This window comes from Plantactinospora sp. CA-294935, from assembly GCF_050936445.1.
Lineage (GTDB): Bacteria > Actinomycetota > Actinomycetes > Mycobacteriales > Micromonosporaceae > Plantactinospora.
On the sequence record NZ_JBNJMU010000001.1, the window covers coordinates 5388015 to 5503357 of the forward strand.

99 protein-coding genes and 9 pseudogenes (2 of these 108 cut by a window edge) are annotated in these 115343 nt (G+C 68.5%); 61 read left to right on the forward strand and 47 right to left on the reverse strand.

Features of this window, described 5'->3' with window-relative positions; genetic code table 11:
• Positions 1-58, forward strand: the end of a protein-coding gene (locus tag ACQEVC_RS24145; RefSeq protein WP_432881400.1) for a hypothetical protein. 2690 nt of this gene lie to the left of the window's left edge; 58 of the gene's 2748 nt are visible here — the last part of the coding sequence; its start codon lies beyond the left edge, outside the window; it ends in the stop codon at positions 56-58.
• A 589-nt stretch (positions 59-647) separates the two neighbouring features.
• On the opposite strand, the gene ACQEVC_RS24150 is transcribed toward ACQEVC_RS24145, so the two are convergent.
• A complete protein-coding gene (locus ACQEVC_RS24150) occupies positions 648-1715 on the reverse strand; it encodes a LacI family DNA-binding transcriptional regulator (RefSeq protein WP_432881402.1) in 1068 nt (355 codons plus the stop codon).
• A 33-nt stretch (positions 1716-1748) separates the two neighbouring features.
• Positions 1749-3704 carry a DUF2264 domain-containing protein gene (locus ACQEVC_RS24155; protein ID WP_432881404.1) on the reverse strand — a complete coding sequence of 652 codons (1956 nt, stop codon included), beginning with the start codon at positions 3702-3704 and terminating at the stop codon, positions 1749-1751.
• Positions 3705-4143: 439 nt separating this feature from the next.
• On the opposite strand from ACQEVC_RS24155, the gene ACQEVC_RS24160 reads away from it, so the two are divergent.
• The 3 genes from ACQEVC_RS24160 (at position 4144) to ACQEVC_RS24170 (ending at position 8848) form a co-directional block, all read left to right on the forward strand.
• Positions 4144-6003 (forward strand): hypothetical protein, encoded by a 1860-nt coding sequence (locus ACQEVC_RS24160; protein ID WP_432881407.1) that lies wholly within the window; start codon positions 4144-4146, stop codon positions 6001-6003.
• 422 nt (positions 6004-6425) lie between these two features.
• On the forward strand, positions 6426-7928 hold the full coding sequence (gene zwf / locus ACQEVC_RS24165) for a glucose-6-phosphate dehydrogenase (RefSeq protein WP_432881410.1): 1503 nt from the start codon (positions 6426-6428) through the stop codon (positions 7926-7928).
• 194 nt (positions 7929-8122) lie between these two features.
• Positions 8123-8848 carry a FadR/GntR family transcriptional regulator gene (locus ACQEVC_RS24170; protein WP_432881412.1) on the forward strand — a complete coding sequence of 242 codons (726 nt, stop codon included), beginning with the start codon at positions 8123-8125 and terminating at the stop codon, positions 8846-8848.
• Between the two features lie 158 nt (positions 8849-9006).
• On the opposite strand, the gene ACQEVC_RS24175 is transcribed toward ACQEVC_RS24170, so the two are convergent.
• Positions 9007-10251, reverse strand: coding sequence for an IS256 family transposase (locus ACQEVC_RS24175; protein WP_432881414.1), 1245 nt, complete (start codon positions 10249-10251; stop codon positions 9007-9009).
• 305 nt (positions 10252-10556) lie between these two features.
• Here ACQEVC_RS24175 and ACQEVC_RS24180 point away from each other — a divergent pair, with 305 nt between their 5' ends.
• Entirely contained in the window at positions 10557-11522 is a 966-nt protein-coding gene (locus tag ACQEVC_RS24180) for a PaaX family transcriptional regulator (protein WP_432881417.1), read from the forward strand.
• Between the two features lie 47 nt (positions 11523-11569).
• Here the strand turns inward: ACQEVC_RS24180 and ACQEVC_RS24185 are convergent, their stop codons facing one another.
• The 13 genes and pseudogenes from ACQEVC_RS24185 to ACQEVC_RS24245 all read right to left on the reverse strand — a co-directional run bounded on the left by ACQEVC_RS24185 (position 11570) and on the right by ACQEVC_RS24245 (position 30836).
• Positions 11570-14452: a glycoside hydrolase family 2 TIM barrel-domain containing protein gene (locus ACQEVC_RS24185; RefSeq protein ID WP_432881419.1), complete on the reverse strand. Its 2883-nt coding sequence runs from the start codon at positions 14450-14452 to the stop codon at positions 11570-11572.
• 28 nt (positions 14453-14480) lie between these two features.
• Positions 14481-15383: a carbohydrate ABC transporter permease gene (locus ACQEVC_RS24190; RefSeq protein ID WP_432881422.1), complete on the reverse strand. Its 903-nt coding sequence runs from the start codon at positions 15381-15383 to the stop codon at positions 14481-14483.
• Complete coding sequence (locus ACQEVC_RS24195; RefSeq protein WP_432881425.1) at positions 15380-16336, reverse strand: carbohydrate ABC transporter permease; 957 nt, start codon at positions 16334-16336, stop codon at positions 15380-15382. The genes ACQEVC_RS24190 and ACQEVC_RS24195 overlap by 4 nt, the downstream gene beginning before the upstream one ends.
• Positions 16336-17622 (reverse strand): ABC transporter substrate-binding protein, encoded by a 1287-nt coding sequence (locus ACQEVC_RS24200; RefSeq protein WP_432881428.1) that lies wholly within the window; start codon positions 17620-17622, stop codon positions 16336-16338. The genes ACQEVC_RS24195 and ACQEVC_RS24200 overlap by 1 nt, the downstream gene beginning before the upstream one ends.
• A 258-nt stretch (positions 17623-17880) precedes the next feature.
• Positions 17881-20241 (reverse strand): family 43 glycosylhydrolase, encoded by a 2361-nt coding sequence (locus ACQEVC_RS24205; RefSeq protein WP_432881431.1) that lies wholly within the window; start codon positions 20239-20241, stop codon positions 17881-17883.
• Between the two features lie 43 nt (positions 20242-20284).
• Complete coding sequence (locus tag ACQEVC_RS24210; RefSeq protein ID WP_432881434.1) at positions 20285-22018, reverse strand: right-handed parallel beta-helix repeat-containing protein; 1734 nt, start codon at positions 22016-22018, stop codon at positions 20285-20287.
• A gap of 31 nt (positions 22019-22049) precedes the next feature.
• Complete coding sequence (locus tag ACQEVC_RS24215; RefSeq protein ID WP_432881436.1) at positions 22050-23096, reverse strand: glycosyl hydrolase 53 family protein; 1047 nt, start codon at positions 23094-23096, stop codon at positions 22050-22052.
• Between the two features lie 1350 nt (positions 23097-24446).
• Positions 24447-25592 (reverse strand): galactonate dehydratase, encoded by a 1146-nt coding sequence (dgoD, locus tag ACQEVC_RS24220; RefSeq protein ID WP_432881439.1) that lies wholly within the window; start codon positions 25590-25592, stop codon positions 24447-24449.
• Positions 25593-25611: 19 nt separating this feature from the next.
• Positions 25612-26426: pseudogene (locus tag ACQEVC_RS24225) on the reverse strand (SDR family NAD(P)-dependent oxidoreductase).
• A 10-nt stretch (positions 26427-26436) separates the two neighbouring features.
• Complete coding sequence (locus ACQEVC_RS24230) at positions 26437-27687, reverse strand: cellulase-like family protein (RefSeq protein WP_432881442.1); 1251 nt, start codon at positions 27685-27687, stop codon at positions 26437-26439.
• Between the two features lie 10 nt (positions 27688-27697).
• Positions 27698-28465 carry a carbohydrate ABC transporter permease gene (locus ACQEVC_RS24235; RefSeq protein WP_432881445.1) on the reverse strand — a complete coding sequence of 256 codons (768 nt, stop codon included), beginning with the start codon at positions 28463-28465 and terminating at the stop codon, positions 27698-27700.
• 128 nt (positions 28466-28593) lie between these two features.
• Positions 28594-29508, reverse strand: a complete 915-nt coding sequence (locus ACQEVC_RS24240) for a carbohydrate ABC transporter permease (RefSeq protein WP_432881448.1) — start codon at positions 29506-29508, stop codon at positions 28594-28596.
• A gap of 2 nt (positions 29509-29510) precedes the next feature.
• Entirely contained in the window at positions 29511-30836 is a 1326-nt protein-coding gene (locus ACQEVC_RS24245) for an ABC transporter substrate-binding protein (protein WP_432881450.1), read from the reverse strand.
• 232 nt (positions 30837-31068) lie between these two features.
• On the opposite strand from ACQEVC_RS24245, the gene ACQEVC_RS24250 reads away from it, so the two are divergent.
• Positions 31069-31761: a FadR/GntR family transcriptional regulator gene (locus tag ACQEVC_RS24250; protein ID WP_432881452.1), complete on the forward strand. Its 693-nt coding sequence runs from the start codon at positions 31069-31071 to the stop codon at positions 31759-31761.
• Between the two features lie 566 nt (positions 31762-32327).
• Here ACQEVC_RS24250 and ACQEVC_RS24255 read toward each other — a convergent pair.
• The 6 genes from ACQEVC_RS24255 to ACQEVC_RS24280 form a co-directional block, all read right to left on the reverse strand.
• Positions 32328-34631, reverse strand: coding sequence for a beta-galactosidase (locus tag ACQEVC_RS24255; RefSeq protein WP_432881455.1), 2304 nt, complete (start codon positions 34629-34631; stop codon positions 32328-32330).
• 90 nt (positions 34632-34721) lie between these two features.
• Positions 34722-35048 carry a hypothetical protein gene (locus tag ACQEVC_RS24260; RefSeq protein ID WP_432881458.1) on the reverse strand — a complete coding sequence of 109 codons (327 nt, stop codon included), beginning with the start codon at positions 35046-35048 and terminating at the stop codon, positions 34722-34724.
• A 570-nt stretch (positions 35049-35618) separates the two neighbouring features.
• The gene (locus ACQEVC_RS24265) at positions 35619-37145 is read right to left on the reverse strand and encodes an alpha-N-arabinofuranosidase (RefSeq protein WP_432881460.1); all 1527 of its coding nucleotides are present in this window, start codon (positions 37143-37145) and stop codon (positions 35619-35621) included.
• A 40-nt stretch (positions 37146-37185) separates the two neighbouring features.
• Positions 37186-37851, reverse strand: a complete 666-nt coding sequence (locus ACQEVC_RS24270; protein ID WP_432881462.1) for a ThuA domain-containing protein — start codon at positions 37849-37851, stop codon at positions 37186-37188.
• A gap of 2 nt (positions 37852-37853) precedes the next feature.
• A complete protein-coding gene (locus ACQEVC_RS24275; protein ID WP_432881465.1) occupies positions 37854-38861 on the reverse strand; it encodes a hydroxyacid dehydrogenase in 1008 nt (335 codons plus the stop codon).
• 97 nt (positions 38862-38958) lie between these two features.
• Positions 38959-39978 (reverse strand): LacI family DNA-binding transcriptional regulator, encoded by a 1020-nt coding sequence (locus ACQEVC_RS24280; RefSeq protein WP_432881468.1) that lies wholly within the window; start codon positions 39976-39978, stop codon positions 38959-38961.
• Between the two features lie 279 nt (positions 39979-40257).
• On the opposite strand from ACQEVC_RS24280, the gene ACQEVC_RS24285 reads away from it, so the two are divergent.
• From ACQEVC_RS24285 to ACQEVC_RS24325, 9 genes are all read left to right on the forward strand, one after another.
• A complete protein-coding gene (locus ACQEVC_RS24285) occupies positions 40258-41565 on the forward strand; it encodes an ABC transporter substrate-binding protein (protein ID WP_432881470.1) in 1308 nt (435 codons plus the stop codon).
• A 25-nt stretch (positions 41566-41590) separates the two neighbouring features.
• On the forward strand, positions 41591-42565 hold the full coding sequence (locus ACQEVC_RS24290; protein ID WP_432881475.1) for a carbohydrate ABC transporter permease: 975 nt from the start codon (positions 41591-41593) through the stop codon (positions 42563-42565).
• Entirely contained in the window at positions 42562-43509 is a 948-nt protein-coding gene (locus ACQEVC_RS24295; protein WP_432881477.1) for a carbohydrate ABC transporter permease, read from the forward strand. Before ACQEVC_RS24290 ends, ACQEVC_RS24295 begins: the two co-directional genes overlap by 4 nt.
• 50 nt (positions 43510-43559) lie before the next feature.
• Positions 43560-44510 carry a family 43 glycosylhydrolase gene (locus ACQEVC_RS24300; RefSeq protein WP_432891672.1) on the forward strand — a complete coding sequence of 317 codons (951 nt, stop codon included), beginning with the start codon at positions 43560-43562 and terminating at the stop codon, positions 44508-44510.
• Positions 44507-46693: a glycoside hydrolase family 36 protein gene (locus tag ACQEVC_RS24305; RefSeq protein WP_432881479.1), complete on the forward strand. Its 2187-nt coding sequence runs from the start codon at positions 44507-44509 to the stop codon at positions 46691-46693. The genes ACQEVC_RS24300 and ACQEVC_RS24305 overlap by 4 nt, the downstream gene beginning before the upstream one ends.
• A gap of 165 nt (positions 46694-46858) precedes the next feature.
• Entirely contained in the window at positions 46859-47116 is a 258-nt protein-coding gene (locus ACQEVC_RS24310) for a hypothetical protein (protein ID WP_432881482.1), read from the forward strand.
• Entirely contained in the window at positions 47092-48579 is a 1488-nt protein-coding gene (locus ACQEVC_RS24315) for an alginate lyase family protein (protein ID WP_432881485.1), read from the forward strand. The genes ACQEVC_RS24310 and ACQEVC_RS24315 overlap by 25 nt, the downstream gene beginning before the upstream one ends.
• A gap of 235 nt (positions 48580-48814) precedes the next feature.
• Entirely contained in the window at positions 48815-51727 is a 2913-nt protein-coding gene (locus ACQEVC_RS24320; RefSeq protein WP_432881488.1) for a hypothetical protein, read from the forward strand.
• Between the two features lie 84 nt (positions 51728-51811).
• Positions 51812-52339 (forward strand): hypothetical protein, encoded by a 528-nt coding sequence (locus ACQEVC_RS24325; protein WP_432881489.1) that lies wholly within the window; start codon positions 51812-51814, stop codon positions 52337-52339.
• Positions 52340-53042: 703 nt separating this feature from the next.
• Here ACQEVC_RS24325 and ACQEVC_RS24330 read toward each other — a convergent pair.
• From ACQEVC_RS24330 to ACQEVC_RS24340, 3 genes and pseudogenes are all read right to left on the reverse strand, one after another.
• A complete protein-coding gene (locus ACQEVC_RS24330) occupies positions 53043-54116 on the reverse strand; it encodes a family 43 glycosylhydrolase (RefSeq protein ID WP_432881492.1) in 1074 nt (357 codons plus the stop codon).
• 91 nt (positions 54117-54207) lie between these two features.
• Positions 54208-54567: pseudogene (locus ACQEVC_RS24335) on the reverse strand (helix-turn-helix domain-containing protein); the annotation flags it as partial.
• Between the two features lie 51 nt (positions 54568-54618).
• On the reverse strand, positions 54619-54885 hold the full coding sequence (locus ACQEVC_RS24340; protein ID WP_432881495.1) for a hypothetical protein: 267 nt from the start codon (positions 54883-54885) through the stop codon (positions 54619-54621).
• Between the two features lie 78 nt (positions 54886-54963).
• On the opposite strand from ACQEVC_RS24340, the gene ACQEVC_RS24345 reads away from it, so the two are divergent.
• On the forward strand, positions 54964-55356 hold the full coding sequence (locus ACQEVC_RS24345) for a hypothetical protein (protein ID WP_432881498.1): 393 nt from the start codon (positions 54964-54966) through the stop codon (positions 55354-55356).
• A 200-nt stretch (positions 55357-55556) separates the two neighbouring features.
• On the opposite strand, the gene ACQEVC_RS24350 is transcribed toward ACQEVC_RS24345, so the two are convergent.
• Complete coding sequence (locus tag ACQEVC_RS24350; protein ID WP_432881500.1) at positions 55557-56183, reverse strand: TetR/AcrR family transcriptional regulator; 627 nt, start codon at positions 56181-56183, stop codon at positions 55557-55559.
• A 112-nt stretch (positions 56184-56295) separates the two neighbouring features.
• On the opposite strand from ACQEVC_RS24350, the gene ACQEVC_RS24355 reads away from it, so the two are divergent.
• The 3 genes from ACQEVC_RS24355 (at position 56296) to ACQEVC_RS24365 (ending at position 59695) form a co-directional block, all read left to right on the forward strand.
• On the forward strand, positions 56296-56994 hold the full coding sequence (locus ACQEVC_RS24355; RefSeq protein ID WP_432881502.1) for a hypothetical protein: 699 nt from the start codon (positions 56296-56298) through the stop codon (positions 56992-56994).
• 171 nt (positions 56995-57165) lie between these two features.
• Positions 57166-58689 (forward strand): alpha/beta hydrolase, encoded by a 1524-nt coding sequence (locus tag ACQEVC_RS24360; RefSeq protein ID WP_432881505.1) that lies wholly within the window; start codon positions 57166-57168, stop codon positions 58687-58689.
• A gap of 871 nt (positions 58690-59560) precedes the next feature.
• Positions 59561-59695, forward strand: coding sequence for a hypothetical protein (locus ACQEVC_RS24365; RefSeq protein WP_432881508.1), 135 nt, complete (start codon positions 59561-59563; stop codon positions 59693-59695).
• A gap of 203 nt (positions 59696-59898) precedes the next feature.
• On the opposite strand, the gene ACQEVC_RS24370 is transcribed toward ACQEVC_RS24365, so the two are convergent.
• Positions 59899-60873, reverse strand: a complete 975-nt coding sequence (locus ACQEVC_RS24370; RefSeq protein WP_432881510.1) for a helix-turn-helix transcriptional regulator — start codon at positions 60871-60873, stop codon at positions 59899-59901.
• Positions 60874-60960: 87 nt separating this feature from the next.
• Here ACQEVC_RS24370 and ACQEVC_RS24375 point away from each other — a divergent pair, with 87 nt between their 5' ends.
• The 7 genes from ACQEVC_RS24375 to ACQEVC_RS24405 all read left to right on the forward strand — a co-directional run bounded on the left by ACQEVC_RS24375 (position 60961) and on the right by ACQEVC_RS24405 (position 65831).
• Positions 60961-61737 (forward strand): SDR family NAD(P)-dependent oxidoreductase, encoded by a 777-nt coding sequence (locus tag ACQEVC_RS24375; RefSeq protein WP_432881512.1) that lies wholly within the window; start codon positions 60961-60963, stop codon positions 61735-61737.
• Between the two features lie 76 nt (positions 61738-61813).
• Positions 61814-62206 (forward strand): MerR family transcriptional regulator, encoded by a 393-nt coding sequence (locus ACQEVC_RS24380; protein WP_432881515.1) that lies wholly within the window; start codon positions 61814-61816, stop codon positions 62204-62206.
• A 109-nt stretch (positions 62207-62315) separates the two neighbouring features.
• Positions 62316-62822, forward strand: a complete 507-nt coding sequence (locus ACQEVC_RS24385; RefSeq protein WP_432881517.1) for a DUF4188 domain-containing protein — start codon at positions 62316-62318, stop codon at positions 62820-62822.
• Positions 62823-63006: 184 nt separating this feature from the next.
• Positions 63007-63360 carry a hypothetical protein gene (locus tag ACQEVC_RS24390; RefSeq protein WP_432881520.1) on the forward strand — a complete coding sequence of 118 codons (354 nt, stop codon included), beginning with the start codon at positions 63007-63009 and terminating at the stop codon, positions 63358-63360.
• A gap of 55 nt (positions 63361-63415) precedes the next feature.
• The gene (locus ACQEVC_RS24395; protein ID WP_432881523.1) at positions 63416-63610 is read left to right on the forward strand and encodes a hypothetical protein; all 195 of its coding nucleotides are present in this window, start codon (positions 63416-63418) and stop codon (positions 63608-63610) included.
• 303 nt (positions 63611-63913) lie between these two features.
• A complete protein-coding gene (locus tag ACQEVC_RS24400; protein ID WP_432881525.1) occupies positions 63914-64312 on the forward strand; it encodes an ester cyclase in 399 nt (132 codons plus the stop codon).
• Between the two features lie 292 nt (positions 64313-64604).
• Entirely contained in the window at positions 64605-65831 is a 1227-nt protein-coding gene (locus ACQEVC_RS24405; RefSeq protein ID WP_432881528.1) for a cytochrome P450, read from the forward strand.
• Between the two features lie 173 nt (positions 65832-66004).
• Here ACQEVC_RS24405 and ACQEVC_RS24410 read toward each other — a convergent pair whose 3' ends face one another.
• Positions 66005-66601 (reverse strand): TetR/AcrR family transcriptional regulator, encoded by a 597-nt coding sequence (locus ACQEVC_RS24410; protein ID WP_432881530.1) that lies wholly within the window; start codon positions 66599-66601, stop codon positions 66005-66007.
• A 330-nt stretch (positions 66602-66931) separates the two neighbouring features.
• Here ACQEVC_RS24410 and ACQEVC_RS24415 point away from each other — a divergent pair, with 330 nt between their 5' ends.
• From ACQEVC_RS24415 to ACQEVC_RS24430, 4 genes are all read left to right on the forward strand, one after another.
• Positions 66932-67705: an alpha/beta fold hydrolase gene (locus ACQEVC_RS24415; RefSeq protein ID WP_432881532.1), complete on the forward strand. Its 774-nt coding sequence runs from the start codon at positions 66932-66934 to the stop codon at positions 67703-67705.
• Positions 67706-67777: 72 nt separating this feature from the next.
• Entirely contained in the window at positions 67778-68131 is a 354-nt protein-coding gene (locus ACQEVC_RS24420) for a TetR/AcrR family transcriptional regulator (RefSeq protein ID WP_432881535.1), read from the forward strand.
• A gap of 405 nt (positions 68132-68536) precedes the next feature.
• Positions 68537-69457, forward strand: a complete 921-nt coding sequence (gene bla / locus ACQEVC_RS24425) for a class A beta-lactamase (protein WP_432881537.1) — start codon at positions 68537-68539, stop codon at positions 69455-69457.
• 303 nt (positions 69458-69760) lie between these two features.
• Complete coding sequence (locus ACQEVC_RS24430; RefSeq protein ID WP_432881540.1) at positions 69761-70240, forward strand: AAA family ATPase; 480 nt, start codon at positions 69761-69763, stop codon at positions 70238-70240.
• Between the two features lie 22 nt (positions 70241-70262).
• Here the strand turns inward: ACQEVC_RS24430 and ACQEVC_RS24435 are convergent, their stop codons facing one another.
• The 3 genes from ACQEVC_RS24435 to ACQEVC_RS24445 are packed head-to-tail and all read right to left on the reverse strand — an operon-like array spanning position 70263 to position 71488.
• The gene (locus ACQEVC_RS24435; protein WP_432881542.1) at positions 70263-70442 is read right to left on the reverse strand and encodes a hypothetical protein; all 180 of its coding nucleotides are present in this window, start codon (positions 70440-70442) and stop codon (positions 70263-70265) included.
• A 30-nt stretch (positions 70443-70472) separates the two neighbouring features.
• Positions 70473-70613 carry a hypothetical protein gene (locus ACQEVC_RS24440; RefSeq protein WP_432881545.1) on the reverse strand — a complete coding sequence of 47 codons (141 nt, stop codon included), beginning with the start codon at positions 70611-70613 and terminating at the stop codon, positions 70473-70475.
• 50 nt (positions 70614-70663) lie between these two features.
• Positions 70664-71488 carry an alpha/beta hydrolase gene (locus ACQEVC_RS24445; RefSeq protein WP_432881547.1) on the reverse strand — a complete coding sequence of 275 codons (825 nt, stop codon included), beginning with the start codon at positions 71486-71488 and terminating at the stop codon, positions 70664-70666.
• A gap of 268 nt (positions 71489-71756) precedes the next feature.
• Here ACQEVC_RS24445 and ACQEVC_RS24450 point away from each other — a divergent pair.
• Together ACQEVC_RS24450 and ACQEVC_RS24455 are read left to right on the forward strand one after the other, a co-directional pair.
• Positions 71757-71936, forward strand: a pseudogene (locus tag ACQEVC_RS24450) (helix-turn-helix domain-containing protein); the annotation flags it as partial.
• A 244-nt stretch (positions 71937-72180) separates the two neighbouring features.
• On the forward strand, positions 72181-72654 hold the full coding sequence (locus ACQEVC_RS24455) for a LysR substrate-binding domain-containing protein (RefSeq protein WP_432881550.1): 474 nt from the start codon (positions 72181-72183) through the stop codon (positions 72652-72654).
• A 103-nt stretch (positions 72655-72757) separates the two neighbouring features.
• Here the strand turns inward: ACQEVC_RS24455 and ACQEVC_RS24460 are convergent, their stop codons facing one another.
• Together ACQEVC_RS24460 and ACQEVC_RS24465 are read right to left on the reverse strand one after the other, a co-directional pair.
• Entirely contained in the window at positions 72758-72904 is a 147-nt protein-coding gene (locus ACQEVC_RS24460) for a hypothetical protein (RefSeq protein ID WP_432881553.1), read from the reverse strand.
• Between the two features lie 114 nt (positions 72905-73018).
• Positions 73019-73603 (reverse strand): helix-turn-helix domain-containing protein, encoded by a 585-nt coding sequence (locus tag ACQEVC_RS24465; protein WP_432881556.1) that lies wholly within the window; start codon positions 73601-73603, stop codon positions 73019-73021.
• Positions 73604-73722: 119 nt separating this feature from the next.
• Here ACQEVC_RS24465 and ACQEVC_RS24470 point away from each other — a divergent pair, with 119 nt between their 5' ends.
• Positions 73723-74376 carry a class I SAM-dependent methyltransferase gene (locus ACQEVC_RS24470; RefSeq protein ID WP_432881559.1) on the forward strand — a complete coding sequence of 218 codons (654 nt, stop codon included), beginning with the start codon at positions 73723-73725 and terminating at the stop codon, positions 74374-74376.
• 481 nt (positions 74377-74857) lie between these two features.
• On the forward strand, positions 74858-76336 hold the full coding sequence (locus ACQEVC_RS24475) for an alpha/beta hydrolase (protein WP_432881562.1): 1479 nt from the start codon (positions 74858-74860) through the stop codon (positions 76334-76336).
• A 412-nt stretch (positions 76337-76748) separates the two neighbouring features.
• Here the strand turns inward: ACQEVC_RS24475 and ACQEVC_RS24480 are convergent, their stop codons facing one another.
• Entirely contained in the window at positions 76749-77204 is a 456-nt protein-coding gene (locus tag ACQEVC_RS24480; RefSeq protein ID WP_432881565.1) for an ester cyclase, read from the reverse strand.
• Between the two features lie 362 nt (positions 77205-77566).
• Here ACQEVC_RS24480 and ACQEVC_RS24485 point away from each other — a divergent pair, with 362 nt between their 5' ends.
• Positions 77567-77887: a LuxR C-terminal-related transcriptional regulator gene (locus ACQEVC_RS24485; protein ID WP_432881568.1), complete on the forward strand. Its 321-nt coding sequence runs from the start codon at positions 77567-77569 to the stop codon at positions 77885-77887.
• Between the two features lie 597 nt (positions 77888-78484).
• Here ACQEVC_RS24485 and ACQEVC_RS24490 read toward each other — a convergent pair.
• The 3 genes from ACQEVC_RS24490 to ACQEVC_RS24500 all read right to left on the reverse strand — a co-directional run bounded on the left by ACQEVC_RS24490 (position 78485) and on the right by ACQEVC_RS24500 (position 81158).
• Positions 78485-78736: a GPP34 family phosphoprotein gene (locus tag ACQEVC_RS24490; protein ID WP_432881570.1), complete on the reverse strand. Its 252-nt coding sequence runs from the start codon at positions 78734-78736 to the stop codon at positions 78485-78487.
• 572 nt (positions 78737-79308) lie between these two features.
• A complete protein-coding gene (locus ACQEVC_RS24495) occupies positions 79309-80229 on the reverse strand; it encodes a serine hydrolase (RefSeq protein ID WP_432881573.1) in 921 nt (306 codons plus the stop codon).
• A complete protein-coding gene (locus tag ACQEVC_RS24500; protein WP_432881575.1) occupies positions 80226-81158 on the reverse strand; it encodes a LysR family transcriptional regulator in 933 nt (310 codons plus the stop codon). Before ACQEVC_RS24500 ends, ACQEVC_RS24495 begins: the two co-directional genes overlap by 4 nt.
• 31 nt (positions 81159-81189) lie before the next feature.
• Between ACQEVC_RS24500 and ACQEVC_RS24505 the strand changes: the two genes are divergently transcribed.
• The 5 genes from ACQEVC_RS24505 (at position 81190) to ACQEVC_RS24525 (ending at position 86381) form a co-directional block, all read left to right on the forward strand.
• Positions 81190-81609 (forward strand): hypothetical protein, encoded by a 420-nt coding sequence (locus tag ACQEVC_RS24505; RefSeq protein WP_432881578.1) that lies wholly within the window; start codon positions 81190-81192, stop codon positions 81607-81609.
• Between the two features lie 431 nt (positions 81610-82040).
• Complete coding sequence (locus ACQEVC_RS24510; protein ID WP_432881580.1) at positions 82041-82946, forward strand: SDR family oxidoreductase; 906 nt, start codon at positions 82041-82043, stop codon at positions 82944-82946.
• Between the two features lie 829 nt (positions 82947-83775).
• Positions 83776-84057 (forward strand): hypothetical protein, encoded by a 282-nt coding sequence (locus tag ACQEVC_RS24515; protein WP_432881583.1) that lies wholly within the window; start codon positions 83776-83778, stop codon positions 84055-84057.
• Between the two features lie 115 nt (positions 84058-84172).
• Entirely contained in the window at positions 84173-85777 is a 1605-nt protein-coding gene (locus ACQEVC_RS24520) for an alpha/beta hydrolase (RefSeq protein ID WP_432881585.1), read from the forward strand.
• 169 nt (positions 85778-85946) lie between these two features.
• Complete coding sequence (locus ACQEVC_RS24525) at positions 85947-86381, forward strand: hypothetical protein (RefSeq protein ID WP_432881587.1); 435 nt, start codon at positions 85947-85949, stop codon at positions 86379-86381.
• 75 nt (positions 86382-86456) lie between these two features.
• Here the strand turns inward: ACQEVC_RS24525 and ACQEVC_RS24530 are convergent, their stop codons facing one another.
• From ACQEVC_RS24530 to ACQEVC_RS24540, 3 genes are read right to left on the reverse strand one after another with little or no spacing between them, the layout of a single operon-like run.
• Complete coding sequence (locus ACQEVC_RS24530) at positions 86457-87059, reverse strand: response regulator transcription factor (RefSeq protein ID WP_432881590.1); 603 nt, start codon at positions 87057-87059, stop codon at positions 86457-86459.
• A complete protein-coding gene (locus ACQEVC_RS24535) occupies positions 87056-87961 on the reverse strand; it encodes a sensor histidine kinase (protein WP_432881592.1) in 906 nt (301 codons plus the stop codon). Before ACQEVC_RS24535 ends, ACQEVC_RS24530 begins: the two co-directional genes overlap by 4 nt.
• Entirely contained in the window at positions 87940-88206 is a 267-nt protein-coding gene (locus tag ACQEVC_RS24540) for a hypothetical protein (RefSeq protein WP_432881593.1), read from the reverse strand. Before ACQEVC_RS24540 ends, ACQEVC_RS24535 begins: the two co-directional genes overlap by 22 nt.
• Before the next feature lie 44 nt (positions 88207-88250).
• Here ACQEVC_RS24540 and ACQEVC_RS24545 point away from each other — a divergent pair.
• The 5 genes and pseudogenes from ACQEVC_RS24545 to ACQEVC_RS24565 all read left to right on the forward strand — a co-directional run.
• A pseudogene (locus ACQEVC_RS24545) lies at positions 88251-88397 on the forward strand (IS3 family transposase); the annotation flags it as partial.
• A gap of 95 nt (positions 88398-88492) precedes the next feature.
• Positions 88493-88996: pseudogene (locus tag ACQEVC_RS24550) on the forward strand (IS3 family transposase); the annotation flags it as partial.
• Between the two features lie 173 nt (positions 88997-89169).
• A complete protein-coding gene (locus tag ACQEVC_RS24555; protein ID WP_432891675.1) occupies positions 89170-89556 on the forward strand; it encodes a RidA family protein in 387 nt (128 codons plus the stop codon).
• Positions 89557-89682: 126 nt separating this feature from the next.
• Positions 89683-90575, forward strand: a pseudogene (locus ACQEVC_RS24560) (DDE-type integrase/transposase/recombinase); the annotation flags it as partial.
• 162 nt (positions 90576-90737) lie between these two features.
• Positions 90738-91079 (forward strand): annotated as a pseudogene (locus tag ACQEVC_RS24565) (IS110 family transposase); the annotation flags it as partial.
• 51 nt (positions 91080-91130) lie between these two features.
• Here the strand turns inward: ACQEVC_RS24565 and ACQEVC_RS24570 are convergent.
• A complete protein-coding gene (locus tag ACQEVC_RS24570) occupies positions 91131-91421 on the reverse strand; it encodes a hypothetical protein (protein ID WP_432881594.1) in 291 nt (96 codons plus the stop codon).
• 128 nt (positions 91422-91549) lie between these two features.
• Between ACQEVC_RS24570 and ACQEVC_RS24575 the strand changes: the two genes are divergently transcribed.
• Both ACQEVC_RS24575 and ACQEVC_RS24580 read left to right on the forward strand, forming a co-directional pair.
• Positions 91550-91846: a transposase gene (locus ACQEVC_RS24575; protein ID WP_432881595.1), complete on the forward strand. Its 297-nt coding sequence runs from the start codon at positions 91550-91552 to the stop codon at positions 91844-91846.
• A 174-nt stretch (positions 91847-92020) separates the two neighbouring features.
• Positions 92021-92245 (forward strand): annotated as a pseudogene (locus ACQEVC_RS24580) (integrase core domain-containing protein); the annotation flags it as partial.
• On the opposite strand, the gene ACQEVC_RS24585 reads toward ACQEVC_RS24580, so the two are convergent.
• Entirely contained in the window at positions 92242-92628 is a 387-nt protein-coding gene (locus ACQEVC_RS24585; protein WP_432881597.1) for a winged helix-turn-helix transcriptional regulator, read from the reverse strand. The pseudogene ACQEVC_RS24580 and the gene ACQEVC_RS24585 overlap by 4 nt on opposite strands.
• A gap of 65 nt (positions 92629-92693) precedes the next feature.
• Here ACQEVC_RS24585 and ACQEVC_RS24590 point away from each other — a divergent pair, with 65 nt between their 5' ends.
• The gene (locus ACQEVC_RS24590) at positions 92694-93512 is read left to right on the forward strand and encodes a sensor histidine kinase (protein WP_432881599.1); all 819 of its coding nucleotides are present in this window, start codon (positions 92694-92696) and stop codon (positions 93510-93512) included.
• Between the two features lie 318 nt (positions 93513-93830).
• Here the strand turns inward: ACQEVC_RS24590 and ACQEVC_RS24595 are convergent, their stop codons facing one another.
• Complete coding sequence (locus ACQEVC_RS24595) at positions 93831-94247, reverse strand: MarR family winged helix-turn-helix transcriptional regulator (RefSeq protein WP_432881601.1); 417 nt, start codon at positions 94245-94247, stop codon at positions 93831-93833.
• A gap of 110 nt (positions 94248-94357) precedes the next feature.
• On the opposite strand from ACQEVC_RS24595, the gene ACQEVC_RS24600 reads away from it, so the two are divergent.
• The 4 genes and pseudogenes from ACQEVC_RS24600 to ACQEVC_RS24615 form a co-directional block, all read left to right on the forward strand.
• Entirely contained in the window at positions 94358-95272 is a 915-nt protein-coding gene (locus ACQEVC_RS24600) for an alpha/beta hydrolase (protein WP_432881603.1), read from the forward strand.
• 393 nt (positions 95273-95665) lie between these two features.
• A complete protein-coding gene (locus tag ACQEVC_RS24605) occupies positions 95666-96967 on the forward strand; it encodes a serine/threonine protein kinase (RefSeq protein ID WP_432881606.1) in 1302 nt (433 codons plus the stop codon).
• A gap of 82 nt (positions 96968-97049) precedes the next feature.
• Entirely contained in the window at positions 97050-98825 is a 1776-nt protein-coding gene (locus ACQEVC_RS24610; RefSeq protein ID WP_432881608.1) for a substrate-binding domain-containing protein, read from the forward strand.
• Positions 98826-99011: 186 nt separating this feature from the next.
• Positions 99012-99436 (forward strand): annotated as a pseudogene (locus ACQEVC_RS24615) (transposase); the annotation flags it as partial.
• Positions 99437-99506: 70 nt separating this feature from the next.
• On the opposite strand, the gene ACQEVC_RS24620 reads toward ACQEVC_RS24615, so the two are convergent.
• Together ACQEVC_RS24620 and ACQEVC_RS24625 are read right to left on the reverse strand one after the other, a co-directional pair.
• The gene (locus ACQEVC_RS24620; protein ID WP_432881610.1) at positions 99507-99974 is read right to left on the reverse strand and encodes a hypothetical protein; all 468 of its coding nucleotides are present in this window, start codon (positions 99972-99974) and stop codon (positions 99507-99509) included.
• Between the two features lie 177 nt (positions 99975-100151).
• A complete protein-coding gene (locus ACQEVC_RS24625; protein WP_432881613.1) occupies positions 100152-100607 on the reverse strand; it encodes a DUF3291 domain-containing protein in 456 nt (151 codons plus the stop codon).
• A gap of 349 nt (positions 100608-100956) precedes the next feature.
• On the opposite strand from ACQEVC_RS24625, the gene ACQEVC_RS24630 reads away from it, so the two are divergent.
• Positions 100957-102018: a hypothetical protein gene (locus tag ACQEVC_RS24630; RefSeq protein ID WP_432881614.1), complete on the forward strand. Its 1062-nt coding sequence runs from the start codon at positions 100957-100959 to the stop codon at positions 102016-102018.
• Between the two features lie 535 nt (positions 102019-102553).
• Here the strand turns inward: ACQEVC_RS24630 and ACQEVC_RS24635 are convergent.
• The gene (locus ACQEVC_RS24635) at positions 102554-103261 is read right to left on the reverse strand and encodes a DUF4232 domain-containing protein (RefSeq protein ID WP_432881617.1); all 708 of its coding nucleotides are present in this window, start codon (positions 103259-103261) and stop codon (positions 102554-102556) included.
• A gap of 174 nt (positions 103262-103435) precedes the next feature.
• Positions 103436-104854 (reverse strand): FAD-dependent oxidoreductase, encoded by a 1419-nt coding sequence (locus tag ACQEVC_RS24640; RefSeq protein ID WP_432881619.1) that lies wholly within the window; start codon positions 104852-104854, stop codon positions 103436-103438.
• Between the two features lie 145 nt (positions 104855-104999).
• Between ACQEVC_RS24640 and ACQEVC_RS24645 the strand changes: the two genes are divergently transcribed.
• From ACQEVC_RS24645 to ACQEVC_RS24680, 8 genes are all read left to right on the forward strand, one after another.
• Positions 105000-105785 carry a FadR/GntR family transcriptional regulator gene (locus ACQEVC_RS24645; protein WP_432881622.1) on the forward strand — a complete coding sequence of 262 codons (786 nt, stop codon included), beginning with the start codon at positions 105000-105002 and terminating at the stop codon, positions 105783-105785.
• Positions 105782-107026 (forward strand): ABC transporter substrate-binding protein, encoded by a 1245-nt coding sequence (locus ACQEVC_RS24650; RefSeq protein WP_432881625.1) that lies wholly within the window; start codon positions 105782-105784, stop codon positions 107024-107026. Before ACQEVC_RS24645 ends, ACQEVC_RS24650 begins: the two co-directional genes overlap by 4 nt.
• A gap of 119 nt (positions 107027-107145) precedes the next feature.
• Complete coding sequence (locus ACQEVC_RS24655) at positions 107146-108042, forward strand: carbohydrate ABC transporter permease (protein WP_432881627.1); 897 nt, start codon at positions 107146-107148, stop codon at positions 108040-108042.
• Positions 108035-108871 (forward strand): carbohydrate ABC transporter permease, encoded by an 837-nt coding sequence (locus ACQEVC_RS24660; protein ID WP_432881629.1) that lies wholly within the window; start codon positions 108035-108037, stop codon positions 108869-108871. The genes ACQEVC_RS24655 and ACQEVC_RS24660 overlap by 8 nt, the downstream gene beginning before the upstream one ends.
• Before the next feature lie 28 nt (positions 108872-108899).
• Complete coding sequence (locus tag ACQEVC_RS24665; protein ID WP_432881631.1) at positions 108900-109808, forward strand: dihydrodipicolinate synthase family protein; 909 nt, start codon at positions 108900-108902, stop codon at positions 109806-109808.
• Complete coding sequence (locus tag ACQEVC_RS24670; protein WP_432881634.1) at positions 109801-111426, forward strand: FAD-dependent oxidoreductase; 1626 nt, start codon at positions 109801-109803, stop codon at positions 111424-111426. Before ACQEVC_RS24665 ends, ACQEVC_RS24670 begins: the two co-directional genes overlap by 8 nt.
• A 15-nt stretch (positions 111427-111441) precedes the next feature.
• Positions 111442-113088 carry an exo-alpha-sialidase gene (locus ACQEVC_RS24675; protein WP_432881636.1) on the forward strand — a complete coding sequence of 549 codons (1647 nt, stop codon included), beginning with the start codon at positions 111442-111444 and terminating at the stop codon, positions 113086-113088.
• A 226-nt stretch (positions 113089-113314) separates the two neighbouring features.
• Positions 113315-115343, forward strand: partial view of a beta-galactosidase gene (locus ACQEVC_RS24680; protein ID WP_432881639.1) — the 5' portion only. The gene runs 269 nt beyond the window's last position; only the first 2029 of its 2298 coding nucleotides appear in the window; it begins with the start codon at positions 113315-113317; its stop codon lies beyond the right edge, outside the window.

Consider the following 115343-nt stretch of genomic DNA (forward strand, 5'->3'; position numbering starts at 1 on the left):
CGCGCAGTTCGGTCTGGCGGCGTACCAGTGCCTCGCCCTCGTGGGCGACCAGATCTGACCATAACCGCAGGGAGAAGGGCACGTTCATGAGTGCTTTCGAACGGCGGCCCCTCGTCAGCACCCGTCGGATCCAGCCCGGCTCGGCAACGCGCCGGAGAAGGGCGACCGGCGGCGAACTCAGCGTGTGGCTGTACTCCGTCGGCTGTCCCGCGGCAACGTTCTGCTGCTCGGCAACGTCATCCCCGTTCCAAGACAATCAACCGTTTCCTAGGCATCCGGGAGTCGAAGTGGGTCAACTTCAACAACTCCTCTCCGCCATTCCGGTGCGCTACCTGGCCGAGGCACCCGCGGTGCTGTACCAGCCGGGCCGCCCCAGGACGTGGACTACCAGCACGCCTACCAGACGAAGGTGCGCGCCAACCGCAAAGAGACGCCTCGGTCGCCGGGGCTGTGCTCCGACACCTGGTCTGCGAAGAACACCGCCGTCAACCGCGCCTTCGTCAGCGTCCGTGACGACACATCATCCAGGGCCGCAAGCCGCTCAATGTCATCGACGACGCGGTCAAGGCCTGGCGCTCGGCGGTGGGTGACGGTGTCGCATCGAGTATCAGGATCAGTCGCAGCAGGCCGGCGGTCCTCGCTGAGTCTCAGGCCGTGACCGGGCGGACGGTGTCGCGAATGACCAGGTGGGTCCCGAGCATCACCTGATCGCCGACCGCGTCGTCACGGCCGCGACGCAACGCCAGCCGCACGGCGGTACGGCCGAGTTCGTCGTGCGGCAGGTGTGTCGTGGTGAGGCCGATGTCGGCGGCCGGCGGCAGGTCGTCGTACCCGATCAGGGAGATGTCGTCGGGGATGCGCAAACCGTGCTCGAGTAGCGCCTGGCGTGCCCCGGCGGCCATCAGATCGTTGGCTGCGAACACCGCCGTGAAGTCGAGCTTCGCCCGCAGCCGCTCACGCATCAGGTGGTACCCCTGACGTCGCTCCAACCCATCACCCTCGACCTCGAGGAATGGATCGTGCGTGACCCCGAAGGACGCGAGTGCCGCCCGGTAGCCGGCGATCCGCCCCTCCGAGGTCGTGTAGCCGGCCCGGTGGCCGAGGTAGAGGATGCGGCGGTGCCCGGCTGACAGCAGGTGGCTGGTGGCGGCGTGGGCACCACCGGTGTTGTCGTACTCCACCACGATCGCCGGGACGTCGCGACCGATGGGCGGCCGTCCGCAGAGGACGAGCTGGGATCCGGCCGCCGCGAGCGCGCTGGCGTATTCGGTCATGCGCTGGCGGTACTCGTCGTTGTCGACCACGTTGCCGACGAGGATGACCGCCTCGGCGTGCTCCTCGAGCATCAGCTTGACAGCGGCCAGTTCCCGTCGCAGTTCGCCGCCGGTGGTGCTGATCAGGCAGAGCCGGCCCTCCAGCGCGGCCTGGGTCTCCACCGCCTGCGCCACGTGCGCGTAGAACGGCGACACGACCGAGTTCAACACGATCGCCACGTTCTTCGTGCTGATCCCGGCCAGCGCCCGGGCATGTGAGTTGGCGACGTAGTTGAGATCGCGCACCGCTCGCATCACGCGCGAGCGGGTCGCCGGGGCGCTCGGATACGTTCCGCCGAGAATCCGCGACACCGTGGCGATCGACACGCCGGCGGCCGCCGCCACATCGCGGATGGTGGCCCGACGGCGCTGGCCCTCCGGCGGGGCGGCACGGCGCGGCATAGGGCCTCCTGATGAAACAAGTGGTGTAACCGCTTACACTGATTCTTCCTGCGGTTCGGCCACCGTGTCAACTCCGCCGTGGTCAGGCGGCCACACAACGGTGCGGCCGTCCGCAGTTGTGCGTACCCACGTGGGCGTCGTATCCGGGCCGTCACCGAGTCGCAGCGTCACCGTGTCGCCGCCCGGGAGCCGGACCATCACCCGTGTTCCTGTGACGTCGAGGACGTCTGCGGTCCGCGAGTCGTCTGATGGCGCCGCGAACAACGCGACGAGGCTGACGTAGACCGCAGTGCCGCCAGGATGGTCGGCGGTGACGAACGGGGTCGCCGCGTGCGCGCCGAACGCGGAGGCGTCGGTGGCGCGGGCCACGCCTGCGGTGGTGAAGCCGTGCAGCGCCCGGACGAGCCCGGTGAGCCCGTCCGGGCGGCGAACCAGGGCGTGGTGGCCGCGGGTCTGGACGGACGGCGGTTCGGCGCCGGAGATCGCGTAGCCGCCGTCGCGAACCCGGTGGCCGGCGGGAGCGTCGACGACGTGCACCCGGATCTCGTACCCCCCATCGACGATCGAGGCGGTGCTGACCCGGACCGGCCCGTCGCGGAAGCGGGAGGCGGCGAACCGGTCGTGGACACCGATGCGTTCGATCCGCCGCCGTTCCGCCGCCGTCCCGTCGGGTGCGGTGACGGTCAGCTGGCCGTCGACGGGGTCGGTGCCGAGCAGCGGACCAGTGTGGGAGCTGTACCCGAGTCGGGTGTAGTGCGGATCGGGCCCAGGGCTGTCGCTGGGGCGTCCGGCGCGGTCGCTGCCGTGGTTGACCAGCCGGACGATCCCGTCGGCCTGGGTGCCGTGCAGCAACCAGCCCGGTGCGGGCAGCGCCACGACGTGATCGCCGGTGTCGATCGGCGCCGGCTGCTCCACCTCTGCCCAGACAGGATGGTCGGCGGGCAGCAGCAACCCGAGGAACCCCTTCGACGCCCAGTACGGCGACGCCGGCCCGGAGTAGCTCTGAGTGGTGGGTAGGAACTCGTCGTACCAGCCGAGCGTCAGCAGGCCCCGGTGGTCGGGTGCGCCGCGTTCGACGAAGTGCCGCAGCACCCCGCTGGCGATGCGCCGGGTGAGACCGGGCGGGAGGGGAGTGTCGCCGGTCAGGGCGCCGAGCCACAGCGGCGCGACGGTGGCGAACCGGTACGTGAGTGAGCGGCCCTGGTGCAGCGGCGCCCCGTCGGCGGCGAAGAAGTGCTGGTACTGGTCGAGAAATTGGCGCAGCCGGTCGGCGTACCGCCTTCCGCGCCCGGTGTCGCCGGACATCCGTGCCCACAGCACCGGGTACAGCAGCATCGCCCAGCCGCAGTAGTAGTCGAAGTTCTGGCCGGCGCCGTCGCTGTACCAGCCGTCACCGGCGTACCACGTCTCGATTCGGTCCAACCCGCCGGTGATCTCGGCCGGGTCGTGCGGCCCACCGGCGTTGGCGAGGAACTGCTCGACGATCACCTGGAACAGCACCCAGTTGGAGTCGGGTGTACGTTTACCGACGAATCCGGCCAGCCAGCCGAGGACGCGGTCCCGGGCGGTGGGGGAGAGTTGGTCGAAGATCCACGGTCGGGTCTCGTGCAGCGCCACCGCGATCGAGGCCGCCTCGACGAGTTGCTGCGACATGTCGGCCAGGGCCGGCCAGGCGTAGGGGTGGTCGGGGTCGGTGCCGGCGATCAGGCCACGGGTGTAGCGGTCGACGAGGTCCGCCGGTGGCTCGTCGGCGCTGCCGCCGCCGGCGATCCGGAAGGCGGCGAGCAGGAACGTGCGCGCGTATCCCTCCAGCCCGTCGCTGACCGGTCCGGACCGGCTCGTCCGTCCGGGCAGCCGGTACTGCGCGAAATCCCTTGACGCGTAGGGCGTCACGGACGCGAGCAGGTGGTCGCCGACGGCCACCCAGTGCTCGCGGGTCCACCCGGTGACGGGCGACAGCCGCCGGTCCGGCGACGGCAACTCGATCAAGATCGACGCTCCTCGTTCACGCAAATCCAGACGTCGAGGCCGGGTCCGCACGCCCGGATCGGCCGGTGGGCCCGCCGCCGCAGAGGACCGGCCGCTGTCCTCGTGACCCGCAACGGGCTCTTCGTGTCGGCCCGCTGTCGATCGCCATATCGGTCATCGGCGGACCGCGCTGTCGCTGCGGCAACTCTGCGGCGAGCCGACGGCTGGAAACGGTTACTAACCGCATATGCAGCAAACACCATCACCCAGACGGTGTCAACCCGCTGATTCCCCCGGATTCGCGGAACTTGACGTGCCTCCGTCGCCGTGGTGCCATCGATAAAGGTAAAACGGTTCCGTCCTCCGGTGTCGTCACCACACCACCCGACGCTGTCGCCAGCGTCGACCTGGCCGTGCACCGGACCGTCCACCCCCATGAAAGAAGGCAGGAGGCCTTCCCGTGTACACCACACATCGATGGAGACCGATCAAGCTCGTTGCTGGCGTCTCCGCTGTCGCCGTCGTCGCCACGCTGACCGTCGCTCCGTCGCAGGCGACCACGGCTGCCCCGGGCAACGTCCCGGCCGCCGCCGCCCGCCCGATGGAGAACCTGGGCCGCGGGGTCGTCGCGGTGCGTTCCAGCAGTTCGCAGGTGCTGGTCAGTTGGCGTCTGCTCGGCCTGGACCCCGACGGCATCGCGTTCAACGTCTACCGGTCGTCGGCCGGCGGCAGCTATCAGAAACTGAACGCGACCCCGCTGACCGGCGGCACGAACTACGTCGACTCGTCGGCGAATCTGGCCCAGCGCAACGAGTACCGCGTGCGCCCGGTCGTCAACGGTGTGGAGGGTGCGGCCAGCGGGTCGTTCCTGCTGGCCGCCAACCGGGCGGTGGAACCGGTCGTCCGGGTGCCGTTGCGGGCGGGTGGCGCCATCAAGTTCGTCTGGGTCGGTGACCTGACCGGCGACGGTGAGTACGACTACGTGGTCGACCGGCAGACCAGCCCGCAGAAGATCGAGGCGTACCGCAACGACGGTACGTTCCTGTGGCAGGTCGACATGGGTCCGAACAGCACCAACCAGGACAACATCGAACCCGGTTCCGCCACGATCGACGTCGGCCACAACGACGGCGTCACGGTGTACGACCTCGACAGCGACGGACGGGCCGAGGTCGCGGTACGCATCGCGAACGGTGTCACCTTCGGCAACGGCACCCGGTTCACCAACTCCGACAACAACCGACAGTTCATCGCGATCCTCGACGGCGCCACCGGCGCACCCCGCGCCACCGCCGCGGTGCCCACCGACTACCTTGCCGACGGACCGATGGCCGCCCGGTTCGGGGTCGGCTACCTCGACGGGGTCAACCCGAGTCTCGTCGCCTACATGAAGAACCGCATCGGAAGCGGCGCCTTCAACCTCATGATCACGGCCTGGCGGTTCACCGGCACCGCCGTGACCCAGCAGTGGAAGTGGTTGCGCGGCAACCAGAACGCGCCTGACGGCCACAACACCCGCATCGTCGACGTGGACGGCGACGGCCGCGACGAAGTCGCCGAGATCGGCTTTGTCCTCAACGGCAACGGCACCTTGCGCTACAGCCTCGGCTCGCAGGGCGTCGTGCACGGCGACCGGTTCCACATCGCCAAGATGGACCCGAACCGGGTCGGGTTGCAGGGCTACGGCGTGCAGCAGAGCAACCCGAGCGGGCTGCGCGAGTACTACTACGACGCGAACACCGGCCAGATCATCTGGCGGCACACCGCGTCCGGTCTCGCCGACGTCGGACGCGGCATGGCGGGCGACATCGACCCCCGCCACCCCGGCATGGAGGTCTGGTCGTTCTCCGGCGTCTACAACGCGCCCGCCAACCGGCTCGCCGAACCCAACACCTCGCTCGCGCCGTGGCCACACCTCGGCCTGTGGTGGGACGGTGACCTCACCATGGAACTGTTCAACGACGGCAAGTTCGAGAAGTGGAACCCGAACGCCCCGACCGCGAGCAACAGCCTGCCGCGGCTGCTCACCGCCGGATCGTACGGCGCGGTCAACGCCGCCGGCGTCAACCCCGCCCACTACGGCGACATCCTCGGTGACTGGCGGGAGGAGGTCGTCCTCCGCAACGCCGCCTCCACCGAGCTGATCATCTTCACCACCAACCAGCCCACGAACACCCGGCTGTACACGCTGGCGCACAACCCGGCGTACCGGAACAGCATGACGCTCAAGGGCTACCTGCAGTCCCACCACGTCGACTACTACCTCGGCTCCGGAATGGCCCCGCCACCTCGTCCGAACATCTCCTACGCGGGCGCCTGACGCCGCGTAGTGCCGACGTTCGCAGCGGCCCGGCGCGCAACCCCGCGCGCTGGGCCGCCAGCGCGCGCCCGGTGCTCGACGTCGCTCCTGCGGCTTTGCTGCCGTTCGGGACCGGTGTGCGGCGATGGCCGGATGGCGTGCAGAGTGACCTCCGACACTGGGCTGCCTCGCCGTCGCCATGGCGACCCCGGATGCACCCCTGCCAGGATGTTCCCGGGGCCTGACCGACCCCTGGGCCGGTGGGCGGTCGACAGGTACGCGGAGGCTTGCTGGATGGGGGACGGCAAGAGTGGTACGACTGGCATCGCCGCTACGCCGTGACCGTCGCCACCGCCGTCGACGGCGTCTTCGGCGGCGCCTCTCAGTGACGCAGACACTCGCGCGGGTCGATCGGCACCGGGCGATTGGAGGATCCTCAGACCATGGACAACGCCCCTCAGATCACCTCTGAGCGCAACGCGCCACCAGCCGCCTTGGTGATCTTCGGTGCGTCGGGTGACCTCACCCGGCGCAAGCTGATTCCGGCGGTTGCCAGTCTCGCCCGCCACCATCGGCTGCCCCGCGAGTTCGCGCTGGTCGGCGTCGCGCGCACGGCGATGAGCGACGAGCGGTTCGCCGCCTCCGCACTCAACGGGCACGGCCTGGGTGACCATCCGCAACTCGAGGGCGGAATCAGGTACGTATCCGGTAACTACGACGATCCGGACACCTACCAGCGCCTCGCCGAGTTGCTCGACAAGCTCGACGCCGAGCGCGGCACCGCCGGCAACCGCCTGTTCTACCTGTCGACTCCCGCCGAGGCGTTCGAGCCGGTCATCGAGGGCCTCGCGGGTGCCGGCCTGAACCGCGCCCGGGAGGGCTCGTTCGCCCGACTGGTGATCGAGAAACCGTACGGTCGCGACCTCGCTACCGCCCGTGAGCTGGACGCGATCGTGCACTCCAGTTTCGACGAGCCCCAGGTCTTCCGGATCGACCACTACCTGGGCAAGGACACTGTCCAGAACGTGATCGCGCTGCGCTTCGCCAACTCGATCTTCCAACCGATCTGGGACCGTAGCTGGGTCGACCACGTGCAGATCACCGTTGCGGAGACCCTTGGTGTCGGCACTCGCGGCGGGTTCTACGAGAGCGCCGGGGCGATGCGGGACATCGTGCAGAATCACGTGCTCCAGGTGCTCGCGCTCGCGCTGATGGAGCCGCCGGCCTCGTTCGACGCGGAGGGGCTGCGCAACGAGAAGGTGAAGCTGCTCCAGGCGATCCGGCTGCCCACCGACCGGGACATCGCCGACCTGGCCGTTCGTGGTCAGTACACCCGCGGCGGTACCCGCGACGATCTGATGGCCGGTTACCGTGACGAGCCCGGTGTCGACCCGTTGTCGCGGACCGAAACGTACGCGGCGATGCGGCTCAACGTCGACAACTGGCGCTGGGCCGGGGTGCCGTTCTACGTGCGCACCGGTAAGCGGTTGCCGGCGCGGGTCACCGAGGTCGCATTGCAGTTCCAGCGGCCCCCACACCTGCCGATTCCGACCGACCAGCTCACCGAGCTGGACGCCGACGCGCTGATCCTGCGTATCCAGCCCAACGAGGGCATCTCGCTGCGGTTCGGCGCCAAGGTACCCGGCCACTCGTTCCGGGTACGCACGGCGAGTATGGATTTCTCGTACGACAGGACGTTCCGCGAGGAGTCCCCGGAGGCGTACGAGCGGCTGCTGCTCGACGCGCTGCTGGGCGACCCGACGCTGTTCATCCGTACCGACGAGGTCGAACAGTGCTGGCGGATCGTGGACCCGATCATCGAACACTGGGCCAAGGATCGATCCCCCATTCCCACGTACGAGGCCGCCTCCTGGGGGCCGACCGACGCCGACCGCTTGATAGGGCGCAGCGGCCGTAGGTGGCGCAACGATGTGGGCGACTTCTGACACCAGTTCGGCTGCGCGGGCTCGTGATGCTGTCCACAGCTCGGGCGGTGCGGCCTTCGCTCAACCCGTGAGAGTTGCCAGGTCGAGAACGGGGTGGGATCTTACCGCCGGATCGGGCGCGAGCCCCGCCGCGAAATACGCGCTTGCGGTCAACTGGTCACGGCTCAGATTCGGAGGCGTGGCATGATACGCGGGTGGCAGGCAGTCAGCAGGGTGGGGCAGGGGGCCGCCTCGTCACCAGTCTTGGTACCTCGATAGTGACTGGGAAACTGGCGCCGGGCGAGGATCTTGACCCGGTCGAGTTGGGGCGGCAGTTCGGGGTCAGCCGGACGGTCATCCGTGAGGCACTGCAGGTATTGACGGCAAAGGGATTGGTCGGGGCCCGACCGCGCCGTGGCACGTTCGTGGCTCCGCGCCGGCAATGGAACCTGCTCGATCCAGATGTGTTGCGCTGGCGGTTCGACCGGGCAGTGGACGCGACATTCCTGGCCGAACTGGGAGAGGTGCGGTTGATGGTGGAGCCGATGGCGGCGTCGCTGGCCGCAGAACGGCGCACCGATCGGGATCTGGCCGACCTCGAGGACGCTCTGGCTGCCCTGCGTGTCTCCATCGGTCCGGACGCGACTGCTCAGGCCGAGGCCGACCTGGCGTTTCATACCGCGCTGCTGGACGCCGCGCACAACGAACTGCTCACGGGTATGGCGACGGTGATCGAGGTCGGCATGCGGCTCCGCGACCACTACACGCACGGCAGCCTGGATAGCGCAGCCGTGGACTTGCACGCGCGGGTGTTGCTGGCTGTGCGCAACCAGCGTCCCAAGGCAGCCGCGACCGCGATGCGAAACCTTATCGAAAAGTCCATCGCCGACACGGAGTCAGCGGCCTCGACGCATACGAGCGATGTCCTGACCGACGGCTGATCGGATCGACAGCCTCCGGCAGGGTTGGCTCCGCCGTTCTCGGGGCCGTCGGCGTCCAGTCCATTGCCTCGGTTCATGGTCGCGCCGCCCGAGTCGGCGGCTGGTCACGTCCATGGTCGTGGTGTAGAAGACGACCATCAGGAGATCCGGTGTTGATCTTATGCGGCGATGGGCATGGGTGGGTTGTTGGTGTCGTCGGTTCCGTCGGTGTCGATGCTGGTCAGGCGTGCGCGGTTGAGTAGTTCCAGGCCCATGTAGCGGCGGGTTTCGGTCCACTCGTCGGTTTGCTCGGCCAGGACGGCGCCGACGAGGCGGATGATCGCGGCCCGGTTGGGGAAGATGCCGACGACGTCGGTGCGGCGGCGGATCTCCTTGTTCAATCGTTCCTGTGGGTTGTTCGACCAGATTTGCCGCCAGATTTCTCGTGGGTAGGCGGTGAACGCGAGGAGGTCGTCGCGGGCGGTGTCGAGGTGGTCGGCGGCGGTGGGGAATCGCTGTTCGATCGTTTCGACCACTCGGGTGTACTGGTCGCGGACCGAGTCGGCATCGGGCTGGTCGAAGATGGTGCGGACCAGGGTCGCCACCCATGGCTGTGCTGTCTTGGGGACCTTGGTCAGCAGGTTGCGTAGGTAGTGGGTGCGGCAGCGTTGCCATCCGGCGCCTGGGAGGGCGGCGCCGATCGCGGCGACGAGGCCGCGGTGGGCATCGGAGATGACGAGTTTGACCCCGGACAGGCCCCGAGCGGTCAGCGAGCGCAGGAAGGCGAGCCAGCCGGCGCCGTCCTCGTCGGATGCGATGTCCAGGCCGAGGACCTCCCGGCCGCCGTCGGCGTTGACGCCGACCGCGATCAGGGCGTGTACGTTCACCGTCCGTCCGGCCTCGCGGACCTTCACCGTGAGGGCGTCGGCCCAGACGAAGGTGTAGTGGCCGCTGTCGAGGGGCCGGTTACGAAACGCCTCCACCTGAGCGTCCAGGTGCGCCGCCATCTGCGACACCTGCGACTTCGACAGCTGCTTGACCCCGAGTTGCTCGACCAGCTTCTCGACCCGGCGGGTCGAGACGCCGAGTAGGTAGGAGGTGGCCACGACCGAGACGAGTGCCTGTTCGGCCCGGCGGCGGTGGTGCAGCAGCCAGTCCGGGAAGTACGAACCCTGGCGTAGCTTCGGGATCGCCAGCTCCATCGTTCCGGCCCGGGTGTCCCACTCCCGGCTCCGGTAGCCGTTGCGGGAGTTGACGCGTTCGTCGCTGCGTTGTCCGTACGGTGCGCCGCAGATCGCGTCCGCCTCGGCGGACATCAACGCCTCCGCGAACGTCTTCACCATGTCTCGTAGCAGGTCCGGTGACGCCGACGCGAGGTGCTCACGAAGGAAGCCGGCAGGGTCGGTAGGCTCGGGTACGGCCATCGTGGTGCTCTCCTTTGATCTTGACTTAGCCGTCTCAAAGGATCTTCACGATGGCCGTCTTCTACTCCACGACACGCCCGCTACCAGGCATGTCGTACACCACTCCCATGGACGCAACCCGGCGGCTCCGTGCTTGAGACGGCTACAGTGAGCCGGCGGGGGTTCCGGTACTTATGCCCGTGACGGTGTCGTTGGTTTCAGGGTTGATCGATTCGTAGTCAGGGGTGACGCCGTTGCTGAGCAGGGTGCTGGTGAACTTGTAGGTTGCGGTTTCCCCTTGTCTCCGTCCAGGACGGGAGCGCGTGTTGGTCCGCCCGTTCGATCTTGAGGAGATCGTTCCCGAGGCCGCCGGTGGACCGCCGGGGCGGCGCCGGCCGCCGGGCAACTCGGCGCAGGGTTTGGCAGCGACCCTCATCGCCGATTACACCGCACGTACCACGGCCTGGCTGCCCTCGGCCGCGATCGTGGCCTTGCTGGGTGAGTTTGGCGTGACCAGTGGCGCCGCCCGCACGTCCATCAGTAGGCTGGCTCGCCGCGGAGTGCTGGAGGGCAGCCGGGACGGACGGTACAGCTCGTATCGGCTCACCAGGGATGCCGCGACCGACTTGTCCAATGGCGGTACTGCGATCGCTGCCACCGGCGTCGACTCCGACCCGTGGGATGGTTTCTGGACGATCGTCATCTTCTCCATGCCGGAGCAGGAGAGTACGCGGCGGCGGGCGTTGCGGGAACACTTACGCTGGAACGGCTACGCGCCGCTGTACGACGGGGTGTGGATCTCGCCGTATCCCATGTCACCCCAACTGCGAGCGCAGGTGGCTGCCGCGGCGCTTGGCGCGGTGACGGTGTTCCGTGCGCAGCGCGTGGATCTGGAGGCGGATGCTGATCGGAGGCCCGTTGATGCCTGGGATCTGCCGGGCATCGCGAAGGAGTACGAGGCATTCATCGATCGGTGGACTCCGCTGCTGTCCCGGATTTCCGCCGGCGCGGTGAGGGGAGCCGCGGCGGTACGGGCCCGCACGGAGGTGATGAACCTCTACCGCCGCTTTCCGGTGCTGGATCCGATGCTGCCCATCGACCTGCTGCCGCCCGACTGGCCGCGCCGGCGTGCCCAGGAGGTCTTCGTCGCGATCTACGACGGACTCCTCGAACCGGCGCAGGAACACGTCCGTGGCGTGGTGTCCCGCGTCGCGGGAAGGCCGTGCCCCGAGGTTCAGGCGCACACGGTCGCGCAGATGGCGGCCGGAACGAGGGACGAGCCGGACCACTGAGTGGGCGCCCCCAGGCGTCGATGGCCGCCGCTACCTGACCGCGCGCGTCAGCCCCTGCCGATGAGCAGGGAGATCGAGGCCGCTTGTGCGGGAATCCGGTACCGCGGCAGGACGCCGGGCCCACAGGTCGCGGTACCGACGCCGGCCTGCAGCAGGTCGATCGAGATGTGGGTCCGACCGTCGGATTCGAGTTCGAAGTGGTGCCGGGCGGAGGCGATGGCCTGCCTGCCCCACGGTGCGGTGGTGAGCGCGAACGGCCGGTCGAGTGTACTCAGGCGCACGGCACCGGCGCTGGTACGTATGGTCGCCTGGCGGACCTCCAGGCGTGCTCCGTTCTCCTGCGGACGCACGTGGTCGACGATGAGTTCGTGAGCGTCGAGCCGCCACCAGCCGAACCGGGCGGCCGCGTCGTTGTCCGGCATCGACGGCATAGGGCCACGTCCGGCGATGTCGACGCCCAGCGGCACGGCGTCGATGGTGAGGTCGAGTCCGAGCCGGGCCCACTCGACCGACCAGGTCCCACGCGGCTCGAACGACGCGTCGAGAACCACCGTGCCCTCTTCCACCGGAGTCCAGCGCAACACCGTGTCGATCGCCTCGTCGAAGATTGGCGGCGCCGCGCGCAGGCGCAGGATCACCGCCTGGTCGGTCACCTCCCGTGCGATCAACCGGAGCTGCATGCGGTCGTAACCGGCCTCGTGCCACCGATCGGCGTAGGACGGACGGTCCCACTCGTCGGATCCGCGGAACCGGTCGTTGTCGACCGGCGCGCGCCAGATACCGACCTTCAGTCCGTCGACGGGCAGGCCGGCGAGTTCGATCAGGTCGCCGGTGATCGCGTCGAACCGCGCGGGCCCTGCGGTGTCGGCCGTGGCTGCACCGGTGGCGACGGGGCGCGCGGGCACAGCGGTGCGCACGTCCTGCCCGGAGGAGACGATGTGTCCCGCTACCGCCCACTCGGTGTCGGCGGAGAGCGCGGCCTCGACGGTGAGCACGTCCGCGACATCGAACCTGTGCGGCTCCCGGGCCGTCTCCGGCAGAGCGACGGTCGTGGACGTGCGCGGGTGGGCCTTCACGTCGATGACGCTGGACGCCACATCCTTCCCGTCGACGGTGCGCCGCCAGCGCACGACGAGGTGGCTCAGGTCGAGGAAGTCGTACCGGTTGACAACCTCGACCTCGTCGCGGCGGGGTCCGACGGCCAGCTGCACGGGGGCGATGACGGCCGCGTAGTGCAGCAGGCCCGGGCGCGGTTCACGGTCGACGCTCACCAGGCCGTCGATGACGAAGTTACCGTCGTGGACCTGCTCGCCGAAGTCGCCGCCGTACAGGATGCGCCGCCGCCCGTCGTCGCCGGTGACGGCGATGCCGTGTTCGATCCACTCCCAGACGAAGCCACCGGCGATGCGGGAGTACCGCTCGAACAGGTCCCAGTATTCGGCGACCCCGCCCGGGCCGTTGCCCATCGCATGCGCGAACTCGCATTGGATGAAGGGCAACGTCCGGCGGTGCAGCTCCGCCGCGGTCGCATCGTGCGGCGCCGGCCGCAGTGTCTCCTCGCCGATCTGGCGTACCTCGTCGTGTGAGGCGTACATGCGTGAGTAGACGTCGACGTAGCGGCTCGACCGGTCGCCCTCGTAGTGGACCAGGCGCGACGGGTCGAACTCCTTGACCCACCGGGCCATCGCCTCGAGGTTGAGCCCGGTGCCGGCCTCGTTGCCGAGCGACCAGAACAGCACGCTCGCGTGGTTCTTGTCGCGGTGCACCGTGCGTCGTATCCGGTCGAGGAACGCCTCCCGCCATCGCGGATCGTCGGACGGGTTGTTCCGCCAGGCGACACTGGCGAAGCCGTGCGTTTCGAGGTCGCACTCGTCGATGAGATAGAGGCCCAGTTCGTCGGCCAGCTCGATGACCTCGGGGTGTGGTGGGTAGTGCGAGGTCCGTACGGCGTTGATGTTGTGTCGCTTCATCAGGACCAGTTCGTCGCGGGCCACGGTGCGGTCGAAGACGCGGCCGTGTTCGGGTCGGTGTTCGTGGCGGTTGACGCCGCGGAGCATGAGCGGACGGCCGTTGAGGTGCAGGACGGTGTCGCAGACCTCGACGCGTCGGAATCCGAGGCGCAGCCGGACCGATTCGCACGTGGTGCGGACCTCGGCGTCGTAGAGGAAGGGCTCCTCGGCCGACCACGGTGTCACCTTGCCAACGGCGACGCGGCCCGCGGCCACGGCATCGACACGCAGCGCGGGGATGAGGACCTGCGCCCGCCTCGTGGAGGTGACACGGATGTCGAGGTGACCCTGTCCGGTCGCGGCGTCGTAGTCGGCCACGCAGAAGATGTCGTCGATGCCGCCGTCCGGGCGGGCCAGCAGGGTGACCGAGCGGAAGATGCCCGGTAGCCACCACATGTCCTGGTCTTCGAGGTAGGACGCATCGCTGAACTGCGCGACGCGAACGGCGAGCCGGTTCTCGCCGTCGCGTAGCGCGTCACTGACGTCGAACTCGTGGGTGAGCCGGCTGCCGCGGGTCGTTCCGAGGAGTACCCCGTTGAGACAGACCTCGGCGGCCGACTCGATGCCGTCGAACCGCAGCAGCCGGCGGCGGTGTGCGAGGACGGCGGCGTCCGGGACGAAGTCCAGGCGGTAGTCGCCGATCGGATTCTCGTCCGGCGGATGCGGCGGGTCCAGCGGGAAGGGCATCCGCACGTTGGTGTAGCTGGGACGGCCATGGCCCTGCAGGTTCCAGTGCCCCGGGACCTCGATGTCGCTCCAGCCGTCATCGTCCGCGTCGGTCGGGTCGGACGCGGCATGGCGCAGGCCCGGCCACACTCTGAAGCGCCACCGCCCGTCGAAGACCTGGGCCGGCGCGTCCGTGCGCAACCACGCCCGCGGCCCGGTCGAACCCCGTCCCGGACTGAAGCTGGCAATCTCCATGGTGCTCCTCACCGCCTCGGCCAAGGACTCATCCCTTCACTCCGGAGCTGACCACGCCGCGGATGAAGTAGCGCTGTGCGACCAGGAAGATGACCAGGACCGGTATGACGTAGAACGTGGCGGCGGCCGCCTGCACGGTCTCGTCGGGATTGCCGTGCGGGTCGAGGTAGAAGGCGGCGATGGCTACGGACAGCGTCGTCTGGTCGGGGCCTAGGAACAGGGCCGGCGCGATCCAGTCGCCCCAGATCCAGGTGAACGAGATCAGGAAGGAGGTCAGCAGCGCGGGCCGGGACAGCGGCAGGAAGATCTGGAGAAAGATGCGACCGTACCCGCATCCGTCGATGATGGCCGCGTCCTCCAGTTCGGCGGGGATGCCGGCGAAGAACTGGCGGAAGAGGAACACCAGGTACGGTGAGGCGGCCAGGCCCCACAACACCCAGGGCCAGTACGTGTTGACCAGCCCGATCCGCGCGAAGAGCACGTAGGTCGGGATCAGGGTGAGGATCTGCGGCAGCATCATCGTCGACAGCAGCAGGACGAACAGCGGGCGCTTGCCGGGCCCGCGCAGCCGGGCGAAGCCGAAGCCCACCGCGGCGCTGGAGAACGTCACGAGCGCGGCGTAGAGGAACGAGAGAAACAGCGAGTTGCCCAGGTACGCCGGGAAGTTGATCTCGGTGAGCGCCGCCGTGAAGTTGTCCCAGCGGGGCGCTTCCGGGAAGATTCTCGGCGGGATCGCGACCCACTCCGCCTTGCTCTTGAGAGCGGCCAGGACGAGCCAGAAGAACGGTCCGGCGAAGACCACCGCCAGGCTCATCAGCACCACGTACATACCGGCGGCGCTGGCCCGGCTGCACGCGGCGGGCCGGCGTGCCGCCGTGGTGCGTGCGGGCGCCGGCGGCGGGGCCACTGGTGCGGGCGTGGTGGTGGTCATCGGTCCGCCTCACTATCGACCTCGTAGTGCACCCACAACCGGCTGGACCGTTGCACCAGGAGCGTGATCAGCAGGATCACCGCGAAGAACGCCCAGAGCATGGCGGAGCCGTAGCCGTAGCGGTTGTTGGCGAAGTACTCCTGATACACCTGCACCATGTACAGGTGGGTGCTCTCCGGAACCTCGGCCACCCTGCCGATCTGGCTTGTCTGGGCCAGCAGCAGCGGTTGGATGACGATCTGGACCGCGGCGATGACACCGGTCACCACCTGGAAATAGAGGACCGGCGAGATGATCGGTACGGTGACGTGGCGGAAGACCTCCCACCGGCTCGCGCCGTCGACGAGCGCGGCCTCCTCCAACTCGGCCGGCACGCCTTGCAGGGCGGCGAGCATGATGACCATTCCGCCGCCGAGTCCCCAGAGGGCGAGGATGATCAGGGCGTAGAACGCGTACGGGTCGACCAGCCAGGCGACGGGGCCGACGCTGATCTTCTCCAGGACGGCGTTGAGGATGCCCGCATCCCGATTGAAGATCAGTTTCCACATGATGGCCATGGCCACGACCGGGACCACCGACGGTAGAAAGAAGATCGTGCGGAACAGGCCGACCGCCTTCAGTCGCCGGTTGAGTAGCACCGCCAGGGCGAGCCCGCCGGCCACCGTGAGCGGTACCGTGACCGCCGTGTACGCGAGCGTGCGGACCAGGCTGGCGATGGCGTCCGTGTCCCGTACGAGCTCGGAGTAGTTGCGCAGCCCGACCCAGCGCCATCGTGAGCTGACGCCGTTGAAGTTGGTCAGGCTGATCGCGAACGCATAGCCGAGCGGAAGCGCGGTGAGCAGCGCGAAGCCGAGGATCCAGGGCGAGATGAACAGGTAGAAGGTCCGGCTGGAGTAGCGCGACCAGGTGCGCCGCCCCGGTCGTCCCGCTCTCTCGGGTGCGATGGCGGCCACTAGCCGATCTGGTCCTTACCCTGCTTCAGCAGCTTGTTTACCTCGTCGGTGATCGCCCTGCCGGCGGCCTCGACGGTGATCTCGTTCTTGATCGCCCGCTGGAGATGCTTGCTCAGCACGGGATCCCAGCCGCCGGCGCCGCCGATGTACGGCGAGTCCGGCAGTTGCCCGGCGTACTGCAGCTCCGCCTGCGCGGTCTGATAGGCCTGTTTCTGGTACGGCAGTTCCTGCGGCATCAGCGGAAGCTGTGACTTGAGGCCCGGTATGCCCCAGCCGCTCTTGGCGCGCTCCACCGACGGCGGCCCCGCCATGAAGTACTCCATCAGCTTCCAGGCTTCGTTCTTGTGCGTGGCGTTGGTCGGGATGTAGGCGCCCCAGCCCGCATACGTCGGGCTGACCCGCTTGTCGCCCATGACGGGTGCGGGCGCCATCGCCACGTTGTTCTTGATTTCGTCGGACTCCTTGGCGAAGTTGCCGCCGTACCAGTAGCCGTCCTGCGTGATCGCCATCCGCTTGCCCAGGAACAGCGACAGGTCGGCTCCGTCCGGCGCGGGGTCGAGCACGCTGGGACCCACGCCGGCCCGGGCGAAGTCGACGTACCACCGCAGCGCCCGCACGGCCTGCGGCGTGGTCATGTCGGTCTCGGTCAGGTCGGCGTTGTACACCTGGCCGCCCTGCTGGAGGATCATCATCGAGATCGGCGCCCACAGGTTCCACGCCCACTCCACGCCGAGACCGTAGACCTGCGTCTTGCCGCCACTCTTCTGGGTCAGCTTCTTGGCGATCTCGAGCAACTCGTCGTACGAGACCGGCTCTGTCGTGCTCAGCGGAGGAATCCTGGCCTGCTCGAACAGCGCCTTGTTGTACCAGAGTGTCGCGTCCTGGCTCCAGTCCTTGGCAAGGCCGTAGTACGGGCCCTGGCCGATACGTTTGCCGTCCCACCGGAAGCTGTCGTTGACCGGGAGCAGATCCTCCTTCTTCAGCACCGTGCTCTTGTCGAGATACGGGTCCAGTTCGGTGGCCAGGCCCTGGGCGTTGCCCGCCGCACTGCCCACCGCCGCCCCACGTACGAAGTCGGGTGGCTCGTTGGAGGCGAGCATCGCGTTGAGTCGGGTCCCGTCGTACTCGATGAAGTTGATATTTATGCCAGGGTTCTTCGCTTCGAAGTCGGCGATGTGCTCCTTGGTCAGCTCGTTGTTCTTGTACATCACGGTGAGCGTCACGGCATTGCCGTCGGTTGAGCTGTCCGGGCCGGCGTCGCACGCCGCGAGCAGCGGCGCGGTCACCACTCCGCCAATGGCGAGAGCGGACCCGGCAAGGAAGCGACGGCGGTTGATGCCTCTGTCGAGCATCGGAGTTCTCCTTTCGGTTGGGGGCGAGGGTTCGGAAGCGTTCACAGTTTTCGATCCGGCCCTGACGTGTGTCAATAGTCGTTCCGGCAGTCCAAGAATTGTTATACGTGCGGTCGGGCGACCCCTGTCCCGGTGACCGGGCACGGCTGGGAGGGCGTCCGCAGACCGGACGCCCTCCTGACCGGATCGCCGCTACGACACCGCGCTGGCGACGTCGACGAAATCGACGTTGGGTAGTCCGTTCGCGGTGGTCGGATCGATGCGGATGGTGTTGCTGCCGGAGTTCAAGGCAACGGTGACGGTCGTGGTGGCCCATGTCGTCCAGGCGCCGGTGGACGGGAAGGGCACTGTCGCGACGGTGGCTCCGTTGACGAGCAGATTCGCTGGGCGTGCGGTACCGCTGCTGGCGCCGTTGGCGAAGCGGATGCCCAGGGTGGCGGTGCCCGCCGTCGATGCGTTGACCGTGAACTGGGCGTAGGCGCCGACGGCGCCGTTGCCGTTGCAGAATCCGGTGCTGGAGAAGCCGGCCTGATTGGAGTCGATTGTTCCCTGGCACACCGCAGGTGCGGTCTCCGCCTCGTACCGCTGCCCCGACGGCGACTCGCCACCGGACGTGCGGACGAGTCCGAGTCCGTCGACGGTGAGGACTCCGTTGCTGGTTCGGATGGTTACCGTGGCGGTGCCGGCGGACAGCTGGATGCCGGTCAGTTCGCGGCGGGTCCAGCCGCTTGACGATGGGATGTTGAGAGTGCGCGTGCTGCCGCTGGCGTCGGTGACCGATACCTGAGCGCCGCTGATCGAGCCGGAGGTCTTGGCGTACGTGGACAGGGTGTAGGTGCCGGCCGGCACGGTGACCTGTTGCCGTACGCCAGCCGATCCGGAACCCAACTGCAGCGCGAAGCGGCTACCGTTCGCGCCGGGGCTGACGTTGGTCACGCTGCCGCCGGTGTTGGTCCACCCGGTCAGCGTGGACACGGTGATCCGGTCGGCCTGGAAGTCGGGGTTGAGGATGTAGTTGTTCGCCGGTCCGACGCGCCACTCACCGGTGGTGGCGTTGAACTGCCACTGGCTCACCGAGTGGAACTGGGGCCGGGCGCCGGTCTTGGTGATGGGGACCCACTGGTTGTATCCGATGCCGTTCCAGGCGAAGTCGGCCCACCGGTCGCCGGCGTAGATGACCGTGTTCTGCTTGGTGCCTTTGACGGTGACGAAGAACCCGGTCTGGGTGACGTGGCTGTAGTCCATCTCGGTACCCGCGAGCGTGTACTCGCCGGTGTAGGCGCCCTGGATGTTGCTGCTGGTCGACTCGATCACGTGTGTCACCGACGTGTTCCAGCCGTGCAGGTCCGACGCCGCGTGGTAGTACTTGCCGTCGAGCTTGAACATCGCGTTGCCCTCGCGGCCGGACGAGTTCTGGCCGATCTGCACCCCGGGTTCGACCCGCAGCGAGTCGGACTCCCGAAGCTTGGAGACGAAGGCCCGAGACCGTCCTGACCGGTTGGAGAAGATCAGGTAGTCCTTCCCGTCGTCGTCGGTGAAGACGGTCTGGTCGCCGGTGCCCGTCGTGGGCGAGTTGACGACCTGGTTCTGGTAGTAGGCGTAGTCGAAGGTGTCGGTCGGCGAGTCGCCCTGGAGGAACAGCACTCCGTTGCCATCACCGCCGAGCGATGGCAGATACACCTGGACGACGAGCACGTACTTGCCCGTGTTCTCGTTGTACGAGACGCCGAGACGCCCGACCCAGCCCGCCTGGCCGAGGTTGGCTCCACTGCCGAGGCTCGTGGAGCGCGTGGCGACACGGTTCTCGAACTTCCAGTTCACGAGGTCCTTCGACGAGTACACGGGGATGGAGACGAACGAGACGTCGCCGTCGTACTTCCTGGTCGGATTGGCCCGGTACAGCTCGGCGCCGGTGTAGTGGACGCCGTACCAGTAGTAGGTGTCGCCGAACTTGAAGACGCCGCCTCCCTGTGAGTAGATGGGGTTGCCGCTCGTGTCGTTCCAGAAGACGTTGTTGGTGATGGTCTGGAATGTCCCCTCGTCGGCGGCCACGAGGTTGCCGGCGGCGGTCACCAGGTCAGTCTTCGCGGCAGCGACCTCCCGCGCTGTGGCCGACGGGTTGGCGGCGACGGTCGTCGCGGTGTTCATCGCCGTGGCCAGTGGCGCCCAGGAGTCGGCGGTGTAACTGCTCGCGGAGCGGGTTCGGTAGTCCGCGAGCAGGTTCTTCAGACCGCGCACCATGACCAGACCGTCGGCGGCGCTCTGCAGCTTGGTACCCGCCGCAGCACGCTCGGCGGAGTCCCTGCTTCCTCGTTGGATTACCGTCGCCGCCGCATTCCGGCTCGCCGAGAAGGAAGCCCAGGACGTGGCGGTGTAGTCCGCGGAGGAGTATCGGGAGACGCTGTCGTAGACGCTCACCAGCGGGTCAGCCGAGGTGGCCGCGTCGCTCGTCGGGGTCGCCGCCGTGGCGGCGGAACCGGATGCTGCCACCGACAGGAACAACAGCACCGCGGCGACCAGCCCTCCTCGCCGCAAGGTCTTGCGTGACGTCATCGGATCTCCTTCGCTGCTTGTGGTGCCGCGCTTCGCGGCACTCTCATCGGTCGATGTCGATGTAGTCGACATTGGGTAGTCCGGTTGCCGTGGTTGGATCCAGCCGGATGGTGTTGTTGCCGGAGTTGAGTGGAACCGTGACGGTCGTGGTGGCCCAGGTTGTCCAGGCGCCGGTGGTTTGGAACGGCGTCGTCGTGACCGTGATTCCGTTGACGATCAGATTTGCCGGTCGTGCGGCACCGCTGCTGGCGCCGTTGGCGAACCGGATTCCGAGCGTGGTTGGGCCGGCGGTCGGGACGTTTACGGTGAATTGGGCGTAGGCGCCGAGGGCACCGTTGCCGTTGCAGAATCCAGTGCCGGAGAAGCCGGCCTGGTTGGAGTCGATCGTGCCCTGACATATCGCGGGCGCGGTCTCCGCCTCGTATCGCTGCCCCGACGGCGACGGCCCATCGGACCGCTCGAACGCACCGAGATCCGGTGCGCTTCCGCTGTAGGGCAACCCGATGTTGGTGCCTTTGTCGATCAGGGTGCTGTTCGTGGCGAGGCGGAGGTGCGGCAGGACGGGCAGGCTGCCGTCGGATTGGCGGGGCGCATCCCAGCCTGACGTCGACACGCTCTGGAACTGCGAGTCCGACAGGGCGACGCCCAGGTTCCAGGAGTTGTGCGAGGCGTTCGTGCCGGTCATGTTCGCTGTCGCGGTGCCGTTGTAGGCGACGTTGTTGCGCAGGGTGCCCCGGCCGACGGAGGCGCCGTTCGAGTCGATTCCCCGCATGTCGAAGTTGGGGTGGTTGCCGTAGCCGGTGTTGTTGAAGTAGTCGTTGGCGACCGGGTGGTGGTTGGAGTAGAAGCCCGCCGCCTTGTTGAGGAACGCCACCGAGAAGCGGACGGTGTGCTTCACCGCGCCGGCGTCGTACTCGGCACCGAAGCCGCCCACCTTGAAGCCGGCCCCGTTGCCGGAGGGTGTCGTCGTCCCCGGCATGTACCCGTTGCGCCACGACCATGAGCTCTCGATGGTCACGGGCGAGTAGGTGGAGATGAGGTCGTAGCCGTCATCGGCGTTCCACCACGCGCGGCATCCCCGGAAGACGTTGGCGGGACGGCCGGCCGGCGTGTAGTGCGAGCCGAAACCGTCGGCGTTCTCGCCGGGCCCGTCCGAGCTGCGCAGGTCGTAGTTGTCGTGCGAGTCGGAGTTGAGGACGAGGTTGCCGCCCCCGCCGTTGATGAACAGGCCTGTCCCCATGTGGTGGTGGGTGTTGATCTGCTCGAAGACGTTGTTGCTGCCCGAGATCCACAGGCCCCACGACTCGGCGTTCGCAGTGTTGTTCTGGGGTACGCCCGTGACCTCCAGCCCTTTGAGGTGGAGGTAGCTGCCGGTGACGCTGAATCCCTTGATCCGGCAGTTGTCCGTCATGCGCGAGAAGTCGAAGACCGGCCTCTCACCGGGGAAGGTCCAGTAGCGGATCGGGTTGCCGGAGCTGCCGTTCTTACTCAGGGTGATGGCGTCGACCCTGGCGGTCTGGCTCGTACAACTGCTGTTTGCGCGGGTGTAGGCATATGTGCCGCCGCGGAAGTAGACGGTGTCTCCGGGTTGGGCGGCCGTCTGTGCGCGGGCGATCGAGGCCCACGGTGCGGCCTGCGTACCGGCCGCGCTGTCGTTGCCGTTCGGCGCGACGTAGTACGTCTGGGCGGCCGCTGCGACGGTCGTCGAGGCGGCGACGACCGGGATCGGGTTCACTGTGAGCGCTGCGATCAGGAGGGTGATGGTGGCGGGTGTCATGACTGACTCCGGAGGGTTCGGGAGAGCACGGTCAGACGTGGAGGAATCCGTCCATGGCCGCCGTGGGGCGCCGGCTGGCCTCGTCCCAGGCGGAACTGTTGTAGTAGTTGAAGGACGGGTAGCCCTGGGGTTCCCAGAAGAAGGTGCCCAGGCCGCCGAAGCCCTTGATTCCGGTGATGAATGCTCGCAAGGAGTCTCGAACCTGGGTCGGTTTGCCGACGGGTCCGCCGTATTCGACTTGCATGATCGGCTTGCCGTAGCTGGTCTGGATTGTCCTCATGTTCGCCACGATCGGTGCCACGTTGCCGCCCTGCCCATACGAGGACAGGCCGGTGATGTCCCACCTCCCGCCGTTGTCGCGATAGGCGTTGAGGAAGTTCTGAACGCTGGCCAGGTTCTGCGGCTGGGCCAGGTGCACAAGCACCGGCGTGCTGGGAAAGACCTGCTTGGACATCTCGTAGGCAGCGTTGAGCAGGCCGGTCATCTGGGCCGGTCGGCTGATGCTGCCGGTCGGTTTGCAGATTCCGGAGTTGGTCTCGTTGCCGATCTTTATCCATGCCGGCGTGACGCCGTGCTGCTTGATGACGTTGCAGGAGCGGTAGACGTAGTCGTACATGGCCTGGCGCATCTGGCTGTAGCTCATGCCGGCCCAGGCCGCCGGTGGGTTCTGCACGCCGACCGAGTTCCACGTGTCACCGAAGTGGAAGCCGATGAGTACCTGCATCCCGGCGTCGTTGCACCGCCTCGCCATCTGGGCGGTCTCCTCGATGCGGCAGTGCCCGTTGGCCGGGTCGTTGGACGGGTTGACCCAGGTGCGCAGGCTGACGGCGGTGATCCCGTATCCCTTGAGGATGGCGATCAGGTCCTGACGGACCCCGGCGCTGTTGTTCCAGTAGTAGCCCCGTGCCTCCATCTGGGGAAGCCAGCTGATGTCCGCGCCCTTGACGAAGGCTGCCGCGTGTGCCAGGGGCGCGAGGGCACCCGCGCCTAGGGCGATCGCACCGGCGCCGGTGGCGGCGCCGAGCAGGACGCTACGCCGTGGGATGCGAGCAGGGCCGGTCGGTGTGCTGTCGGTCATCGTGGCTCCCTTCGTCGGTGGCTGTCCGCCGGGAAAGTGGCGTCGACGAGGTGTCGGCCAACCACTGGCGAACATCGAATGATCCCAATGTATGGCGGGCGCGAGGTGTAGTCAATAAAACGCTTACTACGGCCGTGGCTCGGTGATGGCCCTGGCACGGGGCATCAACGTGAGAGATCCTGTTGCCACGCATGTAAGCGATTACCTGCCACTGCAGCGGTCCGGCAGGTCGAAGTACTCAGGACATGACGGCTCAGCCGCCGTAGGGCGCGAAGCGGTGGGCTCGGCCCACACCGGCTCGTGCATCACAGGCCGTCGAGCCGGTGTGGAACACCTCGGGATCCGGGCCGCCGCCGCTCATTCTCGCCGGTGGGCCGGTCCGGAACGGTGATGGGATGCGGATCGTGCCGGCGCTCGCCGGGAAGACAAGTCTCGCGCCCCCGCGCCCGCGGGGGCGCCCCGGGCGCGGGGGCGCAGGCCAGCCGCATTGTCACCAACGTGGTGGCGGCTGGCCATCGCGCGGTTGGGCGAGAGACCAAGGACGTCGCCGGCCAGCATGTCGACCCATCGCAGCACTCCGTCGGCGTCGTGCCAGACCGGACCCTCGGCGTGTTCCGCGATGGCGGCGGTGAGTTGCTCAGCGTGCATGGCGGTCGCTCTCTTCGCGCCGGCACCGTGGTGTCGGCGGGCGCACTTCGGTGAGGCGGACGCACGTCGTTAGGCGGGGGTGTGCCAGCGCGGCGTGTTGGTGGCGGAACCACAGCGTGGCGTGAGGGGTCCGGCCCTGTCAAGAGATAATCTTACTTATTCTTGGAATCGTACGCTTGTTTGCGAACTCCTTGGCGCCTGCTCGGTGGACGGGAACCGGCTCACCGGCAAGGCCACCGTCCTCGGGCGAGGCGTCGGAACCGGCCGTTCCTGGGCGGTACGCGACGCCGGGACGGACCGGGCGGACGGCGGCGAGGACGGAAGTCGGCCACATGCCTTCGTTTAGTTTGGAGTCGTAGCTCACCGTCGACTGTCTGGTTGTGACATCGACGGACTGGTCTACCGCTGGCTCGACGAGGGGTCCGGACAGTGGCACCCGCGGCGGCGGCGCCGCTGTCGAGCCCCGCCCGGATCCGCGGGGCGGCCCGAGGCATCTTCGGCTCTCCCGTGCTCAGGAAGAGCCGGCCCGGCGGGTCGTTCCGGTCGACGCGACTCTTGAAACAGGACCGCGGCCCGGCAGCCCCGTCCCGAAGACGCGGCGACCGTGGGGGTGGTGGTTGCGGTGCCGACCATGGACGAGTTGAGCTCGAAGGAGCGCCCGGGTGATCTGCGGTGCGATCCTGGTGTCGAGGACCGTCTCCGCTACCACTCGGCGAGGGAGCCGTCGGCGTGTCGCCAGATCGGGCTGCGCCAGCGGTGACCGATTTCGGATGCCCTCATGACGGCGTTCTCGTCGATCTCGATGCCTAGCCCGGGCGCGGTGCCGCGTGCGGCGTGGCCTTCGTGGAAACGGAGCGGGCGGGTGTCGACGAGGTAGTCGAGGAGGTCGTTGCCGGCGTGGTAATGGATGCCGACGCTCTGTTCCTGGATGAGGAAGTTCGGGATGACGAAGGCCAGTTGCAGACTCGCCGCGAGGGCGATCGGACCGAGCGGGCAGTGCGGTGCCATTGTCACGTCGTAGGCCTCGGCCATTGCGGCGATACGTCTGACCTCGGAGATGCCGCCGGCGTGTGACACGTCCGGTTGCGCGACGGCGGCACCGCTGGTCAGCAGCGTTCGGAAGTCCCAGCGTGAGTAGAGCCGTTCGCCGGCGGCCAGAGGGATCGCGGTCGAGGCGGCGAGGGGGGCGAGGTTGCCGGTGTGCTCCGGCAGGACGGGCTCCTCGACGAACAGGGGGAGGTAGGGTTCGAGCAAGGGCAGCAGCCGCCTGGCCATCGCGGTGGACGCGCGGCCGTGGAAATCGACGACGAGGTCGTTGTCGGGTCCGATGGCGTCACGGACGGTGGCGACACGTTCGACCACTTCGGCGGTGCGTCGTGGGGTGTCGATGTGGGTGAGCTCGCCCGAGCCGTTCATCTTCACTGCTGTGAAGCCGGCGTCGATCTGTTGACGGGCGAGGGCAGCGACGTCTGCGGGTCTATCGCCGCCAATCCAGGCGTACATCCGGACGCGGTCACGGACGGCGCCGCCGAGCAGTGCGTGGACGGGCTGTTCGTAGGTCTTCCCGGCGATGTCCCAGAGGGCCTGGTCGATCCCGGCGACCGCGCTGGAGAGCACCGGGCCGCCGCGGTAGAAGCCGCCTTTGGTGAGCACCTGCCAGTGGTGCTCGATCCGTAGTGGATCCTCGCCGATGAGATAGTCGCTGAGTTCGGCGACGGCGGCCCGGACCGTCTCGGCGCGGCCCTCGACGACCGGCTCGCCCCACCCGGTGATCCCTTCGTCGGTACGCACGCGGAGGAAGAGCCAGCGCGGCGGGACGAGGAACGTGTCCATCGAGACGATTTTCATGAGGTCACCTTTGCGGTTGTCAGGAGGAGGAGGTGGAGATCGCCCAGCCGCCGTCGACGGTGAGGGTTGAGCCGGTGACGAACCCCGCGTCGGCGGAGGCGAGGTAGGCCACGGCGCCGGCGATGTCGGCGGGATCACCCAGGCGCCCGGCGGGCGTCTCGCGGATGGTGGTTGCGACGCCGGCCGCATCGATGTCGTCCCACGCGGGAGTGCGGATCGGTCCGGGTACAACGGCGTTGACCCGCAGGCGCGGGGCGTATTCGACAGCGAGTTGGCGGGCCAGGGCGAGCAGGCCGCCCTTGGCCGCCGCGTACGGGGCGCAGCCGGGCACGCCGACGCTGGCGTGCACCGACGAGGTGAGGATCAGCGAACCGCCTGTCTGTGTGAGTAGGGGCAGAGGGTGTGGGCGGCGAGGTAGGCGGCCTTGAGGGTGACGGCGACCTGCCTGTCCCATTCCTCTTCGGTGAGTTCGTGTACGGGAACGGTGCGCACGATCCGTCCGGGACCGTTGGAGAACACGACGTCGACTCGCCCATACCGGTCGAGGGCGGTTGCGGCCGCGGTGTCCGAATCGGCGGCGGAGACGACGTCGCAGTGGACGTACAGTCCGCCGGTGTCCGCGGCGAGGGCCTGTCCGCGGTCGTCGTCGATGTCCAGGAGGACGACGTGCGCACCCTCGGCGGCGAACCGGGCGACCGCAGCGGCGCCGATGCCGGAGGCCTCGCCGGTGATGAGCACGACCTTGCCCTCGAACCGTCGACCGGTCATGACGGCGTATCGCTTCCTGGCGACCCGCCCTGACAGGGACGGCCTTGCCTGCCGATAACCTCGCATGAGTGCTCGGTCATGCGGTGAACCCGGCGTTCAGCTCGCGCTGTAGGTCGACGTCCGCCCACATCGGATGGTGCGGTGCGGCGTTGGAACATACAACGGTCCCCCAGGCTCCGAGCCGGGCGGCCAGGTCGACCGCGTCGCGGCAGAACTGCGCACCCACCGGGCCCTCCTCGAACGTTCCGTGCAGCGGTGTGTATCCGATCCAGCCTTCACCGAGGGCGAACGGCACGTTATGTGCCGCGGCCCAGTCAGCGGCTGCGGCCATCCACAACCGCAGGGTCGTCACCATTCCCCAGCGGTGGACGGCGTACCGGTCGTACAGCCAGCGGTCCCATCTGTCGGGGTCGCACCAGTCGTGTACGTACACCTCGCGATTGCTGACGACGGTGGCGGAGAGGCGCCAGCGGTCGGCCTCCGGTGGTAGCCACTCCTCGAGTGGTGGTGCGTCGGGTCGTAGCAGCTCGCGCCCGGCGAGTTCCTGTGGGAAGGGGCGGGCGGTGGTGCGCAGCGCGAATGTGTCGTGCAGTTCGTCGAGGACGCCGTTGACGTAAGGGTGGAACACCGCGACGTCGGTGTTGGTCGGCAGGAACCGCATGGCTCCCACCGGCACGCGCGCGTAGTTGGCGGCGACGCGCACGTCCGGGTGGCGGCGCTTGAACCGGTCGATCCCGGCGACCAGGTACGGCTGCAGTGCCTGCACCGGATCGACGCCGGCGCCGGCAACGTCGGCGAGTCGGCTGAACTGGACCTCGTTGTGCAGTTCCACGAACGCGATCCGGTCGGCAAGTCCGTGCGCGGCGACGAAGTCGACGAGGTCGGCGAGCGCGTCGCTGAGTTCGCCGAGCCGATCGGCGGGCGGCACCGCGCACAGCGCCGCGTGCCAGTCCGGAACGGCCAGGAACGCCGCACTCTGCTGGTACTCCCAGCTGGAGACGATGATGCGGCAGTCACGCCGGGCGGCGGCCCGGAACAGGTCCAGTAGATGCGCCCTGCCGTCGATCGTGGCGGTGCCGTGCACGTCGTACCACCGGGTGCGCTGCCCGAAGTCGCCACCGAGGCCGGTGAAGGTCAGCGCGGTGGTGTCGAGCCCGGAGCGGAACAGCAGGAACGGCATGGCACAGATCCGCACGGTGTTGTAGCCCCGCTCGACGGCCGCGGCGAACGCGGCGTCGAGGTCTTCGAACGGTTCCCCGACACCGGTGCGGGTGTACCAGGTGAAATCCCACAACGTGATGGTGAGCCGGTCCGTGGAGTGGTCCACAACGTGCCTTTCAGTTCTTGACGGCGCCGGCCGTCAGTCCTTCGAGGAGCTGCTTTCGGAGGAAGCTGAACAGCAGCAGGCTGGGGATCGCGGCGAGAACGGATGCGGCAAGGACCAGGTCGACCTGCCGCGCCTCGGCGGCGTAGATGGACTGGATACCCAGCGGCAGCGTGTACTGGTCGTCGTTACTGATGACGATCAGCGGCCAGAAAAAGTTGTTGTACGTGCCGAGGAAGCTCCACACCGCGAGCGCGCCGAGCGCCGGCCGTAGCAACGGCAGGACGATCTGCAGGAACAGCCCGAACTCCGACGCGCCGTCTACGCGGCCGGACTCCAGCACCTCGTCCGGCACGCTCTGTTCGATGTACTGGCGCATCATGAAGATGCCGAACGCCGGCGCCAGCCACGGGACGACAAGGGCGAACCATGGGTTGTTGAGGTCGGTTCTGACCAGCATGACGAACAGCGGCACGACAATGACGGCGAACGGCACCATGAGCGAACTGAACATGATGTCGAAGAGCACCGTCTTGCCGCGGAAGCGGTACTTGGCGAACGCGAAACCGGCCAGCGCACAGACGAAGACGGATATTGTGGTCGAGACCAGCGCCACCACGGTGCTGATGGCGAACCACGACCAGAACGGCTGGGTGTCCAGGAGCCGGGTGTAGTTGTCGAGAGTGAACGGGCTGGGCAGCAGCGATGGCGGGTAGCCGAAGATGTCGCCGCGGGGTTTGAACGACGAGCTCAGCGCCCACACCATCGGCCCGATGAACACGGCGACCAGCGAGACCAGGAACGCGTAGAGCAGCCAGCGGCCGGGTCGGGTCCGGGATTCGCGCCGGGTGGCGGGCCCGGGTCTGCGGGCGGGCGCTGTTGTCGTGGGCGCCTCGCGGGCCGGCGCACTCACCGTTCCCGCCCCACACCGAACAGTGCGTTCGCCGTGCGGCCGATAGCGAACACTATCGCGAACATGACCACGCCGGCTGCTGCGGCGTAGCCGAGGTCCTGGCGCATGAACGCCTCCCGATAGATGAACAGCGCGACCGGCAGGGTGGCCTCACCCGGCCCGCCGCGGGTGAGCAGGTACGGCTCTTCCATGATCTGGGCGGTACCGACCATCACGGTGACCGCGACGAATGCGGTGACCGGCCGCATCATCGGCATGGTGATGTTGAAGAACACGCGGATCGGCCCGGCCCCGTCGAGCTTGGCGGCCTCGTACAGTCCCCGGGGCACGTTCTGTAGGCCGGCAAGGAAGAAGATGGTCAGGTAACCGGTCCAGCGCCATAACACCAGCAGCATCACGCTGACCTTCGCCCAGGTCGGGTCACCGAGCCAGTCGATGCCACCGTTGCCGAAGAAGCCGCGCAGAGCGGCGTTGAGCAGTCCGTACTCACGGTCGTAGAACAGCGTGAAGACGATCGCGATGATGACCGGGGACAGCACCACCGGGGTGAAGTAGGTCAACCGGAACAGATCCCGGCCACGCAGCCCGCGGGCGTTGAGCGCCTGGGCGATGAGCAGCGCGGCCGGCACCACGACAAGCACGGCGAAAGTGACGTAGATGGCGGTGTTGGTGACCGCGGTCCGGAAACTGCCGTCGGCGAAGAGTCGCTGGTAGTTCTCCGTCCCGATCCACAACGGCGAACCCAGACCGGCCCATTCGGTGAAGCTGAGGTACACACCGACGCCGATCGGGACGACGAGGAACAGTCCGTACAGCACGTAGAACGGCGAGATGAACGCGTACGGGATCCAGCCGTGCCGGGGCGATCGGAGCCTTGCGGCCCGCTGGCGCGTTTCAACGACCGCGGCCACCGCTACTTCGCCTTCTTCTTGTACGCGTCGACCGCCTCCTTGATGGCATCGCCGGGGCTCTTCTTGCCCTGCAGTGCCTCCAGCAGTGGGCCGCCGAAGGAGTCGGTGAGCAGGTTGAGGTTCTGGTTCTGGTAGAAGGTGGGCAGGTCCTTGGCCGCGGGGGTGTAGACGTCGAAGACCCGCTGGCCGAGGTAGGGGTCGTCGTAGCCGGTGAAGTCCTGGTCGTTGTAGAGCTTTGCGAGGGTGGGCAGGAAGCCGCCAGCCTTGAACCGGGCGAGCTGGCCCTCCTTGGTGAGGTAGGTGTAGCGCAGCAGTTCGATCGAGGCGGCAGTGGCGGGTTTGTCCTCCACCACCGCGAAGCCGGTGCCGCCGAGCGAAGATCCGATGTGCCCGCCGCCCTGGAATTTTGGCAGTGTCCGCATGCGCCACTTGCCCTTTTGGTCGGGCACGTTGGTCTGCAGGCCGTAGACGTTGTACCAGTTGGGCATCGCGATCGCGATGAGCCGGTTCTCTTTGAGCGCGGCCGTGTTCGGCGCGCCGTACGGGTCCGGGACACCGAGCAGGAAGCCCGACTGTAGACCCTTGGCCATGAACTCGATGGTCTGCACGGCCTCGGGGCTGTCGAGGATGAGTTCACCCTTGTCGTTGAAGAAGCCGCCACCGCGCTGCAGCAGGAACTGCAGGTACTGGTTGGTGATGGACGTGTTGTCGCCGGTGGCGACGACGCCGAGGGACTGGCCGGTGCGCGCGTGCAGGCCGGCGCCGACCGTCGCGAGCTCCTCCCAGGTGGCGACATCCGTCGGGATACCGTTCTTCGCGAACTCGTCCTCGCGGTAGTACAGCACACTCACGCAGGTGTCGGACTCCAGCGCGTACACCTTGCCATCGACCGTGTACGGCGCTGTCCGGAGCAGGTCGTCCTTGACCGGGGCGATGATGTCGTCGAGCGGGGTGAGGAGTTGCTTCGCGATTCCGCCGGCCATCACCCGGGGGAAGACGCTGATGACGATGCCGAGCATGTTCGGCGTTCCGGAGCCGGCGGCGCCCTGCGAGATCATGCGGGTGACCAGTGCGTCGCTGTCGCTCTTGGTGATGTTGAGGGTGTAGTCGAACTTTGAGCCACCGGCGCCGTCCGTGAGCGCCTTCGCGGTTTCGGTGAACGTCTTCTCGTAGCCCGGGTCATGCGTCCAGAAGTCGATCGTGACCGCTCCGGACTCGACGGCGTCCCCGCCGTCGTCGCCGCAGGCGGACATCAACGGCGCGGCGAGTAGTCCGCTGCCGGCGAGCGCGGTTGCCCGCAGGAACCTGCGGCGCGAGTAGCCGGTCATCCAAGGTCTCCTTCACGAGAATTCGCGCATCCGGCCTGGAAGAGGTGGGTGTGCGGGGCCGGGCAAGTGGAGGAATCATGCGCTCCAGCGACACGCGCTGTCAACCAATAATGCTACTAATTCTCGCCAGTAGTATGCCTTTAGCGGTGGGTAGCTGTATCGCGACGGAGCAGGTCCATGGCATGATTCGCGCATGGTCGAGTACGGCAGGGGCGGTGCGCACGGGCGGCTGGTGGCCGCGCTGGGCACCGCGATCGTTACCGGCGAACTGGCGCCCGACGCCGCACTCGACACGGTCGCCCTGGAGGAGCGGTTCGGTGTCTCTCGTACCGTGGTCCGCGAAGGGCTGCGGGTTTTGGCCGCGAAGGGCCTTGTCGGTGCCCGCCCGCGTCGCGGCACGTTCGTCGCCCCGCGTGAGCAGTGGACGCTGCTCGACCCCGACATACTGCGCTGGCGCTTCGCCGAAGGAGTCGACGAGCGGTTCCTCGACGAACTCGGTGAGGTCCGCATGACCGTCGAACCGGCCGCCGCACGGCTTGCCGCGACACACCGTACCGACCGTGATCTCGCCGCGCTGGAGGACGCCCTCGCGGCCATGTGGGCCGCCACCGGTCAACGGGCCGTGCAGCACGTCGAGGCCGACCTGGCGTTTCACCACGCGCTGCTCCGCGCCACCCACAACGAACTGCTCATCCAGATGTCGGCCGTCATCGAGGTCGGGCTGCGGTTGCGGGACCAGTTCGTTCACTCGGTCCTGACCAGCGAATCCACCGACAAGCACGCCGAGGTGCTCCTCGCGGTCCGTCGGCAACGCCCGAAGGTCGCCGAAACGTGCATGCGTGCACTCATTGGCAAGTCGATCGACGATGTCGAGGAGGCAAAGGCGGTCGGTCGCCTGGCTGCGGCACCTGCCACGACCGGCTGACCGGCCGGCTCACCGTAGACGCCCGCCCAGCCGGCCGAGTTCGCCGCGTGCCGGCGGACCCTCCCGGTCAGCGACAGTCGACATGGCGAAGGTTCCGCAGGTGGCCGAGCGGTCCAGCCGGTCGGCCACCTGCGCTCCGTCCAGCGACGCCGACGCCTCGGGGGCACGAGCGGAATGTCCGGCAGCGGTGTTCGGATCGCCCGTGCGGGATCGACGCCGCCGGCCGTCCCGATCGGGAACACCTTGGCCAGCGCCCGGCCGGGCTGCGGCCAGGATCTCCGTCGCGGTCGACGCACCGCACATCACCGCTACACCGGCGTCGGTCCTGGCCGCGCTCACCTCCGGTATGAACGCGGAGGTCACCAGATATGCGGCTCCAAGGTCGACGCGGCCCGGACACTGGGGGCGTTGAGGACGTTCATGCATCCGGTTTCGTCAGAGGCATCTCCACCACTCCGATCCCGGGGTCGGCCAGCATGCCGAGCACCGCCGGCACGTGCCCGGGTAGTGCCGGCCCGAACGGTGGTGATCACCGGGCCGACGGCCGAGCGCGTTGTTCCGCAAACTCATCGGGCTGCCGGCTTAACCGTCACCCGGGAAACCGGTACGAACGATGCCGAACGCAGCTGCAGCACCTGGCCGGCGACGTGGTCGGTCGGACGCACCTGCGGTGACAGGTACACGGGGGCGTCCCTTCGCAGCGGCAACAGGTGCAGCCGAAGCGGTTGGTCGCGCAGCAGGTCACGGAACCGCCGCAGGCCGATCTCCCACGTCGAGCCGTACCAGAAGTGGTCGGCGACCAGCGTGTCGCCGATGTACGCCCGTCCGACGTCGCCGGTCCAGTCGACGCGCAGCAGCGTCTCGTCCGCGTGGTCGAGAACCTCGGGCGGGATCGGGACCTCGTACACGGCCGCCGCCGCGAAGTTGTCGTCGGTCGGCGCGGACGCGTTGCCCGAGACCGGGTCGATCACCGGTTCCCGCGCTGGCCCCGCCGGCGAAAGAGAGCGCACCTGAGCCGGCACTGGTGCTGCCTGCCGACCTCCGATCGCGTACCGTCCGAACAGCCCGTCGGTGGTGTCGGCCGGACTCAGCGGCGGATACAGCAGGATCTCCGCGTCGGCGGGCGGCGTGTAGACAACCACTCCGTCGTCGGTCACGAGGGCCGGGGCCGCGCTGACCACGAGCCTGTCGGTGCCCCAGCACCGTCCCCGGGTCAACTGCCGCGCGGATCGTTCGTCGAGGATCAGGATGTCGGCGACACCTCCGGTCCGGCTCGTGACGCGAACACGGCAGCCGGTCCCCGGTTGCAGGCCGGTGACCCGCACGTCCTGACCGTCGTGGACGGCGGTGCCTGTGCCGTCGACCGAGCCGATCTCCTCGCCATCAAACGTCAATTCGACGCCGATGCCGCCGGTCTGAACGAGTACGGCCGTGGGTACGCCGTCGACGACGATGTCGCACACGGGCTGAGCGGTGGCGCTGACCAGGGTGACCTCGCCGATCGGCCGGCGCAGCGGCCACACGAAGTACGCGCCGGACGCGACGGTAACCGGCTGGGCAGGTACCACGATCTCCCGGCCGGCAAGGGCGACGCCGAACTGGACATCATGGTGGTCCGGCAGCGTCTCCACCGGCTGATGATTGTTGACGAAGAGGTAGCCGCAGTGCCCGTCCGACCGGACCGCCCAGCGCAGCGTCGACCGGTCGGCGGTGTCGGTCGGTGCGTCGTCGGGCATGGACAACGTCATCGGGGCAAGCGCGGCGCCGTGGTCGGCGAGCCAGAGGTGCTGCATCCGCAGCCGCGCCCAGCTCTCGCGGAACTGGCCGTACTCGCCCAGCGGTGCCTGGAAGTCGTAGGTGACGAGCGGGCAGTCGTTCGGGTAGCCGGTCGCATGCGATTCCTGCAGCGTCGAGCGGCGGCCGATCTTCATCGAGCCGCCGTGGTACATGTAGTAGCCCTGCCACGCCGAGCCGCTGCCGAGTTTCACCAGCGCCAGCGCGGCGATGTCGTCGGGCTCGACGACCGGCCTGCGGTGGTAGGAGGTGTACATCCCACCGCCGAGTTCGCAGGTGGCGAAGGGGTAGCGCATCAGATGAGCCTCGTCGCCGTCGACCGGGGACGGCGTGGTGCGCAGGTCGGCGCCGATCGAGTCGTCGTCGCGCCCAGGACCGAAGAAGTAGTGTGCCCTCGCCTGCTGCGGCCAGCCGTCGTGGGCGCTGTCCCAGGCTGCCTCGGAATAGCCGCCGAACAGCGGAAGAACCTCGTCCGGCGGCAGCTGCGCGTGCCCCCACCCGGTGGCGGTCCACAACGGAGCGTCAAGCCCCACCTCCCGGGCCAGCCGCTTGAGGGTCAGCAGATGGTCGGGCTGGTCGTACAGCTCGTTTTCCAGCTGGATACCGACGATCGGACCGCCCCAGGCTCGGTCGAGACCGGTCAGCTGCGCGGCGATCTGGGCGAACCACGGGCGCACGATGGCGAGGTAGGCCGGATCGTCAGTACGCGTGCGCAGGCCCGCATGCTGCACCCAGTCGGGGAACCCGCCATTGCGGCACTCGCCGTGCCCCCACGGCCCGATCCGCACCACGACGTCGAGGCCGACGTCGGCGCACTCGGTGACGAAGCGGCGCAGGTCGCGGTCACCGGACCAGTCGACGACGCCGCGCTCCTCCTCGTGGTAGATCCAGAAGACGTAGGTGGCGACCATGGTGACGCCGCCGGCACGTACCTTCGCCAACTCCTCGCGCCACTCGGCGGCCGGATACCGCGAGTAGTGGAACTCACCCATCACCGGGAGCCAGGGCCGTCCGCCCCGGGTGAGGTACCGGGAGGTGGCGCCGATCGCATCGGCCCGGTCCGAGGGATCGCCCATGTCCAGATGTCCGTGCAACGGTGGATCAGGCTCCGCGGGGGAGATGGCGTACACGCAGGTCGCTCCTCTGACGCGGCGGAAGTTATCATACTAACTATCGGTGGCGCGGGAGGGTCGGTCAACCGTCGGGGGAGAAAACAAGCTTACGAATTTTAATAATAGTATGATTTTATCCTGCGCTGCCACCGCCCACAGCACCGCCGCGGTGATCGCGTCCAGTTGGTAAGCGCGGGGAATGAGCAGCAGGCTGTCCTGGTCGGTTCCCAGCAGCCACCGGTAGGCCTGCCACGAGCCCAGCGCGAAGACACCCTCACGGTCCGGTATGTCGACGCGCCCGAACGAGCCGACGCTGAACCCGCCGCCACCGCAGCTCGGCAGCGGCGTAGGCGATGGTGGCGAGGATGCGGCCGTCGTCAACCGCCGGATACATCTCGACGTCGATCAAGGATCCGGGCAGGTGCTGCCCGCCAGGTGCCGAGACGGTCCAACCGTCCAGCCCGATTCGCCTCGCTACCGCGTCGACCATCGTCATGTCGAGGAGGGAGGCAATGGCAGTGGTGGGTTCCGCTGCCGACTCATGGTCAGCGACCGCCAGGGCGTGTCCTGGCGGGGCCGGTCCGGTGGCCAGGTCGGCGACGGCCGCCCACCGGGCACTACGTGTCGCCTCAGCCCGCTGTGCTCGGTACTGTGCATAGAGCCGCACTCGCCGACCTTCTGACCGACCACGGCCGACAGCGCGGCGTGTTCACTCGGTTGGAAGCGCTCAACGCGCACGCCGACTCCGTCGTCGTCCGTGCGACGAGCAGCGGTTGGGACAACGAGAAGGGCCCTGCGGTCACCCGTTCGGGACAACGGTCGGCGTGGGCGCCGCCGCCTCGAGATCAAATCGCTGCGTTGCTTGACCGTGACGACCTGATCAGGCAGCTCACTCGTTGTCGGCGTACGGACGAGCGGCTTCACACCTCCAGGTGGTTCCTCTCCGCTTCATCAGGCCAGATCGAGCGAGACGGTGACGTAGGCGTGGGCGGGCAGGTCGACCTGGAGGCCGCGTGGGTGCGGGCGGACTCCGTCGTGGGTGGTGGGCGCCACGGCGGTGGGTGCAGCAGGGGTGTTGTGGGACTCGAGGCTCGGGGCGGTGAGGATGCGGGCGGTGTGGCCGGTGACGTCGCGGCCGCGCAGGTCCAGCACGAGCGTGGTCGCGTCCTGAGCGTGGAGATTGGACAGGGATACCAGGGCCGTGTCGTCCGTGACGGTCGCCGACGCAGAGATCGTGGGGAACGGACGGTCCCCGGCGTGGGTGGTCGGGACGTCACGCAGGTGCACGGTCAGCGCGTGCGCGTCGTGGTGGGCGGTGTTCATCTCGAATACGTGGTAGGTCGGGGTCAGCACCAGGGCACCGGTGTCGGGGTCGGTGAGGATCATGGCTTGCAACACGTTGACGGTCTGGGCGATGTTGGCCATCACCAGGCGGTCGGCATGGCGATGGAAGGCGTCGAAGTGGACTGCGGCGACCAGGGCGTCGCGTAGGCCGTTCTGCTGGTACAGGAACCCGGGGTTGGTGCCCGGCTCGACGTTCCACCAGGTGCCCCACTCGTCGAGCACGAGCCCCACCTTCTGATGCGGGTCGTAGCGGTCCATCACCGTCGAGTGGCGGGTGAGCAGCTCATCGACGTGCGCCGCCCGGGACAGGGCGAGGTACCACTCGTCGGTCGTGAACCGGGTGGCCGAGCCCTTGTCCCCCCAGGATCCGGTCATCGTGTAGTAGTGGAACGAGATGGCCTGGAACGGCCCGGGTCGCGAGTCGGGTCCGGTCAGGTCGTCGAACGAGCGCATCAGCGTCTCGGTCCAGTGGTAGTCATCCTCGGCGGCGCCCGCGGCGATGCGGTAGACGGTATTGTCACCGTGGTTGCGCACGTAGGTGCCGTACTGCCGGGCCATTGAGGCGAACTGCTCGGCGCGCAGGTGCCCGCCGCACCCCCATGCCTCGTTGCCCAGGCCCCAGAACGGGACGCGCCAGGGCTCGTCGCGGCCGTTGCTGCGGCGCAGCGCCGCCATCGGGGAGTCGTCGCCGCGGGTGAGGTACTCAATCCACTCGGACATCTCGCGGACCGACCCGGACCCGATGTTGCCAGAGACGTACGGGTCGGCCCCGAGCAGCTCGCACAGGTCCATGAACTCGTGGGTGCCGAAGGAGTTGTCCTCAACCACGTCGCCCCAGTGGGAGTTGACCATCCGCGGCCGCTGGTCGCGCGGGCCGATGCCGTCGCGCCAGTGGTAGTCGTCGGCGAAGCAGCCCCCGGGCCAGCGCAGGTTCGGGATGTGCATTGCCCGCAGCGCCTGGACGACGTCGGTCCGGATGCCGCGGACGTTCGGGACTGGCGAGTCCTCGCCGACCCAGAATCCGCCGTAGATGCACCGGCCCAGGTGTTCGGCGAAGTGGCCGTAGACATGGCGGGAGACGACCGGGCCGGGCAAATCGAGGTCGATCACGGCGGTGGGAGCAGTCGAGGGCACGACGAGACCTTTCTCTGTGTTCAGGGGTTGGGGCGGGATGTCAGTGCGCGCCGGCGGCCCAACGCGCCAGGCGCTGGACCAGCGTCCGGTGGCCCGGGGCGGCATAGGAGGGCAAGCCGTGCCCGAGGACGTCGACCGCGATCCGTGAGCGCCCGTGCGTGCGCACCCAGGCGGCCGGGTATCGCACACCGTCGTGGGTGAACTCGGCCACGACAGTCGAGCGGCCGAGTCGTTGCAGGCGCAGGTACCGCTCGTCCACGACGTCGAAGTCGCTGAGGCCGGCCAGCGGGTCCGGTCCGGCCGGCGACGCGAGGACGTGGACCGTCGTCGTCCCGGCGGGCGGATGCCACGACAGGCCCGGTATCCACACCGCCCCTGTCGCCGGTGCCCAGGCGGGGTAGTCCCGCAGGGACGAGACGGCTGCGTGCAGCGCGAGCACGCCGGTGCCCCGCTCCAGCGCTCTGTCCAGGCCGTCCACCGAGGCCTCGGCGGGCAGCGCGTCGGCCTGGGAACCGCGCCACGGGTCCCCGGCATCGACAACCAGCAGGTCCACGCCGTCCAGACGCGTCATCGCCTCGTCCACAGCGTCGACGGCGACCTCGAACCCGGTCTCGGCCAGGATGTCGGCGAGCCGTGTGGAGGTGAGCTCATAGGGGTGCCACGGGTCGGAGTAGCGGCCGCGACCGGACGCGATCCTCGCGCGCATTCTCAGGCCTCCGGTGTGGCGGGCAGAGGTTCGGGGTCGAGGGGCGGCAGGCCGGCGGCCAGCCGTTCGAGCTCGACGACCACACGTTCGCCCAGTCTCAGCAGCTCGTTGCCGATCGAGCCGGCCACGTGCGGAGTGAGCAGCACGTTCGGCAGGTCCCAGAGCGGGTGGTTCGGCGGGAGCGGCTCGGGGTCGGTGACGTCGAGGACGGCGTCGATGCGGCCCGTGCGCAGCTCGGCGACGAGGGCGTCGCTGTCGACCAGGGAACCGCGGGCGGTGTTGATCAGGGTCGCGCCGTCCGGCATCGCGGCGAGTTGGGCGGCGCCGATCATCCCGCGCGTCTCGGGAAGCTCTGGCGCCTGGACGGATACCACCGGACAGGTCCGCATCAGCTCGTCCAGCCCCGCGACCTCGACCCCGAGCGACCGAGCCTCGGCGTCGCTCAGGTACGGGTCGTGGACGACGACCTTCAGGTCGAAGGGCCGCAGCAGGTCGATCGTCAGGCGGCCGGTGGACGATGCGCCCACGATCCCGACCCGGGCGCCGTTGTTGCCGGCCGTCGTCAGCTCGGCCTCGCGGTCGATGAGGTCGCGACGGCGGTCGTACAGGCGTGCCGCGGGCAGGGCGCGCTTGCCCGCGAGCAGGATCGCCGCGGTGGCGAACTCTGCGACTGGCCGCGAGTTGGCCCTCCTGGCGTTCGTCAGCAGCAGCCCGCGGCCCCGGGCTGCGCGGCCCAGCATGTGTCCGGCGCTGCCGGTCGCGGCGAGCACGGCCCGCAACCGGGGCGCGGCCTGAAGGACCTCGTCGGTCAGCCGTGGTGCGCCCCACCCGGCGACGAGCACGTCGGTGGTCGCGAGCGCGTCCCGCGCGGCCGCGGAGTCGAGCTCGTCGAGGACCACGTGGTGAAGGTCCGCGACGGCCCGCACACGGTGCCGCAGCGTAACGTCGAAGAGATGGTCGGCGAGCGAGGCGGGGCGCATCGTCATCGACACGCGCAGCCGGTCCGTCATCGGAAGCTCCGAGGGTTCGGGCAATCGGTTGGGATAACGTTATCCCGGGAGAGTGACGGTTGCGCAAGAGGGTCGGAGCCACCGGTACGGACGCGGTTCACCCGCGGGGGGCTGCGGTCGACTCACGCACGACGAGCTGGGGCACGACGACGCTGGAGGCCGTGTCGCCATCGCCGTCGATGAGTCGTTCCAGCAGGCCGAACGCCCGTTCTCCGAGATCCTCGAAGTCCTGGTCGACAGTGGTCAGGGACGGCCGCCACATGGCGACCAGGGGCTGGTCGTCGAACCCGACGACGGAGACGTCCTGGGGGACGCGGACCCCACGGTCAGACAGGGCACGTATGAGCCCGATGGCGATCTCGTCGTTGCCGCAGAGCACGGCGGTCACGTCGTCGCGTCCGGCGATCCGTTCGCCCCAGCGGTAGCCGGATGTGGCGTCCCATTCGGCGTTCATCACCGTCGGCACGCTCGCGCCCACCGCCGTCAGCGCGGCACGCCAGCCGTCGGTGCGGCCCGAATGCTTCCCCGCGGTCGGCCCGGCGACGTGGTGGACCGTGCGGTGCCCGAGCCGCAGCAGGTACGCGGTCGCCTCCCGGGCCGCGGTGCGCTCGTCGATGAGCGCCGCCGGGATCCCGCCCGGGCGGCGGGACCCGCCTCCGGCCACCACGACGGGCAGGCCGTCCGGGAGCAGGTGGCGAGCATTGATCCCGGCCCTGTCGAACTCCAGGACGATCGCACCGGCGGTGGGCTGTGCGAGCGCGAGGTCTACCGACCGCTTGAGGTCGTCGTCACCGCCAGACGCCACCACGGTGATCGTCACCGACATCCCGGCGCGTCGGGCGGCCGTCTCGATGCCTTGCAGGGTGCGCGCGTACCCGTAGTTTGCCGTGGCTCCCGACAGCACCGAGACCAGGGTGCGCCGGCCCGACCGCATGGAGCGGGCGGCCTCGTTCGGCCGGTAGCCGAGCGTCGCGATCGCACGGTGGACCCGTTGAGCGAGCTCGGGGGCGACGTACTTGGTCCCGTTGAGGACGCGCGAGACGGTCGGCACGGACACCTCAGCCTCGCGGGCGACGTCGGCCAGCACCGGTGCGCGATAGCCCTTCTGCGTCCTCATGGATCGAGGATAGCGGGCTGGCGCGGAGCATCGTTTTCCCACGTCGCGTCAGGCGTCGCTTGCCCGCTGGCAACGAGTTGGTAACGAGCTCTTTACACTCTCCCGCGATTCCATAGGATAACGATATCCCGAGCGGATGCTCATTGGTGAACGGTACGGCGGGGATGTCGGAACGACCCTGCCGGCGGCGTCGGCAGGGGTGTCGTATGCCGGTGAGAACGACTCCCAGTTCGACGGAGTGACGGGGAGGCGCACAGGCGGTCTCGAAGGAGAGAGCTGATGAGGATCAACCGCACCCGCTGGGTCTCGGCGGGGATCGCCGCGGCGGCGGCCTTGAGCCTGGCTGCCTGCTCTGGCGCGGAACCCAAGCCGCAAGGCCTCGTGTCCATCGAGATCTGGGGCTGGGACGCCGAGGTCGGTAAGCAGATGGTCGATGCGTTCAACGCGTCTCAGGACGAGGTCAAGGCCACCTACGTGCTACAGGCCGACAACGTCGCGACCCAGACGAACTTCCGCAACGCCTTCGAGGCCCGCCAGCAGCTGCCGTGCCTGGTCCAGGGCTTCGGACCGCTCACCACGGCGGTGGTCAACGGCTGGGCGCAGGACATCACCGACGCGGTCACGCCCCTGAAGAACGTCTTCAGCGAGGGCGCGCTCGCATCGGCGAAGGTCAACGACCGCTACTACGGCACCCCGACCGGCTCCGACGGCCAATTCCTGATCTACAACAAGGCCACCTTCGACGCGGCCGGCGTGTCGGTTCCGACGACGTGGGAGGAGTTCGTCGAGACGGGCCACACGCTCAAGGCCAAGGGCATCGACGTCACCAACCTCGCGGGCGAGGACCCCACCACGCTCATCAATCTGTCCCAGATGGCGGGTGCCGAGTGGTTCGCGATCGACGGCGACCAGTGGGTCGTGAACTTCCGCGACGAAGGCACGCTCAAGGCGGCCAACATCATCCAGCAGCTGATCAACGACGACCTGGTGTCGAACCAGACATACCAGGACCGACCGGCGCTGTACGCGTACTTCGACTCCGGCAAAATGGCCTCCACGCCGACGCAGTGGTGGTCCCTGACCGGGCTCAAGACCAACCTCACCGCATCGGCGGGTGACTGGACAGCGACCGCGATCCCGCAGTTCGCGGGTGCCAGCAAGCCGGTCGCTCCCGGCCGTACGCAGCCGTCGTTCGTTCCGGTGGGCTGCGAGCACCCCGACGCCGTGATGGCCTATGTCGCCTGGGTGGCGTCCCCGGAGGGCATCAAGGCGGGCCGCAACAAGGAGACCGGCGCGGTCAGCTTCCCGACACAGATCTCCGACCCCTCGCCCTACGTCAAGGACATCATCCCCGATGGCCTCTTCGTCGACAATGCGCAGGCCGGCAACGTCATCGTCGAGGCGCAGGCGCGGGTCATCGGCAAGTTCGAGCTCGGCCCGAACTACGACGCATGGTTCCCGGAGATGCAGGACCAGTGGGGCAAGGCCGTGGCCAGGGAGATCACCGTTGAGCAGGCGCTCCGGGCGGTGCAGGACTTCGTGATCGCCGACCTCGACGCCAAGGGCATCGCCCACAAGGCCAGCTGATCACGATCGCGAGGCGAGGACGCCGATGACCGCCATCACCGACCGGACCGCGTCCGGGACCATCAGCCGGAACGAGGGCGGTCCCGGTGTCTCCCTCCGCGGGCCACGCCTGCGCTGGCGCACTGTCGAGGCGTTGAAGGGGGCGTCGCTGACGTTCCCGTTCCTCGCCGGGTTTGCGCTCTTCGTGCTGGTGCCCGTCGTCATGGCGCTACGGGAGAGCGTGTTCGCCACGAAGTCGTCGGGGCTGGGCTTCGGAGGCCAGACCGTCTCCTTCGTGGGGCTGGACAACTTCGTGGCCGGCGTCCAGGACCCGGTGTTCTGGAGCGGGATGCTGCGCGTGTTCCTCTACGCGCTGATCGCTGTACCAGTGACCCAGCTCCTCAGTCTGGGCGCCGCCTTGCTGCTGGACGCTGCGCGGAGGCGGACAGCGGCACGGTTCCGCGTTGTGCTTCTGCTGCCGTACATGGTCCCCGGGATCATCGCGACGCTGATCTGGATCTACCAGTACAGTCCGGCGGTAGGGCCTCTGACCCAGTTCTTCGAGCTGTTCGGTCTCCACCCGAACTTCTACTCCGCCGACCTGTTCTGGGTCTCGATCGGCAACCTCGCGCTGTGGGGTGCGTTCGGGTTCAACATGCTGATCCTCTACGGCGCGCTGCAGTCCGTGCCGTACGAGATCTTCGAGGCCGCGCGCCTTGACGGTGCGTCCGAGCTTCGACTGGCGTTGTCGATCAAGGTGCCCTTCGTGCGTGGATCGCTCGTCCTGACCTCGTTGCTGTCGATCATCGCAACACTCCAGCTGTTCAACGAACCCCTGCTCTTCCGCGCGGTGGCGCCGGAGGCGATCAGCAAAGACCTGACCCCCGCGATGATGATCTACAACCAGGCGTTCCAGGTGGGCAACCTCAACTACGCCACGGCATTGTCGATCATTTTCGCTGTCGTGGTCGGTGCGGCGTCGGCCGTGATCTACCGCGTGATGAACAAGGAGCAACCATGAGCGACGCGACCGTCACCGACGCGACTGTGCCCGCCGCGCACGACGGGGGTGTCGCGGTGCCGACGAGGCGCCGTCGCCGTCGTACCGACGATTCGTCCGCCGCTGTGGCCCGCGGTTCCTCCCGGTGGGTCGTGCTCGGAGTCCTGGTGCTGCTTGCCCTGTACGCCGTGGCACCGCTGTGGTGGCTCCTCGTCTCGGCGACCAAGAGCCGGGGCGACCTCTACCGCAGCAATGGCATGTGGTTCACCGAGTTCCATCTCTTCGAGAATTTGCAGGCGCTGTTCACCTACCAGGACGGCATCTTCACGCGGTGGCTGTGGAACACCGTGGTCTACTCGGGACTCAGTTCACTCGGCCTGACGGCCGTCGCGCTCGCTGCCGGGTACGGCATCGCGAAGTACCGCTATCGCGGGCGCGGGTTGACGATGGGTCTCATCATCGGCTCGTTCCTGATTCCCGGCAGCCTGCTCATCGTTCCCACCTTCATCCTGTTCACCAGGATCGGCTTCTACGACACCATCTGGGCGATGATCCTGCCGGGCATGTTCGGGCCGTTCTCGGTCTACCTCGCGAAGGTCTACGCCGAGGGCGCCGTCCCAAGCGAGCTCATGGAGGCCGCGCGGATCGACGGGGCGGGGGAGTACCGGATCTTCTTCTCCATGGGAGCCCGGATGATGTCAACCGCGGGCGCGACGATCTTCCTGCTGCACTTCGTCGCCACCTGGAACACGTTCATGTGGCCTCTGGTGTTCCTCAAGGGCTCCGACAAGTGGCCCGTGATGCTGGGCCTGTACTCGTGGCTGCGGCGCGGGATCGACAGTCAGTACGACCTCACGGGCCTCGTCATCACAGGCTCTCTGGTCTCCACCATCCCGATGGTCCTGCTGATGATCGCCATGCGGCGGTACTGGCGCTCGGGCGTGACCATCGGCTCTCTCAAGTGACGCCCCACCCGTCATCGGCTCCCACCCTCTCCCGGAGGCTTCCCTTGACCGTGCCCTCGTACGCCCCGCGTGGGGTTGTCGCGCCCGGCAGGCTCTTCGTCGACCAGCACGGCGAGGTCGCCCAGCTGCACGGTGTCGGCATCCAGCGGTACGACGGCGTCTTCTGGGCCTGGGGCGAGGACAAGACCCACGGCGGGACGTTCGGTGGCGTCGCCTGCTACTCCTCGCCGGACCTGGCGACGTGGACGTCCCACGGGCACGCGCTCGACGTCGACGAGACGATCGGCGACCTCGCACCCGGGCGGGTGGTCGAACGGCCCAAGGTGCTGCGCAACCGCGCTGGCGCGTACGTGATGCTGCTCCACGTCGACTCCGCGGACTACTCCGACGCCCGGCTCGGGTGGGCGGTGGCCGACCGGCCCCAGGGTCCGTACACCTACCTGCGCTCGGAGCGACCGCTGGGCAACCTCAGCCGTGACATCGGCGTCTTCGCCGACGACGACGGCACCGGCTACCTGCTCAGCGAGGACCGGGAGCACGGCCTGCACGTCTACCGCCTCGCCCCGGACCTGCTGTCGGTGCAGGAGACCGTCGCCACGACCCTGACCGCTCCCGGCAACCACCCGGCCGGGCCCCACGGCTACGAGTCGCCCACGATGGTCAAAACCGGCGGTCGGTACTACCTGTTCGGGTCCGACCTGACCGGCTGGGCCACCAACGACAACCAGTACGCCACCGCACCGTCCCCTGCCGGACCGTGGACCGAGTGGCGGGACTTCGCGCCGCCCGGGTCGGCGACGTACGACTCCCAGATCTCCGTCGTCGTGCCCGTGCACGGCAGCGAGACGACGAGCCACGTGTACGTCGGCGACCGGTGGGATCCCGACGACCTGTACCACTCGGCGCCGGTATGGCTACCCCTGCGGATCGAGGAGGGCCGGGCCGAGCTGGTGTGGCGCGATCGGTGGACGATCGACCCGGTCACCGGGGTGATCGCGTGACCGTCACCCTGCCCGGCGTCCCCGATGCCGACGAGCAATACCTGGAGTGGGGCAACGACGTCGTCCGGCTCGCCGTCGCACACGGCCCGGACGCGGCGCCCCGGCTCGTGGCGCTCTGGCACACGTCCGAGGCCCGGCCCGACCTGGCGGGCCTGCGCCGCTCCGCCCTGCCGGTCCTGGAGGTCGCCGTCCTCGGTGACGGCAGGACGGGCACCGCCGGCAAACGGCACGTCGACGGCGCCGCGGCGCAGCGGCTACGGCTGACGGGGCACCGGGAGCTGCGGGACGGGAACGTCTCGCGCCTGGAGCTGGACGTGGCTGAGGACGGGACCGGGCTGCGGGCAACCGTCGCCTACGAGGCCGCCGACGGCATCCCGGTGGTGTGGTCCCGGGCGCGGGTCACCGCCGTCCGCGAGGCGGTCCTGGACCACGCGACCACCAGCGCCCTGGGCGGGCTGGGGCACGGAGCGCGCTGGGAGAACGACCTGGGCGTCTGGCAGGCGGCCAACCCGTGGAGCGGGGAGTTCCGCTGGCACCGGGCCACGCTCGCCGAGCGCGGCCTGGTCGACGTCGAAATGGTCCGCTACGGGCAGATCGGCTCCAAGAACCGGGTCGCGCTGACCTCCACCGGTGCCTGGTCGACCTCCGAGCACCTGGCGCAAGGCATCGTCGAGGACACCCGGACCGGGCGGATGGTGGCCTGGCAGGCGGAGACCAACGGCGCCTGGCACGCCGAGCTCGGCGACCGGTACGGGGACGTCTACCTGCTCGTGACCGGCCCGACGGCGGCCGAGCACCAGTGGGCCGGACGGGTGGGGCCCGCGACCTCGTTCGACACCGTGCCGGTCGGCCTCGCCGTCGTCCCCGGCCACCCCCACGGCCGTGCGGCGACGCTGGGCGCACTCGGTGCCGCCCTGACCGCGGACCGGCGTCGCCGGCGTCGGGCGCACCCGGACCACGACCGCCTGCCGGTGGTCTACAACGACTTCCTCAACGGACTCATGTCCGACCCGACGACGGACCGCGTCCTGCCTCTCGTCGAGGCGGCGGCCGACCTGGGCGCCGAGTGCTACGTGATCGACGCCGGCTGGTACGACGACGAGTTCGGCGGCTGGTGGGACTCGGTCGGCGCGTGGCAGCCGTCGACCAACCGGTTCCCCGGCGGTGGCCTCGGCGCGGTGATCGACCGCATCCGGGACCTCGGCATGCGGCCGGGCCTGTGGCTCGAGCCCGAGGTCGTCGGCGTGCGCAGCCCGGTGGCCCGGACCCTGCCGCCCGAGGCGTTCTTCCAACGCGGCGGGCACCGGGTCACCGAGTGGGGCCGCCAACAGCTCGACCTACGCCACCCCGCGGCCCGTGCCCACCTCGACGGGGTCGTCGACCGACTCGTTGAAGACTTCGGCCTCGCCTACCTCAAGCTCGACTACAACGTCGACATCGGTCCCGGGACCGATGCCGGCGCCGGGCAGCCGGTCGGCAACGGGCTGCTGGAGCACGGCCGCGCGATGCTCTGCTGGGTTGCCGCCGTCATGGACCGGCACCCGGGCCTGGTCGTCGAGGGGTGCGCGGCCGGTGGTTCCCGCACCGACGCGGCCGGCGGGGCGGTGTTCCCCGCCCAGTCCCTGACCGACCAGCAGGACTTTCGCCTCATGCCGCCGATCGCGGCGGCCGCGCCGCTGGCGATCGCACCAGAGCAGGCGGGGGTGTGGGCGTCGGTGGACGGGGCGATGACCGCTGAGGAGATCGCGTTCTCGCTCGTCACCGCGCTGCTCTCGCGGGTCCACCTCGCAGGCCGGATCGACACCTTGGACGCCGGACAGCGCGAGATCGTCCGCCAGGCCCTCGCGGTGCACCGCGACGTGCGACGGGCCGCGGCGCGCTCCGTCCCGGTGTGGCCGCTCGGACTGCCGGGATGGCGCGACCCGTGGATCGTCCAGGGTGCGCGCGACGGCGCCGACCTGTACCTCGCGGTGTGGCGGCGCCCGGCCGTCGGCGGCGGGCGAACGGAGGAGGCGCTGCGCGTGCCGTTGCCCGGCCTGAGTGCGGCCGGCGGGGTCGAGATCCTGTTCCCGACCTGGGGCAGTCAGGCGGCCGCCGTCGTCGACGGCGGGACGGCGGTGGAGGTCAAGCTACCCGCTCCGCTGTCGGCCCGGCTGCTGCGGCTACGGGTCACCGACCGGTGAGGAGGTGGGACAGCCAGCGAGGTGAATGGCATGGACCGGTTCCACCGCCGGGACGACGTGGTCTCGACGCCGCGCCGAGAGAGGACCGTGAGATGAAGCGAAGTCAGTAAGGCCTGGATCGCGGCCGACCTGGACGGCTTGCTCGACGAGGCCGCTGCACAGGACATGTCCGACTGTTCCCGGGCGTCCGCTGTCCTGTTCACCCGCGAGATCGACGTCGTCCGTGCCGCGGCAGCCGAACCCGGTGCCGACACCCGGGCGCTCGCCGTCCGGGTTCTGGCGGCCTGGGACCTGCTCGCGCCGCCGCCATACCAGACGGCCGACGTCGACCGGTCCTGGGTCACCGCCAGCACCCCGCCGTGGGACGGCACGAAGGACACAGCGCCAACGGCCGGGCGATGTCCGACGGCGATCCGGTCATGACATTCAACGATGTATATGTGTATGGCAAGAATCTGAGTCATGACGGCACGCACGCCAACCTGTCGATCCTGGTCGGTTACGACGAGGACCGCACGATCACCGACGTCACCTTAGACAACCTGGTCACCAATGGCGAGCTCAATCATGCAGAAACCGTACTGGTATCTCACGTCGGATTTCGTTCCCCTGTACGCGAACGAGCACGGGCACAACCTCATGTTCCGCCGATACGCGAATGGAGGCATGCAATGAGTCATGACCCAAACCGAATCAGTCGCCGGAATGTCCTGCACGGTGCGGTTGGTATCGCCGCAGCCGGAATCGCCGCCGGAGTGCTCGGAGAGAAGACAGCGAGCGCCGCACCGCCCACGTTCACCCATCCCGGTATGCTGCACAACTGGGGTGACATCAACCGGGCCAAGGCGCGGGTCGCCGCGGGCGACGATCCGTGGCTGTCCGGCTGGAACCGGCTGACCGCCAATTCACATTCGTCCAGCGGCTGGCGGCCGAACCCGCAGGAGACGATCGTCCGCAGCGCGACCGGCGGGAATTACGGGATCCTCTACAACGACATCGCCGCCGCCTACCAGAACGCCTTGCGCTGGAGGGTCGCTGGGACGCGCGCGAACGGCGACACAGCGCGGGACATCCTGAACGCCTGGTCAGACAGGCTCACCTACATCGATGGTGACTCGAACCGGTACCTGGCCCTCGGCATCTACGGCTGGCAGTTCGCCAACGTCGCCGAACTGATGCGTGGCTACGACGGCTTCGACCTTGGGCGCTTCCAGGACATGATGGCGGACGTCTTCGCCGTGTGGAACCACGACTTCCTCGTGCGCCACAACGACACCTGCGACTCCCACTACTGGGCGAACTGGGATCTGTGCAACATGGCCTCGCTCATGGCCATCGGAATCCTCACCGACGACGGCGCCAGGTACGACGAAGCCGTGACCTATTTCAAGCAGGGCCTGGGCAGCGGCGCGATCCGGCACGCAGTCCCGTTCCTATATTCCGATGTGGACGGTTTCGACCTTGGTCAATGGCAGGAGTCCGGTCGCGATCAGGCTCACTCCATCATGGGCATGGGTCTGATGGGCGCCATCTGCGAGATGGCCTGGAACCAGGGCGACGATCTCTACTCGTACGACGGCCGCCGCTTCATGAAAGCCGCACAGTACGTCGCGAAGTACAACCTGGGGATGGCCGTTCCCTATACAACGTACGCGAACTGTGAAGGGGTGACGCAGAGGGTTATCTCCTCGGCATCGCGTGGGCAGGTCCGGCCGGTGTGGGCCCGACTGCACTTCCACTACAACCGTCGGCTGTACCTCGACGACAGGTACATCTCCGCCATGTATTACGACCTTGCCGCCCCCGAGGGCGGCGGCGGTGACTACGGCCCAAACAGTGGCGGCTACGACGAGCTCGGTTTCGGCACTCTCATGTACGCCAAATAACCGGTCATCCAGTTCGGAGACAACCAAGCACGACGTTGAAGCGTCGGACACTCCCGGCCTCGGCCGGGCCGGCAGTGGCGGCCGGTTCGTTCGTCGAACTCCCCGCCCCGCTGTCGGCCCGGCTGCGGGTCACCTACCGCCGAGGAGGCGGGACAGCGCAGCGGGGTGAATGGCATGGACCGGTTCCGCCGTCGCGACGACGTGGACTCGACGTCGGCCGAGAGAGGACTGTGCGATGAAGCAAGCCAGTAAGGCCCGGATCGCCGCGGCGGTCGTGACCCTCGGCGGGCTGGTGGTGCCGTCGTCGGCCGCCGCCGGACCGCCGCCGGCCGCCGTCGCCCCGGCTGCCGCAGACATGGTCGAGATTCACCGGACCACCGGCGAGGCCGGGTTCTCCCACCCCGGTGTCGGACTGACGGCTGACAACCTGGAGAACATGCGGACCCAGGTGCTCGCGGGCGTGGAGCCGTGGGCGAGCTACTACGACGCGATGCGGCAGACGCGGTACGCCGCCGTCGACTTCCGCGCCTCCATCCAGGGGCCGACCGACGAGACACCGACCGCCACCGCGTACGACAACGCGAGCATGCGCTCGCGGCAGCACACCGACAGCATCGGCGCGATGACGCAGGCGCTGCTGTACCTGGTGACCGGGGACGAGGTCTACCGGGCCAACGCCCTGCACGTGGTCCGCACCTGGAGCAGCCTGGACCCGACTCGGTACCAGTACTTTGCCGACGCGCACATCCACACCGGGGTGCCGCTGTACCAGACGCTCGTCGCCGCCGAGATCCTCCGGTCGACCGAACCCGCGCACGGCTCCCTGGACGGCTACGACCTGCGCTGGACCGACCGTGACACCCAGCGGATCGAGGACAACCTAATCCACCCCGTGCTGGACACGTTCCTGTTCTCGCAGAACCGGCTGTGGAACCAGCACCTGTACGGCGTAATTGGCATGATCGCCGCCGCGATCTTCACCGACGACGCCGACCTGTACGCCGAGCGCGTCGAGTGGTTCACGGTGAACTCCACGTACACTCCGGAGATCCCGATCAACGGCGGCGACGTCAGCGGCTCCCTGGCCGACCTCGTGCGAATCATCGACGCCGACGACCCGGGCAACACCACGGGCAAGGACTTCGTCCAGGTGATGGAGATGGGGCGCGACCAGGCGCACGCCGAGGGCGACATCGACCTGCTGACCGCGATCGCCCGCGTGGTGAACAACCAGGGCACGCGGCTGCACCCGGTCCACGGCACCGTGTCGACCGCAGCGGACGCCGTCAGCCCGTACGAGTTCCTCGGGAACCGGATCCTGGCCGGCGGCGACGTGTTCTACGCGTTCATGATGGGCGAGGATCTGCCCTGGGTCGACACGTCCGGCGGGCAGGGCAAGCTCGCCCAGGGCTATCGCGGGCGCGTGCGCGAGCCGATGTCCGAGCTGTACCTGCAGTACGAGTACGTGGCGGGCGTCGACGTCGAGCGCGAGGCGCCGTTCGTCGCCGAGGCGTACACCCACCGCGACGGCCCGCTGTACTACTCCGGGTCGAGCCTGGCCAACTTCTGGAACGAGTCCGGCTCCGACTTCACCGGTGCCGAGTACTGGGTCGCGTTCCCGCCCCAGCTCGCCGAGCAGGACGTCACCGTCCCGGCGGCGGTCGGGCCCGAGCTGGGCCTGCAGCAGTTCGGTCACACGCTCGGCAAGGGCGCCAAGCACCTCACCGACCGCGACGGGACGGGGTTCGTCCGGCTCAAGGCGCAGAAGTCTGACGCGACGGTCGCCGTGCGCCGCGCCGTCTGGCCGGACCGCTCCCGTACCGCGCTGGTCGGCCTGAAGGTCCGGACCAACGGCGTCGCCACGCTCCAGGCAGCCCGCACCTCGGGCGACGAGCCGTTTGCCACGATCGAGGTCCCGGACACCCACGGGCGGTGGCGCTACGTCTGGATGGACGTCTCCACCGCGAAGGTGCCGCGCATCGGCGACAACATTGTCTACCTCACGGCCCAGGGGTCCCACGCCCACATCGACGTCGCTGCCCTGCTCGCCGACGCCAACGGCACCCTTAGCCCGCCGGTGCTCGGCGACGGCGCGGCACTCGACGTCGTCGCCGTCGCCGGGGAACCCTACCGCCGACAGATTGCCGTCAGCGACCCCGACGGCACGTACGAACTCAGCCTGCAGGGAGCGCCGAACGGCGTCCGGCTCGCCCCGGACGGGATGCTGACGTGGCTCCCGCGCGGCAAGGGCAAGGAGCGGGGGATGTCCGAGTTCCTCGTCGTCGCGTCCGATGACAAGGCCGACACCACCCTGCCAGTGACCGTCACCGTCGCCCGCAACCGTCCGGCGGCGATCGACGCCCTGACGGAGGACCTGCAGGACCGCGAGGTGTACACCACGACGACCTGGCAACCGGTCGCGGAGGCCCGCGCCGCGGCCGAGGCCGCCGTCGCCGGCACGGACTCGGCACAGTTCGGCGCGTTGCTGGAGGACCTGCGGGTCGCCGTCGCCGGCCTCGAGCTGCTCGAGCCGCGCCTGGCCGACGGGACGCTCGACTACTCGCGGATCGTCACGTCGCCGGACCTCTCGGCGGCCGCGCTCGCCGCGATCGTCGACGGCGACAACCAGACGTTCTGGGGCGACATCCGCCGCCCGAGCGTGCTGCTCGACTTCGGTGCCGGCTACCGCTACCGGGCCGACGCGGTCGGCTGGCTGGCTCGCGACACCTTCCCCGACCGCTCCCACGGCGCCAACGCCTACGGCTCGAACGACGGTGCCACGTGGACCCTGCTCACCGAGCGCCCCACGGAGGGGAGCGACGTGGAGATCGAGACGATCCCGGTCCGGGCGCAGACCCGCGACCAGTGGTTCCGGTACCTCAAGCTGCAGGCCGACGAGCCGACCGGCGCGATCTTCTCCATGGCCGACCTGCGGATCGACGGCCACCGACGCGAGGCCGACCTGGACAGCCTGCTCGACGAGGCGACGGCACCGGACCTGTCGGGGTACTCCCGGGCGTCCGCCGTCCTGTTCACCCGCGAGATCGACGCCGTCCGTGCCGCGGCAGCCGAACCCGGTGCCGACACCCGGGCGCTCGCCGTCCGGGTTCTGGCGGCCTGGGACCTGCTCGCGCCGCCGCCGTACTAGACGGCCGACGTCGACCGGTCCTGGGTCACCGCCAGCACCCCGTCGTGGGACGGCACGAAGGACGCCGCAGCCAACGGCTGGGCGATGTTCGACGGCGACCCAGCGACCTTCACCGACACCCAACAGGCCGCAGGATGGGTCAGCGTCGTGCCGCCGGACGGCACCACCCTGCACGTGGAGGCCGTCCGCTACCTGCCGCGATCCGGCCACGCCGGCCGGGCCGAGGGCATGCGGCTGCAGGGCTCCGCGGACGGCGGCGGAAGCTGGCAGGATCTGGCCACGTTCACCGGCGCCAAGGAAGGGTGGAACCAGCTGGCCCTGACGTCGGCGTCGGACACGACCGCCCTGCGGCTGGTTTCCACGACCGGCAACACCAACATCGCCGAGGTGCAGCTCGTCACCAGTACCGTTGACAAGACCGCGCTCGACCTGTACCTGGACGAGACAGCCGACCTCGACCAGGACGACTGGACGGCCGAGTCGTGGACGGCACTCGTGGCCGCACGCACGGCGGCGGTCCCCGTCGCAGACGACGACGCGGCCGACCAGGCCCGGGTCGACGCCGCGGTGCAGAACCTGCAGGAGGCGCTCGCAGGGCTCGAGCGCCGCTGACGCGACAGGGCGACCTCACACCGGAGCCCGGTCGGTCAGCCACGCTTGACCGGCCGGGCTCCGGCCTACGCTCGCCGTGTCGGACCGCCGGCGGCCCGGTGCCTGCGGTGGCGCGATGTCCTGGCGCGGAACCCGGACCACGCGGATCAGTGCCTCTCTCCCTTGTCTCGCTGCCGTCCGACCGCCACTCGTGGCCGTCGGCAAGGAAAGACGGGGCGCCGGCCCTGGTCGGTCGGCCGACCCAGCCGATCGAGCTGAACGTCCTGGACGGGATTGGGGACCTGATCGGCAACCAGCCGATCATCGACCAGTTCGTCAGGGACAAACCCCGACCTGGTGCCGGGGCCGCCCACGAGACCGCTCCTCCTCCTGCCTCTTCTTTGGCCGGAATCTGCGACGGCGAGGAACTCTCCACCGGCCAGTGGCAGGAACTCGCCTTGGGACCGGCTCTCGACCTCGCTGGACCGGCACGCGGGTGGCCGACGGATACGCCCAGATCGCCAATCGGCATAGTGGCCTGTGCCCGGACAACTACAACTGGGGCACGGCTGCCGGGTCGGAAGTCCTCGTGCCCTTACCGCTGCGGCGCACTTTGTGCGGGCGCCCTCGGGCCGTGGCCTCGGCGCGCCTCGGTCTGCCAGTCGTCGAGGTCGGCGGATGGTCTGGGGCGCTCGTCGGAAGGCGAGCGCCCCGGAGTGGTCGGTCAGTAGACGAACGGCCAACCGGCGGAGTCGTAGCCGATCAGGTTGATCCCGAGGAACGAGGCGCCGTTGTTGGCGTAGTAGTGGTAGACGAGCACCTCACTGTCGGTGTCGGCGAACACCGCCTGGTGGCCGGGCCCGTGGATGCTGCCGTGGCCGGCCAGGATCTGAGTGCCGCCACCAGCCGTCATGGCGGTGCCGTTGCGGTCCACGAACGGACCCGTCGGGCTCGTCGACCGGCCGACCATGATCCGGTATGTGCTGGAGGCGCCCTGGCAGCAGCGGTCGAACGACACCCACAGGTAGTAGTAGGAGCCATGCTTGAACATGTATGGCGCCTCGATGGCTCCGCCGTTGCGGCCGGCGATGCTGCGTATCGTCGTGTCGGGCCGCTTGCCGGTGGAGGGGTTCAGCGCGATCAGCTTGATTCCGGACCAGAACGAGCCGAAGCTCAGCCACCATCGCCCGGAGTCGTCCACGTTCTTCTTTGCGGCTGCTGTCTTGGCGTTCGTGCCGTCGAGGGTGAAGTAGCGCAGGGCCGTGAACTGAGCCTCGATCCGGTTGAGCCAGGAGCTGTTGGTGGGGGTGTAGGCGATCTCGGTGTTGTTGGCCTCGGCCCAGTTCGCTACCCGGCGGCATCGCTTGGTGGTCAGGTGCGGGGAGTAGTTGTCGCACACGATCGCAATGCGCACGTCAGCTGAGTAGAGGCTGCGCAGGTAGCGGCAGAACTCGAGGAACTTCGAGCGGTCCTTGGTCTTCTTGATGTGACCGTAGAGCTTGTCCTTGTCCAGGTCGTAGGCAGCGAACAGGTGTCGGATCCCGTGTGGCCGGGTGTAGGTGGCGCGTCGGCGGGGCCTGGGCTCCCGGTTGGGATCCTTGTGCTTGCCGCCGCGCTCGGCCCACTGCCGTCCCGGATGGGGCTGGAGGTTGAGCGGGCCGAACTCGTCCAGGCAGAAGACGACGTCCGGCTCGCCGGGCTCGGGTATGACCTCGCGGTCGGCGATCGGGTAGAGGTGCTCGACCCGGGCTTTCTTCGTGGCGTAGTCGGGATCGCGGGAGGTCTTCCAGGTCTTCAACCGTTGAAAAGGAGACGCCTTCCTCGCGGAGCAGGATGCGCAGGCCCTCGTGGCTGATGTCGTCGACCACCCCCTCGGCGACCATGAAGTCGGCCAGATCGGCCAGGCTCCAGGTCGAGAAGGGCAGGCCATGCTCGGCCGGCGTGGACTTGGCGATCTTCCTGATCTCGCGCCGCTCGGGCAGGGTGAACGTCCTGGGGCGGCCGCCCTTGTACTTGGGATAGAGGGAGTCGAAGCTGTCGGCGTTGAAGTTGTGGATGACGTCTCGGATCCGGTCGGGACTGGTGAACGTCACCTCGGCGATTTTCCCCACGGACATACCTTGCGCGGACAGCAACACCATCTGTGCCCGTCGCCAGGTCACCACCGAACCTGTGCCCCTGCGGATGATCCGCAGCAATCTTCGGCCCTCGTCGTCATCGATCTCCCGTACCCGCACTCGCTCGGCCATCCGCACAGCTTGACAGCGACCGGGGCCTCTGGGACGCCGGCTTCGGCCGTGTCACGCCGCCCGGCGTTTCCTCAGCTCAGCGAGCCAGAGCCGTACCTGATCGTCGTCGTGCAGGTAACCGCAGCCCTCACCGGCAGGGAGATCAATTCCGTACAGGAGGTTCAGCGCCCACCAGGAGAGGTCATCCCAGCCAAGGCCGTCCTGCGTCACCCACCGGGCGGCCCAGCGGTCGACCTCGTCCCGGCTCAGCCGACCCCCGACAAGCCCAACAAGACGGCTTTCGATCTCGTCAAGGGTCGGCTGGGGAGCGGCATCCATGCGCTGACCGTATAGGCAGGGCAAACGTTGCTTGATGCGGCACTAGGCTGGTGGGGACCCGACGGGCACGCCCGCCTGGTGATCGCGACCACCGACCCGCAGACCCTGCCGGACAAGGCCACCTGGTACCTGGCCACCAACCTGCCCCGGCCCGGCGGCCCCCACGACATCCCAGACGCGGCACACGAGCCGGCCGGCCTGACCGAGGTCGTACGGCTCTACGGCATCCGGCACTGGATCGAGCAAAGCTACAAACAGGTCAAAGACGAACTCGGCTGGGCCGACTTCCAAGTCCGCTCCGCCATCGCGATCCGCCGCCACCAAACCCTCGTTCACTGCGCATTCTCGTTCTGCTGGGACACCTGGTTCGACCCACCAACCACAAACGAGCCCAACGCGACCCCTCCGGACCCGTCAGACGACGACTCCGGAGAGAGGGGGCCCACCCACCGGACACCCCAGCTGGCCTGAAGCCGTACGCGCCGTCCGCGCCTGGCTCACCCCCTGGCGCCTGCTGCACCGCTGGTGGCAAGCATGGACGGACCAGCCACCACCCCGCGAACTCCAGCAACTCCTCAACGCCGTCGCAAACGGCCACGCCCTCAACCTCAATTTGCCCCCATAAAGGTGACAAACCACCGCTAGGCCCGTGTTCTCTGGGCAACCGTCGGCTAGTCGGCCGTTTGCTCAGCAGTCTCTCCGGAGGGCGGATAGGCGTCGATCATTCGGTGCAGGGTGGCGGTCGCGATGGCACGGACGTCCATCTCGCGCAGTGGGGCAGAGAGCAGCGCCGAACTGAACGAGAAGCCCTCAACCAGGGCGAACAGCAGGAGCGCTTCGCGGTTCAGCGCCTCCTCGTCGATTATGCGGTCGGCCAGCGCGTCGCGCAGCAGCGAGCGGATCACTTTTGCGCCCTCAAGAGATGTCGCAGCGATGTCGGCCGCAAGCTCCGGTTCCGTGCGCGCGATGACGCGGTACTCGACGAAGGCGATGTGCTCCCGGTGCTCCTGATCGTTGGTCGGCGCGGCAAAGGCGATGACGTCAGTGATCCGTGCCACCGGGTCGTCGGACATCGTCACCGCGCGTCGCACGATGCGCTGCATGAGCACGCTCAGGGTGAAGCGCATGACTTCGCGGACGGTGTCTCCGAAGTAGTACCGGATGCTCCCGATGGCCAGGCCGGTGCGAGCGGCGATCCGGGCGAGGGTCACCGAGCGCAGCCCATGCGCGGCGATCTCATCGATCACGGCGTCGGCGACCTGCTCCCGGCGGACATCCGGGTCGACTCGTTTGGGCATGGCCCGATCATAGCAATCTTTAGCATCAGCATGCTAATTTGTCTGGCATGGGCATGCTAGAAACACTTGGAGGCGGTCCTCCTTCCCGTTACGGCTCCGGACAGGGCAGGGCATGAAGGGCTGGTACGACCCCCGGACCGGCTCGACGGGCGAGGACCCTTACGGCCTCGAAGGCCTCGAAGACCTCGACGGCTATGCGGGGGCGTGGTCGACGCCCGCTCCAGAGCCTGGTTCACCATTGCCACCGTTCCGCCCCTCCCTCTCGCTCGAGCGCACACGATTCGCCGTCGACCTGCCCGATGCGTCGACGGCGACGGTCGATGTCGATCACATGTCGGGCCGGGCGTCGCTCTACCGGAACGACCGCCACGTGCAGACCGCCGACATGCCGGTCCGGTTCCCGCTCGGATCAAACAGCATCGAGGTCGCCGCGAGCAGGTACGGCATGCAGCGGATTCACCTGATCAGCGCGAACGGCAGCCAACGACGTCTCGATCCCGCGCCTGGGACGCCCGAGCACTGGCGAGCTCAACTCTCCCGGCGGCGCCCGGGAACTGCGCGAGCCTTGGCCGCCGGTGCCGTGATCGTGCTGGCGGCCAACCTGATCCTGCTCGCGCCGCAGCTGCTCGAGGTGGTCACCCACCTGCCGCTCTGGGCTGATCGCTTCACGCCGTTCGTCTCGCCCATCAACCTGCCGGCATCGGCGAACACGGCGCTGACCATCGCCGCGACCCTCGCGGGGATCGAGCGGGCACTCACCTTCCGACATCACCGGCTCCTGGACGCCGAGACGGATGGGATCGAAAGCTGACGCCACCGCTCCATCCGGACAAGGTTCCTCGGTAATCGAGCGTCTCAGTGCACTTAGCCAAGAACACCCCGTCACACACCGCCGCGCCTCGTACACAACTGCGGCTCAACAAAGGAAGAACACATGGGATCACATCTCCGACCCCCGAATCGATCTCGGCACTTCACGACCGTGCTCGCCGCCGCCACGTCGGCAGTCCTCTTGCTCACCGGCTGCACACTCACTTCTCCACCACCAGAATCCAACTCGGATCCGGACCTCGGCTCCTACCTCACGCAAGAGCTCGACTGGGGCAAGTGTGAGGACACCGCGACGAGCGCGGCGGACGCCAAACTGTTCGCGAACCCCGCGCTCGAGTGCGCCTCGGTCGAGGTACCGATCGACTACGACGTGCCGAAGGGCGAGAGGGCGCAGGTCGCGCTCATGCGCCTCCCGGCCAGGGGTGAGACCGAGGGCTCACTGCTGATCAACCCGGGTGGTCCCGGAGGCTCCGGCACCAACCTCGTCGCGTTGACTCTGCCCCTGTGGCAGGCCAGCCCCGTCGCCGAGCGCTTCGACATCGTCGGCTTCGATCCTCGGGGGATCGGGTCGTCCACCCCGGCCCTCGACTGCTACACCGACGATGAGTACGACGCGGGCGCGGCGCTACGGTTCGGCGTCGTGTACGACATCACGAGCGCCGAGCAGGCGGCCGAGCTCGCAAAACGTTGCGCCGAGGGCTCTGGCGGGGTCGCGAACCTGGTGAATGCCGGATCGACGAACGTCGTGCGTGACATGGACATCATGCGAGAGGTACTGGGCGACAAGAAGCTCACCTATCTCGGCTACAGCTACGGCTCCCAACTCGGCGCCATGTACGCCGCGACCTACCCCGAGAAGGTCCGCGCGATCGTGCTCGACGGGGCCATCGCGCCTGACCTGACGGCACAAGAGATCCGCGTCTCCCAGTTCGCGGGCCTGCAGGCGCGGTTCGACGACCTCGCCGCGTTCTGCGCCGAATCGCCCGACTGCGTACTCGGTACCGATCGCACAGCAGCGAACGATCGCCTGCAGAAGATCGTCCGACCGCTCATCGAGACGCCGTCGACCGCCGACGGCAGAGAGGTGAGCGTCTGGGACGTCTACCTCGGTATCACCGGCGGGCTGTACTCGCAGGCGAGGTGGCCCAACGTCATCGCAGCGCTCACTGCCCTCGAGGCAGGCCGGGCCGACGAGATGCTCGCTCTGCGGGACACGTTCTACGGCCGCACCGCGGACGGCGCCTACGCGCTCGACCTCGACACGAACATCGCCGTGCGCTGCATGGACTGGCCCCGCCCGACGCCCGAGGAAACCACCGCGCTGGCGCGCAAGGTCGGAGAGGTGGCGCCGATGTTCGACCTCGACGTCTTCACGGCAGCTAACTACCACAGCGAGTGCGAGGCGTGGCCCGCGCCGCCCACGGGCGACGATCCCTGGCTCGCCGACGTCGAGGACCTTCCCGAGACTCTCGTGGTGTCAGTCACCGGCGATCCCGCGACGCCACACGAGGGCGGCATCGCGATGGCTCGAGCTCTCGGCGCAAGCCTGCTCACAGTCGACGGCAAGCAGCACGGCGCCTACCTCCTCGGCGGCAGCGAATGCGTCGACGACGCGGTCAACGCGTATCTGCTTGACCTCGAATCCCCGCCCGACGACGCCCGCTGCAGTCTCTAACCCGCCCGACTCCAACGAGCCCGCCGAGGCAGACCCTCGTGCCATCGCTGGCGCAGATCGCCGTTTCCCCCTCCCCTCACATCCGTCGACAATCACCGCGCCGAGCATGACAAAAACGCATGTGATAACCGCCTAAAACATGTTTTGGATTGTGGTCCTGGCCTGGTGTTTCGGGATGATGCGGGGTCGTGAGTGACGCGAGGCGACATGACCTGACCGATGAGGCGTGGGCCTTGTTGGAACCGTTACTGCCGACGCAAGGCCCGCGGCCTACGGCCACGGGCCTTGCGTCGGCAGTTGGACGGGCTCTGGGGTGCCTCTTAATCCGCGGGTTCGGGGTTCGATTCCCTGGCGGCGCACCAGCAATATCCAGGGGACATAGCTAATTGGCGATGTCCCCTGGATCATGAGTGGGGCTCGGATGGGACCCCCTCCAACCCCACGTTTTCGAGCCCTCATCACTGGCCTGACCTGTGCAAACAATGATCAAACCCTGCGGATTCGTGCTTGACCCCTGCCCGCGAGCCTGGGAATGCTTGTCCTGGGGCTGTTGCATTCTCGAGTCGGTAGACATGTCGAACTTCGGCCGGTCGAGATTCAGATCGCTCGGACGAGTTCGGTGAACGCCGTGGCGACGCGGAGCGTCGGTGGCGCTTCGTGTCCGAGTTCGTAGTGTCCGCGTCGCACGTTCGTACGGTACGGGCCAACGTGCCGCCCGCGCTGGTCTACCACTTCCGCCGGCCCAAGCGCCCCTGGGAAACGGCCGTGGCCCTCACACCCCACGCCAGACACTGGCCGGAAAGGGCCGTCAGGGCGCAAGTGGTGACGGTGCTGTCGGGTCGTACCGGCTGACGTGGCCTGGTGCGGCGGTGTGGAACGCGAGGCGCTGGCGGATGTGCCGGACACCTACGGGTTCGCGACCGAGCGGTGGGAGTCGTGGGTCCTCGTGATCATGACCGGACCGGTCGCGAACATCTCTTTCGGCACTACCTGTGACGAGTTTTAGTGACGCGGCCTCGGGCGGGCGGTCATGACGCGGTCGTTGCTCGACGCCCGAGAACGGGGCGCCCGCCACGCGGCCCTCCAGTCGTCCCGGCCGGAATCCGGCTCTATCACGGCCTCGGTTTCCGGGACGTCGGGTTGTGGCAGGAATGGTCCGGGCCCGGTGACCCGGGCCCTTCCCCATTGCTGTCGAGCGGCCGGCCCGGCTCAGGCCGCCCGCTCAGCCCGGGGTTCGAATCGACCGGCACCAGCCCGGATGAATTCGGTGGGCGACATGCCGTAGCGGCGTTTGAAGAGGCGGCTCAGGTGACTGCCGTCCGCGAACTGCCAGTGGGCGGCGATCTCCGAAACGCTCAGGCGGCCGTCGGCCAAGGCGGCACGAGCCTCGTGCAGACGGCGGTCGCGGATGTGCGTGGTCAGCGACTGGCCCTCGGCTGCGAACGCCCTTTGCAAAGTTCGGACGGAGACGCCCAGCTCCCGGGCCAGCACCGCCGACGATAAGCCGGGCTCAGTGAGCAAGCGGTCAGCGAGCGCCCGGGCTGCCTGGACGAGGACGGGGGCCAGCGTCGAGTCGGTGGCGCTGAAGGTAGGCGCGGCCACCGCCCGGACCAGTTCCAGAAGAGTGGAGCGGGCGGCTTCGATCCCGACTGGCCCCAGCTCGGGAAGCGTCTCGTGAACCGTGCGAGCGTGGGCCGCCAGCAGGCGCACCTCAGCGGCGCTGATCTCGCCGGTCACCATACTGTCGCGGATCAGTGGGCTGAGCGTGGCTGCGGGCAGGACGAAAACCTGCGCCGTGGTGTGCGGAGGCGTGGCGTAGTGCACCAGGCGTCCGACGTTTCGCAGGGCGAACCGCCCGGCCGGAATGGTCAACTCCGTGTTGTCGCGGGTGTCGCCGAGGGCCCAGGAGCCGCGGTGGACGAGCCACAGGCGTACGTGGTCCTCGTATCGGACGGCTGAGGGGGCCGTGCGCACGGGCGTGGCGGTCTCGGTGGCGGTGAAAGCTACGTCACGAACCCGGGTGGCATGGAAGTGCAGGTGGAACCGAGCCGTTGAGGCGGCGGTGAAGGCGGGCATCGGGAAGCTGCCGCCGGTCAGGGCGCTCCATCTCTGCTCGACCGCGGCGAACTGTCTCCTGTCCCCGCGTGCTTCCAACTGCCAAGCGCCGGCTGTCGTGCCGCTCATAGCTCTCCAGTTCTGTCGCCGATGTCCCGGACCGATGACGCTGACGTCCAAGACCGGCACGTGCCTGTCTTCATAGAGTTCGCCGTCGTGACCATCCAGAATAACGGCCGGGTAGCCGTCATAACCGGCGCCGGCGGCGGCCTCGGCGCCCCGATCGCCCACCGTTTCGCAGCCGACGGATACACCACGGTATTTCTCGGCCGAACCAAGCAGACCCTGCACAACGCCATCGCCGCCGGCCCCGCCGACGCCGCCATGCATCCATGGACAGGCGACGTGTCGGATCTGGTAGCGATCACCGCGGTCGTGGACGCGATCACCGCCCGTTTCGGCCGGCTGGACGTGCTGGTCAACTGCGCAGGGCTGGCCCTGCCGGGCACGGTCGAGAGCCTCGACGAGGCCGGCTACCGAGCCATGATGAGCGTAAACGTCGACGGGGTCTACTTCGCCTCTCGAGCCGCCCTGCCCCACCTACGCGCCGTCCGCGGCACCATCGTCAACATCGGCTCCATCGGGGGCATCCGCGCCGACTGGCAACAAGCCGCCTACAACGCCACCAAGGGGGCGGTGACCAACCTTACCAACGCCATGGCCCTGGACCACGGCCACGAAGTCCGCGTCAACGCCGTCCACCCCGGGACCACGCTTAGCAGCGACTGGATCCGCGCCGCGCTGGCTGAGGGAACGCCGCTGCGTGCCCGCTACAACGACCGGGTTCCGATGGCCCGGCCCGCGGACCCGGCCGAAGTGGCCGCCGTCGTGGCATTTCTCGCCAGTCCCGCGGCGAGCTATGTCAACGGCGCGCAGATCCCGGTCGACGGCGGCCTCACCGCCTCCAACGGGCAGGCCGATCCGAACCGCTGACCCGCCTGCCCGATCCGACCTTCAACCGACGGTCACGACGTCGACGTGCTCGACGCGTTCCAGAAGGGGGGCCGACGTGGCCTGGAGCACACGCGAACTTGCCGAGCTCGCCGGCACGACGGTGAACACGATCCGGCACTACCACCGGGTCGGCCTGCTCGAGCAACCGCAGCGCCGGCCGAACGGATACAAGGAGTATGGCGCCCACCATCTCGCCTGCCTTCTGCGTATCCGGCGGCTCGCCGAGCTCGGTGTCCCACTCTCGCAGATCGTCGAACTGGGGCCGGACGGAGCGCTCGCCCCCGAGGTGCTGCGACAGGTCGACGCCGGCCACTCGGCTGAGGTCGAGCGTCTCCAACAGGCGCGGTCCGCCATCGCCAAAATCCTGCGTGAGGGGGCGTACGACACCTCGCTCACAAACGCGACCCCGCTGCTCGTCCCGCTCCTCGTCGCGCGTTCCGGGGCGTGACGACGGCCGCGGGCGCGTCGGCAGTACGGCTCGTTCCGATCACCGGCATTTCCCTCTCGGTGCAATAGGGAAATCACCGATAACTCAAGGCTCTCATCGAGGAGGAGACATGGCGAAGGCCGTATCAGGCCGGGTCACGCACCAGTACGAGGGGGAGCTGGTGGTGTTTCACATCGGTATGACGTTCAACAAGTGGTGGCGGCCGGACCTGTGGTTGCCGGTCTTCTTCGCCATGCCGGCGATGATGCGTGAGCTTGTCGAGGACCCGGACTCGGGGCTGCTCGGTTACGAGCTCCTCTTCAACCGGAGGGGGCCGTTCGCCGTGCAGTACTGGTCCTCGGTCGACAAGCTCTACGACTACGCCTCCGCGGGCTCGCGCAGCCACCGGCCGGCATGGGCGAGGTTCAACGCGATGGCGAGGAAGCACCCCGAGGCGGTCGGGGTGTGGCACGAGACCTTCATCGTCGAGCGGGCCGAGAGCATGTTCGTCGGGACGCCGGCCATGGGCCTGCCCAAGGCCACGAAGGTGGTGCCGGTGGGGAAGGGAACTCACAGCCCCAGCGCCCGCGCCCGCATGGCGGACGGCGCGACCACCAGCCGGGCACCCGATCAGTGAACCTTTTTCAACCTCCCCTTGCGGTCCGGCGGACCGCAAGGTCGGACGCGGTGCGTGAGCGCCGCGCGGTTCAGGTTGAAAAAGGTTCAGTGATTCACCCGAGCCGGGGCGTAGTTCGCTGTTGTTACGTACCACCGTCGTCGGGGCTTCGTCCCCGTGCAGTGCTCAAGCGAAAGAGACGCCCATGCCGGACCTCAACCCCTATGAGGGGCTCCAGGATCTCGTCGCACGAGTGCCAGAGTTCGTGCAGCCGTTGGTCGTCGCGCTTGCCGGCGCGATTCCGTACATCGAGGGCGAGGGAGCCGCCGCGCTGGGTGTGTTTGCGGGCATCCACCCGCTGAAAGCCGGTATATCGGGCGCGGCAGGCAACATCATCTGTGTGGTACTGGACGTCACGCCCAGCTCCCGTGTCCGGGCGGCCGCCCTGGCTCGCCGGGAGCGCCGTGCCGCTGCCTCGGCGCCGACCAGGCCGTCCAGTGCCGACACCTGGTGGCACAACGCTCGCACTGGACGAGCCGGCCGGCCAAGTTCCGGATGAGGAGGACACTTCTGGGCGACGCGCCAAGGGCCGCAAGCGGCTGCGCCAGTGGCTGGTGCGGTTCGGTGTCCCCGGGGCGAGTCTCCTCGGTCCCCTGGCGCTGCCGACCCAGCTCACCGCCGCGACTCTTATCGCCTCGGGTGTCAGCAAGAGCTGGGTCATCCTCTGGCAGGTGATCGCGATCGTGCTGTGGACCACCCTGCTCACCCTCGCCGCGACCGGCTTCCTCACCGCGATCGAAGCGGTATGAACCACCGGCACAAGGCGATACGCGCCGAACCTCTCGGCCACGGCGCAGTAGGCCGATTGCGGCAGGGGACAGGGGCGGCTCTGTCCTTGCCCAGGAGCTGCCTCACGAACCCTGGCGGCGGTCTGATGAAGTGTGCCGACCTGCCCGACTTGAATTATGTACCACAAGGAATAGAATCTTGTGGGACGGGGTTCCCACCCCATGGCGATGGCTACCACGGCCAAGACCGCGAAGCACGTCGCGACCCATCACCACCGCAAGTGCACAACACCCGGCGCCGCCGGGAGAGAAAGGGAGATCATCATGACCATGTCTGAGTCTGAGGTGCGCGAGGTTTTCGAGCGCTACATCGAGGCGCTCAACGCTCACGACTTTGACCGCATGACCGAGTTCGTTCACGACGAGCTCATCGAGAACGGCAAGCCGGCCACCCGCGCCGACATCATCGCCGAGCTCAAGGCGCACGGAGACTCCGTCCCCGACTTCACCTGGCGCGTCCAGGACGTCGCCATCGACGGAGACCGCGTCGCAGCCCGCCTGTACAACAAGGGCACCCACACCAAGGAGTGGCTCGGAGTCGCCCCCACCGGCGCCACCCTCGAGTTCGCCGAGTACTCCTTCCACAAGGTCCGCGACGGCCGCTTCTACGAGATGAACTACCTCATCGACGCCCAGGCAGTCCAGGCCCAGCTCAAGGCCTGACACCCCAGGCCCAGAGGGCAACACCCATGGTCGCGTTCGGCTTTCCGCGCCGGGAACACCGGCTCGGAAAGCCGACCGCCACCACGCATACCTCCGACACCCGAGTGCGGCGAGTGGGTCCGCAAACCCATATCCGCCGTGGGGGCCCACACGGCTGCGGTCGCCGCCGTTTCGGGCGCCGTCGTCGCCATCAGCCTGGCCACGGACGTCAGTTGACCGGTCCGGTCAGTGTTACGCGGCTTGACATGATCATGCACTCTCCGCTGTCTACCCGAGTAGAGGGAACCGAACCATGCCCGCAGAACCGGTAGCCGCCTTTCCGATTGCTCGTACTTGCCCGTACGCCCCGCACAAGGAGCACGTCCGGCTCCAGGAGGAGGCTCCGATCACCAAGGTCACGCTGCCCTCGGGGAGCGACGCGTGGGTGGTCGCCCGTCACAGCGACGTCCGTACGGTGCTGGCGGATGCCCGATTCAGCTCCGACCGTGCGCGACCTGAGTTCCCCCGGGTGGGTGCCCAGGACGGCGAGCTCGCTGAGCAGCCCGGGGCGGTCCTGCCCAAGGTGATGCTGGCGATGGACGCACCGGAGCACGGCGTGGCTCGCCGCGCTGTCCTCGGTGAGTTCACGCATCGGCGGATGGTCGAGCTCAGGCCCCGCATCCAGGAGATCGTCGACGAGCAGATCGACGCGATGCTGGCCGGACCGCGTCCGGTCGACCTCGTCCGGGCACTGGCCCTGCCGGTCCCGTCGCTGGTGATCTGCGAGCTGCTCGGGGTGCCGTACGAGGACCACGACTTCTTCCAGACCCGTTCGGCCATGGTCGTGAAGCAGGGGGAGCGACCCGTGGAGACTCAGAACGCCCAGAACGCCATGCAGGAACTCGCCGGCTACCTCGACTCGCTGCTCCGGGCGAAGGAACTGAACCCCACCGACGACCTGCTGGGCCGCCAGATCCTGCGGCAGCGAGAGGCGAACGGCGCGGTCGATCGCGCGGACCTGATCGGCTTGTCCTTCCTCCTGCTTGTGGCAGGGCACGAGACCACAGCGAACATGATCGCGCTGGGTGCGCTGCAGCTGAGCCAGGACGCGAAGGCTCGGGCGGCGATCCGGGAGGACCCGGACAATACTGCTCCGGCCGTCGAGGAGATGCTGCGCTACTTCACCATCGCGGAGCACGTGCTGGCCCGGGTCGCCACCGAGGACGTCGAGCTGGGCGATCAGCTCATCAGAGCTGGCGACGGGGTCCTGACCCTTTCCCACGTGGCCAACCGCGACCCACGGGTGTTCGAGGACCCGGACACCTTCGACATCGAGCGCGGCGCCCGCAACCACCTGGCCTTCGGCTACGGCCCGCACCAGTGCCTCGGCCAGAGCCTGGCCCGGTTGGAGTTGCAGGTCGTGTTCGACACGCTGCTGCGCCGCATCCCCGACCTCCGCCTGGCAGTGCCGGTCGAGGAACTGTCGTTCAAGGCGGACGCGCTCGCCTACGGCATCCACGAGCTTCCGGTCACCTGGTAGGTCGCCGCCCCCGGGGCGCGACAGGAACTACCTCAGCGATGCCCGGGCCGTAACAGCGCCAGCTCGAAGGCTGAGGTCATGCCCTCGACGGGGCCGTCATCGAGTAGCGCTGAGATTGACGGGGCCGCCACCACCTGGCGCGGGCCCCGTCAGAGCTGCAGGGTCAACGTCGCTCAGGTTGCCTGCCGGAAGGCCGCCAGGGCACGCTCGGCCACGCGCGACAGCTGGTCACGAGTTGCGCCGGCCCCCGCCTGGATGGCCTGGCCGCTGGTAACCGTGAGCAGGTACCTTGCCAAGTCCGCCGGGTCCTCGTCGGACGAGAGGTCGCCGTCCGCGATCGCCTGCTTGAAGCGGGCGGCCAGCCGTACCTCGACGGCAGCCCGGTGGGTATTGAGGAACTGCACGACGCGTTGGTCGGCCTGCGAGCCGGAAACAGCGCCCTGGACGGTCAGGCAACCGGGCGGACGGTCCGGATTGGTGCTGGCGCGGATGTGGCCGCGGAGATACTCCGCGGCCACGGCGAGAGCCGTGGACTGGGCCAGCGCCGTCTCGACGTAGCGCAGGTCGACCTGTGAGTACCGCTCCACGGCACGCTTGAACGTCGCTTCCTTGTCGCCGAAGGCGGCGTACAGGCTCGGGCGGCTGATGCTCATCGCCGTAGTCAGGTCGTCGAGCGTCGTTCCCTCGTACCCCTGGCTCCAGAAGACGTTGATGGCAGCGTCCAGCGCCTGGTCTACGTCAAATTCTCGGGGCCTGCCCCTACTCGCCATCTAGTACCACCCACATTCAGAATCATCTGGGAACTCCGCGTATCCCGGCAACGCTTCATCCGGGAAGGATATTTCAGCACAGGACTGCGGAGACTGCTCCTCGTGTCTACCCACGTACGCCTGAGCGCCGTGCCAACGCCTGGACGCCTGGACGCCTGGACGCCTGACCCTAAGGGTGTCAAGCTCCGGGTTTGATGGAGACTGGATTATCTGGTTTCCAGGGTCTCGGTGACCGGGTGGGGCATTGCGCGTAGGGCTTCGTACTCGCTGTCAGGACAGGGTCAAAGGCGTCTCGTCACCGCCCTCGTGCGCGGCGCTACTGTCGGGCGGGTGACCGAAACCGTTTCCCTTGCGTACGACATCGACGGGTCCGGGCCGCTTCTCGTGGCCATCCACGGGATGACCGAGAACCGCCACTTCTGGGACCGGGTGCCGCTCGCCGAGCACTTCCGCACCCTGCGTGTCGACCTGCGCGGCCACGGCGATTCGCCGCATGCGACGCCGTACGACCCGCTGACCATGGCCGGTGATGTGCATGCGGTTCTGATGTCATTGGGCATCGAGCAGCGTCCCCTGGTCGTGGGGCACTCGTACGGCGGGATGGTGGCCACGGCCTACGCCTCCCGCTTCCCGGTGCGAGGCGTGGTCAACATCGACCAGACGCTCAACGTGACACCCCTGCCCGGCAAGGTGGCCGCAGCCATGCGCGGCCCCGGATACGAGAACTTTCTCACGGCGGGCTTCGCCCAGATGTACGGGCAGTTGGACCCGGCGGTCGCCGAGGAACTCGGCCGGAATCGCCGCGTGCGCCAGGATGTCCTGGTCGAGGTGTGGGCTCCGCTGCTCGACCTCGGCCCAGAGGAGCTGACGGCATACATCGCGAACCTGACGCCGACCGGGCGGCCGACGCCGTACCTGGCGTTGCATGGCTCGCCCGTCGACGACGACTACCGGGAGTGGCTGGATGCGCGCATTCCCGGCGCGGCCGTGGAGGCCGCGCCGGCCACCACCCACTACCCCCACCTGGCCGATCCCGGCTGGTTCGTCCGGCGGCTGACCGCGTTCGCCGAGGATGACCTGACGGCTCAGGACACGACTATTTAAGCACCCCTCGGTACGGAAGAGTTCTGTACCGAGGAGTACACCCGTGCCATCAGTGGTTCCCGCAGCACAGTGATGGACCGGCCTCGGGGGTTCGACACCGACGAGGCGCTGGAGCGCGCGATGCGGGTGTTCTGGCAGCAGGGGTACGAGAGTTCCAGCCTGGCCGATTTGACCGGTGCCATGGGAATCACCAGGACCGGTATGTATGCGGCCTTCGGCAACAAGGAACAGCTGTTCCGCAAGGCGCTGCAGCGGTACGCGGACGGCCCGGCCGGCTACTTCGACGACGCCCTGGAGCGGCCAACCGCGCGGGCGGCCACCGAGGCCCTGTTGCTTCCCGAGGGCTTCGCCGGGTGCCTGACCATCCAGGGTGCGCTGGCGGCGTGTGACGAGAACCGTCCCGCGCATGACGTGCTCGTCCAGTAGCGCGCCGAAGCCGGTGAATGCCTCGAGCAGCGGTTCCGCCGCACCGTCGACGAGGGTGACCTGCCGGGGGAAGTGGACCCGGGGCGGTTGGCCCGTTACGTCATGGCGCTGGCGTTCGGCATCCCGGTGCACGCCGCCAACGGCCTCGGTCGCGCCGAGCTCGACGAGATCGTCGACCAGGCGACGCTCTGCTGGCCGGGAGCCCGCTGACCGGCCCGCGATCACACCGACTCATCGGCACCGCAGGCCTGACCTCGAGGAGGATCCGTCCCCGCATCGTCGGTGATGCTGGATCGGCATGAACATCGTGAATTCGGTCTTCGACAGCATGCTCGACTCCTGTGAGGGTCGATTCATGCCCGACCGGCGCTGTTAGCGGTCGGGTCCCCGCACGGCAAAGGAGTGATGATGGTTCTTTCGACACGACGTCTGGTCATCGCGGTGACAGCGGTCTCGGTCTTGGTTCCCCTGGCCGCATGCGGCACCGCCGACGCCGCTGAGCAGCCGACGTGGGACCGTCCGGTGACGGTCACCGCGTCCACCGCCGCCGATCGGGACCGGGAGTTCCGACGGCTGGAGGAGAGGTTCGACGCACGGCTGGGGATCTACGCGATCGACACCGGCACGGGTCGGACCGTGGGGTACCGGGCCGAGGAGAGGTTCGCGTACGCCTCGACGTACAAGGCGTTGGCCGCCGCCGAGGTCCTCGACGAGACCAGGGACGCCGAGCTGGATCGTGTGGTGCGGTACTCGGCGGACGACCTGGTGACGTATTCGCCGATCACCGAGCAGCACGTCGCCGAGGGCATGACGCTGCGTGCACTCGCCGACGCCGCCGTGCGGTACAGCGACAACACGGCCGGCAACCTGCTGTTGCGCCATCTCGGTGGACCGCAGCGGTTCGAGAAGGAGCTGCGGAAGATTGGTGACAAGGTCACCGACGCGGCGCGCTACGAGACTGAGCTCAACGAGGCGACGCCGGGCGACAGGCGGGACACCAGTACCCCACGGGCGCTGGCCGGTGACCTGCGGGCGTACGCCGTCGCGGATGCCCTCGAGCCCGCGGACCGCGGCATCCTCAACGGTTGGCTGCGGGGCAACACCACCGGCGCCGCGCTGATCCGAGCCGGTGTCCCCGACGGGTGGGTCGTCGGGGACAAGACCGGGGCCGCCGGGTACGGCACCCGCAACGACATCGCGGTGATTTGGCCGCCGGATCGCGCGCCGATCGTCCTCGCCGTGCTGTCCAGCCGCGGTGAGAAGGACGCCAGCTACGACGACGCCCTGATCGCCCAGGCGACGGAGGTGGTGATCGCCCAGCTGTGACGGGGCTGGTGGCCGTGGGGTCCGGCGACGCAGCCTCGCCGCCCGTTTGATCAACACCGGTACCCCGCCAAGGAATGTCTCGGGCAGCTCCTGACGGCAAGTCGATCGAGATCGTCGAGTACGCCGGGTACGCCGTGTACAGGATCCGCGACGGGAAGTTCCTGCACAGAGAGAGTCCTCCCGGCCTGGTCTGACCAGCCCTCAATTGATTCCGGGTCTTGAACGGGAGCTGTCGACCGAGGCCGGGAGGACTTGTGGTCGGGCCGGTAGTGTTGTCCCGATGTCGACGATCTTGGTGACGGCATGTCGGGAACGGGCAAGTCGTCGGCGCTCGCCGAACTTGCCCGACGCGGTTATCGCGTCGTAGACACCGATGATCCGGGCTGGCGCGAGTATCGCGAGTACGTTGAGTTCGTCGACGAGGTGCACCGCGGGGGAGTGGCTCTGGGGCGAGGAGAGGATCACCGGCTGCTGGACCCCGATGACGGTCGCTCACTCTTCGTTCAGGGGTGTGTGCGGAACCAGTCGAGGTTCTACGACCGTTTCAACGCGGTCGTCCTGCTCAGCGCCCCCGCTGACGTGATCCTTGACCGGGTCGCGCGCAGAACGACGAACGAGCACGGGAAGGCTCCGGTGGAACGAGCGATGATCCTGGATGACCTCGCCAGGGTCGAGCCGGTGCTCAGAGCGAGCTGCACGCATGAGCTGGATGCCAGCCGACCCCTCGATGAAGTCGTCGCCGACTTGATCGCGATCACGTCGCACCCGATGACGGCGTCCTAGTGATCGCTCCAGCCGGGGTTCGTCAGGTAGGTGCTGGCCGATCAGGGAGTTGGCCGTGGCCCCGATAGTGGCTGGTTCTGGCGCGGGGTTGGTGGAGGCGGCGCCAGCGGGACCGGACCAGCCAGTGGGTGATGGTGTGCGTGGTGGCGGCGGTGAGTTCGGCGAACAGGTGGCGGATCTCGTTGACGGTCAAGCCGGCCAACCAGCCACCGCGGCCGTGATCGCCCTCCGGTCACTCGCCCGCCGCCAGCAGCACCTCATCGAGGCAATCGCCGCCCTCGACGCGCTGATCGCCCCACTCATCGAACAGATCAACCCGCACCTCACCTTGAACCTCTCCCAGGTGAGCATGAGGCAGTTGCTCCGTCGTCACCGTGGGCGCAGCGTACGTGCGGGCAGCGCCGCCGACGAGCGAGTGGCCGGTCAGGCGGAGGCGGGACGAGCGAGGAGACGCCCGAGCCAGCCCGACCGGGCCGAGGCCGCCTGGCGGGCCATCGGGCTGTCCGCGATCAGCACCTCCCAGGCGTGCGTGCCGCCGGGCCAGACGTGCAGTTCGCAAGCCCGGCCGTCGGCCCAGACCTGGTCGGCGTACGCGACGCTCTCGTCCCGGAGTAGGTCGGCGGAGCCGACGTCGATGAATGCAGGCGGCAGCCCGGACAGGTCGCTGGCCCGAGCGGGCGCGGCGGAAGCGGACACAGCGCGCGTACCCGCCCGCGAGCCGAGTAGCGCGGCCCAGGCGAGCTGGTTGCTGCCGCGGGTCCAGGTGCCGGTGCGGTCGAGCTGATGCGTCGACCGGGTCCGGTCGCGGTCGTCCAGCATCGGGGACATCAGCAGTTGACCGAGGAGCGCCGGCTCACCGCGCTCCCTGGCCAGCAGCGTGGTTCCGGCGGCCAGTCCGCCGCCGGCGCTGACCCCGGAGCTGATCAGCTGCGCCGGATCGATGGTCAGGTCCGCACTGTGGCGTACGGTCCACACCAGCGCTGCGAAGGCGTCCTCCACCGGGTAGGGATCGGGGTGCTCCGGTGCCAGGCGGTACTCGACGGTGACCGGCGTCAGGTCGTACTCGAGCACCAGCGGCAGCACGAAGGACAGTCCTGTGGTCCGGTCACCGCCGACCGTGCCACCGCCGTGCAGGTAGAACAGGCCCGGGCCGGTGCTGGTGTGGCCCGGCCGGCTGTAGACGGACGCAGCCAGTTCCGCGTCCTGGTAGCCGGTCACGACGATGTCCCGCCGGGCCACGTCGAACATGCCGAGTTTCCTCGACGTTCAGGGAGCGGAGCCCGGAGATCAGGTCTGCCGCGGACGGCACTGGGACGTCACGGTCCAGGCCTGCCGCCGCGAGCACCGCTTCGACCCCGGCGTCGTACGGCGGGCGCGACAGGGCGCGAGCGGAGGGCGTACGGGAAGTCATGACCTTGAGTCAAACGCACGATGGGTCTCGCATGCCAATGCCATCTGATCATGGGGGCATGCTTCATCCGGGCAGACCGGTGGCGTGCTCGGTTGCTGTCGCAGGGTGCCCGACCTGGAACTGCGCCAATTGACCTATCTCATCGCGGTCGCGGAGACGAGGAGCATCACGCGGGCCGCGCAGCGGTTGCTGATCACCCAGCCGGCTTTGTCGCGGGCGGTCCGGTCGCTGGAGCGCGCGGTCGGCGTCCCCCTCTTCACGCGCACACACCACGCGACCGATCTCACCGAAGCCGGAGCGATGCTGCTCGCGGAGGCGTACGAGATAGTCGATCGCACCCGCAAGGCCGCCGACCGGGTCCGGGGGGTGTCGCGGGCGACGTCGATGCTGCGGGTGGCTGCCGGCGGGTGCGATGTTCTCGTCGCGATGGAGGCCGGCCGCTCCTTCGCGGCCGACCGCCCGGGCCGGAAGGTCGACGTCATACCGTTCGACTGGAAGATGGATCTCGACCAGCTGCGTACCCGGGGAGGTGGACGTCGGCCTGTTGCGCGACTGCCGCGACCGCCACGGCCTGCTGCTGCGGGAGCTGGCGTGCGAGCCACGGGTCGTCTTGCTGAGCGAAAGTCACACCCTCGCGCCGAAGGACGACGTGACGCTGAACGATCTTCGTGACGAGCCGATCGCCTACCTCAACGGCATGTCGCCGCTGGAACTGCAACACTGGGCGGGCGCCGATCTGGACGGGCGGTCCTGGCGTCGCGGCCCGGTGGTGGGCAGCGTGTCGGAGCTGGTCACCGAGATCAAACTCGGTCGGTCGATCGCTCTCGTCCACGGCTCGGCGATGCCGGACCACTCGACTCCGGGCATCGTGGCCAGGCCTGTCGCCGGCCTCTCCCCGAGCCGGCTGGAGCTCGCCACACCGGCACACGGCACGCGCCCGATCGTCACGGAGTTCGCGGCGCACCTGCTTGCCACGGCCAGGCGGCCGGCCGTGGCGGCGTAGCGCGGTAGCGGCTCCAGCTCAGTGGCCCCTGGCTCCCGATCGGCACCTCGGGTAGCTTCGTGCGATCCGATCGCACCGGCCGGCGTCGGTCCTATTCCTCGTGTCATCGAGCGGGCAGTCCGCAGGGTAGGCCGGCGGGAACAAGCTTGGCGAGCAGCGCGTGCAGCCGGTTGGCGGTCTGTGCGCGGTTGCGGACCAGGTCGTCGCGGTGGTCGGTCTTGCAGCCGTGCCCGGTCGACAGCATTCGCACGCGGCGGGCCAGCTTCGCGGCACGTCGACCACGTCGACGCTGTCGGCAACGTCGGCTCTTCCAGCACGATCCGAGATCGGCAAGCCACGTGCAAGCTTTCGCGGTGCGGATGGTTCAGGTGGGCTGGTAGCGGGCCCTGATGTGGAAGCGTTCGCCCTGCGGGCCGAGGATGCTCAGGAACTCCACCGGCGAGGCGTCGGCGTTGCCGAACCAGTGCGGGAGGTGGGTGTCGAACTCGGCGACCTCGCCGCTGGTGAGGACGAGGTCCTGGTCACCGAGGACGAGGCGGAGCCGCCCGTTGAGGACGTACAGCCAGTGATAGCCCTCGTGTGAACGCGGATCGGGTTCCAGATCGTTCGGGCCGGCCGGGAGGATCTGCTTGAACGCCTGCAGCCCACCGGGCTTGCGGGTCAGCGGGATGACCATCATGCCGTTGTGGGTGAACGGCTGCGGGTAGATGCGAGGGTCGCCACTGGCCGGGGCGCCGACCAGTTCGTCGAGTGGCACCTGGAAGGCCTTGGCGATCGGCAGCAGCAGTTCCAGGCCCGGCCTTCGCTGCCCGGACTCGAGCCGGGACAGGGTACTGATCGGGATGCCGGTGGTCTGCGACAGGGCGGTCAGGGTGGCGCCGCGGCGGCGACGCAACTCGCGCAGCCGTGGGCCGACCGCGGCCAGCACGTCATCGAACTCGTCACTCATGCGGACCATTTTGCAGTTTCCGCAAACCTTTTGGCAGCTTGTCGCGGGTGGGCGCAGATTGGTGGACCACCTCTACCGCGCGGAAGGCGACGACAATGAACGTTTACCACTGGGATGAGATGTATCGCAGCCGTGACCAGGTGTTCAGCGGCGCACCCAACTCGGTCCTCGTCGCCGAGGTCGCTGGCCTGCGACCCGGACAGGCGCTCGACGTCGGCTGCGGAGAAGGCGCCGACGCTATCTGGCTGGCCCGGCGCGGCTGGCGGGTCACCGCCGTCGACATCTCCCAGACCGCTCTGCACCGCGCCGCCGCCGCGGCCACCGACATCGCAGGCCGCGTGGCGTGGACACAGGCCGACCTGACCGGCACGCCGCCCCCGGCCGCAGCGTTCGACCTGGTGTCGGCTCACTACTTCCCGCTCCGGCGGCAGCCGGACCACGCCGCTCTGCACGGCCTACTGGACGCCGTCGCACCCGGCGGCACCCTGCTCTTCGCCACCCACGACCTCGCTGACCTGACCCCGCGCCCGGAGCAGGGCTTCGACCCCTCCGACTACTACCAGCCCGGCGACATCGTCCGGCTCCTCGACCACCACTGGACCGTCCTGGTCAACGAAATCCGACCGCGAGCCGATCATGCGCCTGCGGGTACCCATCACACCCACGACGCCGTGCTGCGAGCCCAGCGCCTGCCCATACCCGTCGACGCCAGCGACACCCGGCCGGCGACGCACTCCGCCACGGACCTTAACGCCACCCCCTCGGCAGTTTGACGTGACCAGAGTCGGCAGCTACCTCCCGCTGCCACCTCGACCGCGTCCACCCGACGAACCAGCGCGTCGACCCGCTCCGCTCAGCCCGACCCTGCCCCAGCTACACGCCGACGGGTGAGCCGACGCTCCGTGAACGGTCCGCGGCCTGCCAGCGGGCGCGGCGCAGATGCGCGGGGAACAGGTGTTCGGCGCCGTACAGGACGCGCTCGAGAGCTACGGCCGCCTAACTCCACCATGGCAGCGGCGGGCGGCGATCGCACGTCGTCACGCTGCGGCGTCGCGGGCCGTAGCCAGTGACACCACGTCACACGGTGCTGTGACGTCCTGGCACTGACGGGTGGCCGCGAGGGCTGCTGTCATCGAGGTATGTCCATCACGCTGGCTGTCGAAGGAGCCCGACGTGGTCTCTGGCTTGACTGTGCCTCCGGGGCACGGTGTGGCATCGGGTGGACTACCGCAACGAAGGACGGGAGACCTGGACGTGTATCGGAGACGTGGCATCGCCCTGATGGGGATGCTTGGCATGGTCGGTGCGCTGGCTGCGGTGACCCCGACGTCGGCCGCCGGCGAGTTGACGGCGCGGCCGGCGTGGACCGCGTGCCCGGAGAACGTCGTGGTGCCGCCGCCACTTGTGGTGCAGTGCGCGAAGGTGCCGGTCCCGCTGGACTACCGTGACCCGAACGGCACGCAGATCGAGATCATGGTGTCGCGGATCGCGAGTACGAAGCCGGAGAAGCGGCGTGGCGTGCTGATGTTCAACCCCGGCGGGCCGGGCGGCACCGGGCTGGACCAGCCGGGATTTCTGGCCAGCAAGGGGCTGCCGGCCAGTGTCATCGACGCCTACGACCTGATCGGCATGGACACCCGGGGCGTCGGGCACTCTGCGCCGGTCAGTTGTGGCTTCACCGCCGACGACGCCTATTGGGCCAACATCCCGCCGTACGCGGTTGACGACGCGGCCGTGACCCGGCAGGCGGAGATCGCCAAGGAGGTCGCCGCCCGGTGCGCCGCGAACGACACCGAAGGGCGGCTACGGCACCTGACGACCGCCAACATGGCCCGCGACCTGGACCGGATCCGGGTCGCGCTCGGCGAGGAGAAGGCCAGCTTCTACGGGGCGTCCTACGGCTCGGCGTTGGGTGCGGCCTACGTCTCGATGTTCCCGGACAGCACCGACCGGATCGTGCTGGACAGCAACATCGGCGACACCCACCTCGACCGCGCCGGGCTGCGCCGGTTCGCCCTCGGCATGGAAGAGACGTTTCCGGACTTTGCGAAGTGGGCGGCGGCGCGGCACGACTCCTACGGGCTGGGCCGCACGCCGCAGCAGGTGCGCAGAACCTATGTGACCATCGCCGAACGACTGGACCGGACACCGACGGCCGACGGGCTCAACGGCGCTGTGTTCCGATACCTCACCTTCGGCTCTCTCTACAACGAGATCCAGTACGGGAACATCGCGCGGATCTGGCAGTCGTACCGGGACCCGGGCAAGGCGCCCTCGGAGGCGAAGGCGGTGGCACCGAGTCCGAACGACAACGCCTTCACCGTGTTCCTCGCCGTCACCTGCAACGACGTCGAGTGGCCTGAGGACGTGGAGACCTACCGGCGGGCCGTCGCCGAGGACCGTGAGCGGTACCCGCTGTACGGTGCGGCCAGCGCCAACATCACTCCGTGCGCCTACTGGAAATACGAGCCGTCCGAGCCGCCCGTCGCGATCAGCGACAAGGGGCCGCGGAACGTGCTGATCCTGCAGAACTGGCACGACCCGGTCACCCCGTTGGCGGGTGGCAAGCTGCTGCGTGAGCGGTTCGGCCAGCGCGCTCGGCTGGTGACCGCCGACGAGAGCGGGCACGGCGTCTACGTGCTCGGCGGCAACGCCTGCGCGCTGAACCTCACCACGTCGTACCTGGCCGATGGCACGATGCCCGCCCGCGACACGGCCTGCCGGCGCGACTGACCCTGTCAGGAGTCGGACGAGGGCGCGGAACAGTTGTTCCGCGCCCTCCAGGTCGACCTCGTCGACCGCGGACGAGTGCAGGCCCTCGCTGCCCGGACGCGAGCCGGGACAGGGTGCCGATCGGGATGCCGGTGGTCTGCGACAGAGTGGTCAGGGTGGCGCCGCGGCCGGACTTGAACCCGGTATCCCAGCAGGGCTGGTGACCGAGCTGCGCCGTCCCAGTATCGGCGGCCGGCCGCTTCACCGGGTTCGGCAACAACCTCATCGGCCTCGCGACCGGACGCCCCGCCGAACGCATGACTGCCATCCGCTTCGACGCTTGAACCTGCCATTCGTTTCGCCGGGCCCTCGCGTTCGACTTTCCCGAGCCGGTGCTGTCGGTGGCTCGGGAAAGTCGAACGCGATCGGCGCCTCAGCTGCCGAGCTGTCGCTGTACTGCCTGGGCGTCGATCAGGTAGTTCATCTCGTAGAAGCGCCCGTCACGGACCTTGTGGAAGGAGTACTCGCCGAACTCCAAGGTGGCGCCGGTGGGGGGCACGCCGAGCCATTCCTTCGTGTGTGTGCCCTTGTTGAACAGACGGGCTGCCACGCGGTCCCCGTCGATGGCGATGTCCTGGACCCGCCAGGTGAAGTCCGGCACCGCATCGCCGTGCGCCTTCAGCTCCGCGATGATGTCGTCGCGGGTGACCGGCTTGCCGTTCTCGATGAGCTCGTCGTGAACGAACTCGGTCATGCGGTCAAAGTCGTGAGCGTTGAGCGCCTCGATGTAGCGCTCGAAAACCTCGCGCACTTCAGACTCAGACATGATGGTCTTCCTCTCCTCAGGTCCGGGCTCGTGTAGTCGGACGATCTTGTTGGTGGTGGCCACCGGTGAAGAGCACAACCTCGGGCCCACGACTTCTATTCCAGCCGGTACAGAACTCGCCGGGGCGCCCGGTCGCGAGGCCGATGAGGTTGTTGCCGAACCCGATGAAGCGGCCGGCCGCCGATACTGGGACGGCGCGGCTCGGTCACCAGCCCTGCTGGGATACCGGGTTCAAGCCCGGCCGCGGGAGCATGTGCGCAGTGAGGGCCTCGCGGGATCTTGTGGGTGTCCGCCCAGTGCGGTCGGTCGGCCGGTCGCCTTCAGGGTGGGCGGCCAGGTCTGCAGGACGGCATCGGCGACGCGGTGGAGTTTGTCGCTGCCGGCGCCGCTGGCGGCCTGGACAGCGATCCCATTTCCCGACTGTCATGACGTACCGGGCGAGCAGTCCCGGATCGGCATGGAGCGGGAGATCTCCCTCATCCTGGGCCTGTCTGTCGCGAAGATCGGCCGGAACGCTTGCCGGGAATGCCCTGACAGCGCAAGAGCGCGAGGTCACGGAGGTGGCCGCCGCAGGCCGCCCGACCAACGAGATCGCGGCCCGCTTGATGATCTCGCCGCGCACCGTTTCCGCGCAGTGTTCCCCAAGCTCGGCATCAGCGCCCGTGCGGCCCTGCGGGACGCACTCACCGTCACTGCGGCGCTCGTTCTTTCGGCCCTGCCGTCGTTGTCGCGCAGCCAGCCGGTGATGTGCAGTTCGGCGAGCGTGGCCGGCGGACAGCGGCGACCCGCGAACGGCGGCGCTGTCGTCGTCGAGCTTCGCCTTCCCGGGCCGCAGGCTCAGGAGGAAGAGTCGCTGCGGCAGTGACAGGGTCTCCGCCGCCGGCTGCGGCCCGTTTCGCTAGGAGATCGACATGCCTCCAGTAGAAGGGCTGTGTCGAGCTGGACGGCCACCGGACAACCCGGCCGACGACGTCGCCACCCCGGGCGGTCCGGCTTTGCTGTACGGGTATCTGGACCCGGCGGTCGCCGAGGGCCTCGGCCGGAACCGCAAGGTGCGCCAGATGTCCTGCTCGAGGCTCCGCTGCTCGCCTGGGCGCGGAGGAGTTGACGGCGTACATCGCGGACCTGACGCCGGCCCGGCAGCCCACGCCGTACCTGGCGGTGCACGGCTCAGCCGTGGGTGACAGCTACCGGCCGGGCTGAGCGAGCGCACAGTGCGCGTCACCGCCTCGGCGGCGGCCCCGGCTCCCCAGTTGCCCTGCTCGAGTTCCTTGGCGCGGGTGATCACCGGGTGCCCCAGGGGATCCCGGGGTGGAACTGAGGCAGCGTGCCGCTGCCGGAGATCAAGCAGCCAGCGCGGCGACTCGGGGTTGCGGGTCGGCGCCATCGACGAGCACAGCCCGTACGTCGGCGAGCAGGCCCGCTCGGCGTCCGGTGCCGCCGTCCTCGAGGAAGGTCGTGGTGAACACACCGAGTGACTTGCGGCTCGTGCGGCGGAGGTCACCGCGCTCGACCAGCCGGTCTAGCAGCGATCCGCGCAGGTGAGGTCCCTTCGCGGCCAGCACCGTCTGCACGTTGCGCGGTTTCTCGAGCATGGGGGAGGGCGGCAGCGGTTTCGAGAAGGGGAGGCTGCTGCGATGCCGGAAGACGCATCGCCGGTTAGACCAAGCGGCGTGGCCGCCGGCACCGTGTTCCCATCGGCAGCCGCGAGCACGACCGTCGCCCGCAGCCGCCGGATCGGTGAGCTGCTCCCCGGCGGGTCTTTCTGAGCGGCTGCAGATCTTCGCGGCCATTGAGCCGACAACAGGTACAAGATCTGCATCGCCACAGCCGCGTGTTCGAGTTCCGGATGAGGTCGAAGAACCGCTCGCCCACCACCGTTTCCCGCAGGACGTCGAGTTCGCGGTCGGTCAGGGGGCAGTCGTCGATGACGGCCAGCGCGGAGACCTCCGGGTCGATCCAGCGCCTGCCGGTGTGCAGGGTGGTGAACCGGAACGGTCTGCGGGGCCGCAGGGACCGACGGTGGACAGGGAGCCGCCAGCGAGGGCCTGGCAAGTCGAATGCGAGGCACGGCCCCGAAACCCGCCACTGTCACGCGGGCGCGAACTGTACCGAGGTGTGTCTGGTGGTGGTCTGCTGAAGACACCGGCTCCACACGACTGGATCGCTAGCCCCACCACGGCGGGGTGCCCGCCCGCAGGTGATTGTGCAGAATCCGCGCGACCTGTGCCATCGTCGCCTCGCTGCCGGGTTGCGTGACGGCGGGCACGCGGGAGGCGGTGAGTGCGGCAATGGCGTAGGACTGTCCGTCGACGTGGTCCACCACCCCTATCTCGTGCCGCAGGTTTAGCAGGGTGCCGGTCTTCGATGACCAGCGGGAGGCGTCGGAGGTGAAGTCGGGCGCGAGCCGCTGCCGGTGCAGGTTGTCGCCGAGCAGGTCGCGTACCCGTGCCGCCGTGGTCTCGTGGATCGTCGAGGGCCGCCAGAGTGCGTGCAGCAGGTCGACGAAGGCCCGGGCCGATCCGGCGTTGGCGCGGGTGACGTCGAGTTGCGCGACGGGGTGGCCTTGCCCGGATGTTGTCGCGCCGATCGCGAGGGAGTGGGCCAGGTGTACCTCGTCGGGGTCGAGGCGTTCCGCCGGCGTGTTCGTGAGGTCGCTGATCCGGTGCCGGACGGTGATGCCCTCAAGGCGAAGTCGGCGCAGTTCGGTGGCGACCGTGGCAGGTGGGGTGAGGTCGAACAGGGCGTCGGCGGCGATACCGTCGCTGATGGCGGTGCTCAGGTAGAGCAGGTCGTCCAGGGCGACCCGCGCGGGGTGGCGGAATCGGCTCAGCCCGGTCGGGCCCGGTGTGGTGATCCGACCTGGCGCGATGTCTACCGGCATCGTGGGGTCCAGTTCCCCGCGCGCGACACGTTCCAGGACCGCGACTGCCAGCGGCACCTTCACCAGTGACGCCGACGGGTACGGGGTGTCCGCGTCCAAGCCGATCTCCTCGTCGGTGTCGAGGTTGCGGACCAGGAAGGCTCCTTGCAGCCCCGCCTCTTCGAGCAGGTCATGGGCATTGCGTAGCACTGCGGTGACGCTCATGTCGGCTCTCCCGCTGACCCGTGGTCGGCTGTTGGACCCTCGATCGGCGTCCGGCGGCGGTCGGGAGCGCCCAGACATCGCGCGATGTCGGCATGCAGGATAGTTCTCAGCTGTTCGAGATCCTCGGAGACCCCGGCGGCGATGTCGTACCCCCGCACGAGTCGGGGGCCGGCGAGGGGGCACCAGTGCAGCCCGAAATCTTCGGCCTGCTGAGGCGAACACAGCAACAGGTCGGGAGAGCTCAGGGCCGCCGCCGCGGCATCGATGAGGGACGGCGCGACCGTCACCTGGGCCGGCGCCAGACCGACCGACTGGCCGGCCCGGGTCAGCGGACCACGTACGTGCGCGACGTCGTCCTCGGGCTGAATCAGGATCCGTCGGCGTGCCTGTGCGCCGGATCGGCCGGCGCGCATCGTCTCCAGGAACACCGTCGGTGCCGGAAAGGGGGTCCGGGCAGCCAGCCCGAGCGGAACGCGCCAGGTCGCCGTCCCTTCCGGAACCGCCACGATCCCGGCGCTGACCTCAAGGGTCTGGCAGAGCCGGGCGCGCTCCTGCGGACCGGCCGGTCGTACCTCCAGGTGGAAGCGCTGCCGTCGACCCGCGGTCACCAGCGCGGCGAGGCGGTTCGGCGGGCAGATCTCGGGCACGGCGACCCGCAGCGGACGCAGCCGGGCCCGCTCGGCATCGTCAACCATGGCGTCGGCGAGGTCGACCAGCCGCCGTGCCGGCGGCAGCATCTCCCGCCCGAACGACGTCAACCGGACGGCCCGGGACGACCGGTCGAACAGCCGCGCCCCGAAGTGTTCCTCCAAGGCCGCGATACGGCGACTGGCGACCGACTGAGGGATGCCCGCAGCGGCGGCGCCGGAGGTGAAGCTGCCGTGGCCGCTGACAGCCACGAACGCCCGGCAGGCGGCAACCACATCCACCCACCGAACCTATACCCGGAACGCATGAGCGATGCCGCTGGGTCAACTGGTCGGCATCGGTCCGGCTCCCGCTGATCCGGCTGTGGCCCAAGTCATGCGCGGACGAGCCCTTGCGGTGCGCCTGGTTGGCAGCGATCAGATCACCGAGCATCCCGGGGGTTCGGACCAGGTCCACGATGTGCCGATCGAGCCGGTGGCGCTCGTGGCGCATGCGCTCCAGGGCCGCCTCGGCGGTGTCCTCACTCGGGGAATCGACACACGGGAGCAGGTCGACGATAGTCCGGCTGGTCAGGCCGGCCGAGACCGGCCGCCGGATGAAGACGATGCGCTCGTTGGAAGGAGGCGTCAGTCACACGTGATCAAGCTGCCGCGCTCACTGCCGATGGCCGGCGCGGCTCCGAACCGACGGCCCAACCGCCCGGACGATGACGTCGCGGACCGTAGCCAGTGACGTGACATCACACGGATCCGTGACGTGGTGGCACTGATGGGTGGCTGCGAGGGCTGATGTCATCGAGACATGTCCACCACGCCGGCCGTCGAAGGGAGATCGACGTGGTCTCTGGCTTGCCGAGCGCCGGGTCCGCCTGATCTCCGACGTTCGTGCCGTGCTCGTCGACGGCGCGGAACCGCAGCCCCGGGTCGCCGCGCTCGGGGCGCTGCTTTCGAAAAGCGGAACCCCGCGCCAGTTCCATCGCGAGATCCCCTGGACATCTCCGTGATCACCCGCGCTGAGCAACTCGAGCAAGGCAACGGGGGAGCCGATGCCGCCGCCGAAGCGGTTGCCCGCACCGTCACGGCAACCATCGTCAACAACGTCAGTGTCGCGGCGGCCGTACTCCCTCGGCAGTAATCGATGTTCCCACAGAGACAAGGATTCGCATGGGCACCTACGCAGTGACGGGTTCGGCATCGGGGATGGGCTCTGCGGTGACCGAGCGGCTGAGCGCCGCCGGACACGTGGTAATCGGCGTGGATCTGCACGACGCCGAGATCATCGCCGACCTCGCGACAGGGGGAGGCCGCTCGGCAGCGGCCGCCGGGATACTCGAGCGGTCCGGCGGGGTACTCGACGGGGCGGTCGTCGCCGCCGGGATCGGGCCCGTGCCCGGTCCCGACCGCGCGCGGAGGATCGCGCAGGTCAATTACCTGGGCTCGGTCGAGTTGCTGACTGCCCTGCGGCCGGCGCTCGCCGCGAGCGGTGATGCCCGGGCCGTGGTCTTTGGCAGCAACTCGCCCACGGTCATGCCTCAGGTGCCCGGGCTAGTGTTCCGTGCCATTCGCGCCGGCAGGGTCGAACAAGCGGTGCGGAGGGCGCGGATATTCGGGCGGGCCGCCCCCAACTTCGCCTATGCGGCGTCGAAGCTCGCGGTGACCGACTGGGCGCGGCGCGCGGCAGTGACTCCGGCGTGGGCCGGCGCCGGGATCAGGCTCAATGTGATTGCCCCGGGACCGGTGAAGACGCCGCTGCTCGATGAGGAACTGGCGGACCCGGTCGCGGCCAGGGCGTTCCAGTCGTTCCCGAACCCGATCGGCGGAGTGGGCGACCCCGGCCACCTCGCCGACTGGGTGATGATGATGCTCTCGCCCGCGGCGGCGTTCATGAGTGGCAGCGTCGTCGTCATCGACGGCGGCGCCGAAGCGTGGTTCCGGGCCGGCGAGTGGCCCCGGCCCGTCGCCATCTGGCATATGCCCCGCCATCTATGGCGTTGGCGAGCCTTCTCCCGGCTTTCGTCCACGGATCGCGCTGAACCGTCGAGCAGGCCTCTTCCGCCGTCTTTCCACTGACCCGCCTGGAACTCCGCGTGTGTGGCTTGCAACGACGCGCCGGCGCACTCACCTATCCGTCGCGTCGTTGTCAGCGCGCGAAGGGCAGCAGGGCGCTCCAGTCCGGCGTCCGCATCTACTCGCCCTGCACACCGGCCGGCCTTGACCTGTCCGACGAACGGCGGCCAGCCGTCCTGCTGGAGAACGGCACGAGCCTCCAGACCCGGGCGGTGATCGCCGCCACCGGGGCGTACTACCGACGTCCGAACATCCCGCACTGGAGGAGGTTCGAGAAGTCCGGCTGCGTGCGATACGCGGCGGCCGAACTGGACGTCCGGGGCTTTGAGAATCAGCCGGTGACGGTCGTCGGGGGTGCCAATCGGCCGGGCAGGTGGCGCTGTCGCTTGCCGGCCACGGCGCGACGGTGGATTCGGTCATCCGCGGCCCGCCAACCTCGGAACGAGGAGGACGGGCCCAGTGCCACCGACGTCATGGGCAAGCGGGACGGTCTGGATCATCGGCCGCACCGGACCCGACGCTGGTGCCCGCCAACCGGGGACGACGACGTGCCGGCCCACCGGACACCACCGACCTTCCATGGCTGGAATCGGGTACGTCTTGCACCTTCTGGTCGAACCAGCGCTCGCCGGTGCGGTGCCGACCCGGTGAATCGCGGCGTTCTCGAGGTCACCACCCCGCTGTCCGCACCGCCCGGTACCGCGAACAGTGACGTCGCGTCACCTGTCGGGCGTGACATGGCGCCACTGTGGGGCGGCTGCGCCGGCTGGTGACATGGAGGCATCGAGCCAGGCGTAGGGAACGACCGTGAACAGGTGGCCGAGAGGCAGGCATGAAACGAGGTCAGGGAACGGCCTCGACCGTCGTCGTCGGGCTTGCCGCGTCGCTGGTCGACATTCCGGCCATGGCCGGCACGCCGGCGACGCAGGTCGGGTGGGGTGCGTGCCCCGAGGAGCTACGGCTCTGCGGAAAGGCCAGGTATCCGGCGACGGCGCAGGACTGGCAGGCGCTGCTCAACTCTGAAAACCCGGCAGTGGCGCAGTCAAAGGCCAGGACGGTCGCGACGGCGGAGGTGCTGCCATGGACAACGGCTTGTCACCGTTCCTCGCCGTGACCGGCAACGACGTCGCCTGGCCCGAGGACGCTGCCACGTATCAGCGCGGTCGCCGAGGGCCGCAAGCGGTGACGACAGTTTCGACCAGGCGGAACGCGATAAGGGAGTCCTCAACATGAGCAGAACGACGAGCAGTACGACCCGCCCCGGCGGGGGTCGGCCCACCCTGCGGCGACTCGGTCTCGTGGGTATCGCCTTGGCGACCTGCGCGGTCTCGGTCGTGGCGTGCACGACCGACGGTGATCCGGATCCGGGCGAAAGCGCGGCCAGCGCTGCGCTGGAGCGGTACTACGACCAGAAGCTGGAGTGGAAGGGTTGTAGCGACTTCGCCACGAGCCCGCGTGAGGCGGAGATCCTCGGGAAGGCTCCGGGGGAGTGCGCGTGGCTGAGTGTGCCGCTGGACTACGACGATCCTCAGGGCACCGCCACCACCGTCGCGGTACTGCGCGTCGCCGCCCGGGGAGAGTCGCAGGGCTCGCTACTGTTCAACCCCGGCGGTCCGGGCGGCTCCGGCATTCTGGGTGGTCTGGGCGTCGTGGCTCAGATGACGAAGAGTCGCATCACCGAACGGTTCGACGTGGTCGGTTTCGACCCGCGTGGTGTCGGCGCGACCAAGCCCGCGGCCGACTGCTACACCGAGGGCGGCACGAGCCGGGGCGACGAGGTGTTCCCGCTGATGACCATGACCGCCTCGCTGACGGAGGAGGACACCCGGGCGGTGTTCGACCGCTGCGCCAAGGGATCCGGGGGCGCGGAGGCGCTTACCCAGATGGGTTCGCGGACGACCGCTCGGGACATGGACGTGCTGCGGGCGGCGCTCGGTGAGGAGAAGTTGACGTTCCTCGGTCAGAGCTACGGCACCCGGCTGGGAGCGGTGTACGCGGAGCAGTTCCCGCAGCGGGTGCGGGCGATGGTCCTCGACGGCGCGTTCGACCCGAAGCTGGGGACGGTCGAGCGCCGGCTCTCTGCGTACGGGGGTTTCCAGCGAGCCTTCGAGGCGATGGCCGCCGCGTGCGCGGAGAAGGCGACCTGCCCGTTGGGGACCGATCCGAAGGCGTGGACGTCGACGTTCCAGGCGATCGTCGCGCCGCTACGGGACAAGCCCGTGCCCGCACTCGACCAGGAACTCGACTTCGACGAGGCGCTCGGTGGGGTGATGGCGGGCCTGTACAGCCCGGACAAGTGGCCCGCGATCGTGAGTGGTCTTGCGGAGGTGCGGCAGGGGCGTGGCGACACGCTGCTGGAGCTGACGTTCGACTTCGAGGGTGGTGAGCCCGACTCTGTGGTCAACGGCAACGCCATCGAGGCGATGTTCGCGATCAACTGTATGGACGAGCAGCGGCTCACTCCGCAGGACGCCACCCGGCTGCGCGTGAAGACCTACGAGGTGGCGCCCTTCATGAACCCCGGCGGAGATCCCGCGGTGGGTGCGCGCGATGGATGCGAGTTCTGGCCGGCCCCACCGACGCTCGGCATTCCGTACGCACAGAACGTCATGGGCCTGCCGGACACGCTGGTCGTTTCGATCACCGGTGACGCCACCACTCCGCACCAGGGTGCCATCAGCCTCGCCGACACCCTGGGCAGCGCCCTGCTGACCGTCGAGGGCGAGGGACACACCATCGTCTCGTCCGGGAAGAACGAGTGCGTCGACACCATCGCCGCGGACTACCTCATCGACCTCAAGCTGCCGGCCAGCATGCCCACCTGCTCTGTCTGACCCGGCAGTACGGCGATCGCGTCGAGCGCGGGAGGAGACGGCATGGCGTGGAGCACACGTGAGCTTGCGGAACTCGCCGGCACCACGATGAACACGATCCCGGCATCACCACCGTCTCGGTCTGCTCGAAGCGCCGGAGCGCCGGTCGAACTGATACCAGCAGTACGGGGTGCGGGATCTCGTACGCCTTCCGTGCATCGGACGGCTCGCCGATCTGGGAGTCCCGCTCTCCCGGATCGGCGAGGCGGACGGGAACATCGCCCCGGACGCGTTGAGCCAAGTCGACACCGAACCCGCGGCGGACATGGAGCGCCTGCCGAGAACTCGGTCGGACATCGCGGCCATCCTGCGCGACAGCGCGCCGGCCGACACGCCCGCGGGGTTCGAGCCCGTCGCATCAGGTCTGTCCGGGCCCGACAGGTCGATGGTCCAGATTTACCCGCGGCTCCACGACGAGGACACGATGGCGGACCTGCGGCGCACGGTTGAGGCCGACAGGGATCCCTTCGGCCACGACATCGACGTCACGCGGCCGCTACCGTGGCCAGCTGAGCATGGCCGCTGTTCGCGCCGGGCCACGCCGGGACGCACATCACGTACCTAGAAGGCTGCGTTCACGGCGACGGCCCGGGTCTGTTCACGTAGCGCGCGCGGGCCTCGGGAGCCGTCCGGACGTCGCTTACAGCCAGTCGTGTTCGCGGGCGTAGCGCGCCGCCTCGTGACGGGTGTGGGTCTGGGTCTTCTGCATGGCGTTGGAGAGGTAGTTGCGCACCGTGCCCTGCGCGAGGTGGAGCCGGCCGGCGATGTCGGCGACCGAGTAGCCAGAGCCGGTCTCCCGCAGGACGTCGAGTTCGCGGTCGGTCAGAGGACAGTCGTCGATGACGGCCAGCGCGGAGACCTCCGGGTCGATCCAGCGCCTGCCGGTGTGCAGGGTGGCGATGACCGAGGTGATGTGGGCCGGCTCGGAGGACTTACTGACGAAGCCCTGGACACCGAGCTTCAATGCCTTTCGCAGCACGCCCGGCCGCGCGTGCCGGGTCACCATGAGGATCACCTGTTCCGGACGGGCGCGACGGATCTGGGCGACCGCGCCGAGGCCATCCACGCCGGGCATCTCCAGGTCGATGACCAGCACGTCGGGTCGATGCCGCAGGGTGGCTTCGACGGCCGTCTGTCCGTCGTGCGCCTCGGCGAGGACGGTGATGTCGCCCTCCAGCGGCAGTAGTGCGGCCAGGGCCGTGCGGAGCAGCGCCTCGTCGTCGGCGAGCACGATGGTCGTCATCGGTCGTGCTTCCGCCCAGCCGTGGCGGTGCCGGCACGGGCGGACGGGAACATCGCGGCCGTCCGGAACCGCCCCTCGTGCTGTTCCACGGTCAGCTCGCCTCCGTCGCCGGACACTCGTTGCCGCAGGGCCGACAGCCCCCTGAGTTCCGGAGGTGAGTTGCCCGTCACCCCGTCGTTGATGATCGTGATGCCCGCCTCGGAAAGTGTGATCTGTACCTGGGTGGCCTGCGCGTGCCGCAGGATGTTGGTGGTCGTCTCGCGCAGGACCTGGCCGAGCAGTTCGCCGGCCCGCGCGTCGACCTCGGCCTCCCGTGTCACCCGCACCCGGATGCCGGCGGCCTCGAACAGGTTCTTCGCGTTCTCGATCTCCGCCGAGAGGTTGAGCCGCCGCTGGGCGTAGGCGAGTTCCTTGGTCTGCGTGATGGTGTCGCTGACCAGGGCGTACGTCTCGCGTAGTTCCTTTTCCGCCCGTCCGGCGTCGCGGAGCAGCATTTTCTGCGCCAGCGCGATCTTCAGCTTCACCACGTGCAGGGTGTGGCCCTGGATGTCGTGCAGGTCGCTGGCGAACCGGACGCGTTCCCGGACGACAGCCAGCTCCGCCTCGCGCTCCCGGGTCTGTTCGAGTTCCCGGATGAGGTCGTAGAACCGCTCGCCCACGATCGTCATGACCGTCACCAGGACGGTGAGGGCGGTCGGGATGAGGACGTAGCTGACCAGGACCTGGCGTACGTCGTCCCGCTCTACCAGCAGGCGCGCCGCGCCGACGACGGCGACGTAGGAGAACAGCCCGGCCACCGCCAGGGCCCGACGCCGCCGCACCTCGCGCATGGCGAGGGAACCCACGGCGCAGAAACCCCAGTACGCGTTCGGGCTGCCGGTCAGCAGCACCCCAGCGGCCACACGACTCCCGCCACGATCAGCCCGGGCAGCGCCACCCGGGCGAGGTCGTTGGCCGTCCACCGTTCGAAGGCCACCAGGCCCGCCGCGACTCCCGGAGCCAGGACGACGAGGTGCCACCAGGCATGCGCGTCGATGAGCAGGACGAAGGCCGCAGCGATCATGAGCGGCGGCAGTGAGACCGCGAGATTGAGCCGGCGCAGCCGTCCCTGCGTCGACTCGGTGTAGCGCGGCGATCTTGCGGTCACCATCCCAGTATCCGGCTTCCACCGGCCGCGACCAGTGACACCACATCACATGTACCACCCAGGTCCACACCGATTCCGGTGGCGCCTACGGCTCGCCTCGTGTGACCGTCGAACTGTGCGTCCGGGGTATGCGGGTCAACCGCAAACGCGTCGAGCGGATCATGCGGCAGCGGGATGTCGTCGGTCGGCATCTGCGCCGCCGCAAGCGGACCACGATCCCGGACTCGGCCGCACCGCCGACGCCGGATCTGATCGGCCGGGACTTTACCGCCACCGCACCCGAGCAGCGCTGGTCGGCGACATCACCTACCTCCACGTCGGCGGCGGCTGGCTGTATCTGGCCACCGTCATCGACATCGCCACCCGCAGGTCTGTCGGTTGGTCGATCAACTCTCACATGCGTACCAGCCTGGTCACCGACGCCCTTGACGCCGCCTTCGCCGCCTGCGGCGGCCGAGTCGACGGCGTGATCTTCCACTCGGACAGGGGCGCCCAGTACGGCAGCGGCGACTCCGCCGACACCTGCCAACGGCACGGCATCCGCCGCTCGACAGGCCGGACCGGATCGTCGTACGACAACGCCCTGGCCGAGGCGCTCTTCGCTTCGCTCAAGCGTGAACTCGACGTCGACCGGCGGCGCTGGGCCACCCAGGCCGACGCTCGCCGCGACGTGTTCCGATGGATCGCCTTCTACAACCACCGACGACGCCACTCCGCACTCGGCTACCTCAGCCCCGCCGACTACGAACGGACCCTCGCACCGACTATGCTGCGCCAGATCGCGGCATAACCCGGTGTTCGCATCCCGGGGGGAACCTCAACACACCGGAAAACCTAACAAAGCACTATTAGTACTCCAGTAGAAGATCCGTTCTGAGCGGCAGGGCGGTTACCTAGGAGTGCCCTGGGATGGGAAAAGTGCGTTCTTCCGAGCTCGGGGCCAGCCTCCGTACGGTCGTCGGTATGACTGTTACGTTGATTGACGCGCCCGGCCTTCCCGAGATCCCGATCTACCGCCAGGTGTCGGTGGCCACTGGTTCGCGGCTGATCCACGTTGCCGGGCAGGTCGCGTGGGACGGCGGTGACTTCGCCACGCAGGTCGAGCAGGCTTACCTGAACGTCGGTACCGCCCTGGCCGCCGCCGGCGCCACGTTCGACGACGTGGTGAAGCTGACCGCCCACGTCGTCGATTGGCAACCCGCCCTCATGCCGGAGCTGCTCGACGGCATCGCCCGCGCCTCGGCCCGGCTGGGCGTCACGATCGCCGCGCCGGCCTCGCTGTTCGGCATCGTGGCCCTGGACGTCCCCGAGCACCTGGTCGAGGTCGAGGCTGTGGCCGTGCTGGACTAGTTGTACTGACCAGGCACGTTGGTTGAGGTTGTGTGACGACACGACCTGACGGATCTTGATAGCGAGGACCTCCTGTCGTGGAGTGGAGCTGCTGAAGGCGACCACACCATTGACCAGGAGGTCCTCGTGTCTCGCGCTAAGGCAGCACTGACCCCGCGCGCCCGACTGCGTCTGGCCAAGCTCGTCGTGGATGACGGATGGCCCGTCGCGCGGGCCGCCGAACGCTACGACGTGTCATGGCCGACCGCGAAACGGTGGGCGGACCGCTACCGGATGCCGGGTGGGGCCGGCATGCGAGACCGTCCGTCACGGCCGGTCTCGCAGCCGAGGACGACACCACAACCCGCGGTCCGCAAGATCGTGCACCTGCGGTGGAAACACCGTCTCGGGCCGGTCGCGATCGGAGACCGCCTCGGCATAGCCCCATCAACGGTGCACGCCGTACTCACACGGTGCCGACTCAACCGGCTCTCACACATCGACCGGGTCACCGGCGAACCCGTCCGCCGCTACGAACATCCGACCCCGGATCACTGAACCTTTTTCAACCTGAACCGCGCGGCGCTCACACACCGCGTCCGACCTCGCGCTCCGACGGACCGCAAGGGGAGGTTGAAAAAGGTTCACTGCTGCACGTCGACGTCAAGAAGTTCGGCAACATCCCCGACGGCGGCGGTTGGCGCTACGTCGGACCCGCCCGGGGCAGAAGGAACCGCAACGCCACCGCGAGTAAACCCCGCAACAAGCACTACAACCCCATAATCGGCACCGCCTACGTGCACACCGTCATCGACGACCACAACCGCGTCGCCTACGCCGAAATCCACGACGACGAAACCGTCGCCACCGCCATCGGTGTCCTGCATCGGACCGTCACCTGGTTCAGCGACCGCGGCGTCGTCACCCAACGAGCGCTCTCCGACAACGGCAGTTGCTACCGCTGCCACGCCTGGCCCGACGCCTGCATCCAACTCGGCATCACCGCCAAACGCACCCGCCCCTACCGACCACAAACCAACTGCGAGGCTTGGTGGGTGCTCGTCCGGGGCGGTCTGACTCCTAAACCAACCGGCCCGAGTGCCTTGTTGCCGAATTGTCGGCTGGCCCGGAAGAGCACGTTACCGGCATCGCTGGTGAGCGTGTGACCTGATAGGAGCCTGGCCAGAGGCCCCATCGCAGTTCTGTCCACCGGCTCGAGCGGCGTTGCCACCGCTACCTCGAGCTCGGAGGCAAACAGTGACAGCTTCCACCATCGCAGGAACCGTGTCCTCGTCACCGTCGGCGTCGATACTCACGCTGATGTCCACGTCGCGGTCGCCCTGGACCAACTCGGCCGCCGGCTGGACGCCAACTCCTTCGCCACCACTCCGTCTGGTTACGCCCATCTCGAGCAATGGGCCGCCGAACTCGGCACGATCGAGGCGTTCGGCGTCGAGGGAACCGGAAGCTGGGGCGCCGGCCTGGTGCGACACCTCCGTGCCGCAGAACACCAGGTCTTCGAGGTCAACCGTCCCGACCGCTCAGCACGCCGCCGACACGGCAAGAGCTGTCGGCGTACAGGTTGGCCTGGCCAGTCAGGTACGCGTGAACGTGCCCAACTCGCCGTACCCACCAAGGACCTTCTTGATCAGGCCGAAGCGGTCATCGATCGACGAGCACCTCAGCCTGTCGTTGCAGGGTCTGCAGACGACCCGAGCGGGATCGTCGAGCAGGTAGAGGCTGAATGCGCTGCGCGAGCGCTGCGGGTAGTGCTTCGGGAGCAAGCCGACCCGCACCGCAGCCGCGCAGCGGCGAGGAGCGGAAGCGGCGCGGTAGGAGGTTTCAGCAGATCGGGCACCACCATCTACCTCTCGGATCTTGGGCATGAGGCTGGTCCCGTTCGTCCGTACCTACCTGGGCACGTTCATCCGTACGCCGACAAGAGCGACACCCTTGACGCCGAAGCCGCCGCGCGGGCGGTGCTGGCCGGCCCGGCCCGCATCCCAACCCCTCCATGCAGGTCACGAAGCTGGCCATGCGCAGTCTCGCCCGCCGCTACCAACAGCTCGACGACGAGATCACCGCTCTCGACCGGCACCTCACCCGCCTGACCGAGCAGGCAGCCCCGCAACTGGTCGCGGTCAAGGGACCCGGAACCCAAACAATCGCCGCGCTCCTGGTCGCCGCCGGCGACAACCCCGACCGCATGCGCAGCGAGTCTGCCTTCGCACACCTCTGCGGCGCTGCCCCTATCCCGGCATCATCGGGCAAAACCCACCGGCATCGCCTCAACCGCGGCGGTGACCGGTAAGCCAACTGGGCCTCTACATCCTCGCCGTCACCCGCATGGCCTGGGATCCGGCCACCCGCGCCTACGTCAACCGGCGCACCGCCGACGGCAAAACCAAGAAAGAGATCATCCGCTGACTCAAGCGCTACATCGCACGAGAGGCCTACCAGCTGCTGACCCAACCCACAGCCCTGCCAGCCCGGAAGGGTTGACACCCATAGGAGCTTCGGCAAGGTTGAACGCTTCCACCGCACCATGATCCAGGGCTGGGCGTTCAAACGGATGTACTCCAGCGAGTCGGCCCGCCGAAACGCCCTACCCGCCTGGCTACACGAGTACAACCATCACAGGCCCCACACCGCGATCGGCAAACGCCCACCCATCAGCCGCTTAACCAACCTCCCTGGGCAGTACAACTAGGCGTCGTCGAAGCGGGCGCGGGACGCCTCGATGTGTTTGAGGAAGGTCTGTGTCCAGCCGCACATACCGTCGACCACCTCGCGCAGTGCGACGCCGGCCTCGGTGAGTGAATACTCGACGCTGGGCGGGACGGTGGGGTGCACTGTCCGCTCGACCAGGCCGTTGCGCTCCAACGTCCGCAGGTTCTGGGTCAGGACCTTGTGACTGATGTCTCCGACCTCGCGGCGCAGTTCGTTGAAGCGCATCGTCCGCTGCCCGAGGAACTCGATGATCAGCAGCGACCACTTGTTGGCCACATCCGAGAAGATTCCTCGGGCCAACGAGTCGGCCCGAGCCAAATCAGCCTCGGGCGGTAGTGCGCCGATCTCCTGCCTGGTCCCCACTGGTCCGAGCATAGTACCCCAGCAGCAGGTTCATTCTGAGCTGCTGCGACGGTGTGGTTTTGTCCGTGGATAGCAAGCTGCGGTGGCAGGCGGCCGAAACGGGCTCCTGGGTCCTCATCGGTGATCCGCTGGTGGCTCTCGGCTGCCTGACAGCGCTTCTGCGGCGGCGGCGGTTCCCGCTCGTCGTCGCCTTGACGGTCGCGATCGCCTCGACCGCGTCGGCACTCGCCACCGGCGCCGCGCTTGTGGCGCTGGGCTCGATCTCCACCCGTCGTCCGGTGGAGATCGGGGTCGTCGGGCTGGCCTACGTGACCGCGTCAGAGTTCGCTGTCAGGTTCTACCAGTTCCAGAGCCCGCCCGGCTCGTTGTGGTTCCAGCTTGCGTTGCCAGCACTGACCGCGGGCATCGCGGTGGCCGTGGGCATGGCCCTCGGTTCCGCGCTCTCCGCCCGGTCTCGCAAGGACCGCACTTCGACACGCGGCGCGCGGGAACAGACCGCACGAGCAGCGCAGGCACGGGCCCTGGAACGCAACCGGATCGCCCGCGAGATGCACGACGTGCTCGCGCACCGGATCTCCCTGGTCGCCATGCAGGCCGGAGTGCTGGATCACCGCAGCGAACTCAGAACCGAGGAAAGCCGCGTGCTGATCCGCGGCATCGCCGAGGACTCCCGCCAAGCCCTGGAAGAACTACGCGATGTCCTCGGTGTGCTCCGGGCCACCCGGGCCACCCGGAACCGCCACAATTCTCCCTCGAGCGAATCCCCGACCTGGTGGCCGACGCCCGCACATCCGGACTGGACGTCACCCTTACCGCCACCGTGGCGGGAATACCGTCTGTCGTCGTCGGACGAACCTGCCACCGGGTCGTCCAAGAAGGACTGACCAGCGCCGCGAAACACGCTCCAGGCGCACATATACACATCATCCTCGAACGACAGCGGTCGACAAACTCAACGTCAGCGTCCGCAATTCCCCAGCCACCACAATAAAACGCACAACCACCGGCATCGGGATTCGGCCTACTCGGCCTCACCGAACGCGTTGACCTCGCCGGCGGAAAACTCAACCATCACCCCGCACCCGACAACGGATACATCCTCACCGCACAACTACCCTGATGCCCAGCCTGTGTCCTACAATCTCGCTCTAGTACAGTTTCGAACTAGAATGGAATGGAACCATTTGCGGGCGGGGGCCGAGCTACTGCGCGGGCTCGAGCAGGGCCAAGAGGATCCGGTGCAGGTCGGTGCGATCGCGCGGCCCGATCTTCGCCAGCCTGCGGTCGAACTCTGTCGCGAGCGCTGCGAGCGCACGGTCCCGCGCCACCTCGCCCTCGGCGGTCAGGACGAGCCGATGCCGCCGCAGGTCTCCCTCGTCGATCTCGCGTCGCATGAACCCCTTGGCGACGAGGTTGCGAACGTAGACCGTCACGCTCGCCTTGGGGATCACCAGCGTCGCCGCGAGCCCTGCCGGATACGGCGACCCGGCCACCTCGGCGAGCACGAAGAACTCCTTCGTCTCCAGTCCGAGCTCGGCCAGCTCGGCGCTGCAGGCGTCCAGCACGACGGTCAGCAGGCGATGGTTCAGCGTCCACAGCTGCGCGGCATCGATCGACACACGAGCTCCTTTAGGTAGGTGGTACAGTTCAGGGCTAGTTCGAAACCGTACTAACAGCGACTTCGAACTGGTCGGCTTTCGAACGAACCCTACGCGAGAGAGGCCATCAGGTGCTTCAGCACATCACGATCCAGCGCGGACCGATCGAGCTCGCGGCCGACCTCCACCTGCCCGACGACATCGACGAGACCGAACCGCTGCGCACAGTGGTGCTCTCCACGCCCGGCAGCAGCGTCAAGGAGCAGATCGGCGCGAACTACGCATCGCGCCTCGCCGCCCGGGGTATCGCAGCGCTTGTGTTCGACCCCGCCCACCAGGGCCAGAGCGGCGGCGAGCCCCGCGACCTCGAAGATCCGTACCGCCGCGGCGAGGACATCTCCTACGCGATCGACGCGCTCAGCACCATCCCCGGCATCGACCCGGACCGCATCGGCGTGCTCGGCATCTGCGCCGGCGGCGGCTATGCGGTGCACACCGCCCGCACGGACCACCGCATCAAGGCGGTCGGCACGGTCGTCCCGGGCAACATGGGCACGTCGTTCCGCAGCTTCCAGCCGGACGGCCCCGCTGCCGCGCTCGACACCATGGCCCGCGCACGCACCGAGGAGACCCGCACCGGCACGCTGAACCGCGCGAACTGGCTGCCCGACACCCTGGAGGACGCCGCCACGGCCGGCCTGACCGACATCGACACCACCCAGGCGATCACCTTCTACCGCACCAGGCGAGGCAGGAACGAGCACTCGACCAACCGCCGCCTCTCGCGCGGCGACTCGCTGCTCCTGGGCTACGACGCGTACCACCTGGTCGACCAGCTCATGACCCAACCGCTCCAGGTCATCCTCGCCGGACGCATCGGCAACACCGGCTCCTACGAGTCCGGCATGCAGCTCTGGAAGCTAGCGCCCAACCCGGTCGATCTCATGGTGATCGACGGCGCCGGCCACTATGAGATGTACGACGTGCCCGAGTACGTCGACGCCGCCGTCGATCGGCTCGTCAACTTCTACTCAAACAACCTGTAGGCCGGGGCCGCCCAGGCTAGATCGACGCCGTCGAGTTCTTCACCGTCAGGCCCACCCGCTGAACAGCGGACAGCAGCCCGTCCGTCAACGTCACGCCGTCGAACAACACCCGCCACCGTTGGGCGTCTACCCTGCATCCCGCAGCCACCGCCGCGTCATGGTCAGTCCACACAGCCGCCCATGATCGACGGTGGCTGCACTCGTTCCCACATCACACCGAGCCGCTGGCGAGCGGCCACCCGGTCCCCTGGTGGGCGGGTGTCGGTGACGGGGCACACCCCTTTGTGGCGCGGACATGGCACCATGACCGTGCTTTCACGGCGTGCAGATGATCGGTCGCATCAGGGAGTCGGATTGACACAGGGGGCAGCGGCGACACCGAGTAGCACACCGTTGAGTTCGCATGATCCGCGCGCAATCGGGCCGTACCAGGTGCTCGGCCGGCTCGGCATGGGCGGGCAGGGCGTCGTCTACCTGGGGCGCGACGGCGCCGGGCAGCACGTCGCGATCAAGATGATCAACGTTGACCTGCGCCACGACCCGAAGGCCAAGACGCGGTTCGTCAGGGAGATCGCCGCCGCCCGGCAGGTCGCGCCCTTCTGTACCGCGCAGATACTCCACGCCGAGGTGGACGGCGACACGCCGTACGTGGTCAGCGAGTTCATCGCCGGGCCGACCCTGTACCGGCACGTCCGCGAGCAAGGACCGATCTCCGGAAACGCGTTGCACCGGCTGGCCGTCGGTACAGCCACCGCGGTTACCACGATCCACCGGGCCGACGTGGTCCACTGCGATCTCAAGCCGGACAACGTCATTCTCGGCGCGGACGGTCCTCGGGTCATCGACTTCGGCATCGCTCGCGCGCTCAACACCAGCGAGACGATGACCCGGCAGATCGTGGGTACCGCGCCATACATGGCGCCGGAGCGGTTCCGTGACAACGACATCGGCCCGGCCTGCGATGTGTTCGCCTGGGCGGCGACCCTGGTATTCGCGGCAGCCGGCAGAGCACCGTTCGGCAACGATTCGATAGCCACGGTGATGCACCGGGTACTCCACGAACCACCCGACCTGCCTGAGCTGCCTGACGTGCTCGACGAGTTGGTCAGGCGATGCCTGGACAAGAATCCCCTGGTCCGCCCCCACTCCGAGCAGGTCCTGCTGCGCCTGCTCGGGTACGCCCCTTGGCCTGCGAAGGCCGTGCCGATGGAGGCGGTCCTGAAGGAGGGCAACGCGACGGCCACCGCGCCGGTGCCCGCCAGTTCGGCGAGCGGCCGGGCCACGCCGCCCCGGCCGGAGCCGGTACCTGCCACCGCCGCGCCGGTGCCGCCCAGACCAGCACCCACCAGCCCGATGCCGAGCCAGGTCGCCCCACCCCGGTCGGGACCCGTACGCGCCAGCGCCGCGGTGCGACCGACCAGCCCGAAACGGGACCCCTGGCCCCGACGCTTGCGCGGCGAGCTCGGCAACCCGTGGGGCGTCTCGACCGCGATCTTCCTCGGGGCGGTCGGTGCGGCAGCCGGTTACGTGGCATCCACCGCGATCAGCATGGGGGCGGTCACCGGATCGGTGACATTCCTCGTGGTCTACACGATCCGCGTGCTCACCGCCGCGGCGATGGCAGCTCCACCCCAGGCGGACTCCGCCGCGAGCGGCCCGGCAACCGAGCGCCCACCTTCCGCACCGAAGCCCTGACCCCCTCGCCCCATCTCCGGGCATCCCGAGGTCCGGGTGAGGTGGGGAAACGCTGCCCAGTACGCTGACCCCGGAGGATCGCATGGCTTCAGGTAGCAAGAATGTCCGAGCCTGGTTGCCGTACACGGTGGCCATCGGGGCCGGGATCGCCGTCATCGCCGCCGCCTACCTGATCGTCCAGACTGATCCAGCGGACCGCGTGGACGCGGTGAACTGCGTACCGCTGGAGGTTAGCTCCTCCTCGGAGAAGAGCACCCTGATCAGCCAACTTGCCCGGCGCTACAACGACAGCGACCGGAGCTTCGGGGACAACTGCGCGACCGTCACCGTGCACGGCATAACCTCGGGCCGAGCCATGGAGGCGCTGGGCGGCGGCTGGGCCGCCCAGGAACCCAACCTTCCCGAACCACAGGTGTGGCTGCCGACGTCCAGCTTGTGGACCGGCCAGTTGAAGCTGTTGGACGAGGCGGCTGGGCGGCCCGTGCAGACCCCGGACAAATACCCGTCCATTGCGAACAGTCCGCTGGTCATCGCGATGCCACAACCAAAGGCCGAGGTACTCCAACAGCGCGGCCAGCTCGGCTGGGGCGAGATCCTGGGCCTGTCCGGCGACGCCGGATGGTCAACTTTCGGGCGGCCCGGGTGGGGACAGTTCACCTTCGGCAAGGACAACCCGAAGCTGTCCACCTCCGGCCTGGCGGCCACCATCGCGACGTACTACGCCGCGGTCAACCGGGCCAGCGACCTGACCGAGGCCGACCTCGCCAGACCTGCGGTGACCCAGTTCGTCCGCCGTATCGAGGCCAACGTGTCGCACTACAACGACGACTCGGTGGACCTGCTCCGGGACCTCGCCGAGGCTGACCTGTCCGGCGCGGACCAGGCGACCGCCACCGACATGAGCGCAATCGTGATGCAGGAGGAGCTGGTCTACCTCTACAACGAGGGCATGCTGAGCCCGAAGGTGGGCGAGAAGCCCAGCGTGCCTCTGGTCGCCCTGCAACCCAAGGAGGGCACGTTCAACCTCGACCACCCGTACGTGGTGTTGCCCTCGGCTGACCAGCGGCAGCGGGAGGCCGCCGAGGACTTCCTGGACTTCCTCCAGGAGGAGGCACAGCAACGGGCCTTCGGTCAGTTCGGCTTTCGCGACCACCAGCGCAACGCCTCGGACGCCCTCGTCGCATCGGTACGCGGGCTCGGCACCACCGAGCTGACCTACTTCGACCCGCCGGAGCCGAACGTGGTGAGCGCGATCCTGGACAGTTGGGACACGCTTCGCAAGAAGGCCAACATTCTCATCGCCATCGACACCTCCGGCTCGATGACCGCCCGGATCGGGAACCGTACCCGGTTCGAGGTGGCGAGCAACGCCGCGGCCAAGGGACTCGCCCTGTTGAACTCCGAGGACCGGGTGGCGCTGTGGTCGTTCTCGTCGGAGACGGCGCAGCGACCGAGGACGCCCTACGGCGAGGAGGTGCCACTCTCCGGCTTCAACCAGAAGGTCCTCACAGGCAAGCTGAAGAAGCTGCATGTCGAGGGTGGGACCGCGCTCTACACCACGGTACGGGCGGCGCACCGCCACATGCTCAACAACTACGACCGGACGCGGATCAACGCGGTCGTGGTGCTGACCGACGGCAAGAACGAACACCCAACCGGCGGCAACCTCGCGACCCTGCTCAAAGACGTCAAGCTGGATCCGGCGCGACCGGTGAAGATCTTCTGTATCGCCTTCGATCAGCAATCCGAGTTCGACCCGCTGGACCGGATTTCGAAGGCGTCCGCCGGCAAGGCCTTCAACGCCCAGGATCCGAAGGACATCGACGAGGCGTTCGTAAAGTTGGTCAGCAGCTTCTAGTACTCCAGCCGCACCTGCGCGCATTGGAATTTCCGCATTTCAACGGCATGATCGTGTCGCCTCGACGTCGATACCTCAGCTGTCGGTGTCGATCTTATGCGTCCGGCTGGCCGGATGATCGCACTTCGTGTCTGATTCCTCTGGTGGCGGGCCAGGCAGGCTATCGCGCTTGTGTTGGTTGATCACATCGTCGGACGGCGGGCGGGTCTGGATGATCTGCTGGCGCGGTTCGCGCACCAATTCGGGCGTGCGCAGCCGCGCAAGCAGGCGCTCAGTTACCTGGTCGGGTTGTTGTCGCCGTTGGCGGCGAAGAACGGTTGCACCCTGGCCGAGGCCGCCGGCGACGCGACGCCGGACCGGATGCAAAGGCTGCTCAACGGGTCGTTGTGGGATGCCGACGCGATCCGTGACGACTTGTTCGCCTACGTGGCCGAGCATCTCGGTCACGACGACGGAGTACTCGTCGTCGACGAGACCGGCTTTCTCAAGAAGGGTGTGAAGTCGGCAGGAGTGCACCAGCGCCAGTACTCCGGCGCTGCCGGACGAACGGAGAGAACCGCCAACTCGGCGTCTTCCTCGCCTACGCCACCCCGACAGGTCGCACCCTGGTCAGCGCTGTGCCGAGTGAGTGCGGCTGGCGGTGCCCCAGCGGCTTCTCGGGAACGTCGGCTCCGGCCGTCCCTACGCGGTAAGCAGACGCTCGATCCGCTCGTACTCGGCGGCCATCTCGGGTTTGGCCAAAAAGTCGCTGAGGTCGGCCGAGACCTGGAAATCGACCTGTTCGATGGAGCGGATGGCGAGCTCGTAGAGCTCGCCGCGCCGGCCCGTCTCCAGGTAGGTCGTCCAATGTTCGAGTGCGGAGATGACGTTCAGGAGTTCGGTATCCATGTCGCCGTCGGTGAGGATGCCGTCACCAATGCGCGCCAGCTGCGCACGCAACTCGGCCGGGCTGGCTGTCAGCGCGCTCTCGCGGGCGATGGTGAGGGCCGCGGAGGCATCCTTGTCGAGCTCATACTCAACTGCGACGTCAACCAGCCGTTCGTCTCCGACGAGACGGACGACCGTCTCAGCGCCGAAAACACGGAGGTTGTCGTCGCTGGCCCTGGCGACCAGATGGCGAATCGCCGCTTCGAACTCGTCATACCTCACCGCCGCAGTCTATGGATCGACCGCCGCTGGCCGCACACTCGTTGGCCACTGCCAATCGTCAGGGCCGGGAACACAGACGGTGACGAAACCGGCGCCCCGAGCCGGGCACGAACTGCGGCAGAACCGGACGGATTGCTGTCCTGCGACACCTGCGCCGGTCGCCGGCGTGCCCGGCCGTCAGTGCCGGCGGCTCGGTGTGCCGTCGAGTTCGAATCGACGGCGGAGCGAGAACGCGCGCGGCGACGGGGCTTCGCGGCGCAAGATTGTCAGCCGCGCCCGGGACTCGTCCAGCCCCGGCCGATGGTCATCCGCGACCCACCACAGGGCGGTGCTCGGTTGCGGTGTCGGCAAGAACCACTCGGCGCGCCGGCGTACCAGCCCGCCATGCCGGCTGCGGTAGACGAACTGATGCAGAGCCTCGTAGGAGTCCCAGACCGAGACGTTGACAATCAGCCACCCGTGCGCCTCGCGGCACGTTGGCATGTGCCCGCCAGCGCCGCGCAGTCGCCATACGAACCCGGGGCTACCCTCAGCGATCCGGTACACCGGATCGACCACCGCCATAAACCCCGCCATGATCGGCGAATCCGGTCCGGCCCGCATACGGGCTATATTGACCTGCGCCAGCCGCACGTACCCATCATAGGTGCGCACGTCGGCACGACCACCCCGGTGTCCAGCGGCTCGACACGATCCGCGCCAAGCGGATCGCGGCTACCTGTTGACTGGTGATACGACCGCAGCCCGGCCAGATGAGGATGCCGTCCGCTCGTACAGGAAGTCGAGTGCAGGCCGCCGGCGGCATTGCTACCTTGCACGGGATGAGTAGGTGACGGTACGCGGCCAGGGGCGTACCCGGCGGATTCCGGTTCTGGGATAACAAGGCGCGCCGGGCCGGTACAGAAATGCCGCGAGCGCCGCGCGGCTCGACCGGCGGCGTACGCCGGCAAACTAGATTGGCCTCGGTCGACGTGGGGGATGCATGACGGTTTTCGGCTGCCGGGGCTGCGGAACCACTCTGACGGTTCCGGTGTCGAGGGTGGCCGTGCCCGTCCATGCGGATCAGAAGTACGGGAACGGGCCGGGTTCACTACCCCCGGCCCTGGAGCCCGGTACCTTCGCGGTGGATCCGCTGCCGTCCGGTCCGCCGTGGCGCCGGTGGGCCGACCTCGGCGCCGGTGAGATCGAGGCGCTCGGCTGGTACGCGCCGAGGTTCAGCGTCTCCACCGGGCCAGTCGGCCGGGTGTTACTCACCCCTGGGGACTTACGCGGCGCCATCATCGCCCCGGCGCTGGTGGGCGACTCCGCATGCTGCGGCCTCGACGGCGGCGAGCCCAACATGGTCTGCGTCACCTGCGGCACGCCGGTGGCCGTCCGGATCGACGACTGCGGCCTGCGGCAGGCGACCTGGCTGGATCCACTCACCACATGCGTGATAGACGACGCTCCCGGCCCGCATCCGATGCTCGACTGGGCAGACCTGATCGACCAACGGCCCGGTGTCCCGCCGTGCGAACCAGGCGGCGGCTGGAACCCGATGTGGGCAGCCGCCGTGGCCTCGGCGCTGGCACACGTGCTGGCCGCCTCGGGCGGCGACCCGATGATGATCCCGCAGCGCCAGGTCGCCGAAGTCTTCCAGCCCGTTCTCGACCGTCTTGTCGGCCCGGTCGGCCCGGGGCCGGGGCGCACCCTGGTCCTGGTCCTGGCTGGGCCCGGCCTTCCGGATGCCGACGGCGACTTCGCCCTTATCCCGGAACATCCGCAAACCGGCGAGCCGTGGCCGGTAGCTCCACCGTTGAAGCCTGTTCCGCTGGCCTGGGACGCCTGGCGGCACCTCGCCTTCCACCGACCCCCGAAACCGGTCGGGCGATCGGTCCCGATCCCGCCGGAGGCCCCGCCGGCACTGTTGCCGGGTTACCGGTTCGAGCCGGACGGACAGATCTTCCTCAGCGTCCTGGCCAGGCTGCCCGAGGTCAGGCAGCCTCGATTGCGTGCCATCTACGACCGAAGCCGCCCCTACAGCTACTCCTTCTACGTCTTCTGAACGCCTGATTCGCATCGTTGCCGCACCCCACGCTCCGCCGGATGGACTCTCATCGGCGTGATTGGACGACGCGCGCCACCTGTACGCCGACACGCTCTGTGGCCCCTGTTCGAGCGCCGCGCGTGCGCTGCGGCAGATGAGGAAGGCGCCTTATACCTGCCGCTTCATGATTGAACCGTATGATTAGCATTGCAGAATGCCGGACCCGCCGTCCCTCCGCGCCAACGCCGGTTCTACATTGAACCTTTTTCAACCTGGACCGCGCGGCACTTACACACCGCGTCCGACCTTGCGGTCCGTCGGACCGCAAGGGGAGGTTGAAAAAGGTTCATTGGCCCAGTTCCAGAGAAGTTCGACGTCGACGGTGACCGTAGCCATGGTGAGACGTTCACGGTCAATGCGATCCATCCGTCTCCCAGACGCTACACGCTCTCACCCGATCCCACAGGGCGTCGATCGTACCGGCGTCCGCACGCCCGCACCGCGGTCCACCGCGGTGCGAGCGCGGCTGGCGGCGCTATCCGGCCGAAATCCGTCAGGACACGACGTCGACCGGCAGCATGTCCACCTTTGGCCCGCACATGCCCGCGCTGTCACCCGTGAACCAAGAGATCCGTTTGGCGGGACCGTTCTCCGGGTGCGGGTTCTGCACCGTCGGTGGCAGCCGGACCTCGAGCGTCTTGGGGACCGGCGTGCATAGCACCGGCGGCGGTTCGCTCTTGTAACGCTGCCAGCCGAGCCCGACGATGCCCCGGCCTCCGGGCGCGATGGCCACGGTGTGCGGGGTCTGCGGGTCGGGTCGCTTGTTCACGCTCACCGCAATCACTGCGCCGTTGGCGTCACGCCAGGTCAGAAGCAGGTAGCCCGACAACGCGCAGCGGCGCACGGACGTGTTGGTCATCAGCAGCGAACCGGGAATACCCACGCCGCCGCCACTGCCCAGACTCAACGAGAAGCGCAGGTCCGCCAGCATGCACCAGGGCGGCGCCGAGCCCGTCGCGGCGGACGTCGTTCGCCTGGGCGCAGGCGACCGGCCCGGCGACTTCGCGGGCTTGCGCGGCGTCGGCGAAGACGCGGCCGTCGCCGTCGGCGCGACGGTCGCCGACGGCTCCTGCGCCGGTGCGCCACTCGTCGCCGACGCCGCGACCGACACCGACCGGCCACCCTCCGACGATCCGCACCCGGCCGTCACGAACGAAGCGCCACCGGCCAGCACGGCCACCGCCAATGCCATCTTCCGCATGTATGCCACCCTCCCCGTTGATCGCCGCGGCAGTCTAACGAACCGCCACCGGCGTTGGGGACCCGGCGAGAGTGTCTCCGGCACGCCGGCGTCCTCATCGGTGGAAGTACCAGTACAACGTCTGCCGATCGCGTTACGGACCCCACAGTCCCCCGGAAATCGACACACTTTCGATCAGGTGGGCAGGGCTCCGTACCGTTCGATCAGGGCGGGGTCGGCGGGTGGGAGTGTCTCTCGCAGTTGCGCTCCGTCGTGCCGAAGGCGGTTTAGCAGGGAACTGTACGGAACCTCGCGGGGGCCTGTGTCCCGGGCGGCGGCGAGTGCGGCGACGGTGCCTGCGGCCTGGCCCTGGGCCATGCAGGTTGGTATGACGCGGGTGGACGCCAGGGCTTCGTGGCTGGCGGACACGCACTTTCCAGCGATGAGGAGATTCTCGATCCCTTTGGTGGTCAGGCAGCGCAGCGGGATGTCGTAGGGCCGTACACTCCTGGAGTCGACCCATGAGCCGTCCGGGCGGTGGATGTCGATATGGTAGGCGCCGATGGCGACAGCGTCAGGAAACGTCGCTCCGGTGCTGACATCGTCGGTGGTGAGCAGGTAGTCGCCGTGGACACGCCGACTCTCCCGGATACCGAGCATGGGCGCGATCTCAAGCAGGCGGCAACCGGCGAAGCCGGGGATCGCCTTAGTGAAGAACGCGAGCAGCTGTGGAATCTGGGCGTAGGCCTCGGTGTAGGCCCGGCTGATCGCGGCGGTGTCGGTGGGATCGAAGTCGGCGACTTTCGTGCTGACGGCCGCGAACTCGTCGGTGGGGTGGGTCTTGACGCCGACGACGCGGGTGGCTGGTACATCGATGGTGCCCGCTTGTCTGGCTTCGGCGAGTGCGCGGGTGAACCCGCCGAAGACGATGACGTCCTGCTCGGGGAGCCGGTCGAGTAGTTTGGCCAGGACGGTCGGGTGGTCGGCCAGCAGGTCGCGGAAGAGGCCGTGGTCGCGGCGCAATCCTTCGACCATGGCGGTACGGTCGACGCCGCCCACGCGGAAGACCAGGGTCGGGGCCTGAACGCGTCCGTCAGCCGTGCGGCCCTTGGACCACGTCGCGCCCGCGTGGTATCCGACGTCTCCGTCGCCGCTGGCATCGATGAAGATGTCGCCGGGGATGGACTGCCGCCCGGACTTGTTCTCAACGTGCACGGCGGTGACGCGGTCGTCGCGGCGGTCGACACCGACGACTGGACTGTGCAACAGCAGTCGTACCCCGGCATCGTGGAGGAGTTGCATGACCCGGATCCGGTAGTGGTGGTTGTCCAGCGAGACCGCGGAGCCGCAGACCGGGTCAAGGACGTACCCGGATGCGTGGCCCTGACGGTGGAGGTCGGTGACGAGCTCGGCGGCGATGCCGCGCACGACCTGACGGTAGTCCCGGGAGTGGAATCCCAACCAGGGCAGGATCGCGGAGTTGCCGCCGACGAAGCCCTGTGCCTCGATCAGGGTGGTCGCCGCGCCAGCGCGGGCGGCACACACGGCGGCTGCGATGCCGGCGGCGCCACCGCCGACGACCACGACGCCACGGTTACCAGCAGCCTTCGTCACCTGGACTCCTCTGGTGCCTCTGCCCGGCAGCTGACGTACCGGGTCGGTGTCGTGTCGGGCTCTTGACTGTCGCCCGCACGGCCCCTACGGTGCAACTCATCAGATGAGTCAGCAAGTTAGCAGATGAATCCTCTAAATTGATCTGATGACTACCGGGAGAATTCCGCTCTACCGGCGGGTCCAGGAGGATCTGCGCCGGTACATCGACGAGCATGGCTTGCGCCCAGGGGACGCACTGCCATCGGAGGCCGAACTGGCTTCCGCGTTCAGCGTCAGTCGCCTGTCGCTCCGCGAGGCGATCAAGTCCCTGGAGTCGGTCGGCGTGCTGCATGCGCGCCATGGTGGCGGTGTCTATGTCGCGGAGTTCTCGTTCGCGCCGATCCTGGAGAACCTGCCGTACGGGTTTCAGCTCAGTGAACGCGACCTCCGTGAGTTGCTGGAGCTGCGTGAGTCGTTGGAGGAGGGACTGATGCCGAAGGTGCGCCAGGCGATCAGACCGTCCGACCTGCGGGAACTCGACGCGCTGGCGCAATCGATGCAGCAGGCCGAAGTGGAGCCGATCGCCGCTGAACTGGACCGCCAGTTCCACCGGCGGCTGTTCGAACCGCTCGACAACCGTCTCGTCCTTCAGATGATCGACCTGTTCTGGGAGGTGTTCCACCGGATGCGCCACGGACTGGACCGGACCCCTCCATCGGCCGACGCCCGCGCCGCCCGGCACCAGGCGATCGTCGACGCGCTGCGGAACGGCGACGACGCAAGTGCCGCTGCCGCGATGAGCGACCACTTCGCCGACATCCGAGACTGGCTCGCCCGTCGTGACGCCGAACGACTGCTCGCGGGAGCCCGCGAGCGACTCGCCGGCAACGCTCGTCCGTCCACCTCAGACGCTGGTACGCCAACGGCCGTTCCATCGGGAGATGACACATGACCACCATCACCAGACGACGCCTGCTCGGCGGAGTCGCCAGCCTCGCCGGTGTATCGCTGCTGCCCGCGTGCGGCGACGACGATTCCGGGTCCTCGAACAAGTTGACCATCTGGACCTTTTCCACCAACCAGAAGCAACATCTTGAGGCGTTCGCGGCGGCACACCCTGATCTCGACGTCGACATCGTCAGTTACTCGCTCGATGACCTGCACGAGCGGCTGCTCGTAGCGCTGACCGGCGGTACGGGCCTGCCCGATGTGACGCAACTCGTTCTGCGCCGATCCGACGAGTTCTTCCGGACCCGGCAGTTTTTCGACCTCACCGACACCCTCGGCCCGCTCGAGAAGGACTTTCCGCCCGGCTATCTGCTCGGCTTCAACGGCAAGATCCACGCGTTTCTCATGGGTCCGGGCAACATGGGCCTCTGGGTCAACCGCGAGGCCCTCGCCAGGCACGGCATCGACGTCGACACCCTGGACACCTGGAGCGCGATAGCGGAGGGTGGCCGTGCGCTCAAACAGGCCACCGGCGGCAAGAAATACCTGTTCCTGCAGCCGGGTGGCGTCGACGGGTTCAACTACTTCAACGGCTTCTACCACTCCAGAGGCGGGCAGTGGATCGCCGAGGACGGCACGGTCGTCGCCGATACGGCGCTGGTCGCCGACACCCTTGACTACTTCGCGCAGCGCCGGAAGGAGGAGATCGCCTACCGCGGCTACTGGGCGGAACCGTCGTTCTTCGACGCGGTCAAGTCCGAGACGGTGGTCGGGTTCGGCGCCAACTTCTCGGTGGGATCGCTCACCCTGCCGAAGAACGTGCCGGACCAGGCGGGCAAGTGGCGCCTGCTGACCTGGCCCAAGTGGGCCGCTGACGCACCGGTCCAGACCGGTGGTTTCGGCGGCAGCCTGTACGCGGGCCTGGCCCGTACCCGCAACCCCGACGGTGTACGCCAGTTCGTCAAGTGGTGGCTGACCCCGGAAGGGCTCAAGGCGCAGCAGCAGGCACTCGGCCTGATCGGCTACAAGCCGGCCGCGCAGTTGTTGGAGCCGGAGCAGCCGAACCCGTACTTCGGCCAGAAGATCGGCGCTGACCTGGCCGCAGTCACCCTGCCGCCGTTCAGCTATGCCGACTGGGCTGCGGTCACCAAGACGGTCCAGTACGCGCTGGACCAGACCCTGCTCGGCAAGTGGACACCGCAGCAGGCTGCGAGCGAGTCCCTCGCCGAACTGCGGCGTCGCTAGCCGTGCGAGCGATTCGTCCCGGTAGCCGGTCCGAGGGCCGGACACCGATCGCTACCAGGTCTGTTCAGAAAACCGCCGAGGTGGTGCCGCCCCCGCCACCCGCGCCGGAGGCACCGGGCATGCGCCGTCGTCGAGCCAGGCGCGACCAGCGCCCCTACCGGCCGTACCTGCCCTACCTGTTCATCGCCCCGTTCTTCGCCCTGTTCCTCCCGTTCGGTGCCGGTTCGGTCCTACTGGCCGCGGGGATGAGCTTCGCCGACTGGCCGATCGGCGCGAGTCCCACGTTCAGCGGCATCGACAACTACAAGCGGGCGATCGACGATCCCGTCTTCGGGACCGCGCTGGGGAACACCACCACGATGCTGCTGTCCTACCTGGCGCTCCTGCTACCCGTGTGCCTGGTCGTGGCAGTCGGGCTCGGCCAGCTCCGCGCGCGGACCCGCAACGCCGTACAGATCCTCGTCTTCATCCCGGTGACCATGTCGCTGATCGCCGTGTCGATGGTCTTCGACCTGCTGTACAACGAGAACCTCGGGTTCATCAACCAGAGCCTGGCCAGGCTGGGCGTGGAGCCGATCGGGTTCCTCAGTGACCCGGCCCTGGCTCCGTGGTCGATCGTCGTGCTGCGCGTCTGGCGGGTCGTCGGGTACTACGCCATCATCCTCTTCGCCGGCCTGCAGGCCATCCCGGTCGATCTCTACGAGGCCGCACAGATCGACGGCGCCGGGCCGTGGCGCCGGTTCTGGAACATCACGCTGCCACTGCTGCGCCCGGTCACCATGTTCGTCCTCGTCGCGGCGTCGATCGCCGCGTGGGAGCTGTTCGCCGAACCGCAGGTTCTCACCGAGGGCGGCCCGGCCCGGTCGACACTCACCGCGGTGATGTACATCTACCAGGCATCCTTCCTCGAGTTCGACCTGGGCAAGGGCGCGGCGTCGTCCGTCCTGCTCGCCCTTCTGATCATCACCACCACGTTGGTGATCACCCGGTTGCTGAGGAGCAAGACCGATGCGTGAACGCACTCTGGCCCGGCGGCTGCCCTACTACGTGATGTTCGCGGTCGTCGCGCTGTTCGCCGCCATTCCGCTGTACTGGCTGGTGCTGTCCTCCATCAAGCCGGTGGAGGATCTGTCCGACCCGTCGCCGATTCCCGCCCGGCTGACCCTGGACAACTACCTCATCGCGTTGACCGACACCGAGATTCCGCGGTGGTTGGGTAACACGCTGCTGATCGCCATTGCGACCACCGCGCTGGGACTGGCGGTCAGCGCGCTGGCCGCATTCAGCTTCGCGCGGCACGTCTTCGCCGGGCGTTCCATCCTGTTCGGGATGGTGATCGCCAGCCTCGCGATCCCGGAGTACGTCACGGTCATTCCCCAGTACACGATCATGCGGGAACTCGGCCTGCTCAACACGTACGCAGCGGTGGTGCTCCCGCTGGCGGCGCACGCGCTGACCCTGTTCCTGCTCCGCCAGTACTTCCGGCAGCTACCGGACGAGCTGTTCGACGCCGCCCGCCTCGACGGCGCCAGCGAGTGGTCGACCTTCCTCAAGGTGGCGTTCCCGCTCATCCGGCCGGGGCTCGGCGCGGCCGGCCTGATGCTGTTCCTGAGCAGCTGGAACGCCTATCTCCTCCCACTCATCATGCTGCAGAGTTCGGACCAGTTCACCCTGCCGATGGGCCTGGCCTTCCTGCACAGCCAGATCCAGCTCGGTGACACCGCGATCTCACCCTGGTCGGCGATCACCGCCGGGACCGTGCTGTCGATCCTGCCGTTGGTGGTCTGCCTGCTCGCCATGCAGCGGCACTTCATCGCCGGCATCACCCAGGGTGCCGTGCGCTGAGGCAGACCCCATCCATGGAAGGAACCACGTGATCGAACTGCGGGGCAACATCCCACCGGTCATCACCCCACTGCGTCCGGACGGCACGGTGGACCTGCCGGCGGTGGCCCGGCTGACCGAACACCTCGTCCACGGTGGAGTGTCGGGGCTGTTCGTTCTGGGATCCTGCGGTGAGGGCCCGACCCTCACCACCGCCGTCCGCACCGAAGTCGTCAAGGCGTTCCAGGCGGAGGCGGCGGGGCGGGTGCCGGTACTGGCCGGCGTACCCGAGGCAGGAACCCGGCGGGTGATCGAGGCCGCCGAACAGGCCATGGGCGCCGGGGCCGACGCCGTGGTCGTGATGGCTCCGCAGTACTTCGTGTTCGACGGGCATGAGCCCGTCGCGGAGCATCTGCACGCCGTGGCCGCCAGCACGCCGGCCCCGATCGTCCTGTACAACCTGCCCTCGGCGACGCAGAACCCGATCACGCCCGAGGTGGTCGACGCCGTGGCGGTTCTGCCGAACGTGGTAGCGCTCAAGGACTCCAGCGCGGACTGGGACGCGTACACCCAACTGTCCGACGCGGCCCGGCAGCACGGTCTCGCGGTGTTCCAGGGCGCCGAGCGGCTCATCGCCCGCAGCCTCGACCATGGCGCGGACGGGGCCGTGGCCGGCATCGCCAACATCGACCCGGACGTGGTGACCACCGCGATCGGGGCCGCCGCCGCAGGGGACCGGGCCGCCCTGGCCCGGGCCCAGGCGCGCATCGACACGTTGTTCGGGTTGTACGAGGCGGGGTTCTGGCTCAGCGCGCTGAAGACGGCCGCGAGCCTGCGTCGGCTGTGCGGCCCCGAGCTGACCGCACCGCTGCCCCGCCTCGGCCCGGGCGGGGTGGATCAAATCCGCGCCGTGCTGCGTCGAGCGGGCGTACCCGTCCTGGACGCGGCCGATGAGTGAGCTGCGCACCGGGATCCTCATCGTCGGCGGCGGGCTCGGCGGGGTCGCCGCCGCGCTCGCCGTGGCACGCTGCGGGCATCGCGCGATTCTCACCGAGCCGACCCGGTGGCTCGGCGGTCAGCTCACCTCCCAGGCGGTGCCACCGGACGAACATCCATGGATCGAGCAGTTCGGGGCGACGGCCAGCTACCGCTCGCTGCGGGACGGCATACGCGAGTACTACCGGCGGTGGTATCCACTGTCCGCCCAGGCGCGGGCGGCCCGCCACCTCAACCCGGGACGCGGTTCCGTGTCCGTCCTGTGTCACGAGCCCACCGTCGCCCTGGCCGTCATCGAGGCGATGATGGCGCCACACCGCGCGGCCGGCACCGTCCAGGTGCTCAACGCACACCGCCCGATCGCGGCCACGGTGGACGCCGACCGGGTCAGCTCCGTCCGATTCGTCGACGAGGCGACCGGTCACGAGGTCGACATCCACGCCGACTACGTCCTGGATGCCACGGAAACGGGTGACCTGCTGCCCCTGGCCGGGGTCGAGTACGTCACCGGAGCCGAGCCGGCCGGCGAGACCGGTGAGCCGCACGCCGCCGCAGACGCCGAGCCGCAGCGCATGCAGGGATTCACTGTCTGCTTCGCGATGGACCACCGGACCGGGGAGGACCACACCATCGACCGGCCCGCCGACTACGACCGCTGGCGGGCGGCCGATGCCCCGGTCCGCCCCGCACAGCAGATCGGCTGGCCGAACCCGGAACCCGGCCACGGAGTCCTGCGACCGAACCCGGATGCGGCGTCGGACGAAAAGGTCATCGTCTCCGCCTCCCACACCGGCCGGTTTGCCCCGCCGACCGGCTGGAGCCCGATCGCCGACCTGTGGCGCTTCCGGCGGCTGCTGTGCCGACACAACCTCACGCCGTCCCCGCCCAGCGACATCACCCTGGTCAACTGGTCGGCCAACGACTACCACGGCGGGTCCATCGTGGACGTGCCGGCGACGCTGGCGGCGGCCAACCTGCGTGCGGCGCGGCAGCTCAGCCTCAGTCTGTTCTACTGGCTGCAGACCGAGGCGCCTCGGGCCGACGGCGGCACCGGATTCCCCGGCCTGCGACTGCGTCCTGACGTCACTGGCACACCCGACGGCCTGGCCATGGCCCCGTACATCCGGGAGAGCCGGCGCATCCGGGCGGTCACCACCATCCGGGAACACGACATCGCCGTCGCCGACCGTGGTGAGCACGGCGCCGTCCGGCACGCCGACAGCGTCGGCATCGGCAGCTACAAGATCGACCTCCACCCCGGAACCCACGGCGGCGTGCGAATGTACGCCGCCGCCCACCCCTTTGAGATCCCCCTCGGTGCCCTCCTGCCGGTGCGCATGCGCAACCTGCTCCCGGCCGCCAAGAACATCGGTACCACGCACATCACCAACGGCTGCTACCGCGTCCACCCCGTCGAATGGAACATCGGCGAGGCCGCCGGACACCTTGCCGCCTACTGCCTGGGCCACGGCACCGAACCCCACCAGGTGCGGGAAGAACCCCGGCACCTGGGCACCTTTCAGAGCATCCTCACCAGTCACGGCATCGAGCTGCGGTGGCCCGAGGTCCGTGGCTACTGATCGAAAGGACCGACCTTGAAACCGCGAAGACATCTGCTCGCAACCGCTGCCGTCGGCGTCGCCGTCGCGCAGGTTTTCGCCGCCACCCCCGTCGCGGCCTCGCCGAATCCCCGACCCGTGCCGCAGGTCGTTTTCGCGCACGCCACGACCGCCTCCAGCGTCGCACTGGCCTGGCGATGGACGTACGGCGTGCCACGCCCGCAACGGTTCGAGATCGAGGCCGGCACAGTCGCCGACGGCGCCGGCGAACCCACACCCGCCACCTGGACCGCCCAGGGCTCGACCCCCGGTACCGCCCATGCCTTCACCGCCGGCGGTCTTGCCGCCAGCACCACGTACGTGTTCCGGATCCGGGCACGGACCGTGGAGGGGGACACCGGCTGGGCCGTCTCGTCCCCGGTGACCACGGCGGCCATCAACTCGCTGACCCGTGCGACCGTGGTGGCGCCCACGATGCCCGGCAATCCCCGCAACGGCGAAGGTTCGCTGGTGGAGCTGCGCGACGGCCGGCTGATGTACACCTACGGTCGCTACGAAGGGCTGGGCGACCTTTCCGCGTCCACCATCGCCGCGCGTACCTCGGACGATGGCGGAGCCACCTGGTCCGCCGAGTCGATCCTGTTCGGACAGATCGGCGGTGCGCAGAGCTTCATCCAGCCGTCGGTCGTCCGGATGGCGGACGGCGGCCTGGGTGTCAGCTACACCGTCGCCGAGGCGACGGACTCCGCTTGGAAGGTCTTCAGCCGCAGCTACGACGAGGGCGTCACCTGGAGCGGTCCGACGACCATCACGGACGGCTCGTTCGGCTACATGACGGGTAGCAACGCGCGCCTGTACGTGCTGTCCACCGGGCGGCTGTTGCAAGCGATCAACATCAAGCTGTCGGATCCGGACAGCCGCGCCGTCATCATTTTCACCTCCGACGACAACGGCCGGACCTGGACCAACCAGACCCCGGGCGGGTTGCGAGCCGACATCCGGCTCGGTCTCATCGAGCCGGCCATCGCCGAGTACGGTCCGGGCCAGTTGCTGATGCTCATGCGCACCACGCAGGGATTCCTGTGGCAGTCGCGATCCCGGGACTTTGGCGCGAGTTGGACCACGCCGGAACGCAGCGACGTCACTCACCCGGCCGCGCCACCGTTGCTGACCCGGATGCCGAACGGCCCCGGGATCGTGCTCATCACCACGGCGGACGCCCCGGAGGGCAGCCGACGGGTGCTGGCGTCGAGGATCAGTCTGGACGGCGGCGTCACCTGGACCAACTACCGACAGATCGAGTACCGGAGCAACGCCCGGGTCCACTATCCGGCGATGCTCTACGCACGGGACCGCATCCACCTCGTCTACTACGCGGCGCCGGGGAGCTTCGGCGGGACCGGTCACCTGTCGCTGCCGAGCGACTGGTTCCGGGCCAGGGAGGCGTTCCCGTACGGTCCGTCGACAACTATCCACATCGCCGGCGAGACGGCCACGTTCACCGCGGTCAGCGGCGGTGCAAACCCGGTGGCGGGCACCGAAGTACTCGTCGACGGCCGGCCCGTCACCCTGGTGGACGGCCGGTTGATCCTCGCGCCGGGCTACCACACGGTCGCCTACCGGTCGACCGACACCGCCGGGTCCGCCGAACGCTGGCGGGAAACCGCTGCCGTGGTGTGGTGATGCGGGAGTCCGGCTAGCGTACGGCCGCGGTCCTCGATCAGCCTGTCTCCGCCCCCGGGGATGGGCTGACCGAGATCGTCCATATTGGATCAGTGCCCCGTATGACCAGGGCGGATGATGGGCCATCGGCTGCACGAAACTTATTGACAGTGCAAGTCAGATGTCAGTAGGTTTCCGACATAGATCAGGTGCAGTTCCCGCCTTCGAGGAAGGACGGCTCGCCGAGATGTCCAATCCGAACCTGACGCGACGAGGCCTCATTACGACGACGGCGCTGACCGCGACGGCCGCTGCCCTCGTCCGAGCCGACCCCGCATTCGCCACCGGCCAACACCCGTCGCGCCGCCGCGTCACCGTCGGCGACCACAACGGTGCCCCGGCGATCCTGCTCAACGGCCAGCCACTGCCCGCGGTCGCCTACATGACCTATCTCCCGCACCGGGGCCAGTTCGGTGACTTCGCCGACGCCGGCTACCGCCTGTTCAGCGTGGCCTCGTTCCTCGGCGACCGGGGCATCAACTCCACGAGCGGGATCAGACCTTTCCGCCCCGGCATCTGGAAAGGGCCGAACGAGTACGACTTCACTCCCGTCGACGAAGACCTGGCGCGGGTGCTCGACGCGCGTCCGGACGCGCTCGTGCTCCTACGGGTCAACCTGGACGTACCCGAGTGGTGGGAGGCGCTCCATCCGGACGAGCTCGGCGTCGCCTCGGACGGCGGTACCCTGCGCCAGTCGTTCAGCTCGACGGTGTGGAAGCGGCAGGCGGGCGACGTGCTGCGGGCCCTCATCCGGCACAACTCGCGGTCGCCCCTGGGGCGGTCGGTCATCGCGTACCACCTCGGGGCCGGCCAGACCGAAGAGTGGATGTACCACGGCAACCGCGACCGCTTTCCGGAATACAGCCGGTCACACCAGCAGGCTTTCCGCGTCTGGCTACGTCGTACCTACCGGACCGACCGGGCCCTACGCGCAGCCTGGCAGGACGACACGGTTTCGCTGCACACAGCCGCCATCCCGGACGCGACCGCGCGCCTCGGCGACGAGAGCCGGATCCTGCGCGACCCGGTCACCGAGCAACCATCCATCGACTACTACCAGTTCCACTCGCACGCAGTGGCCGACGCGGTCATCCACTTCTGCCGGGTGGTCAAGCAGGAGGCCGGTGACACCGCCCTGGCCGGCGCATTCTACGGCTACAACATGGAAACCACCCAGGTGGACGTGGGACAGAACGCCCTACGCCAGGTCCTCGCGTCGCCGCAGGTCGAATTCCTCGCCAGTCCGAACAGCTACGTCCGTCGCCAGCCCGGCAACGACTGGGCCTACTTCAGCCTCACCGACTCGGTCAAGCTGCACGGCAAGTTGTGGATGAGCGAGTCGGACACGCGTACCCACCTCAGCCAGGGTTTGTCGGTCGTCGCGCCGGAGGTCAACCCGACCGGCAGCGTGCCCGGCCAGTACGACAGCAGTCTGTGGCTGGGCCCTGAGGACCCGGCGATCACGTTGGCGCTGCTGAAGAACAACCTCGCCCGGGCGTTGGCAACCGGCGCCGGGCTGTGGTGGTTCGACATGTGGGGCGGCTGGTACGACGACCCCGAAATGATGGCCTTCATGGCGAACGCGCGCGGCCTGGTGGCCGAGTCGATGCGTGCGGACCGCCGCTCCGCCGCCCAGGTCGCGGTGGTCGTGGACGAGGAGAGCTACGCCTACTTCAGCCACAGCCGCAACCACAACCAGCAGTTTCTTTACGGGCAGCGACTCGAACTGGGGCGCATGGGCACGCCTTACGACATCCTGCACGCCCAGGACCTGCACGACCGTCGGACGCACCACCACAAGCTGTTCATCTTCCTGAACAGCATCAAGGTCGACCGCCACCTGCGTCAGGTCGTCAAACGACTGCGCGACCAGGGCAGAAGCTTCCTGTGGGGCCACGGCGCGGGTTGGTTCGGCCACGGCGCCCCCGGTGTGGCCGGGGTTCGCGACCTGACCGGAATCGAGGTGGCGGCGCCCGAGCTGCCCACGGTGGACCTCCGAGTGAAGACGTTGGCCAGTGACTCCCCGGCGCTGGCCGGCGTCGCGACGGGCACCCTGTTCGGCACCACGAGCGTGAAGGGGAACCCGCTGGTCCACCCGACCGGTGTCGACGTTGAGGTGCTGGCCAACGTGAACGGCACCACGCTTCCCGGCGTCGTCCGCGTCCCGCACCGTCGGGGCGGCTACTCGACGTACACGGTCGGGCCGCGCATTCCAC

Bases quoted from the DNA above. Each gene is read 5' to 3' on its own strand.
- ACQEVC_RS24150 (WP_432881402.1), bottom strand. From the start codon at position 1,715: ATGCCGCGCCGTGCCGCCCCGCCGGAGGGCCAGCGCCGTCGGGCCACC.
- zwf (WP_432881410.1), top strand. From the start codon at position 6,426: ATGGACAACGCCCCTCAGATCACCTCTGAGCGCAACGCGCCACCAGCC.
- ACQEVC_RS24175 (WP_432881414.1), bottom strand. From the start codon at position 10,251: ATGGCCGTACCCGAGCCTACCGACCCTGCCGGCTTCCTTCGTGAGCAC.
- ACQEVC_RS24185 (WP_432881419.1), bottom strand. From the start codon at position 14,452: ATGGAGATTGCCAGCTTCAGTCCGGGACGGGGTTCGACCGGGCCGCGG.
- ACQEVC_RS24190 (WP_432881422.1), bottom strand. From the start codon at position 15,383: ATGACCACCACCACGCCCGCACCAGTGGCCCCGCCGCCGGCGCCCGCA.
- ACQEVC_RS24205 (WP_432881431.1), bottom strand. From the start codon at position 20,241: ATGACGTCACGCAAGACCTTGCGGCGAGGAGGGCTGGTCGCCGCGGTG.
- ACQEVC_RS24210 (WP_432881434.1), bottom strand. From the start codon at position 22,018: ATGACACCCGCCACCATCACCCTCCTGATCGCAGCGCTCACAGTGAAC.
- ACQEVC_RS24215 (WP_432881436.1), bottom strand. From the start codon at position 23,096: ATGACCGACAGCACACCGACCGGCCCTGCTCGCATCCCACGGCGTAGC.
- dgoD (WP_432881439.1), bottom strand. From the start codon at position 25,592: ATGAAAATCGTCTCGATGGACACGTTCCTCGTCCCGCCGCGCTGGCTC.
- ACQEVC_RS24245 (WP_432881450.1), bottom strand. From the start codon at position 30,836: ATGACCGGCTACTCGCGCCGCAGGTTCCTGCGGGCAACCGCGCTCGCC.
- ACQEVC_RS24255 (WP_432881455.1), bottom strand. From the start codon at position 34,631: ATGGGCGATCCCTCGGACCGGGCCGATGCGATCGGCGCCACCTCCCGG.
- ACQEVC_RS24270 (WP_432881462.1), bottom strand. From the start codon at position 37,851: ATGCGCGCGAGGATCGCGTCCGGTCGCGGCCGCTACTCCGACCCGTGG.
- ACQEVC_RS24275 (WP_432881465.1), bottom strand. From the start codon at position 38,861: ATGACGGACCGGCTGCGCGTGTCGATGACGATGCGCCCCGCCTCGCTC.
- ACQEVC_RS24280 (WP_432881468.1), bottom strand. From the start codon at position 39,978: ATGAGGACGCAGAAGGGCTATCGCGCACCGGTGCTGGCCGACGTCGCC.
- ACQEVC_RS24285 (WP_432881470.1), top strand. From the start codon at position 40,258: ATGAGGATCAACCGCACCCGCTGGGTCTCGGCGGGGATCGCCGCGGCG.
- ACQEVC_RS24290 (WP_432881475.1), top strand. From the start codon at position 41,591: ATGACCGCCATCACCGACCGGACCGCGTCCGGGACCATCAGCCGGAAC.
- ACQEVC_RS24295 (WP_432881477.1), top strand. From the start codon at position 42,562: ATGAGCGACGCGACCGTCACCGACGCGACTGTGCCCGCCGCGCACGAC.
- ACQEVC_RS24310 (WP_432881482.1), top strand. From the start codon at position 46,859: ATGTCCGACTGTTCCCGGGCGTCCGCTGTCCTGTTCACCCGCGAGATC.
- ACQEVC_RS24315 (WP_432881485.1), top strand. From the start codon at position 47,092: ATGTCCGACGGCGATCCGGTCATGACATTCAACGATGTATATGTGTAT.
- ACQEVC_RS24320 (WP_432881488.1), top strand. From the start codon at position 48,815: ATGAAGCAAGCCAGTAAGGCCCGGATCGCCGCGGCGGTCGTGACCCTC.
- ACQEVC_RS24325 (WP_432881489.1), top strand. From the start codon at position 51,812: ATGTTCGACGGCGACCCAGCGACCTTCACCGACACCCAACAGGCCGCA.
- ACQEVC_RS24340 (WP_432881495.1), bottom strand. From the start codon at position 54,885: ATGGATGCCGCTCCCCAGCCGACCCTTGACGAGATCGAAAGCCGTCTT.
- ACQEVC_RS24350 (WP_432881500.1), bottom strand. From the start codon at position 56,183: ATGCCCAAACGAGTCGACCCGGATGTCCGCCGGGAGCAGGTCGCCGAC.
- ACQEVC_RS24355 (WP_432881502.1), top strand. From the start codon at position 56,296: ATGAAGGGCTGGTACGACCCCCGGACCGGCTCGACGGGCGAGGACCCT.
- ACQEVC_RS24370 (WP_432881510.1), bottom strand. From the start codon at position 60,873: ATGAGCGGCACGACAGCCGGCGCTTGGCAGTTGGAAGCACGCGGGGAC.
- ACQEVC_RS24385 (WP_432881517.1), top strand. From the start codon at position 62,316: ATGGCGAAGGCCGTATCAGGCCGGGTCACGCACCAGTACGAGGGGGAG.
- ACQEVC_RS24390 (WP_432881520.1), top strand. From the start codon at position 63,007: ATGCCGGACCTCAACCCCTATGAGGGGCTCCAGGATCTCGTCGCACGA.
- ACQEVC_RS24400 (WP_432881525.1), top strand. From the start codon at position 63,914: ATGACCATGTCTGAGTCTGAGGTGCGCGAGGTTTTCGAGCGCTACATC.
- ACQEVC_RS24405 (WP_432881528.1), top strand. From the start codon at position 64,605: ATGCCCGCAGAACCGGTAGCCGCCTTTCCGATTGCTCGTACTTGCCCG.
- ACQEVC_RS24410 (WP_432881530.1), bottom strand. From the start codon at position 66,601: ATGGCGAGTAGGGGCAGGCCCCGAGAATTTGACGTAGACCAGGCGCTG.
- ACQEVC_RS24420 (WP_432881535.1), top strand. From the start codon at position 67,778: ATGGACCGGCCTCGGGGGTTCGACACCGACGAGGCGCTGGAGCGCGCG.
- bla (WP_432881537.1), top strand. From the start codon at position 68,537: ATGATGGTTCTTTCGACACGACGTCTGGTCATCGCGGTGACAGCGGTC.
- ACQEVC_RS24430 (WP_432881540.1), top strand. From the start codon at position 69,761: ATGTCGGGAACGGGCAAGTCGTCGGCGCTCGCCGAACTTGCCCGACGC.
- ACQEVC_RS24445 (WP_432881547.1), bottom strand. From the start codon at position 71,488: ATGTTCGACGTGGCCCGGCGGGACATCGTCGTGACCGGCTACCAGGAC.
- ACQEVC_RS24465 (WP_432881556.1), bottom strand. From the start codon at position 73,603: ATGAGTGACGAGTTCGATGACGTGCTGGCCGCGGTCGGCCCACGGCTG.
- ACQEVC_RS24470 (WP_432881559.1), top strand. From the start codon at position 73,723: ATGTATCGCAGCCGTGACCAGGTGTTCAGCGGCGCACCCAACTCGGTC.
- ACQEVC_RS24485 (WP_432881568.1), top strand. From the start codon at position 77,567: ATGACGTACCGGGCGAGCAGTCCCGGATCGGCATGGAGCGGGAGATCT.
- ACQEVC_RS24490 (WP_432881570.1), bottom strand. From the start codon at position 78,736: ATGCTCGAGAAACCGCGCAACGTGCAGACGGTGCTGGCCGCGAAGGGA.
- ACQEVC_RS24495 (WP_432881573.1), bottom strand. From the start codon at position 80,229: ATGAGCGTCACCGCAGTGCTACGCAATGCCCATGACCTGCTCGAAGAG.
- ACQEVC_RS24505 (WP_432881578.1), top strand. From the start codon at position 81,190: ATGCCGCTGGGTCAACTGGTCGGCATCGGTCCGGCTCCCGCTGATCCG.
- ACQEVC_RS24510 (WP_432881580.1), top strand. From the start codon at position 82,041: ATGGGCACCTACGCAGTGACGGGTTCGGCATCGGGGATGGGCTCTGCG.
- ACQEVC_RS24515 (WP_432881583.1), top strand. From the start codon at position 83,776: ATGAAACGAGGTCAGGGAACGGCCTCGACCGTCGTCGTCGGGCTTGCC.
- ACQEVC_RS24520 (WP_432881585.1), top strand. From the start codon at position 84,173: ATGAGCAGAACGACGAGCAGTACGACCCGCCCCGGCGGGGGTCGGCCC.
- ACQEVC_RS24530 (WP_432881590.1), bottom strand. From the start codon at position 87,059: ATGACGACCATCGTGCTCGCCGACGACGAGGCGCTGCTCCGCACGGCC.
- ACQEVC_RS24555 (WP_432891675.1), top strand. From the start codon at position 89,170: ATGACTGTTACGTTGATTGACGCGCCCGGCCTTCCCGAGATCCCGATC.
- ACQEVC_RS24570 (WP_432881594.1), bottom strand. From the start codon at position 91,421: ATGCCCAAGATCCGAGAGGTAGATGGTGGTGCCCGATCTGCTGAAACC.
- ACQEVC_RS24575 (WP_432881595.1), top strand. From the start codon at position 91,550: ATGCAGGTCACGAAGCTGGCCATGCGCAGTCTCGCCCGCCGCTACCAA.
- ACQEVC_RS24610 (WP_432881608.1), top strand. From the start codon at position 97,050: ATGGCTTCAGGTAGCAAGAATGTCCGAGCCTGGTTGCCGTACACGGTG.
- ACQEVC_RS24630 (WP_432881614.1), top strand. From the start codon at position 100,957: ATGACGGTTTTCGGCTGCCGGGGCTGCGGAACCACTCTGACGGTTCCG.
- ACQEVC_RS24635 (WP_432881617.1), bottom strand. From the start codon at position 103,261: ATGCGGAAGATGGCATTGGCGGTGGCCGTGCTGGCCGGTGGCGCTTCG.
- ACQEVC_RS24645 (WP_432881622.1), top strand. From the start codon at position 105,000: ATGACTACCGGGAGAATTCCGCTCTACCGGCGGGTCCAGGAGGATCTG.
- ACQEVC_RS24650 (WP_432881625.1), top strand. From the start codon at position 105,782: ATGACCACCATCACCAGACGACGCCTGCTCGGCGGAGTCGCCAGCCTC.
- ACQEVC_RS24655 (WP_432881627.1), top strand. From the start codon at position 107,146: ATGCGCCGTCGTCGAGCCAGGCGCGACCAGCGCCCCTACCGGCCGTAC.
- ACQEVC_RS24660 (WP_432881629.1), top strand. From the start codon at position 108,035: ATGCGTGAACGCACTCTGGCCCGGCGGCTGCCCTACTACGTGATGTTC.
- ACQEVC_RS24670 (WP_432881634.1), top strand. From the start codon at position 109,801: ATGAGTGAGCTGCGCACCGGGATCCTCATCGTCGGCGGCGGGCTCGGC.